General features: G+C 58.5%; 109 protein-coding genes and 2 pseudogenes (2 of these 111 running past the window's edge). 61 read left to right on the top strand and 50 right to left on the bottom strand.

The window, feature by feature from the left end:
- Positions 1-230, top strand: the final stretch of a protein-coding gene (gene argB, locus JSY17_RS12160; protein ID WP_117163804.1) for an acetylglutamate kinase. The gene continues 676 nt to the left of window position 1, outside the view; only the last 230 of its 906 coding nucleotides appear in the window; its start codon lies off the left edge, out of view; its stop codon occupies positions 228-230.
- A 246-nt stretch (positions 231-476) separates the two neighbouring features.
- Here the strand turns inward: argB and JSY17_RS12155 are convergent, their stop codons facing one another.
- Positions 477-1,094: a DUF4124 domain-containing protein gene (locus JSY17_RS12155; protein WP_162880533.1), complete on the bottom strand. Its 618-nt coding sequence runs from the start codon at positions 1,092-1,094 to the stop codon at positions 477-479.
- A 12-nt stretch (positions 1,095-1,106) separates the two neighbouring features.
- Positions 1,107-1,748 (bottom strand): orotate phosphoribosyltransferase, encoded by a 642-nt coding sequence (gene pyrE, locus JSY17_RS12150; protein WP_117180673.1) that lies wholly within the window; start codon positions 1,746-1,748, stop codon positions 1,107-1,109.
- 82 nt (positions 1,749-1,830) lie between these two features.
- Between pyrE and JSY17_RS12145 the strand changes: the two genes are divergently transcribed.
- Positions 1,831-2,610: an exodeoxyribonuclease III gene (locus JSY17_RS12145; protein WP_025257912.1), complete on the top strand. Its 780-nt coding sequence runs from the start codon at positions 1,831-1,833 to the stop codon at positions 2,608-2,610.
- A gap of 256 nt (positions 2,611-2,866) precedes the next feature.
- Positions 2,867-3,913: a GDP-mannose 4,6-dehydratase gene (gene gmd, locus JSY17_RS12140; RefSeq protein ID WP_117184777.1), complete on the top strand. Its 1,047-nt coding sequence runs from the start codon at positions 2,867-2,869 to the stop codon at positions 3,911-3,913.
- Between the two features lie 46 nt (positions 3,914-3,959).
- Here the strand turns inward: gmd and JSY17_RS12135 are convergent, their stop codons facing one another.
- Complete coding sequence (locus JSY17_RS12135) at positions 3,960-4,919, bottom strand: GDP-mannose 4,6-dehydratase (RefSeq protein WP_122371117.1); 960 nt, start codon at positions 4,917-4,919, stop codon at positions 3,960-3,962.
- Between the two features lie 250 nt (positions 4,920-5,169).
- Here JSY17_RS12135 and JSY17_RS26025 point away from each other — a divergent pair.
- The 3 genes and pseudogenes from JSY17_RS26025 to mltA all read left to right on the top strand — a co-directional run.
- Positions 5,170-5,898, top strand: a pseudogene (locus JSY17_RS26025) (PAS domain-containing protein); the annotation flags it as partial.
- Entirely contained in the window at positions 5,878-6,483 is a 606-nt protein-coding gene (locus tag JSY17_RS26020; RefSeq protein ID WP_236122670.1) for a methyl-accepting chemotaxis protein, read from the top strand. The pseudogene JSY17_RS26025 and the gene JSY17_RS26020, both read left to right, overlap by 21 nt.
- A 116-nt stretch (positions 6,484-6,599) precedes the next feature.
- Positions 6,600-7,775, top strand: a complete 1,176-nt coding sequence (gene mltA / locus JSY17_RS12125; RefSeq protein WP_206401811.1) for a murein transglycosylase A — start codon at positions 6,600-6,602, stop codon at positions 7,773-7,775.
- A 38-nt stretch (positions 7,776-7,813) separates the two neighbouring features.
- On the opposite strand, the gene JSY17_RS12120 is transcribed toward mltA, so the two are convergent.
- Together JSY17_RS12120 and parS are read right to left on the bottom strand one after the other, a co-directional pair.
- Positions 7,814-8,275, bottom strand: a complete 462-nt coding sequence (locus tag JSY17_RS12120; RefSeq protein ID WP_206401810.1) for an RES family NAD+ phosphorylase — start codon at positions 8,273-8,275, stop codon at positions 7,814-7,816.
- Complete coding sequence (parS, locus tag JSY17_RS12115) at positions 8,272-8,721, bottom strand: type II RES/Xre toxin-antitoxin system antitoxin (RefSeq protein WP_117180514.1); 450 nt, start codon at positions 8,719-8,721, stop codon at positions 8,272-8,274. Before parS ends, JSY17_RS12120 begins: the two co-directional genes overlap by 4 nt.
- Before the next feature lie 466 nt (positions 8,722-9,187).
- On the opposite strand from parS, the gene JSY17_RS12110 reads away from it, so the two are divergent.
- The 3 genes from JSY17_RS12110 to JSY17_RS12100 all read left to right on the top strand — a co-directional run bounded on the left by JSY17_RS12110 (position 9,188) and on the right by JSY17_RS12100 (position 12,015).
- Positions 9,188-10,186 (top strand): response regulator, encoded by a 999-nt coding sequence (locus JSY17_RS12110; protein ID WP_117163811.1) that lies wholly within the window; start codon positions 9,188-9,190, stop codon positions 10,184-10,186.
- Between the two features lie 4 nt (positions 10,187-10,190).
- Positions 10,191-10,667 carry a PAS domain-containing protein gene (locus JSY17_RS12105; RefSeq protein WP_117163812.1) on the top strand — a complete coding sequence of 159 codons (477 nt, stop codon included), beginning with the start codon at positions 10,191-10,193 and terminating at the stop codon, positions 10,665-10,667.
- Between the two features lie 91 nt (positions 10,668-10,758).
- Positions 10,759-12,015 carry a 3-phosphoshikimate 1-carboxyvinyltransferase gene (locus JSY17_RS12100; RefSeq protein WP_201014900.1) on the top strand — a complete coding sequence of 419 codons (1,257 nt, stop codon included), beginning with the start codon at positions 10,759-10,761 and terminating at the stop codon, positions 12,013-12,015.
- Between the two features lie 51 nt (positions 12,016-12,066).
- Here JSY17_RS12100 and JSY17_RS12095 read toward each other — a convergent pair whose 3' ends face one another.
- Positions 12,067-12,717, bottom strand: coding sequence for a ChrR family anti-sigma-E factor (locus tag JSY17_RS12095; RefSeq protein ID WP_206401809.1), 651 nt, complete (start codon positions 12,715-12,717; stop codon positions 12,067-12,069).
- Positions 12,717-13,229, bottom strand: a complete 513-nt coding sequence (locus tag JSY17_RS12090) for a sigma-70 family RNA polymerase sigma factor (protein WP_162880542.1) — start codon at positions 13,227-13,229, stop codon at positions 12,717-12,719. The genes JSY17_RS12095 and JSY17_RS12090 overlap by 1 nt, the downstream gene beginning before the upstream one ends.
- A gap of 396 nt (positions 13,230-13,625) precedes the next feature.
- On the opposite strand from JSY17_RS12090, the gene JSY17_RS12085 reads away from it, so the two are divergent.
- Entirely contained in the window at positions 13,626-14,186 is a 561-nt protein-coding gene (locus JSY17_RS12085; protein WP_117180517.1) for a hypothetical protein, read from the top strand.
- 63 nt (positions 14,187-14,249) lie between these two features.
- Here JSY17_RS12085 and JSY17_RS12080 read toward each other — a convergent pair whose 3' ends face one another.
- The 5 genes from JSY17_RS12080 to JSY17_RS12060 all read right to left on the bottom strand — a co-directional run bounded on the left by JSY17_RS12080 (position 14,250) and on the right by JSY17_RS12060 (position 18,946).
- A complete protein-coding gene (locus JSY17_RS12080; RefSeq protein ID WP_206401808.1) occupies positions 14,250-15,530 on the bottom strand; it encodes a TRAP transporter large permease in 1,281 nt (426 codons plus the stop codon).
- Complete coding sequence (locus tag JSY17_RS12075) at positions 15,531-16,058, bottom strand: TRAP transporter small permease (RefSeq protein WP_117180519.1); 528 nt, start codon at positions 16,056-16,058, stop codon at positions 15,531-15,533.
- 61 nt (positions 16,059-16,119) lie between these two features.
- On the bottom strand, positions 16,120-17,130 hold the full coding sequence (locus JSY17_RS12070; protein ID WP_206401807.1) for a TRAP transporter substrate-binding protein: 1,011 nt from the start codon (positions 17,128-17,130) through the stop codon (positions 16,120-16,122).
- A gap of 58 nt (positions 17,131-17,188) precedes the next feature.
- Positions 17,189-18,073: a glucurono-1,5-lactonase gene (locus JSY17_RS12065; protein ID WP_117184765.1), complete on the bottom strand. Its 885-nt coding sequence runs from the start codon at positions 18,071-18,073 to the stop codon at positions 17,189-17,191.
- Positions 18,074-18,118: 45 nt separating this feature from the next.
- Positions 18,119-18,946 carry an NAD-dependent epimerase/dehydratase family protein gene (locus tag JSY17_RS12060; protein WP_117180522.1) on the bottom strand — a complete coding sequence of 276 codons (828 nt, stop codon included), beginning with the start codon at positions 18,944-18,946 and terminating at the stop codon, positions 18,119-18,121.
- 177 nt (positions 18,947-19,123) lie between these two features.
- Between JSY17_RS12060 and JSY17_RS12055 the strand changes: the two genes are divergently transcribed.
- The 5 genes from JSY17_RS12055 to JSY17_RS12035 all read left to right on the top strand — a co-directional run bounded on the left by JSY17_RS12055 (position 19,124) and on the right by JSY17_RS12035 (position 27,789).
- Positions 19,124-19,825, top strand: coding sequence for a metallophosphoesterase (locus JSY17_RS12055; RefSeq protein WP_206401806.1), 702 nt, complete (start codon positions 19,124-19,126; stop codon positions 19,823-19,825).
- A gap of 261 nt (positions 19,826-20,086) precedes the next feature.
- Positions 20,087-21,130: a glycosyltransferase gene (locus JSY17_RS12050; protein WP_232849416.1), complete on the top strand. Its 1,044-nt coding sequence runs from the start codon at positions 20,087-20,089 to the stop codon at positions 21,128-21,130.
- 119 nt (positions 21,131-21,249) lie between these two features.
- The gene (locus tag JSY17_RS12045) at positions 21,250-22,080 is read left to right on the top strand and encodes an ABC transporter permease (protein WP_117180525.1); all 831 of its coding nucleotides are present in this window, start codon (positions 21,250-21,252) and stop codon (positions 22,078-22,080) included.
- Positions 22,070-23,419: an ABC transporter ATP-binding protein gene (locus JSY17_RS12040; protein WP_122371108.1), complete on the top strand. Its 1,350-nt coding sequence runs from the start codon at positions 22,070-22,072 to the stop codon at positions 23,417-23,419. The genes JSY17_RS12045 and JSY17_RS12040 overlap by 11 nt, the downstream gene beginning before the upstream one ends.
- The gene (locus JSY17_RS12035; RefSeq protein WP_206401804.1) at positions 23,416-27,789 is read left to right on the top strand and encodes a glycosyltransferase; all 4,374 of its coding nucleotides are present in this window, start codon (positions 23,416-23,418) and stop codon (positions 27,787-27,789) included. Before JSY17_RS12040 ends, JSY17_RS12035 begins: the two co-directional genes overlap by 4 nt.
- A 6-nt stretch (positions 27,790-27,795) precedes the next feature.
- Here the strand turns inward: JSY17_RS12035 and JSY17_RS12030 are convergent, their stop codons facing one another.
- Genes JSY17_RS12030 through JSY17_RS12020 form a run of 3 tightly spaced genes read right to left on the bottom strand, consistent with a single transcriptional unit; the run spans position 27,796 to position 31,163 of the window.
- On the bottom strand, positions 27,796-29,802 hold the full coding sequence (locus tag JSY17_RS12030) for a DUF7657 domain-containing protein (RefSeq protein WP_206401802.1): 2,007 nt from the start codon (positions 29,800-29,802) through the stop codon (positions 27,796-27,798).
- Between the two features lie 19 nt (positions 29,803-29,821).
- Positions 29,822-30,163: an EamA family transporter gene (locus JSY17_RS12025; protein WP_117180529.1), complete on the bottom strand. Its 342-nt coding sequence runs from the start codon at positions 30,161-30,163 to the stop codon at positions 29,822-29,824.
- Position 30,164: 1 nt separating this feature from the next.
- Positions 30,165-31,163: a glycosyltransferase family 2 protein gene (locus tag JSY17_RS12020; RefSeq protein WP_117180530.1), complete on the bottom strand. Its 999-nt coding sequence runs from the start codon at positions 31,161-31,163 to the stop codon at positions 30,165-30,167.
- 231 nt (positions 31,164-31,394) lie between these two features.
- Between JSY17_RS12020 and JSY17_RS12015 the strand changes: the two genes are divergently transcribed.
- Positions 31,395-32,021, top strand: coding sequence for a hypothetical protein (locus tag JSY17_RS12015; protein WP_117163965.1), 627 nt, complete (start codon positions 31,395-31,397; stop codon positions 32,019-32,021).
- A gap of 37 nt (positions 32,022-32,058) precedes the next feature.
- Here JSY17_RS12015 and JSY17_RS12010 read toward each other — a convergent pair whose 3' ends face one another.
- From JSY17_RS12010 to JSY17_RS26010, 3 genes and pseudogenes are all read right to left on the bottom strand, one after another.
- Entirely contained in the window at positions 32,059-33,981 is a 1,923-nt protein-coding gene (locus JSY17_RS12010; protein ID WP_206401801.1) for a methyl-accepting chemotaxis protein, read from the bottom strand.
- Between the two features lie 252 nt (positions 33,982-34,233).
- Positions 34,234-34,938, bottom strand: a complete 705-nt coding sequence (locus tag JSY17_RS26015) for a methyl-accepting chemotaxis protein (protein WP_404823052.1) — start codon at positions 34,936-34,938, stop codon at positions 34,234-34,236.
- 201 nt (positions 34,939-35,139) lie between these two features.
- A pseudogene (locus JSY17_RS26010) lies at positions 35,140-36,021 on the bottom strand (methyl-accepting chemotaxis protein); the annotation flags it as partial.
- A gap of 515 nt (positions 36,022-36,536) precedes the next feature.
- On the opposite strand from JSY17_RS26010, the gene JSY17_RS12000 reads away from it, so the two are divergent.
- Complete coding sequence (locus JSY17_RS12000) at positions 36,537-38,417, top strand: methyl-accepting chemotaxis protein (RefSeq protein WP_122371103.1); 1,881 nt, start codon at positions 36,537-36,539, stop codon at positions 38,415-38,417.
- A gap of 59 nt (positions 38,418-38,476) precedes the next feature.
- Here JSY17_RS12000 and JSY17_RS11995 read toward each other — a convergent pair whose 3' ends face one another.
- Together JSY17_RS11995 and rph are read right to left on the bottom strand one after the other, a co-directional pair.
- Positions 38,477-38,839, bottom strand: coding sequence for a DUF4870 domain-containing protein (locus tag JSY17_RS11995; RefSeq protein WP_117180534.1), 363 nt, complete (start codon positions 38,837-38,839; stop codon positions 38,477-38,479).
- 25 nt (positions 38,840-38,864) lie between these two features.
- Complete coding sequence (gene rph / locus JSY17_RS11990) at positions 38,865-39,587, bottom strand: ribonuclease PH (RefSeq protein WP_117163834.1); 723 nt, start codon at positions 39,585-39,587, stop codon at positions 38,865-38,867.
- A gap of 295 nt (positions 39,588-39,882) precedes the next feature.
- Here rph and JSY17_RS11985 point away from each other — a divergent pair, with 295 nt between their 5' ends.
- The 6 genes from JSY17_RS11985 (at position 39,883) to JSY17_RS11960 (ending at position 45,169) form a co-directional block, all read left to right on the top strand.
- Complete coding sequence (locus JSY17_RS11985) at positions 39,883-40,746, top strand: YicC/YloC family endoribonuclease (protein ID WP_117180535.1); 864 nt, start codon at positions 39,883-39,885, stop codon at positions 40,744-40,746.
- Between the two features lie 13 nt (positions 40,747-40,759).
- Positions 40,760-41,395 (top strand): guanylate kinase, encoded by a 636-nt coding sequence (gmk, locus tag JSY17_RS11980; protein WP_206401800.1) that lies wholly within the window; start codon positions 40,760-40,762, stop codon positions 41,393-41,395.
- Positions 41,396-41,542: 147 nt separating this feature from the next.
- Positions 41,543-41,806, top strand: coding sequence for a DNA-directed RNA polymerase subunit omega (gene rpoZ, locus JSY17_RS11975; RefSeq protein WP_117163837.1), 264 nt, complete (start codon positions 41,543-41,545; stop codon positions 41,804-41,806).
- A gap of 60 nt (positions 41,807-41,866) precedes the next feature.
- A complete protein-coding gene (gene spoT, locus JSY17_RS11970; RefSeq protein ID WP_117180536.1) occupies positions 41,867-43,972 on the top strand; it encodes a bifunctional GTP diphosphokinase/guanosine-3',5'-bis pyrophosphate 3'-pyrophosphohydrolase in 2,106 nt (701 codons plus the stop codon).
- Between the two features lie 24 nt (positions 43,973-43,996).
- Positions 43,997-44,377, top strand: a complete 381-nt coding sequence (locus tag JSY17_RS11965; protein ID WP_025257877.1) for a RidA family protein — start codon at positions 43,997-43,999, stop codon at positions 44,375-44,377.
- Between the two features lie 54 nt (positions 44,378-44,431).
- Positions 44,432-45,169, top strand: coding sequence for a hypothetical protein (locus tag JSY17_RS11960; RefSeq protein WP_117180537.1), 738 nt, complete (start codon positions 44,432-44,434; stop codon positions 45,167-45,169).
- Between the two features lie 51 nt (positions 45,170-45,220).
- On the opposite strand, the gene JSY17_RS11955 is transcribed toward JSY17_RS11960, so the two are convergent.
- Positions 45,221-46,069, bottom strand: a complete 849-nt coding sequence (locus JSY17_RS11955) for an SDR family oxidoreductase (protein WP_117180538.1) — start codon at positions 46,067-46,069, stop codon at positions 45,221-45,223.
- Positions 46,070-46,276: 207 nt separating this feature from the next.
- Here JSY17_RS11955 and exbB point away from each other — a divergent pair, with 207 nt between their 5' ends.
- From exbB to JSY17_RS11900, 11 genes are all read left to right on the top strand, one after another.
- Positions 46,277-47,233 carry a tonB-system energizer ExbB gene (exbB, locus tag JSY17_RS11950; RefSeq protein WP_206401799.1) on the top strand — a complete coding sequence of 319 codons (957 nt, stop codon included), beginning with the start codon at positions 46,277-46,279 and terminating at the stop codon, positions 47,231-47,233.
- Between the two features lie 3 nt (positions 47,234-47,236).
- A complete protein-coding gene (gene exbD, locus JSY17_RS11945; protein WP_005613239.1) occupies positions 47,237-47,662 on the top strand; it encodes a TonB system transport protein ExbD in 426 nt (141 codons plus the stop codon).
- On the top strand, positions 47,659-48,408 hold the full coding sequence (locus JSY17_RS11940) for an energy transducer TonB (RefSeq protein ID WP_117163842.1): 750 nt from the start codon (positions 47,659-47,661) through the stop codon (positions 48,406-48,408). The genes exbD and JSY17_RS11940 overlap by 4 nt, the downstream gene beginning before the upstream one ends.
- Before the next feature lie 92 nt (positions 48,409-48,500).
- On the top strand, positions 48,501-49,424 hold the full coding sequence (locus JSY17_RS11935) for a hydrogen peroxide-inducible genes activator (RefSeq protein ID WP_117180540.1): 924 nt from the start codon (positions 48,501-48,503) through the stop codon (positions 49,422-49,424).
- A 9-nt stretch (positions 49,425-49,433) separates the two neighbouring features.
- Entirely contained in the window at positions 49,434-51,509 is a 2,076-nt protein-coding gene (gene recG, locus JSY17_RS11930) for an ATP-dependent DNA helicase RecG (protein WP_206401798.1), read from the top strand.
- Positions 51,510-51,595: 86 nt separating this feature from the next.
- Entirely contained in the window at positions 51,596-52,993 is a 1,398-nt protein-coding gene (locus tag JSY17_RS11925) for an aminoacyl-tRNA deacylase and HDOD domain-containing protein (protein ID WP_117180542.1), read from the top strand.
- 313 nt (positions 52,994-53,306) lie between these two features.
- Positions 53,307-54,614, top strand: a complete 1,308-nt coding sequence (locus JSY17_RS11920) for a CitMHS family transporter (protein WP_117163846.1) — start codon at positions 53,307-53,309, stop codon at positions 54,612-54,614.
- Between the two features lie 352 nt (positions 54,615-54,966).
- The gene (locus tag JSY17_RS11915) at positions 54,967-56,232 is read left to right on the top strand and encodes an NHL repeat-containing protein (RefSeq protein ID WP_206401797.1); all 1,266 of its coding nucleotides are present in this window, start codon (positions 54,967-54,969) and stop codon (positions 56,230-56,232) included.
- Between the two features lie 228 nt (positions 56,233-56,460).
- A complete protein-coding gene (locus JSY17_RS11910) occupies positions 56,461-58,113 on the top strand; it encodes a Na/Pi cotransporter family protein (RefSeq protein WP_117180544.1) in 1,653 nt (550 codons plus the stop codon).
- Between the two features lie 57 nt (positions 58,114-58,170).
- Positions 58,171-59,550, top strand: a complete 1,380-nt coding sequence (locus tag JSY17_RS11905; protein ID WP_201012600.1) for a M16 family metallopeptidase — start codon at positions 58,171-58,173, stop codon at positions 59,548-59,550.
- Between the two features lie 82 nt (positions 59,551-59,632).
- Positions 59,633-60,808, top strand: a complete 1,176-nt coding sequence (locus JSY17_RS11900) for a DUF5924 family protein (protein WP_206401796.1) — start codon at positions 59,633-59,635, stop codon at positions 60,806-60,808.
- A gap of 4 nt (positions 60,809-60,812) precedes the next feature.
- On the opposite strand, the gene JSY17_RS11895 is transcribed toward JSY17_RS11900, so the two are convergent.
- The 4 genes from JSY17_RS11895 to betC form a co-directional block, all read right to left on the bottom strand.
- On the bottom strand, positions 60,813-62,054 hold the full coding sequence (locus JSY17_RS11895; RefSeq protein ID WP_206401795.1) for a nucleoside recognition domain-containing protein: 1,242 nt from the start codon (positions 62,052-62,054) through the stop codon (positions 60,813-60,815).
- A gap of 121 nt (positions 62,055-62,175) precedes the next feature.
- Positions 62,176-63,507, bottom strand: a complete 1,332-nt coding sequence (gene gltP, locus JSY17_RS11890; RefSeq protein WP_025257864.1) for a glutamate/aspartate:proton symporter GltP — start codon at positions 63,505-63,507, stop codon at positions 62,176-62,178.
- A gap of 548 nt (positions 63,508-64,055) precedes the next feature.
- Positions 64,056-64,982: a choline ABC transporter substrate-binding protein gene (locus JSY17_RS11885; RefSeq protein WP_206401794.1), complete on the bottom strand. Its 927-nt coding sequence runs from the start codon at positions 64,980-64,982 to the stop codon at positions 64,056-64,058.
- A gap of 38 nt (positions 64,983-65,020) precedes the next feature.
- Positions 65,021-66,526, bottom strand: a complete 1,506-nt coding sequence (betC, locus tag JSY17_RS11880; protein ID WP_206401792.1) for a choline-sulfatase — start codon at positions 66,524-66,526, stop codon at positions 65,021-65,023.
- 115 nt (positions 66,527-66,641) lie between these two features.
- Here betC and JSY17_RS11875 point away from each other — a divergent pair, with 115 nt between their 5' ends.
- The 3 genes from JSY17_RS11875 (at position 66,642) to JSY17_RS11865 (ending at position 69,065) form a co-directional block, all read left to right on the top strand.
- A complete protein-coding gene (locus JSY17_RS11875; protein WP_206401791.1) occupies positions 66,642-67,592 on the top strand; it encodes a choline sulfate utilization transcriptional regulator in 951 nt (316 codons plus the stop codon).
- 51 nt (positions 67,593-67,643) lie between these two features.
- Positions 67,644-67,976 (top strand): DOPA 4,5-dioxygenase family protein, encoded by a 333-nt coding sequence (locus JSY17_RS11870; RefSeq protein WP_117163856.1) that lies wholly within the window; start codon positions 67,644-67,646, stop codon positions 67,974-67,976.
- Positions 67,977-68,141: 165 nt separating this feature from the next.
- A complete protein-coding gene (locus JSY17_RS11865) occupies positions 68,142-69,065 on the top strand; it encodes a LysR family transcriptional regulator (protein ID WP_117180550.1) in 924 nt (307 codons plus the stop codon).
- On the opposite strand, the gene JSY17_RS11860 is transcribed toward JSY17_RS11865, so the two are convergent.
- The 7 genes from JSY17_RS11860 to trpB form a co-directional block, all read right to left on the bottom strand.
- Positions 68,982-69,299 carry an AzlD domain-containing protein gene (locus tag JSY17_RS11860; protein WP_117163858.1) on the bottom strand — a complete coding sequence of 106 codons (318 nt, stop codon included), beginning with the start codon at positions 69,297-69,299 and terminating at the stop codon, positions 68,982-68,984. The two genes, JSY17_RS11865 and JSY17_RS11860, sit on opposite strands and share 84 nt — an antisense overlap.
- Positions 69,278-69,967, bottom strand: coding sequence for an AzlC family ABC transporter permease (locus JSY17_RS11855; protein ID WP_117180675.1), 690 nt, complete (start codon positions 69,965-69,967; stop codon positions 69,278-69,280). The genes JSY17_RS11860 and JSY17_RS11855 overlap by 22 nt, the downstream gene beginning before the upstream one ends.
- A gap of 23 nt (positions 69,968-69,990) precedes the next feature.
- Entirely contained in the window at positions 69,991-70,410 is a 420-nt protein-coding gene (locus tag JSY17_RS11850) for a GNAT family N-acetyltransferase (protein WP_263943185.1), read from the bottom strand.
- A gap of 19 nt (positions 70,411-70,429) precedes the next feature.
- Positions 70,430-71,176: a 2OG-Fe dioxygenase family protein gene (locus JSY17_RS11845; protein ID WP_206401789.1), complete on the bottom strand. Its 747-nt coding sequence runs from the start codon at positions 71,174-71,176 to the stop codon at positions 70,430-70,432.
- A gap of 150 nt (positions 71,177-71,326) precedes the next feature.
- Positions 71,327-71,812 carry an anti-virulence regulator CigR family protein gene (locus JSY17_RS11840; protein ID WP_206401788.1) on the bottom strand — a complete coding sequence of 162 codons (486 nt, stop codon included), beginning with the start codon at positions 71,810-71,812 and terminating at the stop codon, positions 71,327-71,329.
- Between the two features lie 123 nt (positions 71,813-71,935).
- Positions 71,936-72,748: a tryptophan synthase subunit alpha gene (gene trpA / locus JSY17_RS11835; RefSeq protein ID WP_206401787.1), complete on the bottom strand. Its 813-nt coding sequence runs from the start codon at positions 72,746-72,748 to the stop codon at positions 71,936-71,938.
- On the bottom strand, positions 72,745-73,974 hold the full coding sequence (gene trpB / locus JSY17_RS11830; protein ID WP_117180555.1) for a tryptophan synthase subunit beta: 1,230 nt from the start codon (positions 73,972-73,974) through the stop codon (positions 72,745-72,747). Before trpB ends, trpA begins: the two co-directional genes overlap by 4 nt.
- 128 nt (positions 73,975-74,102) lie before the next feature.
- Here trpB and JSY17_RS11825 point away from each other — a divergent pair, with 128 nt between their 5' ends.
- On the top strand, positions 74,103-75,011 hold the full coding sequence (locus JSY17_RS11825; RefSeq protein WP_206401786.1) for a LysR family transcriptional regulator: 909 nt from the start codon (positions 74,103-74,105) through the stop codon (positions 75,009-75,011).
- Here the strand turns inward: JSY17_RS11825 and JSY17_RS11820 are convergent, their stop codons facing one another.
- Positions 75,012-75,338 carry a DUF883 family protein gene (locus JSY17_RS11820; protein WP_117163865.1) on the bottom strand — a complete coding sequence of 109 codons (327 nt, stop codon included), beginning with the start codon at positions 75,336-75,338 and terminating at the stop codon, positions 75,012-75,014. It abuts the gene before it with no gap.
- Positions 75,339-75,503: 165 nt separating this feature from the next.
- Here JSY17_RS11820 and JSY17_RS11815 point away from each other — a divergent pair, with 165 nt between their 5' ends.
- Both JSY17_RS11815 and JSY17_RS11810 read left to right on the top strand, forming a co-directional pair.
- Complete coding sequence (locus JSY17_RS11815) at positions 75,504-75,719, top strand: dodecin (RefSeq protein ID WP_117184746.1); 216 nt, start codon at positions 75,504-75,506, stop codon at positions 75,717-75,719.
- A gap of 143 nt (positions 75,720-75,862) precedes the next feature.
- The gene (locus tag JSY17_RS11810; protein WP_122371089.1) at positions 75,863-76,090 is read left to right on the top strand and encodes a DUF1161 domain-containing protein; all 228 of its coding nucleotides are present in this window, start codon (positions 75,863-75,865) and stop codon (positions 76,088-76,090) included.
- Positions 76,091-76,205: 115 nt separating this feature from the next.
- Here JSY17_RS11810 and JSY17_RS11805 read toward each other — a convergent pair whose 3' ends face one another.
- Positions 76,206-77,207: an LLM class flavin-dependent oxidoreductase gene (locus JSY17_RS11805; RefSeq protein ID WP_200976973.1), complete on the bottom strand. Its 1,002-nt coding sequence runs from the start codon at positions 77,205-77,207 to the stop codon at positions 76,206-76,208.
- 199 nt (positions 77,208-77,406) lie between these two features.
- Here JSY17_RS11805 and JSY17_RS11800 point away from each other — a divergent pair, with 199 nt between their 5' ends.
- Positions 77,407-77,838: an OsmC family protein gene (locus JSY17_RS11800; RefSeq protein WP_117184743.1), complete on the top strand. Its 432-nt coding sequence runs from the start codon at positions 77,407-77,409 to the stop codon at positions 77,836-77,838.
- 143 nt (positions 77,839-77,981) lie between these two features.
- A complete protein-coding gene (locus JSY17_RS11795) occupies positions 77,982-78,215 on the top strand; it encodes a DUF1161 domain-containing protein (protein ID WP_117163870.1) in 234 nt (77 codons plus the stop codon).
- On the opposite strand, the gene JSY17_RS11790 is transcribed toward JSY17_RS11795, so the two are convergent.
- Entirely contained in the window at positions 78,216-78,629 is a 414-nt protein-coding gene (locus JSY17_RS11790) for a PA0061/PA0062 family lipoprotein (RefSeq protein WP_201012594.1), read from the bottom strand.
- 94 nt (positions 78,630-78,723) lie between these two features.
- Here JSY17_RS11790 and JSY17_RS11785 point away from each other — a divergent pair, with 94 nt between their 5' ends.
- Positions 78,724-79,782, top strand: a complete 1,059-nt coding sequence (locus JSY17_RS11785; RefSeq protein WP_206401785.1) for an aminopeptidase — start codon at positions 78,724-78,726, stop codon at positions 79,780-79,782.
- Positions 79,783-79,869: 87 nt separating this feature from the next.
- Here JSY17_RS11785 and JSY17_RS11780 read toward each other — a convergent pair whose 3' ends face one another.
- Both JSY17_RS11780 and JSY17_RS11775 read right to left on the bottom strand, forming a co-directional pair.
- On the bottom strand, positions 79,870-80,520 hold the full coding sequence (locus JSY17_RS11780; RefSeq protein WP_206402983.1) for an HAD family hydrolase: 651 nt from the start codon (positions 80,518-80,520) through the stop codon (positions 79,870-79,872).
- A 40-nt stretch (positions 80,521-80,560) separates the two neighbouring features.
- On the bottom strand, positions 80,561-81,106 hold the full coding sequence (locus JSY17_RS11775; protein WP_206402981.1) for a gamma carbonic anhydrase family protein: 546 nt from the start codon (positions 81,104-81,106) through the stop codon (positions 80,561-80,563).
- 112 nt (positions 81,107-81,218) lie between these two features.
- Here JSY17_RS11775 and prlC point away from each other — a divergent pair, with 112 nt between their 5' ends.
- Together prlC and JSY17_RS11765 are read left to right on the top strand one after the other, a co-directional pair.
- Positions 81,219-83,270, top strand: coding sequence for an oligopeptidase A (gene prlC, locus JSY17_RS11770; RefSeq protein ID WP_117180564.1), 2,052 nt, complete (start codon positions 81,219-81,221; stop codon positions 83,268-83,270).
- A complete protein-coding gene (locus JSY17_RS11765) occupies positions 83,267-83,554 on the top strand; it encodes a YheV family putative zinc ribbon protein (RefSeq protein WP_117180565.1) in 288 nt (95 codons plus the stop codon). The genes prlC and JSY17_RS11765 overlap by 4 nt, the downstream gene beginning before the upstream one ends.
- 101 nt (positions 83,555-83,655) lie before the next feature.
- On the opposite strand, the gene JSY17_RS25665 is transcribed toward JSY17_RS11765, so the two are convergent.
- Positions 83,656-85,293, bottom strand: coding sequence for a PI-PLC domain-containing protein (locus JSY17_RS25665; protein ID WP_232849414.1), 1,638 nt, complete (start codon positions 85,291-85,293; stop codon positions 83,656-83,658).
- A 263-nt stretch (positions 85,294-85,556) separates the two neighbouring features.
- On the opposite strand from JSY17_RS25665, the gene JSY17_RS11755 reads away from it, so the two are divergent.
- From JSY17_RS11755 to JSY17_RS11745, 3 genes are all read left to right on the top strand, one after another.
- Positions 85,557-86,615 (top strand): PA0069 family radical SAM protein, encoded by a 1,059-nt coding sequence (locus JSY17_RS11755; RefSeq protein ID WP_206402979.1) that lies wholly within the window; start codon positions 85,557-85,559, stop codon positions 86,613-86,615.
- A 191-nt stretch (positions 86,616-86,806) separates the two neighbouring features.
- Positions 86,807-87,538: a carbonic anhydrase gene (locus JSY17_RS11750; protein ID WP_117163878.1), complete on the top strand. Its 732-nt coding sequence runs from the start codon at positions 86,807-86,809 to the stop codon at positions 87,536-87,538.
- 111 nt (positions 87,539-87,649) lie between these two features.
- On the top strand, positions 87,650-89,182 hold the full coding sequence (locus JSY17_RS11745; protein ID WP_117180567.1) for a SulP family inorganic anion transporter: 1,533 nt from the start codon (positions 87,650-87,652) through the stop codon (positions 89,180-89,182).
- A gap of 95 nt (positions 89,183-89,277) precedes the next feature.
- Here the strand turns inward: JSY17_RS11745 and JSY17_RS11740 are convergent, their stop codons facing one another.
- Positions 89,278-89,928 carry a hypothetical protein gene (locus JSY17_RS11740; RefSeq protein WP_122371083.1) on the bottom strand — a complete coding sequence of 217 codons (651 nt, stop codon included), beginning with the start codon at positions 89,926-89,928 and terminating at the stop codon, positions 89,278-89,280.
- A 361-nt stretch (positions 89,929-90,289) separates the two neighbouring features.
- Here JSY17_RS11740 and coxB point away from each other — a divergent pair, with 361 nt between their 5' ends.
- Genes coxB through JSY17_RS11720 form a run of 4 tightly spaced genes read left to right on the top strand, consistent with a single transcriptional unit; the run spans position 90,290 to position 94,496 of the window.
- Positions 90,290-91,414 carry a cytochrome c oxidase subunit II gene (gene coxB / locus JSY17_RS11735; protein WP_117180569.1) on the top strand — a complete coding sequence of 375 codons (1,125 nt, stop codon included), beginning with the start codon at positions 90,290-90,292 and terminating at the stop codon, positions 91,412-91,414.
- Between the two features lie 19 nt (positions 91,415-91,433).
- Positions 91,434-93,026 (top strand): cytochrome c oxidase subunit I, encoded by a 1,593-nt coding sequence (gene ctaD / locus JSY17_RS11730; protein WP_206402976.1) that lies wholly within the window; start codon positions 91,434-91,436, stop codon positions 93,024-93,026.
- A gap of 8 nt (positions 93,027-93,034) precedes the next feature.
- Complete coding sequence (locus JSY17_RS11725; protein WP_117180570.1) at positions 93,035-93,592, top strand: cytochrome c oxidase assembly protein; 558 nt, start codon at positions 93,035-93,037, stop codon at positions 93,590-93,592.
- Positions 93,593-93,605: 13 nt separating this feature from the next.
- The gene (locus JSY17_RS11720) at positions 93,606-94,496 is read left to right on the top strand and encodes a cytochrome c oxidase subunit 3 (protein WP_117184734.1); all 891 of its coding nucleotides are present in this window, start codon (positions 93,606-93,608) and stop codon (positions 94,494-94,496) included.
- A 5-nt stretch (positions 94,497-94,501) separates the two neighbouring features.
- Here JSY17_RS11720 and JSY17_RS11715 read toward each other — a convergent pair whose 3' ends face one another.
- A complete protein-coding gene (locus tag JSY17_RS11715) occupies positions 94,502-94,705 on the bottom strand; it encodes a twin transmembrane helix small protein (protein ID WP_117163885.1) in 204 nt (67 codons plus the stop codon).
- Between the two features lie 74 nt (positions 94,706-94,779).
- Between JSY17_RS11715 and JSY17_RS11710 the strand changes: the two genes are divergently transcribed.
- The 5 genes from JSY17_RS11710 to JSY17_RS11690 are packed head-to-tail and all read left to right on the top strand — an operon-like array spanning position 94,780 to position 98,672.
- Positions 94,780-95,526, top strand: a complete 747-nt coding sequence (locus tag JSY17_RS11710) for an SURF1 family protein (RefSeq protein WP_206402974.1) — start codon at positions 94,780-94,782, stop codon at positions 95,524-95,526.
- Positions 95,492-96,073: a hypothetical protein gene (locus JSY17_RS11705; protein ID WP_206402973.1), complete on the top strand. Its 582-nt coding sequence runs from the start codon at positions 95,492-95,494 to the stop codon at positions 96,071-96,073. The genes JSY17_RS11710 and JSY17_RS11705 overlap by 35 nt, the downstream gene beginning before the upstream one ends.
- Positions 96,074-96,085: 12 nt before the next feature.
- A complete protein-coding gene (locus JSY17_RS11700; RefSeq protein ID WP_206402971.1) occupies positions 96,086-97,153 on the top strand; it encodes a COX15/CtaA family protein in 1,068 nt (355 codons plus the stop codon).
- The gene (cyoE, locus tag JSY17_RS11695) at positions 97,150-98,043 is read left to right on the top strand and encodes a heme o synthase (protein ID WP_117163888.1); all 894 of its coding nucleotides are present in this window, start codon (positions 97,150-97,152) and stop codon (positions 98,041-98,043) included. The genes JSY17_RS11700 and cyoE overlap by 4 nt, the downstream gene beginning before the upstream one ends.
- Positions 98,040-98,672, top strand: a complete 633-nt coding sequence (locus JSY17_RS11690) for an SCO family protein (RefSeq protein WP_117163889.1) — start codon at positions 98,040-98,042, stop codon at positions 98,670-98,672. Before cyoE ends, JSY17_RS11690 begins: the two co-directional genes overlap by 4 nt.
- Positions 98,673-98,754: 82 nt before the next feature.
- Here JSY17_RS11690 and JSY17_RS11685 read toward each other — a convergent pair whose 3' ends face one another.
- The 3 genes from JSY17_RS11685 to JSY17_RS11675 are packed head-to-tail and all read right to left on the bottom strand — an operon-like array spanning position 98,755 to position 101,264.
- Positions 98,755-99,528, bottom strand: a complete 774-nt coding sequence (locus JSY17_RS11685) for a MetQ/NlpA family ABC transporter substrate-binding protein (RefSeq protein WP_117180574.1) — start codon at positions 99,526-99,528, stop codon at positions 98,755-98,757.
- Positions 99,529-99,582: 54 nt separating this feature from the next.
- The gene (locus JSY17_RS11680) at positions 99,583-100,257 is read right to left on the bottom strand and encodes a methionine ABC transporter permease (protein ID WP_025257817.1); all 675 of its coding nucleotides are present in this window, start codon (positions 100,255-100,257) and stop codon (positions 99,583-99,585) included.
- Positions 100,257-101,264 carry a methionine ABC transporter ATP-binding protein gene (locus JSY17_RS11675; protein ID WP_117163891.1) on the bottom strand — a complete coding sequence of 336 codons (1,008 nt, stop codon included), beginning with the start codon at positions 101,262-101,264 and terminating at the stop codon, positions 100,257-100,259. Before JSY17_RS11675 ends, JSY17_RS11680 begins: the two co-directional genes overlap by 1 nt.
- A gap of 273 nt (positions 101,265-101,537) precedes the next feature.
- Here JSY17_RS11675 and katE point away from each other — a divergent pair, with 273 nt between their 5' ends.
- Positions 101,538-103,721, top strand: coding sequence for a catalase HPII (gene katE / locus JSY17_RS11670; RefSeq protein WP_206402969.1), 2,184 nt, complete (start codon positions 101,538-101,540; stop codon positions 103,719-103,721).
- A gap of 86 nt (positions 103,722-103,807) precedes the next feature.
- Here katE and JSY17_RS11665 read toward each other — a convergent pair whose 3' ends face one another.
- Genes JSY17_RS11665 through JSY17_RS11650 form a run of 4 tightly spaced genes read right to left on the bottom strand, consistent with a single transcriptional unit; the run spans position 103,808 to position 106,632 of the window.
- On the bottom strand, positions 103,808-104,533 hold the full coding sequence (locus JSY17_RS11665; protein ID WP_117180576.1) for a PA5502 family lipoprotein: 726 nt from the start codon (positions 104,531-104,533) through the stop codon (positions 103,808-103,810).
- A gap of 38 nt (positions 104,534-104,571) precedes the next feature.
- Positions 104,572-105,360 carry a zinc ABC transporter permease subunit ZnuB gene (gene znuB, locus JSY17_RS11660; RefSeq protein ID WP_206402968.1) on the bottom strand — a complete coding sequence of 263 codons (789 nt, stop codon included), beginning with the start codon at positions 105,358-105,360 and terminating at the stop codon, positions 104,572-104,574.
- Positions 105,353-106,150: a zinc ABC transporter ATP-binding protein ZnuC gene (znuC, locus tag JSY17_RS11655; protein WP_117163895.1), complete on the bottom strand. Its 798-nt coding sequence runs from the start codon at positions 106,148-106,150 to the stop codon at positions 105,353-105,355. Before znuC ends, znuB begins: the two co-directional genes overlap by 8 nt.
- On the bottom strand, positions 106,150-106,632 hold the full coding sequence (locus tag JSY17_RS11650; RefSeq protein ID WP_117163896.1) for a Fur family transcriptional regulator: 483 nt from the start codon (positions 106,630-106,632) through the stop codon (positions 106,150-106,152). The genes znuC and JSY17_RS11650 overlap by 1 nt, the downstream gene beginning before the upstream one ends.
- Before the next feature lie 67 nt (positions 106,633-106,699).
- On the opposite strand from JSY17_RS11650, the gene JSY17_RS11645 reads away from it, so the two are divergent.
- Entirely contained in the window at positions 106,700-107,635 is a 936-nt protein-coding gene (locus tag JSY17_RS11645; protein WP_117180578.1) for a zinc ABC transporter substrate-binding protein ZnuA, read from the top strand.
- 67 nt (positions 107,636-107,702) lie between these two features.
- Here the strand turns inward: JSY17_RS11645 and JSY17_RS11640 are convergent, their stop codons facing one another.
- Together JSY17_RS11640 and JSY17_RS11635 are read right to left on the bottom strand one after the other, a co-directional pair.
- Positions 107,703-108,653: a homoserine kinase gene (locus JSY17_RS11640; RefSeq protein WP_117184727.1), complete on the bottom strand. Its 951-nt coding sequence runs from the start codon at positions 108,651-108,653 to the stop codon at positions 107,703-107,705.
- Positions 108,654-108,689: 36 nt separating this feature from the next.
- Complete coding sequence (locus JSY17_RS11635; RefSeq protein WP_117163899.1) at positions 108,690-108,974, bottom strand: DUF2782 domain-containing protein; 285 nt, start codon at positions 108,972-108,974, stop codon at positions 108,690-108,692.
- Positions 108,975-109,048: 74 nt separating this feature from the next.
- On the opposite strand from JSY17_RS11635, the gene polA reads away from it, so the two are divergent.
- The gene (polA, locus tag JSY17_RS11630; protein ID WP_206402966.1) at positions 109,049-111,811 is read left to right on the top strand and encodes a DNA polymerase I; all 2,763 of its coding nucleotides are present in this window, start codon (positions 109,049-109,051) and stop codon (positions 111,809-111,811) included.
- A gap of 240 nt (positions 111,812-112,051) precedes the next feature.
- Here the strand turns inward: polA and yihA are convergent, their stop codons facing one another.
- On the bottom strand, positions 112,052-112,690 hold the full coding sequence (yihA, locus tag JSY17_RS11625) for a ribosome biogenesis GTP-binding protein YihA/YsxC (protein ID WP_117163901.1): 639 nt from the start codon (positions 112,688-112,690) through the stop codon (positions 112,052-112,054).
- Positions 112,691-113,035: 345 nt separating this feature from the next.
- Between yihA and JSY17_RS11620 the strand changes: the two genes are divergently transcribed.
- Positions 113,036-113,388 carry the 5' portion of a c-type cytochrome gene (locus JSY17_RS11620; protein WP_117180581.1) on the top strand. It continues 262 nt past the right edge of the window, so the window shows 353 of its 615 coding nt (coding positions 1-353); the start codon lies at positions 113,036-113,038; its stop codon lies beyond the right edge, outside the window.

Here is a 113,388-nt window from a genome sequence, read left to right as displayed (position 1 = left end):
AGCAGGGCGAAGTCCTCACCGGCCTGACCACCGAACAGGTCGACGGCCTGATCGCCGACGGCACCATCTACGGCGGCATGCTGCCCAAGATCCGTTGCGCGCTGGAAGCAGTCCAGGGCGGCGTTCACAGCTCGCACATCATCGACGGCCGCGTCCCCAACGCCGTACTGCTGGAAATCTTCACCGACAGCGGTGTAGGTACACTGATCACCAATCGCAAGCGTCACTGATTGCGAAGGCGACACCAAAGCCCTGCCAGCTTGTGTTGGCGGGGCTTTTTTATGCGCTAGAGAAGCTCTTCGCGAATGAATTCGCTCTTGTGGTGTCTCCGGTACAGCGCAGGTAATACTGCAGGAGGCAGCTTGCTGGCGACAACGGTGAACTCGCCAGCAAGCTGCCTCCTACAGTCCTCTGAAGGACTTGCGACACTTCATGCAGACAGAGCCAATTCATTCGCGAAAACGCCAGAAACCACGCTACCTGAGCAGTTTCTCCACCCTCGCCCGGTCCTCGGCAAAGCTTGCCTCGGCCTGTACGCGGGAGGTCTGGTAGCGGGTGATATCGGCCTGGATTCGCTGTTGCTGGTCCTGCACGTCGTTCAACTGATCGATGAGGGCCTGAGGGATGGGGCGGCCTGCGCGTTCAAGGTCGGCAGCCTGGCTCTGCAGGTTGCGCTGCTGGGCGTTGAGCCCCTGGATATTGCCCTGGGCCACGCCGATCAGGGCATCCAGTTCGGCCAGCCTGCGGGCCTTGACGCGGTCCACCTCTTCGACGCTGCTGTAGAGGCTCAGCAACTGCGCATCGGCATTAGCCTGGAGCTTGTCGGCCGCCGCCTGCCGGACTTCTTCGGCAGTCGGTGCAGGAGGGATGACCTGCACCACTCGCCCTCGGGCGTTGAGTACTTCGTAGCCCTTGGCGACATACTCCGGCGGTACGCCCTGGCGATCCAGAACGGTCACGCCACGGCTGTCGATGTAGCGATAGAACAGAACGTCAGCCGGATCGGCAGCCTGAGCCGTCACGGGCGCAAGCACGCCCAGTGACAGCCACAGCACCACATTCAGCAGGCGCATGTTCATGCGAGCGACAGCCATACACTCCCCTTGTCAGATCCCGTATTGCGCCCTGTAGGCTTCAACCGCAGGCAAGTGCTGCTTGAGTTGAGGATCGTCTGCAAGGAATTGTAGAACCTGATTCAGGGAAACGATGCTCACCACCGGAATTCCGAAGTCACGCTCGACTTCCTGAATGGCCGACAGCTCGCCATTGCCGCGTTCCTGGCGGTTGAGCGCGATCAGGACACCGGCCGCTGTTGCGTCCTGGCCCTTGATGATCTGCATGACCTCACGAATTGCGGTGCCAGCAGTGATGACGTCGTCGATGATCAGCACATTGCCGGTCAACGGCGCGCCAACCAGGCTACCGCCTTCACCATGTGCCTTGGCCTCTTTGCGGTTGAAGCACCAGGGCAGATCCATGCCGTGATGTTCCGCCAGAGCCACGGCTGTCGCGGCCGCCAGGGGAATTCCCTTGTAGGCTGGCCCGAACAGGACGTCGAAGGAAATACCGCTGTCGACCACTGCTGCCGCGTAGAAACGCCCCAGCTGCGACAGGGCCGAACCGCTGTTGAACAGACCGGCATTGAAGAAGTACGGACTGGTGCGCCCGGACTTGAGAGTGAACTCACCGAAGCGCAAAACGCCGCGATCGATGGCAAAACGAATGAAATCGCGTTGATACGCTTGCATGAAAAAAGCCCCGAATACCACGGATTTAGCTAAATAGGTAGAGCTCGGGTATCATACACGCACGTGATTTTTGGGGCCATTTATGCGGATCATCAGTGTGAACGTAAATGGCATTCAAGCTGCAGTCGAGCGCGGTTTGCTCAGTTGGCTGCAAGCGCAGAATGCCGACGTCATCTGTCTACAGGACACCCGCGCCTCCACCTTTGAACTGGATGATCCGGCTTTTCAGCTGGATGGCTACTTCCTTTATGCCTGCGAAGCCGAAGTTCCTGCCCAGGGTGGCGTGGCGCTGTATTCGCGGTTGCAACCGAAGGCGGTAATCAGCGGCCTGGGCTTTGAAACAGCCGACCGCTACGGGCGTTACCTGCAAGCAGATTTCGATAAAGTCAGTATTGCAACCCTGCTTTTCCCCTCGGGAATGAACGGGGACGAAGACTTGAATCAGAAATTCAAGCTCATGGACGACTTCGCCAAGTACATGGACAAGCAGCGCCGCAAGCGTCGCGAATACATCTACTGTGGCTCGTTCTATGTGGCGCAGCAGAAGCTCGACATCAAGAACTGGCGCGACAGTCAGCAATCTCCTGGCTTCCTGGCGCCGGAACGCGCCTGGATGGACGAGATTGTCGGCACCATGGGTTATGTCGATGCCCTGCGCGAAGTCAACCGCGAAGGCGATCAGTACAGCTGGTGGCCCGACAGCGAACAGGCCGAGATGCTGAATCTGGGCTGGCGCTTCGACTATCAGATCCTGACGCCGGGTCTGCGTCGCTTCGTGCGTAGCGCTCGCCTGCCGCGTCAGCCACGCTTCTCGCAGCATGCGCCGCTGATTGTGGACTACGACTGGACCCTGACGATCTGATCCGGCTCCTCCGGGCCCCATGAAATCAGGTCCTTGCAGGTCGACAGAGAAAATGCCCGTATCGCAAGGTACGGGCATTTTTCTTGGGCGTAATGACTGGATACTCCTCGGCGCCGCGTGCAGTTCCAATTCCGATCTATAGTAGTGACTTCAGTTTGGCTAAAACCTGTTGTGCAGGAATGGCAGGTATTGCCGAAAGCATGAACACATGGCTATGCAACAAAGCAGGACCAGCCTCCCAGACCGGAATCCAGATATGAATGCACCGAAAGAATCCGTCATCATCACAGGCATCACGGGCCAGGATGGCGCCTATCTGACTCAATTGCTGTTGGAAAAAGGCTACAAGGTCTACGGTACCTATCGTCGTACCAGCTCAGTCACCTTCTGGCGGCTAGAGGAGCTTGGCGTCACCAACCATCCCAACCTGCATCTGGTCGAGCATGACCTTACGGATCTGAGCGCAAGCATTCGCCTCCTGCAAAAAGCCGAACCGACACAAATCTACAACCTCGCGGCCCAGAGCTTTGTGGGGGTTTCCTTCGACCAGCCGCTGACCACTGCCGAAATTACCGGGCTTGGTGCCGTCAACCTGCTGGAAGCCATCCGCATCGTCAATCCGAAGATCCGTTTCTACCAGGCCTCGACCTCGGAGATGTTCGGCAAGGTGCAGCAGGTTCCACAAACCGAAGACACCTCGTTCTACCCGCGCAGTCCTTATGGCGTGGCCAAGCTGTATGCGCACTGGATGACCATCAACTATCGCGAGTCGTACGGCATCTTTGGTGCGAGCGGCATTCTGTTCAACCACGAGTCGCCACTGCGCGGCAAGGAATTCGTGACCCGCAAGATCACCGATGCCGTGGCGCGCATTTCCCTGGGCATGCAGGACGTTCTGGAACTGGGCAACATGGATGCCAAACGTGACTGGGGCTTCGCCAAGGAATATGTCGAAGGCATGTGGCGCATGTTGCAGGCCGATGAGCCGGACACTTTCGTGCTGGCCACCAATCGCACCGAAACCGTTCGCGACTTCGTATCCATGGCTTTCAAGGCCGTCGATATCCATCTGGACTGGAAAGGCAGCGCCGACAACGAGCATGGCATCGACACCCGCACCGGCAAGACCGTGATCCGGGTCAACCCCAGATTCTATCGCCCGGCGGAAGTCGAGCTGCTGATTGGCAATCCTGAAAAAGCCAGAAAAGTACTGGGCTGGCAAGCCACTACCAATCTGGAGCAACTCTGTCAGTTGATGGTGGAAACCGATCTGAAGCGCAACAAGAACGGCACTTCGTTCTGATAGTACCTGACGCCCCCGAGTGCATTGGCATTCGGGGGCTGATTCCTCAGCGAGCCGCCTTTACCTCGGCACGCCAGTAATCCAGCAGCGCGGCAAGGGTTTCCTGAAGGTCGATGCCGGGCTGCCAGCCAATGGCATTGCGGATGGCCGAGTTATCACCGACGGCACTGGGAATATCCGAAGGGCGCATGCGCTCAGGATCTTCGCCCACTTCAATCTCCCGTGAACTCATGGCCAGCAGCATGTCGAGCATCGTCTGCATCCTGCGCGGCTGACCGCTGCAGATATTGAAGCAGCGCGGATAGTCGCCTTCCTGCTCGGCCAGTTGCAGCAATGCGATATAGGCGTTGCAGACATCGCGCACATCGAGAAAGTCGCGTTCGGCCTGCAGATTACCCACCTTCAATAACGGCTCCTGCTCGCCGGCTTCGACAAGCGCGATCTGGCGGGCAAAGGATGCCGTGGCAAATTCGGGCGACTGTTGAGCACCGATATGATTGAAAGGGCGCACGATAATGCCCGGCTGACCTTGCCTGAAATACTCGTTTACTGCGGTTTCGGCAGCCAGTTTGCTGGCAGCGTAAGGATTGAGCGGCTGGCACGGGCTGCTTTCCGTCAGGGGAATCGCCTGTTTGAAACTGCCGCCATAGACCTCCGAAGAACTGACGAACAGCACGAACGCCTTGGGCGCCTTGTTCTGCAAGGCCTGGAGCAGGTTGACGCTGCCCATGACGTTGGTTTGCCAGGTCAGCAGAGGCTCCTTGAAACTGGTCGGCACATGGGTAATGGCAGCCAGATGCACCACATGGGTAGGCGCGGCTTCGGTAATTGCCTGCTCCAGAGCCTCGGCATCGCGAATGTCGCATTGCAGGTACTGGTCGGCATGGGAGGGCGCAGGCGAAGTGTTGCCTATCAGGGCAATCACGTGATGCCCGGCACTCTGCAGGCTCTCACATAGAATTTTCCCAACGAAACCGTTGGCGCCGGTGATCAGGATGCGCTGCATCTTGGAGCTTCCTCAGTGGCTTTTGGCAAGCATTGGAGCTTGAAAGACAGGCTTTCTGGAGCCGTTGCAAGCAGGCTAGCCCGAGTATCCGGCTTTGTCCTGAAATGGGACTCGCGGGTCACTATCAGAGCTTTTTTTGCTGCCCGAGTTCAGCCCGAAATTTTTCCCACCGCCACCTGACGAAGAGCATTAACCCTTCTACGCTTTTAGTCGATAGCACTGAATATCCATCACTGTTGGTGTAGCCCCCATGTTCAATACCAGCTTGAAAAAGGAATTACAGGCGCAACAAGCCGAGTTATCGATGTACAGACAGATGCAACGGGGCATGGACGCCCGAATGGTGTCCGTAACAGTTGATGCCAACTATCGCATTACTCACGCCAACACCAACTTTCTCAAGATGCTGGGCTATTCCGCCGAGCAACTGGTGGGGCGCAACATGGACCAGTTGATACCGGCCTATGTCAAACAGCTCGACTGCTACCGCAATCTTGTGGCTGCAGTGCAAAAGGGCGAATCGGCTTTCGATAGCTACCGGTTTCTGAAGGCTGATGGCAGCCTGGCCTGGATTCGCGCCATGTGGCAGCCGATTCTGGATGACGGCGGCAAGCTCCTGGAAATCAAGTGCTACGGTTCGGACATCACCCAGACCGTCGAGACTGCCGCCGAAAACGCGGCCTTCATTCAGGCCTTGCTGCGCTCAACCGCAGTGATCGAGTTCGATCTGGGCGGTCACGTACTGATTGCCAACGATCAGTTCATGCGCGGCATGGGCTACAACCTGGGGCAGATCAAGGGCAAGCATCACAGCATGTTCTGCGAGCCGCATGAGAGTTCGAGCAGTCAGTACAAGGATTTCTGGGCCACTCTGAACCGCGGCGAGTTCGTGGCCGGGCGCTTCAAGCGTCTGGACAGTGCTGGCCGGGTCGTCTGGCTGGAAGCGACCTATAACCCGGTGCACGATGCCCAGGGCAAGCTCTACAAGGTCGTGAAGTTCGCCACAGTCGTGACGGATCAGGTGCTGCGGGAAGAAGAAGTCAGCAAGGCCGCCAGTATCGCCTTCGAGATTTCGCAACAGACCGACGTCAGCGCCCAGCGGGGAGCAACGGTGGTTCAGAACACCGTTCAGACCATGCACAAGATCTCCGATGAGCTGCAATCGGCCTCCTCGGGCATTGAAGCACTCGGCAAGCAATCGCTGCTGATCAGTTCCATCGTGCAGACCATCGGCGGTATCGCTCAGCAGACCAACCTGCTGGCTCTCAACGCAGCCATCGAGGCGGCCAGGGCCGGCGAGCAGGGTCGCGGGTTTGCGGTGGTGGCCGATGAAGTGCGGCAACTGGCCGGGCGCACCAGCGCAGCCACCGAAGAGATCGTCAGCGTCGTGCAGCAGAACCAGAACCTGGCCGATGAAGCCGTGCGCGGCATGATCAACAGCCGGGAACAGGCAGAGCAGGGCCTGGCGCTGGCCAACGAAGCGGGCTCGGTGATTGTCGAGATCCAGGAAGGCGCCAAGCAGGTGGTCGGTGCAGTGGGGCAGTTTGCCAATCAATTGAAATAAGCTGAGAACAGAGTCACTCGATCCGGAAACGGACTTGAGACACAATGACGCCCTTTGGCTCATGACGCTGCCCGCATGCCGACGCATCGGGCAGCCCGTCGAAGGAAAGTCCCCCGATGACTCTGTTTTCCAGACAATGGCGCAAAGGACTGGCGCTGGTTGCACCGCTGGCCCTGTTGCTCACTGCATGTGATGTCTCCGAGAAGCCGACCAAGACCACTCCACCTCATACTTCGTACAACAAAAGCACCTGGGACGCCTTGCCGGCTGTTTCCGACAGCGATCTGCAGGCCGGTTTCGCCTCGTGGCGCAGCGCCTGCACCCGGCTCAAGGCCGATCCGGTATGGGCCGAAACCTGCAGTGCAGCGGCCAGCCTGCCTGCCAGCCCTGGCGCGGCAGAGATACGTGCCTTTCTGCAAAGCAGCCTGCAGGTCTACAGCCTGCGCAACGACAGCGGCAGCGCCGACGGCCTGATTACCGGTTACTACGAACCCGTCTACCCCGGCAGCCTGAAACAGACCGCACAGGCTTCGGTTCCGGTCTACGGCATTCCCGACGATCTGATCGTGGTCAATCTGGACAGCATCTATCCGGAACTCAAGGGCAAGCGCCTGCGTGGACGGCTTGAAGGACGCGTGCTCAAGCCTTATGACGACGCCGCGACCATCAATGAGAAAGGGCTGAACGCGCCCGTGATCGCCTGGCTGACCGACCCGATGGACCTGCAATTCCTGCAGATCCAGGGCTCCGGGCGAGTCAGCCTGCCAGACGGTACGCAAGCGCGCCTGGCCTACGCAGATCAGAACGGTCGTCCTTATCGCGCCATTGGCCGCTGGCTGGTGGAGCAGGGCGAGTTGAAGAAAGAAGACGTGACCATGGGCACCATTGCAGCCTGGGCCAAGGCCAACCCGCTGCGGGTTCCCGAACTGCTGGCCAGCAACCCCAGCTATGTGTTCTTCACCCGCAACCCGGACAGCAACGAAGGGCCGCGGGGTTCGCTGAACGTGCCGCTGACCGCCGGTTACAGCGTGGCCATCGACCGGAAAGTGATTCCACTGGGCAGCCTGCTCTGGCTGTCGACCACACGCCCTGATGGCAGTAGCCTGATCCGGCCGGTAGCGGCTCAGGACACCGGCGGTGCCATTGCCGGGGAAGTGCGCGCCGATCTGTTCTGGGGCACAGGTGAAGAAGCCGGGCATCTGGCCGGGGATATGAAACAGAAAGGCAATATCTGGCTCCTGTGGCCCAAGGACAAGCCTTTGCCTCAGGATGGCGAGACTGCGCAGAAGTAGGTTTCTGCGCAGCTTACGCCGCGAAGTGACAGCCTCGGCTATGCCAGTCGGCTGTCCACCTCGAAATCCAGCTCCCTGGCTTTGGCCACGATGCTCTTGAAGGACGCATGGCGCACATTGAGCAGGTAGTTGAATTCACGGGGCACGATCACGCTGGGCACCGCCAGCGCCAGACTCTGGCCAGACTCCAGCCATGCATCGCCATAGGAGGAAGTGGAGGGCGGCGCGGGCTCTTCGCGCCAGTCCGCAGGCAGGTTGTCGGGGCGGGCCTTGAGAATTCGATCCTTGGGAATCTGCAGCTCCAGCATGACGTAATGCTGGACCATGCTGGAGTTGTCCAGATGGACCAGCACTTCCAGCAACGCCAGCGACTCGCTGCCGGCGCAATACACGCAAGCCTGGCCCTTGCTGTTCCAGCGTCCACCGTAAAGCTTTGCACCTTCACCATCGAAAGCCTGAGCCAGCCATTTGCGTTTTACCAGACGATAGACATGGATCACGCAACGACCCCGTGCTCAAGACGACCAATCAGGTCCAGCACGGCCTGGGCTTCTGCCGATGTGGTGAGCATTTCCAGCGGTCTGCGCTGGCCAAGCCCGTAGACAGGCTTGGTCAGCCAGCGGCGGGTGGCTTCGGCGTCGTCTTCGAACAGGTCCATTGCAGCCTTGTAAATGGCCGCCAGGCGAAACAGCCGATCGCTCTCTTCGGCATTGAACTGACGCACTTTGAGGCGTCGTTGCAGCGTCGCAGGCGCGATTCCCAGGTGTTCGGCCAGGGTCGAGCGATTCAGGTCGGTGTAGTTGGCCAGTCGCTCGAACACTTCGTAGGGCAGTCCGGTACGCAAGGCGTTGTACAACTGCGCGCCACGGGGAGGCACGCCCAGTTTCTGCCAGAAATCCTCATTCTGAACAGGGGTTGGGTAATAGTCGCGAATAGCCAGAGGCATGACAGAATCCTTCCATCTACTGATAGTTACCAGATATATCACTTGATAAGCCATCTGTCATGGATGACTCTGACAGACGGTTGAAAACCGACTCGTGCAACCGGAAAGTTCATCCCTTTTTATTGACGCTACATTCAGGAAAAAGCGCCAATAAATCATTATGTCATTGAGGTATATATAAGTTTGCCTGCCCTGCTATATTGAATCTGTGCTGTAGTGCAATCCCAGATGCTGCAAGGCCTGCTGCACTAAAAAGGCACTGATCCATCAGGCTTCCACGCGCACAGTTATTGCATGAAAGTCGTTACAGCAGGGCAAGAAGGGACTTGTAGATTCATGGATGGGTGTCGAAGTATCAAAGGGGTTTTTACAGGTTACGTTCCGGCCCGTTTTTTTCGTGAAGGCAATCGGACGTATCGATACTCTGCTGCCGTCAGCCTGAAACTTTTGTAGTGAGAAACAATGAATGTCCATGATTCCGCTGCTGATTTGCGATGACTCCAACATGGCTCGCAAGCAACTGTTGCGAGCCTTGCCTGAGGACTGGGGTGTATCGGTCACGATGGCAACCAATGGACTCGAAGGGCTGGGCGCCGTTCGCAGTGGATTGGGCGAGGTGGTACTGCTGGACCTGACGATGCCCGTGATGGATGGCTATCAGGCGCTGGCGGCCATTCGTGCAGAAAACCTCGAAGCCAAGGTGATTGTGGTTTCCGGCGACGTTCAGGATGAAGCGGTCCGGCGGGTCATGGAACTCGGCGCACTGGCCTTCCTGAAAAAGCCCGCCGACCCCGATGAACTCAAGCAGACCCTTGTGCGGCTGGGCCTGATGGGCGAGCCGACAAAGGTGCCGACCGCCATTGTGCCGCTCAAGGATGGCGTCATCAGTTTCCAGGATGCCTTCCGGGAAACCATCAACGTTGCCATGGGCCGGGCCGCGGCCTTGCTGGCCAAGGTGTTGGGCGTGTTCGTGCAATTGCCGGTCCCCAACGTCAACATGCTCGAAGTCGGCGAGTTGCACATGGCGCTTGCCGATGCCCATCGCGACCAGCGTCTCACTGCGGTGTGCCAGGGCTATATCGGCGGCGGAATTTCCGGCGAAGCGCTGCTGATTTTCCATGATTCGGAACTCTCCGACATGGCTCAGCTCATGCAACGCGATTCGCCCGACTACACCGACATGGAAATGCTGCTGGATCTCTCCACGGTCCTGATCGGTGCCTGCCTGAGCGGAATTGCCGAGCAGATCGATATCGCGTTCTCGCAAAGCCATCCACAGATTCTGGGGGCTCAGGGCGGGATCGATGATCTGATTCGCGTCAACAGCAAGCGCTGGAAGAAGACCCTCGCGGTGGAGATCAGTTACAACATCGAAGGCCACAACATCCACTTCGATCTGTTGATGCTGTTCACCGAAGACTCGGTCGAACTGCTTACGCGCAAACTTGCCTACATGATGAGCTGACCCCATGAGCCATATCGATATCAACGAGCTGCACTGGCTGTTGGCCGTTACCCAGAACATCGACGTCGGCATCGTGGTCCTGGATCGGGATTACCGGGTGATGGTCTGGAATACCTTCATGGAGAACCGCTCCGGCGTGACGCCGTACGAGGCGACCAGCAAGACGTTCTTCGAGCTGTTCCCCGAGGTCAACCAGCAGTGGTTCAGCAAGAAGGTCGAGAATGTCGTGACCCTCGGCACGCCTGCTTTCACGATCTGGGAACAGCGACCTTATCTGGTGCGTTTCAAGAACTACCAGCCCATCACCGGGCAGGAAGAGTTCATGTACCAGAACACCACGATGTTTCCGTTGCGGGCGACCAACAACGAGATCAACCAGATCTGTCTGGTGATCTACGACGTGACGGACGTGGCCACCAACCGGCATCAGTTGCAGGCCGCACTCAAGCAACTCTCCGACAGCAACTCTGCCAACGGCTAATCGCCACAAGGGAGCAGGGCCGCCATCAGGCTGCGGCCCGCCTCCTGCTCGTGCTAGGATCGCGATTTTTCCGGTGACGTTCAGGGACATCATGCGACCTCAATCCACACTCACTGTTTTGCCTGTCGAGCACCCTCTGGTCGGGCGCGTCAGCCCGCCGGGCTCCAAATCGATCACCAACCGTGCGTTGCTGCTGGCTGGCCTGGCAAAAGGAACGAGTCGCCTGACCGGTGCCTTGAAGAGTGACGATACCCGCGTCATGTCCGAAGCCCTGCGCCTGATGGGCGTCCAGGTCGACGAACCGGATGACAGCACCTTCGTGGTCACCAGCTCCGGCCACTGGCAGGCTCCGCAACAGGCGCTGTTCCTGGGCAATGCCGGCACTGCGACCCGCTTCCTGACGGCCGCACTGGCCAACTTCGAAGGCGAATTCATCGTCGATGGCGACGAGTACATGCGCAAACGTCCCATCGGCCCGCTGGTCGATGCCTTGCAGCGCATGGGCGTACAGGTCAGCGCGCCAACCGGTTGCCCGCCCGTCACGATCAAGGGCCTGGGCGGCCTGTCCGCCGGGCGTATCGAAATCGACGGCAATCTTTCCAGCCAGTACGTCTCGGCCCTGCTGATGGCCGGTGCCTGCGGGCAAGGCCCGATCGAAGTGGCCCTGACCGGCAGCGAAATCGGCGCACGCGGCTATGTGGACCTGACCCTGGCGGCAATGAAAGCCTTCGGTGCTGAAGTCGAGGCGATTGGCGATGCGGCCTGGAAAGTCTCGGCCACCGGCTATCAGGCCACGGACTTCCATATCGAGCCTGACGCTTCGGCGGCCACTTACCTGTGGGCAGCGCAAGTACTGACCGACGGCAAGATCGACCTGGGCGTCGCCACTGAAGAATTCACCCAGCCCGATGCCCTGGCCAGCCAGATCATCGACAGCTTCCCGAACATGCCGGCCGTGATCGACGGTTCGCAGATGCAGGACGCGATTCCGACGCTGGCAGTGCTGGCGGCGTTCAACAACCATCCGGTGCGTTTCGTGGGCCTGGCGAACCTGCGGGTCAAGGAATGCGACCGCATTTCGGCGCTGTCCCACGGCTTGTGTGCCATCGCGCCGGGGCTGGCGGTAGAAGAGGGTGACGATCTGCTGGTTCATGCCAATCCGGCACTGAGCGGTCAGACCGTCGATGCGTTGATCGACACCCATTCCGACCACCGCATCGCCATGTGCTTCGCCCTGGCGGGCCTGAAGATCGCGGGCATCAGGATTCTCGACCCGGACTGCGTCGGCAAGACCTATCCCGGCTACTGGGCAGCGCTGGAGTCACTGGGCGTACAGATCGAACGCTGACAGCCCTTCGCGACTGAAGTCGCTCCTGCACCGCATGGCAGGAGCGAATGTTCAGATCCCGAAAATCGGCTGCAGCATCCGGGCAAGCAGGCCCTGGAAGCGCAGCGGGGAGTCTGTGCCCATGACACAGATGCAATGCTCACCGGCGTTGGCCGTAGGCTGGTGCCGGGTGTCGCTATCCAGGTCCGCGAGATCTCCGGGCCGGTATTCGCCCAGCTCATCGTGGTAGGAACCCTGAAGCACGAGGGTCATTTCGCTGCCCCCATGGCCATGAAACGGCATGCTGACACCAGGAGCGATTCTCAGCAGCATGAGGCTGCCTTGCTCCAACCCCTTGGCCTGGACCCGCTGAACACCGGGAAGCAGGGTTTTCCAGGGTTGTTCGCTCAGGTAGCGGCCAAAGTGGGCATGCAGGGCAACGGGTAACAAATCCGCGCTCTGCACAACAGGCTCGACCGGTGCAGCGACGCGGGGCGACTCATCCAGGCGAGCCAGCATGGCATCGCGTCCCCTGGCGGGTTCGGCACCTGAGCTGTATTGCTGAATCAGCAAGCCACCGATGCGCTCTGCATGGCGCACGCGTTCACGACACTCCACACACTGTTCCAGATGAGCGGCGGCAACCGGAGAAATTGTCTGTGCAAGCGCACCCGAAGCGTAACTGACCAGAGTGGCTTCATCGGGATGATGGACTGGGCTCATCATGACTCCTCGACCTTGGAGCGCAGCTTTTGAAAGGCCAGACGCAGGCATGACTTCACAGTCCCCAGAGGCATGCCGAGGCGTTGAGCGATCTCTCGATGGCTGAGCGCTTCAAAGTAGGACATCCGTAAAACCCTGGCCTGATCGGCTGGCAGGTTCTGGATGGCCATATTCAGTTGTTTTTCCTGGCGCTGGCTGTAATCGAGTGAACTGTCGGCAGGAGCCTCCAGAAGCTCGAGTTGTTCCAGCGAGTTCTGCACCACGACCCAGCCGCTGTCCTTGCGCACGCTGTCGATATACAGGTTACGCGCGATCCGGAACAGCCAGGTTCCGAGGCTGGCCTTGGCCGGATCAAAGGACTCGGCCTTGTGCCACAGCTTGAGCAGCACTTCCTGCACCAGCTCTTCGGCCTGCCCGTCAGGCACTTTCAACCCCGTCAGATAGCGCAGCAGACGCGGGGCGAAGTGATCGTAGATGCGCATGAAGCTGTCGCGGTCCTGACTGCGGGCCACAGCGGTGACTTCATCGATCCAAAGTCGGGTGATTGGCGAGTCGCTGCACGAAGGTGACACGTGACGGAAGGTCCTGATGCTGGCAATGCTGCTCATGATCACCTTCTGTGCCCTCGTTGGGTCGGGTTGCCTGTGTATTACGCAACCTGCCGCCAAACGGATCACAAGATGAACTGCCGGGAAAAGTAGTTTTACCTGGTCGCCATGATAGCCGTCTGCCACGGACTGGAGGAGCCTGTAGCAGCGAAAAGCACGGAAAGACGGAATCTGATCAAAGGCGGGGAGTTTATTTCAAACCTGTCTAAGCCACTATGATTTCTGTCAGTGGTCGATAAAACCCTTTCCATTAACCTGCACATCAGGAGTTACTTCAATTCATCCCTTCGGGGGGTTCACATGGACATCGACCTTTCCCACCACTCAATGAAACGCGCTCTGATCCGGCTGATGTTCCTGATGCTGGTCATCGTCGGAACAGGACTCGTTATCGCGCCCAACCGTGCAGAAGCAATCAATCTGGCCGAATGCACGGGTACGCATACTGCAAACTGGTCGCCGGGGCTGACCAATACCGAGCATCCGGTCAATGTTTCGACGACCAGCAACTGGAACCTCTGCGTATTACCTCTGGGGGCCACGGCATCGTCCGTACAGAACTTTCAGGCGACCTTCTCCTGCCAGTCGCTGCTCTTGCAGACACCGCCCATCAGTTGGGTCATCAACTGGAACGATGGAACGACCAGCACTTATGAGTTCACGGCAACCGTGAACAATATCGGCAATCTGAATACCACCATTCTGGGAACGGGCAAGATCACCGACGGGCGTTACAAGAATGCCAATGCCACCACCACGTTCGTGCTTGCGAACCTCAAATCCATCTTGAACAACGACTGCAATCAACCGACAGGCGTCGTGCAGGTCAGCGGTCCTTCCACACTCACTATCTCGCCTTGATACGTGAGTGGCAGCACAGGAAGGTTGTGTCTGACGTCACAACCTTCCTGCACAGACCCGGATTTAAAGCACCACGCTCGGCAGCCACAGCGAAATGGCAGGGATATAGGTGACCATCATCAGCACCATGAACAGCGCCAGATAGAACGGCAGCAGTGCCTTGACGGTGGCTTCGATGGTGACCTTGCCCACCGCAGCACCAACGAACAGTACCGCGCCCACCGGCGGTGTAATCAGCCCGATCCCCAGATTGACCAGCATGATCATGCCAAAGTGAACCGGATCGACACCGATACCGGTAATCACGGGCAGCAGGATAGGGGTCAGGATCAGGATCAGCGGCGCCATGTCCATCACCGTACCCAGCAACAGCAGCATGACGTTGATGCACATCAGGATCACGTAACGGTTATCCGACAGCGTCAGGAAAGCCGTGGTGATCTTCATGGGAATTTCCATCAGCGTCAGGATGTAACCGAAGCTGGCAGCAAAACCGATCAGGATCATGACGATGGAAATGGTCCTTACCGCCCGGTGCATAAGCTTGGGCAGGTCGCGCCACTTGTAGTCGCGGTAGATGAACATGGTGACGAAGAACGACCAGACCACGGCGACGGCCGCCGACTCGGTCGCGGTGAAAACCCCGGTCAGGATTCCCCCCAGGATGATGACCATGGCCATCAGGCCCCAGAGCGCATCGGCGGCAATCTTCAGTGCCTGACGCAATGGAATGACTTCACCCTTGGGGTAATTGCGCTTGCGGGCGAAAACCATGCACAGCGCCATCATCACCGCGCTGAGCAACAGACCGGGCATGATGCCGGCCATGAACAGCGAAGCGATGGACACCGTGCCGCCTGCCGCCAGCGAGTACAGTACCGAGTTATGGCTGGGCGGTGTCAGCAAGGCCTGCACCGAACCGCTGACCGTTACGGCCGTGGAAAAGTCCCGCGGATAGCCTTTGCGCTCCATTTCCGGAATCAGCACCGAACCGACCGAGGCGGTGTCGGCCACGGACGAACCCGATATGGCCCCAAAGAAGGTCGAAGCGACGATATTCACCAACGACAGGCCGCCGCGCACGAACCCCACCAGCACACCGGCAAATGCCACCAGCCGTCGGGACATGCCGCCTTCGGCCATGATTGCGCCCGCCAGCACGAAGAACGGAATCGCCAGCAGCGAAAACTTGTTCACACCGCCTGCCACCTGAATCATCAGCGCATCGAAGGGAATCTCGATCCACCAGGCCCCGATCAGCGCCGAAAGCCCCAGGGCATACGCGACCGGCATGCCCAGCAGAATCAGCGCGATGAAGCTTCCCAGCAATATAAAAGCGTCCATTCATGCGGCCTCTTCGCTTTCTTCCAACAGATCGAAGCGCACGGCACGGCGGTGGCTTTGATCACCCAGAAACATTTTTTCCAGCACGAAGATCAGGGTCAGGATGCCGCCGATCGGGATCGGCAAGTAGGAAATCCCCACCCGCAGGGACGGCATCTCACCGAGGTATTGATTCCAGGTCGTCGCACAGAGCTTGAAACCCTTGACGGCCATGAACACACACACCACCGCCATGAGAATCTGCACCAGTAAGGCCGCGTACTTGCGCAACGGCGGCGACATGCGCTCGGTCGCCATCGCTACCGCCATATGTGCACCGGCACGATAACTGGCGGCCGCACCGAAGAAGGTGAACACCACCATCAACAGGATCGCGGTGGGCTCGGGCCAGCTGGAACCACTGCCCAGTACGTAGCGGGCGAAGATGCCCCAAGGGATTATCAGGCTCATCGTCAGTACCGACAGGCCGGCAATCGCGATGCAGATCCGGTAAAGCACGTCGTTAATGCGCAGTAGCGTATTTTTCATTGGGCTCACCACAACCAAGGCGAGCGGGCTTTCGCCCGCTGCGCGGCATTATCGAATGGGCTTAGTTGGCACCGACCTTGGCGGTATCGGTCTTGACGGCTTCGATACGGCTGATCAGTTCCTTGTATGGCGCGCCGTATTTATCGCGCACAGGTTGCGTGGCGTCGTAGAAAGCCTTCTTCTGCTCAGGCGTCAGGGTGATGAACTCCACACCGCTGGCCTTGAGTTTCGCTTCGGCCTCGGCCGACTTCTTGTCCCACAACACACGCTCTTCCATCTGCGCTTCGCGGGTCAGTTTCTTCACCAGCGCCTGCTGGTCGGGGCTGAGCTTTTCCCAGGTTGCCTTGGAGATCACTACCGGCTCGGGCAGGATCAGGTGCTCGGTCAGGGTATAGAACTTGGCGTTCTGGTAGTGGTTGTGTTCCAGCAGGGTCGGCGGGTTGTTTTCCGCACCGTCGATCACACCGGTCTGCAGGGCACTGAAGATTTCGCCCGTGGCCATGGCGATGCCGTTGCCGCCCATGTCATTGATGGTGTCGATGAATACCGGATTGCCCTGCACCCGGATCTTCATGCCCTTGAGGTCGGATATCTGCCGCACCGGCTTCTTGGTGTACAGGTTGCGAGTACCGCCATCCATCCAGGCCAGGGCCACCAGGTTGAAGTTCGAGTTGGTGATCTTGTCGAGGATTTCCTGACCGATCTCACCGTCGATGATGGCGCGCATGTGTTCATGATCACGGAACACGAACGGCAGGTTGAACACGTTCACATCCGGTACGACCGGCCCCACGATACCCAGGCTGACCCGGGTCATCTGGATGGCGTTGGCCTGGACCTGCTCGATCACTTCTTTCTCCGAGCCCAGCACACCGCCCGCGAACATCTTGAAGCTGATGTCACCGTTGCTTTGTTCCTGCAGTTTCTTGCCCATGTTCTGTTCGGCGACCACCGGCGGGTAGCCGGTAGGGTGTACTTCGGCGAATTTGATCCTTATCTCCGCCAGGGCGGCGTTCGAGAAGCAAAATGCCAACGGCAATACAGTGAGGAGGAGCTTGCGTTTGAAATCCATGGAGTTCTCCGATTTTGTTGTTTTTGGTCGGTGCTACGGGATTTTCAGTGTCGGCAGGTCAGCTCTGGAATATCGGCTCCTCAAGCCCGGTCACGCCGGGTCTGAAGGCAAACACACCGCCAGCCAGAGGTTGGTCGCCGATATCGCCACCCGGGCGAATGGAAGTGATGTACAGGGTATCCAGCCCTGAACCACCGAAAGCGCACATGGTTGGTTTTTTCACCGGAACGGTCACGGAGCGGTCGAGCCTGCCCTGTGGCGTGAACCGATGGATCAGTCCGGCATCGTTGGCACAGATCCAGTAACAGCCATCGCTGTCGACTGCCGCGCCATCGGGACGGCCCGGATAATCGTTCATGTCCACGAACAGACGGCGGTCATGAGGCGTGCCGCTGTCCGTGTCGTAATCGAACGTCCAGATTTTCTGCACGTTGGGGTGGGAATCGGACAGGTACATCGTTTTGCCGTCAGGGCTGAACCCTAGACCATTGGGAACGATGTAGCCGTGTAATTGCGCATTCAGTTGCTGCTGCCCTGCGCTGTAGCGATACAAGGCCCCGGCAGAAACGCCGGCGGCCATGTCCAGCAGCATGGTGCCCGCCCAGAAACGGCCCTGACGGTCGCAACGACCATCGTTGAAGCGCATGCCGGGTTGTTCATGCTCGACGCTGGCCAGCAAGGTGCTGGTCAGGCTTTCGCCTTCGCCGGGCTGCAAGTGGAACAGACCGCTTTCCATCCCGGCGATCCAGCCGCCGCTGCTGTGAGCTGCGATGCAGGCCAGCATCTGCGGGGCTTTCCAGCTTTGGGTACGGTTATCGGCAGCATTCCAGCGGTACAAACGTCCGGCTGGAATGTCGACCCAGTAAAGCGCTTGCTCGCGAACACTCCAGACCGGGCTCTCACCCGTTGCGTTGCGGGCATCGAAGATCAGTTCAGCATCCATGGCAGTTCGGATCTCTATGAAGTCTTCCGATTGAAAGAGCGGCGGTCATTCGTCGCCGAAAGGTCCTGCGGCAACAAAGGCACCACCCTGATAGATCCGGGCCGGATCATCGGCGGCCGGCATTGGCTGGGCTTCGACCTTGTCGCGGAAAACTTCGGAGCTGTCCTTGGGGGAATAGCCCAGATGGCTGGCCAGCCGGTTGTCCCACCACACGGTCTTGTTGTCTGACATCCCGTACACAACGGTATGCCCGACATCCGGCGTATACAGGGCACGTTCCAGGAGTTGAGTCAGGTCGTCATAGCTGAGCCAGGTGCTCATCATCCGACGGTTTTGAGGTTCACTGAACGAAGAGCCGATGCGGATACTCACAGTTTCTATGCCGTAGCGATCGAAGTAGAAACTGGCCATGTCTTCGCCATAAGACTTGGACAGACCGTAGTAACCGTCCGGGCGACGAGGCGCATGGGCATCGATGACCTGGTCTTGCTTGTAGAAGCCGATGACGTGGTTGGAGCTGGCGAAGATCACCCGTTTGACGCCGTGGCGGCGGGCAGCTTCATAGATATGGAACACGCCGGCAATATTGGCGCCGAGGATTTCCTCGAAGGGACGTTCGACTGAAACACCGCCGAAATGCAGGATCGCATCGACGCCTTCCACCAGTTGGTGTACGGCCTGTTTGTCGGAGAGATCACATCTCTGGACTTCTTCACTACTATCAATAGGAGGCTCGAGTTCCGCGATATCCGAGAGTCTGAGCGTTTTCGCATAAGGCCGCAGTGTCTTGCGCAACACCTTGCCCAGGCCTCCTGCCGCACCTGTGAGCAGGAGGCGGTTGAAGGGATTTTGAGTATGACGAGCTGTAGTCATGAGAGATTCCTTGTTTGTTATTGTTATATGTTGTCGTACAACAGGAAGGAGTATTTACAGCATAGCCCGCTTTGTCAACGCATCGGCAAAGGATAGCCGGACCGATGGAGGGAGCAGTTCGATCAATTCATGTCAGGCCCCCTGACACCCGCCACATCACCTGCACACAGGACCGTGATGAACAGTTTCCAGCATTTCGATATCAACGTTGTCGGACGCGACTTCGCGGTTGGCGATATCCATGGGCATTTCGCCCGACTAGATGGGGTTCTCGATGAAATTGGCTTCGACAAGGTCATCGACCGCCTGTTCTGCACCGGTAACCTGATCGATCGTGGCCCGCAAAGTCACTTGTCTGCCGAATGGCTGGACCAGCCCTGGTTCTTCTCCGTACAGGGCAGCCATGAAGCTCTGGCCATCGAGCATGTGGAAGGTTTGCCGCTGGACTATCAGAAGTATGTGGCCAATGGCGCAAGCTGGTTTCTGGAGCTGTCCGATGAAAACCAGTTGCGCTTCGCCGAACGCTTCTCCCGGATGCCGCTGGCAATGGAAGTGGATACCGCCAACGGCCTGATCGGCATTGTGCATGCCTGTTGTCCGCTACCTACCTGGGATCTCATGAGCGCGGTAGTACGCGAGGAGTTGCCGGGGCTGGCGCAACTGCGCAAGTCATGCCTGTGGTCACGCATGCGATTACGCTCGGGAGACACGACCGGTATCCCGGACCTGAGAGCACTGATCGTGGGCCATTCGCTGGTGCGGCAGGTAGAAATCCTGGGCAATGTATTTCATATCGATACCGGCGGCTGGCAGGCAGACGGCAGCGGTTATTTCACCATTCTGGAGCTCGATACGCTGCACATGCATCAGGAGAAATAGGCCTCTGGCGAAATATTTCTCATAAGGCCGTGGTGCAAACAAGCTTCCATGTTTCAGGCATGAAACGACACCCCTGTTTTTATTGATTGAGCAATAAAAACATTAACCACCCATCGCCTCGAAAGGCCCGATGTTCACGGGCCTGCCACACTGGCTTGGAGCAGTAAACGGCCACCCGATGCTCAGGCCCTGAAAATGATCGACGATCCTGCAAAAGGACGCTCAAGTCATATTCATGGTAGTTCGCTTGTAAATGAAGGTTTGACGCCCCCCGCAAAACTGAATGCCGCTGAAGCGATTTCAGAGGCGGTAGCCATCTTTGAAGAACGTTCAGGGCCACCGTTATCCGATACGCAGCAACAATATGACTCTCCCCAGGTCGCCATTCTGCTGTGCACTTTCAATGGCCAGCGTTTTTTGCCCCAACAACTGGACTCCATAAAAAACCAGCGCTGGTCGTCCTGGTTCATTGCGTTATCCGACGATGGCTCAAGCGATGACACCCTGGAGATAGCGAATCATTACCGGGACTTGTGGGGAGCCGAGAAAATAAACGTGTGGCGCGGGCCAGGCCGCGGTTTCGCACACAACTTTCTGTCCTTTACCTGCAACCGTACTCTGCAGGCCGACTTCTATGCCTGGTGCGATCAGGACGATATCTGGGACGAAAACAAGTTGCAGGTGGCCGTCGGCTGGTTGCAAAGCGTCCCCCGTGACGAACCGGCGATTTATCTGGGGCGCACCGAACTGATCAGCGAACAGGGCGAAGTGCTTGGCTGTTCACCACTGTTCCAGAGACCGCCGTCTTTCGCCAATGCACTGGTGCAGAATATCGGCGGCGGCAACACCATGGTTTTCAACCACGCGGCTCGCTGCCTGCTGCAGGATGCCACCGAGCATCTGAGGCTGCTGTCGCTGGATATCGTGTCCCATGACTGGTGGGCCTATCTGCTGGTCACCGGCGTCGGTGGGCAAGTGCGTTACGACCCGACGCCCTACGTGCGTTATCGCCAGCACGACAACAATCTGGTGGGTTCGAACGCCGGCTGGAAAGCCCGGTTGATACGTATCCGCCAGTTGTTCAAGGGACGCTTCAGGGACTGGAACACCACCCATATCGCCGCACTGGAAGCGGTCATCCTGTATCTGACCGACGATAGCCGCGACTTGCTGGAACAGCTCAAGGCGCTGCGTTCGCCCTCGCTTGCCATGCGCCTGGCCAGTTTCAGACGCACCGATCTCTACCGCCAGACAAGGCTGGGCAATCTGGGATTGCTGATGGCGGTTGTCATTAATGTGATGTGAATCTTTGTCTCTTCGCGAATGAATTGGCTCTGCCTGCATTAAGTGTTGCAAGTCCGTCAGAGGACTGTGGGAGGCAGCGACCTGACAGTTCATTCGCGAAAGGGCGCAATGGAGCCCGAATGCTCAACCCCCATCTGGTCCCCGCTGCAAGTCCTGTGGCACTCGTTCGCAGTCTGTGGAATAACCGCCAACTGATTATCACCATGACCCGACGCGATGTTATCGGGCGTTACCGTGGTTCGGTGATGGGGATTGCCTGGTCGTTCTTTAATCCCGTGCTCATGTTGGCGGTCTATACCTTCGTGTTCTCCGAAATATTCCAGGCCCGCTGGGTGGGACAGGAAACCGGCAAGGGCAACTTTGCAGTTCTGCTGTTCGTGGGAATGATTGTTCATGGCTTGTTTGCAGAATGCGCAAACCGGTCCACCTCGCTGATTATTTCCAACAGCAACTACGTGAAGAAAGTCCTGTTCCCGCTGGAAATCCTGCCGATGGTGACATTGGGTTCAGCGATCTTTCATACGCTGATCAGCCTCACCGTTCTGCTGCTGGCGCAATTTCTTCTCACTCATACGTTGTATGCAACGGCCATCAGCTTTCCGCTGGTCCTGCTGCCGCTGTTGATCGCAACGCTCGGATTCAGTTGGCTGCTGGCTGCACTGGGCGTGTACCTGCGCGATGTCGGGCAATTCATTGGCGTACTGACCACCGTCCTGTTGTTCCTGTCGCCCGTGCTTTATCCCGTGGCCGCCTTGCCGGAGGTTTATCAACCCTGGCTCAAGCTCAACCCGCTGACCTACATCATCGAAGAAAGCCGCAACGTTCTGCTGTTCGGGCTCTGGCCGCAATGGGACAGTCTGGCGCTGGCGATGCTGATCGGCTTCGGGTTCGCGGCACTGGGCTTCGGGTTCTTTCAGAAAACTCGCAAAGGGTTTGCCGATGTCCTCTGATGAAATCGCCATCAGCGTACGCGATGTCTCCAAGTGTTTTTATTCCTACGACAGACCCGTGGATCGGTTGCTGCATTCGCTGGTTCCCAGAATGCAGTCGATGTTGGGTCTGCCTGCCAGAACCTATGGCCGGGAGTTCTGGGCGCTGCGCAATATCGACTTTGAAGTCGCAAAGGGCGAAACGGTCGCGGTAGTCGGGCGCAACGGCTCCGGGAAGTCGACCCTGCTGCAGATCATCTGCGGCACCCTGATACCCACGGGCGGAGCCGTCCAGACACAGGGACGGGTAGCGGCCCTGCTGGAGCTTGGGTCGGGCTTCAACCCCGAGTTCACGGGTCGGGAAAACGTCTACCTGAATGCCTCGGTGCTGGGCCTGGATCGCGAAGAAGTCGACCGGCGCTTCAGTGCCATTGCCGACTTTGCCGATATCGGCGACTTCATCGATCAGCAGGTCAAGACCTACTCCAGCGGCATGGCGGTGCGCCTGGCGTTTGCGGTCCAGGCCCAGGTCGATCCGCAAGTGCTGATTGTCGACGAGGCACTGTCGGTGGGCGATGCAAAGTTCCAGGCCAAGTGCTTCGAGCGGCTGCGCCAGTTGAAGCAGAACGGCACCAGCATTCTGCTGGTGACCCATGCCAGCGAACAGGTCGTGACTCACTGCAACCGGGCGATTCTGCTGGATCGGGGTCGTGTGGAAATGATCGGAGCCTCGCGACCGGTCATCAATCGCTACATGGACCTGCTCTTCGGCCGTGACCGGCGCGTCGAGCCAGCACCGCCGAAAAAGCAGGCTTCACTCCAGCCTCCCGTAAACGATCACTGTCCCGTCCTGAGCTTCGAGCACGATGCCTACAGCTCACGTGCCGGTTTCAATCCGCATGAGTATCGCTGGGGCGATGGTGCCGCCAGCCTGCAGGACTTTCACCTGGCGGCCAACGGTCGCGAGTTTCCCGCCAGCATCGAGCCGGGTGACGAAGTGATGCTGTATCTGGCCATCTGTTTCAACCGCACGATCAGCAATCCGGTGCTGGGTTTCACGATAAAGACCAAGGAAGGCGTCACCGTCTACGGCACCAACTCCTACCTGTTGGGCTGCGCTTCCAGCCAGGACCTGTACAACGACGGATCGCGGCTCAAGGCCTGTGTGAAATTCACCAACCGCCTGGCCAGTGGCGACTACTTCATCTCGATAGGTGTCGCCTCCCGCGAAGGGGAAGACATCGTTCCCCATGACCGCCGCTATGACTCCATTCACCTCGTTGTCGCCCAGACCAGTACACTGTTCGGCCTGGTCGATCTTGCCGTCACGATGGATTTCGACCAGGTAAACCACCCATGATCGATCTAGAACAAAGCGGTTATCGCCAGGACAAAAACACCCGGGTATGGGCACGGCCGGACTATCAGGGACTTGCCTACAGCGACGGTGACGAAAGCGAAGAGCGCCTGGCGCAGGTTATCCGTGATGCCGTGGACCTGTCGGTGCTGTCCGGCGAATTGAGCAGGCATTGCACGGACTGGCCGTCGCTGTATCACCTGGGCCGAGCGCGTGGAAATATCCTGCGGCCCTTCAGCCATCTTCTGTCGGGACGGGTACTGGAAGTGGGCGCGGGTTGTGGCGCCATCAGCCGTTATCTGGGGGAGTGTGGCGCCAGCGTACTGAGCCTGGAAGGCAGTGTTCGCCGGGCCAGCATAGCGGCGAGCCGCACACGGGATCTGGACAACGTCACAGTAGTCGCCGAACGCTTCGATCAGTTCAATCCGCCCCATCGTTTCAATGTCGTGACCCTGATCGGCGTGCTGGAATACGCCAGCATGTTCAGCCAGCAACCCGATGCAGCCCTGCACATGCTCAAACGGGTCAAGGAGCTGCTGGAACCCGATGGCGTGCTTTTACTCGCCATCGAAAACCAGTTGGGCCTCAAGTACTTCGCCGGCGCACCGGAAGATCACCTCAATAGCCCGATGTATGGCATCGAAGGTCGCTACAGCGACCGCGACCCCGAGACATTCGGTCGCAAGAGCCTGATGGCGTTGCTTGAAAAGGCAGGTTTCAGTCGCTCGGAGTTCCTGTTTCCGATGCCTGATTACAAACTGCCCAACTCCATCGTCACCCAGCGCGGCTTTGAGCTGGGCAGCTTCGATGCGGCGGCCCTGGCCTGGCAGAACGCCAGAAAGGACCCTCAGTTGCCGGGCGCGCCGCTGTTCAATCTGGAGCGGGCCTGGCCGGTGATTGTCAGCAACGGCCTGGGGATGGAGCTGGCCAACTCTTTTCTGGTCGCCGCCTCATCCTCACCATCCAGCGTTGTGCCAACCGACCTGCTCGCAGGCCATTACAACGTCAGCAGAAAACCCGGCTACTGCAAACAGACGCTGTTTATCGAAACGGACGGCAGCATCGAGGTGCGGCATGATCCCTTGCGCACAGAAACAGCCATCGATGAAGAGGGCGCTTATCGACATGTGCTTTCCCGTGTCGACCGATATCGGCGCGGACAGGCACTCAGCCAGCAATTCCTCAATATCGCCAGCGCACCCGACTGGACGCTCAAGGACTTCGGAGCCTTCATTTCCCGTTATCTGAGGGCACTCGAAACCCTGCTTGAAGAACGAGGCCATGCCACCTCACTGAACCACCTCGACGAGCGCCTGCCCGGGCTTTTCATCGATGCCGTCCCTCACAATATTCTGCTCGACGCGCAAGGCCATCCGTCCCTGATCGATATCGAATGGGATGTCCGCGAGGGCGTGCTGCTCGGGCATCTGTTGATCCGCGCCCTGTTGCTGCTGATCGCCAGTGCCATGCCGTTCTGCCCGGGCGTCGTGCCGCTGACCCGACGTCAGTTCATCATTCACAGCCTGCGTCATGTCGGCCTGGAAATGACGCAGCAGGAGCTGGAAGCCTTCATCGAAAAAGAAGCGGAGTTCCAGGCTTTTGTAACCGGTATACGCGCCGATCACTTCCTCAAATGGGAACCTGAGCAGATCATCAACCCACGGGCTGCGCCTGAGCAATCCCGGGTTCTGGCCAAGCTGTATTACAGCGATGAAGCCGGTAACTTCCGGGAAGATTACGCCCTGGAGATCGAGGTTCTTCCCGGCCATCAACAATTGCAGTTCTCTCTGAAAAACCTGAAAGCACACCCCAAGAGACTCAGGCTTGATCCTGTGGATCGCCATATTTCCTTCTCTGTGGATAACGTGCGAATCCTCAAGGCACGCACCGAAATCTGGTCCTGGGATGGCGATGTCGCCTCACTGCCTTCGGTTTCAGGCCTCATGGAAATCGAAAGGTCGGGCTTGTCCGTACTGTTTGTCTGTCTGGACGATGATCCCTATCTGGAACTGCCGGTAGATCTGTCGCAACTGACCGACCTGCGAGCACTGATCCTGAGGCTGGATCTGGTGCTCTATACCGACGAAGTGATCGCCAGACGCATCAACCAGAATCGCAACTGGGCCGTTCAACAGGAGTCGTCGCTGCGAACAGCCTTCGAGCCCCTGCATGAGCAGATGCAGAGCCTGGCCCTGCGCATCAATGAACTGGAAAGCACCACCTATCTGCTCCAGCAGAATGTCTCCGATGGCAAACAACATACCGTGCAGGCCGTCGAACGCCTGCTCAATGACCATGCGCACCTGACCAATGGCCGCGAAGCACTCATCGCGGGTCTGGAAAGCGCACTGCTCAATCAACAGATTGAAAAAGACACCCGCATCCACACCTTGAACCTGCGAATCCGCGAGCTGGAAGGCTCCTATAGCCGCAGGCTGGCTGCGCCGCTGCGCCACTCGATCATCGCGGCCCGTCGCCTGGCACAGCTTTCCAGGCACGTGTCGGCACTGGTGCAGCGGGGCGGCGGTTTCAAGAAAAGCGCCAGTCGGGCTGCCCACGTCTTGCAGGAACATGGCCTGCCGGGGTTGCTGGCGCGGATGCGCTGGTTCCTGAATGACACGGAGCCAGGGCCTGAAAAGGCTGAGATCGAGCCGACACCGGACCGCCGTGACTATGCAGCCTGGATCAGACAATACGACACACTCGATGACGATGATCGCCGGGAAATCGCCCGACACATCGGCACCTGGGAAAATCCGCCACTGATTTCGGTCATCATGCCGGTCTTCGATCCGCCGCTGGATCTGTTGCGCGAAGCCCTCGACAGCATCAGAAACCAGTTATATCCCCACTGGGAACTGTGCATTGCCGACGACGCTTCCAGTAACCCTGCAGTGCAGGAGTTTCTCAAGCAGGCAGAACAGCAGAACCCCAGGATCAAGGTCATATTGCGCAGCACCAACGGGCATATTTCAGAAGCCAGCAATTCGGCTCTCGATATCGCCCTGGGGCAATACATCGCATTGATGGACAACGATGATCTGCTGCCCGAGCACGCACTGTACTGGGTGGCCCGCAAAATCATCGAGCACCCGGATGTCGGCATCCTTTACTCGGACGAAGACAAGATCGACCGCAAGGGACAACGCAGTGCGCCTTACTTCAAACCCGACTGGAACGAGTTTCTGTTCCGCTCGCAGAACATGATTTCTCACCTTGGCGTGTATCGTCGCGATCTGGTCGAAGAGGTGGGTCGCTTCCGGGTGAAGTTCGAGGGCTCGCAGGATTACGACCTGGCCTTGCGCTGCTGCGAAAGGTTGTCCCGCGAACAGATCGTTCATATCCCTCGCGTGCTCTATCACTGGCGCATTCATGCCGGCAGCACCGCGATGGCGACCGACGAAAAGCCCTATGCCGCTCAGGCCGCTGTAAAAGCCCTGGACGAACACTTGCAACGCACCGGCCGCACAGGCTGGACCGAATTGCTGCCGATAGGCATGTATCGCGTGCATTACCGGTTGCCGCAGCACAACCCTCTGGTCAGCCTGATCATTCCGACCCGCAACGCAGGCTCACTGGTCAAACAGTGCATCGACAGCATTCAGAGCCTGACCCACTACGGCCCGTATGAAATCATCGTGGTCGACAACGGCTCCGACGACAGCGAATCCCTGGCTTATTTCGAGCACATCAGCGAACAGCCGAACATTACAGTGCTCAGGGATGACGGCCCCTTCAACTATTCAGCGCTGAACAACCGGGCCGTCAGGCTGGCGCGTGGCGAGCTGGTCGGTCTGATCAATAACGATATCGAAGTCATCAGCCCCGAATGGCTGGATGAAATGGTCGCCCTGGCCATACAGCCGGAGGTCGGTGCAGTGGGTGCGCGGTTATGGTTTCCCGATGAACGGCTGCAGCATGGCGGCGTCATTCTGGGCATTGGCGGCATCGCCAATCACTCGCATAAATTCCTGCCCAGAGGTGAACATGGTTATTTCGGGCGTGCCGTATTGATTCAGGAGTTTTCGGCGGTCACGGCGGCCTGCCTGGTTATTCGCAAATCCATCTTCGAGCAGGTCAACGGCCTCGATGAAACGAACCTGAAGGTCGCCTTCAACGATGTCGATTTCTGCCTGCGGGTCAAAGAGGCCGGGTACGTGAATCTGTGGACTCCTTTTGCCGAGCTTTACCATCACGAATCGGCAACCCGCGGCTTTGAAGATTCCCCGCAGAAGCAGGAGAGATTCAACCGGGAAGTGGCTTACATGCACACACGCTGGCCGGATATAGAGACCGATCCGGCCTACAACCCGAACCTGACCCTGGAACAACTGGACTTCGGCCTGGCCTGGCCGCCACGTCTGGAAGAGTGATACGTATCAGGGCCGCGCCTTTACCAGAAACCACGACCAGCCTTTTTCCGTACGCTCGAACGACAGCGTGGGGTTCTGATCCAGCACGGCCTGCTCGCTTTCGGGTGCGATGATCAGGCCTGCCCCCGTGCGATTGAAATCCAGATGCTGCTGGTTGAACAAGACATTGATCACGTCCAGGTGAGGCGAGGTGATCTGCACATCCCGAACATCTGGCCGGCCGGTGAATATGAGGTGCTGATAACGGTTGTAGAGCGCCACGTCCCGACCGGCGGGGTCCAGCTGTTGCCACAGGCGGGTCTGGGGGTAATAGAAAACACCATTGACCACCTGACGTCCCGAGGCGAACAGAAACATCGCCGGTATCTGCGAAGCCAGGGTGAGAATCGGAGTCTGGATAGGCGGGCTCTTGAGGTAGAGGGGAGCGATCGAAAGGGGATTGAACGCTGCAGTGGACGCCAGCGTCAGCCCCAGAGCCAGCCCGAGGAATGCATATTGCTGCCCTCTCAGAAGGAAATAACCGCAGGCAATGACCACGAATATCAGGCCGATGAGAATCGGCGCATGCGCACCCGACAGCAGCGGCTCATCGAATCGGCGAAGGGCGACATACACCACGCCAGCCCAGAGCAGCGCCAGGCCGAACATGGCGATAGCCATGTTATCGCGAGTGGAAACGTGTTTCCGGGCCGGGCGGATCATCAGGTGAGTCAGTATCAGGCAAGCCAGCCCCAACGCAATATCGGCTCTTTTGCCAGGCACATATGACCACAGCGAATAGGTCGACATGATTCGCCCGATGCCCGCCAGCATGTAGAGCAGGATGAAACCGATCATGATTGCCAGGGCGACTTCCAGAGCCGTCAGGGAGCGTTGCCAGGCCCTCAGGATGAAAAGCGCGGCCAGAGGCAGGAAAAAGTAGTGGAAAGAAGCCATCTCGCTCTGATTGATCGGCGGCGACTCTCGGTATTGCAAGGTCGTGATATTGGTATAGCCCTTGAGCAGCCACTGCCAGGTGACATGACCTCCCGTTTCGAGGTTTCTCTGGCCCGGATAGACGGTGTGCATCATGGCCTCGATGGCTTCGCGTGCGCTCAGCCACCAGCTTCCCAGAAGGAAACTCGCCACCGCCAAGGCCAGCACCAGGGCCAATACCGATTCAAGGTTGAGGGTCTTGTACAGTCGGTCGCGTATGACGATGCCGATGATCATGGCAATGAACACGTACCCCACCGTTACCTGCCAGGGCGGATACAGCAGCAGGACGAAACCGGCGATGGCCACTCCAGCCAGAAGGCCCAGTGGAACCCGTGTCCAGAGTTTTCGCGGCTGGAGAATCCTCAGCAGGCAGAGCAAGGCAACACAAGGGAAGAAAACTGCATAGGCCGGCCAGAACGACCAGGCCACTACATAGGGCGCGGAGACGAACAGCAGGCTGAACAGAAAGCTCTGGCGCCAGTGACCGGGCGAAAGGGCATGCAGGACATGGGCAAGGGCCAGGAAACAGCCAAACACCGGAAACCACCAGTACCAGGCCAGCGCCCTTCTGAGATCGAAGACAAAGAACCCCCAGGTCGCCGGTTTGGCCAGGGACGACACATGGGCCACCGGCAGGCCTGTCATCCCCGTCACCAGCATGTTCTGCCCATCGAGTCCGAGCCGGTCATTGACCACCGGAAAGCGGGGAGCATGTTGATACTGGGCAATGGCCATGGGCGTGAGCACCAGCCACTCATCGCTGCGTATCGGCTGCTCGTACCCCCAGATCCGCGTCATGTCCGACTCGATGAAAGCCGACTGCCGCACACCTTGATCAAGGGAAGAGCCGGTCAACCCCAATGCCGTGAACAGCATGAAAACGATCAGTACGCAGCCACTGAATAGCGTGGTCTCCCGCAGGTCGATTTTCAATCGGGCCTTGAGGCTGCGTCTGAGCCACTCCGTCCTGATGAAACAGAGTGAAAGCCCGAGTATGGCCACCACAATGATGAGTTTGATCAGCGCAAGGTTCATTGTCTTCAGCTCCCGCTATTCATGAACTGACCGTGATCACGATGCCGCTCATGATGATCGCCACGCCGATGAAATACTGAATGTGAAACCGCTCACCGAATATGAAGTGGCTGGCAATCGGCACAATCACGAATGCCAGAGCCATCAGCGGATAGATCCTGCCCAGCTCGGCTTTGTGCAGCACCCAGATCCAGGCAATGGTGGTGACGCCATACAGGAACAGCGACAGAAAAAACCAGCCGAGCATGACCGGATCGAGCAAATCGCCGCTCTGACGGAAAGTCTGAGCCGTCATCTTGAACAGCACCTGACCGATGGAGATACCCAGCACGCAGGCCAGCGCAGCGATATAAACCGCCATGCTAGAGCTCCCGGCCAAGGAATCTTCTCTGCAAATGAATCGGACGTCTGGGGACGGACTGAATGTCGTAGCCGACAAAGGCCAGGATGAACTGGATGCCGACCAGTATGGGCAGCGCCGATAACATGACCGTTCCGGGCGATGTTGCAATACCGGTGCGCAGAGAAAGCCCCCAATGAAACATCCCGAAGAAAGTACCGAATGTCAGCAGAAGCACGCCAAGGGGCAGTTCAAAGGACGCCAGTGACATGTCGCGCAAGTAGTAGTTGTAGAACAGGCGCTTGAACATATTGCGAAGGTGTTTGCCAATGAACTCGCCCAGAATCGCAGACACTTTGAGATTACTGACTTCATCGCCATACCGGGCATTCATCGGAATATCCAACACCACGGCACGCAGAGTGCCGAGACGAAACAACATATCGGTTTCGAAGAAATAACGCGGGCTGATCTTGTTCATCGGCAAGTGCCGGACAACATCGCTGTGAATAGCCGTATACCCATTGGTCGGGTCGAAAAGATCCCAATATCCCGACGAGAGTTTGTTCATCAGGGAAAGCGTGGTATTACCAAAAATACGCAAGCCGGGCATACGGGTTATTTCTTCAAGATTGAAGAAGCGGTTACCCTTGGTATAGTCCGCTTCGCCACTCTGTATCGGCGCGATGAAGGAGGGAATCAACGCCGGGTCCATCTGCCCGTCGCCGTCCACCTTGACAATGATATCCATGCCGTCGGCCAGGGCTGCGGCGTATCCCACCATGACCGTACCTCCGACGCCCAGATTGACTGGGTTGAAGATCACCCTGACCCGTCGATCCGCACAGTGCTTTTCGACTTCATGGCCAGAGCCCTGGGGGCAACAATCGTCCACGACATAAATCCGGCTCACGCTTTCACCCACGCCGGTTATTACATCCAGAATGTGGTCTTTTACCTTGAAGCTGGGGATAACGACGGCTGTCCTGAGTACGGGAGTGATGAGATCGTGAGTCGTCATGAAGTTTGCCTGAGCGTCGCAGAAAGGTTATCGGACACGGCTGATGCGCTACAGTTAAGTTCAGCAATCCGAAGAATTCCATATCAATGACTGCTCGATGAAATGTGCAGTGTCCATTAACCGAAAGATGAAACACTGTTAACTTTACTGACAGTAACGGAGATGTTACTAGAGCATGATTTTATTTCCTTTTCGGTTTTTAACTTCCCACTGATACAGCTGATCACACCCATGAATACACCCGCTGAAATCGATATTTCAGGACTCAGGTGTTACGACAAGATTGTCGATGATGTGACCTATAGCGTTCCTCGCGGTATCACTCGTGAAACACGAGGTCGAGTCTGGATCGTTCGCGTCCTGAAAAATAAAAAGATACTGGTCTCGGCACGCTTCACCGATTTGCGATTTGGTGGAACACAGCGCGCACTGAATGCTGCAATCATTCATCTGATCCACAGTGGCCATGCCTGGATGCGGGATGACGTCCTGCAACTGAGCGAAAGCGCCACGGCGCATTGGCGCAAGAGAAGCGGTGCCGGCCTGTGTGCCGTTGCCTATGTTCCGAAAAAGGGACCTGGTCGTGGCGAAACCTTTTTCCTGTCCACTTACAAACGGGTCGCCAGTGGCCGGGGCATGGGGAAACTTCGCTCCAAACTGGTCGAAGTGCTGGAAAATGCCTATGAGGTGGAAGAGGGCGTTGCAGCGATACCTTATTCCGCGCAGAAAAAGATTCGCCAGGAAGTCGATCAGTTATTTGAAAGCGAGAAGTTCCAGGCCTTTCTTGAGGCCGGAAAGCGCAAGGCCGACCAGATAGCCGTCACCCAGTACATAGAGGCAATCAACCGGCTCACATAAAAGCCCCGGAACCCTGAGGTTCCGGGGGCTCTGTCAATCAGACCCGGAAGCGGCTGACCATCGTCTGCAACTGAACGCCCAGACGCGCCAGCTCGACACTGGAAGCAGCGGTTTCCTCACTGGCCGCAGCCGTCTGCTCGGACACATCGCGCACATTGATGATGCTGCGGGTGATTTCCTCGGCCACGGCATTCTGCTGTTCGGCAGCCGCTGCAATCTGCTGGTTCATGGCCTGAATGTTGGACACGGTCTGGGTGATATTGCCCAGAGACGCGCCGGCCTTGCGACTGAGGGTGACGCTGTTGGCCGTCAGCTCGCGGCTGTTAAGCATGATGCTGGACACCTGGCGGGTGCCATTCTGCAGACCTGCCACCAGGTTCTCGATTTCCTCGGTAGACTGCTGGGTACGTTGTGCCAGACCACGAACCTCATCGGCCACCACCGCAAAACCGCGACCCGCTTCACCGGCCCGCGCCGCTTCGATGGCCGCATTGAGGGCCAGAAGATTGGTCTGCTCGGCAACGGCCTTGATCACGTCCATGACCTTGCCGATCTTGTCGCTTTCCTGCTCAAGCTCGGTCATCGCCTCAGCCGAACGACCCACTTCCGAGGCCAGGCGCTCGATCTGCGCAATGGCCTCGCCCACCACCCTGTCGCCATCGCGGGCTTCGCGATCGGCACTCGATGCCGCCTGGGAAGCCTGTTCGGCGTTGTGCGCCACTTCCTGAACGGTGGCCGACATTTCATTCATGGCCGTGGCCACCTGATCGGTTTCGACTTTCTGATTGTTGACCCCGGCGCTGGTCTGCTCGGTGACGGCTGACAGCTGTTCGGCAGCGCTGGCGATCTGGGTCACGCCATCACGAATCCCGACAATCAGGTCCCGCAGGGTCGTGCTCATGCGCTGCACGCCCTGTTGCAGTACACCCAGCTCATCGCGGCGTGTCACAGCAATGTTGCGCGACAGATCTCCCGACGCAATACGCTCCACTTCAACCAGCGTGTCCTGCAAGGGTGCCGTGATCTGACGAGTGATCATCAGCGCCGCCAGAATGCCCAGAATCAGAGCCAGTACAGTGCCACCGATCTGCATGTTACGGGCATGTTCACTGTCTTGAGCGCCCCGCACCGCCTGGAGTTGATACAGCGCTTCGCTGACCTTGGCCATCGCCACGCCTTGTGCGGTGTTTTCCTTGCGAGCGGTGCTGATCGCCTCGTTCGCCGCCTTGAAGTTATCCACAGCCTGACGGTAGCTGAGGATGGCGCTTTCCAGTTGCTTGAACTCCTCGACATAACTGCCATTGAAAGCAGCCCTGAGGGGGGCCATGCCTTGCAGGGCCGTCCCGAGCTGACGGTAGGCGTTCTTTTCCGTGGTTTCGTTGGGGTTACCGGTATAGCCCCGCACTTCATAGCGGATCAGGGCCAGGTTTTCCTTGGCTTTGAGAATCGCCTGATAGCGCCCGAAGCGGCGCTCGTCGTCCGGCGACATGGCCAGAACGTCATCGATGATCCTGCCGATGATTTCTGCGCCTTTGACGGCGTGGACACCCATGGTTTTACGCAACGCCGCATCGGCGCGATAAGACTCACGCATCCGGTCATACGACTGCTGGTAGTCGGCAGTAAGCTTGCCCATCTCCTGAAGCTTTTCCTGGTTACCCGGATAGGTAAAAAGCCCCTGCAGTGAGTTCTGCTTTTCCTTGAGATGGGTCAGGAGGCCCTGGGCCACATCCCCCATCTTTTCATCGCCGTTCTCGGTCACGTATTGCAAGCGTCTGAGGCGCAGCTCACTCATGTCGGCGTTGAGCCCCATGATGTCGGCAACACGGTCGCTGCGCTCGATCAGACTCCCCAGGCCATTCCAGCCCGTCAGCGCCATGAGACACGTCAGGACGAGCACAGCACCAAAGCCCAGGGCCAGTTTCAATTTCACACTGATGTTCGCAAACCATGTATTCATGACATTCCTTCGATTTCCTGAACGTTTTTCCGGGCGCTCTGAACCGCTACCGGTGTCCAGTGAGTGGGCTGGATCGAATCAGTAAATTGATACAGATGATTACATGAATAACAGAAAGGATAGCTCAAGGCCATCAATAAATAGGCGAATCTCCTCCCCGTAGAGGAGCGCGAAAAGGCTTGAGATAGAGAGGCCGGAGCCAGAAAAAGCTGAGCCCGGCAAAGGCCGGGCTCAAGAGTGAAGCAAGGGCTATCAGACGCGGAAGTGGCTGACCATCATCTGCAACTGACCACCCAGGCGGGCCAGTTCGACGCTGGAAGCAGCGGTTTCCTCACTGGCCGAAGCGGTCTGTTCGGAAACATCGCGCACGTTGATGATGCTGCGGCTGATTTCCTCGGCCACAGCACTTTGCTCTTCGGCAGCAGCGGCGATCTGCTGGTTCATGGCCTGAATGTTGGACACGGTCTGGGTGATATTGCCCAGGGACGCACCGGCCTTGCGGCTGAGCGAAACACTGCTGGCGGTCAGTTCGCGACTGCTGAGCATGATGCTCGATACCTGGCGAGTACCATTCTGCAGACCTGCCACCAGATTCTCGATTTCCTCGGTGGACTGCTGGGTACGTTGCGCAAGGCCACGCACCTCATCGGCCACCACCGCAAAACCACGGCCCGCTTCACCGGCCCGCGCCGCCTCGATGGCCGCGTTGAGCGCCAGCAGGTTGGTCTGTTCGGCCACGGCCTTGATCACGTCCATGACCTTGCCGATCTTGTCGCTTTCCTGTTCCAGTTCGCTCATGGCATCGGCCGAACGACCCACTTCAGTGGCCAGACGCTCGATCTGCGCAATGGCCTCGCCCACCACCTTGTCGCCGTCGCGGGCTTCGCGGTCGGCATTGGAGGCCGCCTGAGAAGCCTGTTCTGCGTTACGGGCAACTTCCTGAACAGTGGCCGACATTTCATGCATGGCGGTCGCCACCTGGTCGGTCTCGACTTTCTGGCTGTTGACCCCGGCGCTGGTCTGTTCGGTCACAGCCGACAGTTCTTCGGCAGCGCTGGCAATCTGGGCAACACCGTCACGAATCCCGGTAATCAGGGTGCGCAGGGTCGTGCCCATGCGCTGGATGCCCTGTTGCAGCACACCCAGTTCGTCACGACGGGTCACCTCGATGGTCTGCGACAGGTCGCCCGAAGCGATGCGGTCTACCACAGCCATGGTTTCCTGCAGAGGACGGGTGATCTGACGAGTGATGATCACCGCAGCCAGAATACCCAGCAACAGCGCCAGCACCGTGCAGCCGATCTGCATGTTGCGCGCCTGAGCACTCTCCAGGTCACGACGATCCAGTTGAAGCTGATACATGTCTTCACTGATCTTGACGATATCCTGGCCTTGTACGGTCATTTCCTTACGGGCCTGGACGATATCGGCATTGGCCGCCTTGAAGCCCTGAAGCGCCGTACGGTAGTTGCCCAGCGCGGTTTCCAGTTGCTTGAGAACATCACCGTGGGTGTCGCTGAAAGTAGCCTTGAGCGCAGTCAGCCCCTTGATGGCATCGTCCAGCTGATTGACAGCTTTCTGTTCGTTTTCAGGCGTGATGTCAGCGGCATAGCCACGGACTTCATAGCGCACCAGCATCATGTCTTCCTTGGTATTGATGACGCTCTCATACTGGCTGAAACGGGTTCCATCGGCAGGGTCCAGCTTTTTGACATCGGCCAGGATCTGCTCGATCAGGCTGGCACCCTTGACCGCCTGCACGCCCATTTCCGTACGCATGGCAGTGCTGGTTCTGTAGCCATTACGCATGTTGTTCAGGGATTTCTGATAGTCGCTGATCACGGCACCCAGCTTTTCGAGCAACCTGACGTTTTCCGGGCTCTTGAAGCTCTTGAGCAGCTTCTCTTGATAGTTCTTGAAACCGTCGAGAGAAACCTGAACGGTTTCGGCGACCTTTTCGTCACCGTTGGCAACCATATATTGCAGGCGCGTCACCCGCAGTTTGGTCAGCTGGGAATTGAGCGAGGTGATGTCGCTCATCCAGTTGCTACGAGCGATCAGTCCGCTGAGACTGGTCCAGCCCGTCAAGGCAAGAATGGCAGTAAAAACAAGTACCAGACCGAACCCAAGGGCCAGTTTCATATTTACGCTGATGTTGGCAAACCAGCTATTCATCGACTTTCTCCAGGATCGTCTAGTTTCAGTTTTATGGCCGCTGGTAGGTTGTTCTTTTAGGCCGCAGCAAGGGAAATACGTAATTCCGTTATCGGCAGATCACTGCGTGACTGAAATAAAAAGTCGATAAAAATTGAAAAATTTCCTCAAGCTTTCACGAAGCTTTCATTCGCTCTAGACCACGGTTATAAAGGCATGCAGAGTATGAAACTCGTCATGTGCCGTCATAAAAGAGACGCCAGAAAATCTGTCCTTAATGGATCCAAAAAATCCCCCATACGGATGTGGGTATATAGTACTTTAGGCATAGCGAATAAAACGCATCTATAAAAAGAACTACCCGAACATCCAACCTATTGTTTCTGCCGAGATTTATAGTAATGAGCTTGAAGTTCCGTCATAAAATTCTGTTAGCAGCATCGGGTGTCGTGGTATTGGCATTCGCATTGTTCACGCTTTATAACGATTACCTGCAGCGTACGACCATTCGTCAGAATCTCGAGACGTCGGTAGGTCAGGCAGGCGAGCTGGCCGCCAGCAGTGTCCAGAACTGGCTCAGCGGACGCATCCTTGTCCTTGAAAACCTGGCTCAGGACGTTGCCTTCCAGGGCATAGGCACAGACCTGAGCGGCCTGGTGTCCCAGTCCTCGCTGGTATCCACTTTCCAGTTCACCTATGTCGGTGACAGCAAAGGCACGTTCACCCAGCGGCCAAATGTCGAAATGCCTGCCGGTTACGATCCCCGTCAGCGGCCCTGGTACAAATCCACAGTCGAAGCCGGCAAGAGCATCCTGAGTGCGCCCTATATGGCTTCGGTAGGCGGTCTGGTGGTCACGATCGCCAGCCCGATCAAGTCAGGTGCCCAGATTTCCGGCGTGGCCGGTGGCGACCTGAGCCTCGATACGCTGGTCAAGATCATCAACTCCGTCGACTTCGGCGGCATCGGCTACGCCTTCCTGGTCAGCGGCGACGGCCAAGTCATCGTCAGCCCGGACAAGGATCAGGTCCTCAAGAACCTCAAGGACATCTACCCGGGCCAGACTCTGGCCCTGGACAAACATCTGCGCGAAGTGACCCTCAATGGCCAGGAGCGCATCCTGTCCTTCACCCCGATCACCGGCCTGCCGTCGGCCGACTGGTATATCGGCCTGAGCATCGACAGAAACAAGGCCTATGCACCTCTGAGCCAGTTCCGCAGTTCTGCGCTGGTCGCCGTACTCATTGCAGTGGCCGTGATCGCCTTGCTGCTGAGCCTGCTGATCCGTGCGCTGATGCGTCCACTGACCGACATGGGCCGTGCGATGGAAGATATCGCCCAGGGCGAAGGCGACCTGACTCGTCGTCTGCGCATTCAGGGCCAGGACGAATTCGCCCAGTTGGGTGGTGCCTTCAACCAGTTCGTCGAGCGCGTCCATGCCTCCATTGCCGAAGTGTCGTCGGCAACGGTCCAGGTGCATGACCTGTCGCGGCGTGTGGTGGAGTCCTCCAACGCCTCGATCACAGGCTTCGACGAGCAAAGCGCCCGCACCAACAGCGTGGCCGCCGCGATCAACGAACTGGGCGCCGCCACTCAGGAAATTGCCCGCAATGCCTCCGACGCTTCTGCCCAGGCCAGCGAAGCCCGTGAACAGGCAGAAGACGGTCGCATCGTGGTAGAAAAGACCATAAGCGCCATGAGCGAGCTGTCGAGCAAGATCAGCGACTCCTGCTCGCGGATCGAAACCCTCAATGCCAGCACCGACAACATCGGGCACATTCTGGACGTCATCAAAGGCATCTCGCAGCAGACCAACCTGCTGGCGCTCAACGCAGCCATCGAGGCAGCGCGGGCCGGCGATGCAGGCCGTGGCTTTGCCGTGGTAGCCGATGAAGTGCGCAATCTGGCGCACCGTACCCAGGTTTCCGCCGACGAAATCCACAAGATGATCGGCGAGTTGCAAAGCGGTTCGCAGCAGGCCGTCGTGAACATGAACGAAAGCCAGACATCCAGTCAGGACAGCGTGGAAGTGGCGAATCAGGCAGGCAGCCGTCTGCGCGACGTCACCCGGCGCATTGGCGAGATCGACGGCATGAACCAGTCAGTCGCCGCGGCCACTGAAGAGCAGACCGCCGTGGTGGAAACCCTGAACGTGGACATCAACCAGATCAACAGCCTCAATCAGCAGGGCGTTGCCAACCTCAATGAAACCCTCAAGGACTGTGCGGCGCTTTCGCAGCAGGCGGGACGTCTGAAGCAGTTGGTGGACAGCTTCAAGATCTGATGAAGCCAGATCCGCCAGCCGTTTCCTGCGCAGGAAGCGGCTGGCGGGTTTCGGACAGATTACTTCAGCACACGCCAGGTGAACGGATAACGGTAATCCCGACCTTCATTGGCCTTGATTCCCGCAATGATCGTCAGCACCATCGCACCGATACAGACCAGTGCAAACATCGGAATGCCGATGATCACCACAAACAGAAACAGGCTGATGATAGAAGCAATCGAGACCGTGATCTGGAAGTTCAGCGCCTCCTTGCCCTGAGAATCCAGGAACGAATCGGCATCTTTCTTGAGCTGCCAGATAATCAGCGGTCCCAACAGATTGCCAAACGGGAAGACCAGCCCGAAGAAAGCCGACAGATGACAGAACATGGCCCACTGGCGTATTTCACGGGCAGGTTTGGAAAACTGACTGTCACTCATATGCGGCTCCTTGTTGCTGCACGATTCAGTCGGCCAGTGCGGCACGCTGCAATTCAAACAACTCTGTCACGCCTTTCTGGGCAAGCGCCAGCATTGCATTCAACTCTTCAGGCTGGAATGGCGCGCCTTCGGCAGTACCCTGAACCTCGATGAAACCACCGGCACTGGTCATGACCACGTTGAGGTCGGTCTCGGCAGCGGAATCCTCCAGATAGTCCAGGTCGAGCACCGGCTCGCCCTGATACATGCCGACCGACACGGCAGCGATCATCTGCTTGAGCGGGTCACCGCCCTTGAGGCCGCCGCGCTTCTTGATCACTTTCAGGGCATCGGCCAGGGCAACCATGGCACCGGTGATGGAGGCAGTACGCGTACCGCCGTCGGCCTGGATCACATCGCAGTCGACATAAAGGGTCACGTCGCCCAGCTTGGACATGTCCAGGGCTGCACGCAGCGAACGACCGATCAGACGCTGGATTTCCAGCGTACGGCCACCTTGCTTGCCACGGCTGGCTTCGCGCTGGTTACGCTCACCGGTCGCACGCGGCAACATGCCGTACTCGGCGGTCAACCAGCCCTGACCCTGGCCCTTGAGAAAGCGTGGTACGCCATTTTCGACGCTGACCGTGCAGATCACCTTGGTGTCACCGAACTCCACCAGCACGGAACCTTCGGCGTGCTTTGTGTAATTGCGGGTGATGCGCACCGGACGGAGCTGATCGGCAGAGCGACCACTTGGACGTTTCATCTGGAATACCTGTACTGGGACGGAAAACTGCCGAGCATTATAGAGGTCACAACCCAGGCTGGGCACACCTAATACGTCGCAATACCGATACCGAATGGTTCAAAGGCTCTGGAACCGGGTTCTCCAGAGAGCAGCGACGAAAAAGATAACGCCTTGCATCGCTTGTCACACTCGCGGATTGGGAGCCTGCGCCGCACTGCGCTACAATCCTGCGCCTTTGCAACCTGTCGGTTATTACGACTTCCGTGACCGCAGCGCGGCCGCGCTCATGGACCGAATACAAGAGGTACTTCCTATGGTGCACAGCATGACGGCCTTTGCCCGCGTCGAACAGGCCGGCACTCAAGGCACATTGAGTTGGGAACTACGCTCGGTCAATCATCGCTACCTCGAGCCTCACCTGCGCCTGCCGGAATCCTTCCGGGATCTGGAGGGTGCGATTCGCGAGGCGCTGCGCCAGGGCCTGTCGCGTGGCAAGGTCGAGTGCACCCTGCGCTTCGTCGAGGAAACCGCCGGCAAGCCGCTGCAAGTGGATCGCGAGCGAGCCAGGCAACTGATTGCCGCCGCCGAATCCGTCGCCGGCCTGATCAAGCAGCCCGCAGCCCTGAACCCTCTGGAAGTCCTGGCCTGGCCCGGCGTGCTGGTGGCCGATGCCACCGATCCGCAGGCCTTGAACAACGCAGCCCTTGAGCTGTTCAACGAAGCCCTGACCGAACTGAAGAACGGGCGCGGCCGCGAAGGCGCGGATCTGGCCAGACTGCTCGACGAGCGCCTGACGTCCATCACTCAGGAAGTCGCCACCCTGCGCACTCTGGTGCCACAGATGCTGGCCGCCCAACGGCAGAAAATCACGGACCGCTTTGCCGACATGAAGGCCGAGCTGGACCCTCAGCGCCTGGAGCAGGAAATGGTTCTGCTGGCGCAGAAAAGCGATGTCGCGGAAGAACTCGACCGCCTGAGCACCCACGTCACGGAAGTGCGTCGCGTGCTCAAGACCGGCGGACAGGCAGGCCGTCGCCTGGACTTCCTGATGCAGGAGCTCAACCGCGAAGCCAACACACTAGGCTCCAAGGCCTTCGACCCACGCAGTACCCAAGCCGCCGTCAACCTCAAGGTTTTGATCGAGCAGATGCGTGAACAAGTGCAGAACATTGAGTAAGGCTGAACCTGACATGACCCACAGTACCGGTACCCTGTACATCGTTTCCGCTCCGTCCGGCGCAGGCAAGACCAGCCTGGTCAAGGCACTGATCGACGACTCGGAGAAAAACTCCGGGCAGCAGATCCGCGTTTCGGTTTCCCACACCACCCGCGCCATGCGCCCCGGTGAAGTCGATGGCGTGAACTACCACTTCGTCGATCGCGCAGAATTCCAGCGCATGATCGAACACGGTGACTTCCTGGAACAGGCAGAAGTGTTCGGCAACCTCTACGGGACGTCGCAAAGCCATCTTCAGCAGACCCTGGACGAAGGCCACGACCTGATTCTGGAAATCGACTGGCAGGGCGCCCAGCAGGTTCGCAAGCAGATGCCCCATGCGCGCTCGATCTTCATTCTGCCGCCTACCCAGCAGGCCTTGCGCCAACGCCTGACCAACCGCGGCCAGGACAGCGACGAGATCATCGACGCCCGCATGCGCGAAGCGGTCAGTGAAATGAGCCATTACAAGGAATACGACTCCATCGTGATCAACGATGATTTCGCCCATGCACTGGAAGACCTCAAAGCCATTTTCCGCGCCAACCGCCTCAGCCTGCAGCACCAGGAAGAGAAATACAGCCATTTATTCAATGAGTTACTGGCCTGAACCGACCTTGCGGGCACGCGCTGACGCCTGCCCGCAACACTCACCCTTTAGCGTGCCGCTTGAAGCTTGTGGCTGACCGCTTGTAAACTACCGAGTCCGCTCGCCCATCCGGGCACCGCGCATACGCATTTGCTACGAGGAATACCCATGGCCCGCGTGACTGTTGAAGACTGCCTGGAACACGTCGATAACCGCTTCGAGCTGGTCATGCTCGCTACCAAGCGTTCGCGTCAGCTCGCCACTGGCGGCAAGGAACCCAAGCTGGCTTGGGAAAACGACAAGCCTACCGTCGTTGCCCTGCGTGAAATCGCAGCTGGCCTGATGGATTATTCTGTGATCGCAGAAGCCGAAATCGTTGAAGATGAACCATTGTTCGCAGCGTTCGAGGACGAGTCCAGCGAGGCCGTCTAAGCCTATGCCGGGGCGATGTGGTTCGACGCAGTGTAAAAGCCACGCGCAGGGAGTAACGCCTTGCCGAGCATAGACGCACTCGCCGACCGCCTTTCGGCCTATCTTGGCAAGGACCAGGTCAATCTGGTCCGCCGAGCGTATTACTACGCCGAACAAGCCCACGACGGCCAGCGCCGTCGCAGTGGCGAAGCCTATGTAACGCACCCGCTTGCGGTCGCAAGCATTCTCGCCGACATGCACATGGACCATCAGAGCCTGATGGCCGCGATGCTGCATGACGTGATCGAAGACACCGGTATCGCCAAGGAAGCACTCAGCCTGCAGTTTGGCGAAACCGTGGCCGAACTCGTCGACGGGGTCAGCAAGCTGACCCAGATGAACTTCGAGACCAAGGCCGAAGCCCAGGCTGAAAACTTCCAGAAAATGGCCATGGCCATGGCCCGCGACATTCGCGTGATCCTGGTCAAGCTCGCCGATCGCCTGCACAACATGCGCACGCTGGAAGTCCTGTCCGGCGAGAAGCGCCGCCGCATCGCCAAGGAAACCCTCGAAATCTACGCTCCCATCGCCAACCGGCTGGGCATGCACAGCGTTCGCATCGAATTCGAGGACCTGGGCTTCAAGGCCATGTACCCGATGCGCTCTTCGCGCATCCATCAGGCGGTCAAGCGCGCCCGAGGCAATCGCAAGGAACTGGTCAACAAGATCGAAGAGTCCCTGAGCCACTGTCTGGCCGTGGACGGAATCGAAGGCGAAGTCAGCGGACGGCAGAAACACCTCTATGGCATCTACAAGAAGATGCGCGGCAAGCGTCGCGCCTTCAACGAGATCATGGATGTCTATGCCTTCCGCATCATCGTCGACAAGGTAGACACCTGCTATCGCGTTCTGGGTGCCGTACACAATCTGTACAAACCGCTGCCCGGGCGCTTCAAGGATTACATCGCAATCCCCAAGGCCAACGGCTATCAGTCGTTGCACACCACGCTGTTCGGCATGCATGGCGTGCCCATCGAAATCCAGATCCGCACCCGCGAAATGGAAGAGATGGCCAACAACGGGATTGCCGCACACTGGTTGTACAAATCCACCGACGACGAGCAGCCAAAGGGCACCCACGCCCGCGCCCGTCAGTGGGTCAAGGGTGTGCTGGAGATGCAGCAACGTGCTGGCAACTCCCTGGAATTCATCGAAAGCGTGAAGATCGACCTGTTCCCGGACGAGGTCTACGTCTTCACGCCAAAAGGCCGGATCATGGAGCTGCCCAAAGGCTCCACGGCGGTGGACTTCGCCTATGCGGTCCACACCGATGTCGGCAACAGTTGCATCGCCTGCCGGATCAACCGCCGGCTGGCTCCGCTTTCCGAACCGTTGCAAAGCGGCTCGACCGTCGAAATCGTCAGCGCGCCGGGCGCACGCCCGAATCCGGCCTGGCTGAACTTCGTGGTGACCGGCAAGGCCCGTACCCATATTCGTCACGCCCTGAAACTGCAACGTCGCTCCGAGTCCATCAGCCTGGGCGAACGCCTGCTGAACAAGGTACTCAACGGTTTCGAGAGCACGCTGGACAAGATCGCCCCCGAGCGCATCCAGCTGGCGCTGAACGAATATCGCGTTGAAGTCCTGGAAGACCTGCTCGAAGACATCGGCCTGGGCAATCGCATGGCCTATGTGGTTGCCCGCCGCCTGCTGGGCGAAGGCGAACAGTTGCCAAGCCCCGAAGGTCCGCTGGCGATTCGCGGCACCGAAGGTCTGGTGCTCAGTTACGCCAAGTGCTGCACACCCATCCCGGGCGACCCGATTGTCGGCCACCTGTCCGCAGGCAAGGGCATGGTCGTGCACCTGGACAACTGCCGCAATATCAGCGAAATCCGCCACAACCCGGAAAAATGCATCCAGTTGTCCTGGGCCAAGGATGTCACTGGCGAATTCAATGTCGAGCTGCGCGTCGAGCTGGAGCACCAGCGCGGTCTGATTGCCCTGCTGGCCAGCAGCGTCAACGCCGCCGACGGCAACATCGAAAAGATCAGCATGGACGAGCGCGATGGTCGTATCAGCGTGGTCCAACTGGTCGTCAGCGTTCACGACCGCGTGCATCTGGCCCGCGTGATCAAGAAACTGCGCGCCCTGGCAGGAGTGACACGCATCACCCGCATGCGCGCCTAGCCACCCCATCATCAGGAGTTCTTCATGACCAAGACTGTCATCACCAGCGACAAGGCACCTGCAGCCATCGGCCCTTACTCCCAGGCAATCAAGGCTGGCAATACCGTCTACATGTCCGGGCAAATCCCTCTGGACCCCAAGAGCATGGAACTGGTCGAAGGCATCGAAGCCCAGATCGTTCAGGTCTTCGAGAACCTCAAGTCTGTCGCTGAAGCAGCCGGTGGCTCCTTCAAGGACATCGTCAAGCTGAACATCTTCCTGACCGACCTGGGCAACTTCGCCAAGGTCAACGAGATCATGGGCAAATATTTCGAGCAGCCTTATCCAGCCCGCGCTGCCATTGGCGTTGCCGCACTGCCTCGTGGCGCCCAGGTAGAAATGGACGCGATTCTCGTCATCGAATAAATCATCCCGGCGGAGCGCCAGCCGCTCCGCTCCCTGCAAAGGAAGGACTCCGCTATGCGCTCCGCGCTCGCCATTTCACTGCTGGCCGCCCTCCTGACGGGCTGCGCCAGCCATGCCGACCGCAACCCCGACGGCACCTGGATCAACCAGAGCGCCATCGATGCTGCCGTAAAAGGCGGCAACCTGCGCGAAGCCCTGCTTGCCAACGGTCCGAACCTGGAATGGCAGGTCAACACCAAGGCTGGCCAAGCCATCTACTCCAACGGCTTCGAACTGGGCGAAGGCAAGATCTCCAGCGCTGCCGACGGCAAGCTGAACGTCAATTTCTACGGCAGCTTCTCTGAAAACCTGAGCATCAAGGGCGACCATCTTGTTCAGGCCGCCAGCGAATCCGGCCCGGAACAGCATTTCGAGAAGCCGAAAAATCCGGCTCCGGAAGGCGCGCCATCGGGCAGCAGCTTTGAAAGAGCGCTCTATGGCGCCTACATGGGCGGCAAATGGACCATCGTCAGCGGCGACGGCCAGGGCAGCGTCGTGCAGTTCATGCCGGACGGCAGCGTGCAGGGCCTTCCTGAAAACGATCGTTACGCCCTGTGTCTGGCGGGCGATTGTGCAGCCATGAGCGGCGAATACGACAGCATGTGGCTGGAAAAGAACGAACAGGGCAGCCCGTGGATATTTGCCCGCAAAGGCAAGCAACTGGAAATCTTCCAGGCCCTCAACGCGGCGGGTGCAGGCGAGATGCCTCAACTGCGTCCGGGCGAGCGTCGCTGGCTGCTTGAACAGCAGTGATGCATTCCTGAAGACGGGCCCGATCATTGAAATGACCGGGCCCGTCTCGTATTACCCGAGCAACGCCGCATACCCCGCACGATAATCCGCATACGTCGGCGCCCAACCCAGCGCCCGCGCTCTGGCATTGCTGCATCGCTTGCTGCCCACACGCTGCACGCTGACATCTTCGGACCACTCGGTCACACCCAGATATTCGCGGATCCAGGCCACTACATCGCCAAGCGCCGCCGGATCGTCATCGACGCCCAGATAGCAATCCTCAAGCGCCACGCCCCGCGCATCGGCCTGAAGCAGAAAAGCCAGCAATCCCGCGGCATCGTCGGCATGAATGCGGTTGGCATAGACCGGCGGATCGATCCGTACGCTATGGCCCTGGCGCACCCGATTGGAGAGGTCGTTACGGCCTGGACCGTAAATCCCCGTCAGACGCACGACCGTGGCGGGCCAGCCGCTGCCGAGAGCCAACCGTTCGGCCTCCAGCATTACCGTGCCGGTATAGCCTGACGGCTCGGTTGCCGAGGTTTCATCGACCCATTCGCCGTTCTGCTGCCCGTAGACACCGCTGCTGGAAACAAAAAACACTCGCCTGGGTTGCTGGCCATGCTGCTTCATCCAGCTCAAGACATGCGACAAACCCTCGACATAGGCGCGCCGATAACCGTCTTCGTCCCTTTGCGTAGGTGTGGCGCAATACACCAGATAATCGATGGCCTCTGTCGGCCAGTCCTGTGGCTCCTGCTCGTCGAACAGATCGCCTTGCAACGGGATCACGCCTTCAGGCAACTGAGATGTATCACGTCGCAAGCCATGGACCCGCCATTGGAGGGGCAGCAATCGGGTAGCAAGACGAGAGCCTACATCGCCACAGCCAGCGATCAGAAGAGATGGAGCTGACACTTGATACCTCCACATAACGACGGATTAATCCGAAAAATAATCAGGAATAAGGGAACCTGATGTTATTTATTGAAAAAAAGATACATTATTACTTCTGCTAACAAGAACGATTTGCAATAATACCCGTCCATTTGTCCCCGCACTTTCGTCGAGCTTCCGGAACGACGTCCCGGGACAACCATTATTTCCATTTCAGGTCAGGCCAGCATGACACGTATTCAATCACCCGCTTCGCCAACCAAGCTACCTCGCCTGCCACGTGCATGGCGTGGTGTGGCTGCCCTTGTGTGGAGCCTGATGCTCGCACCGGTCGCTCTCGCTGACCAATCGGCTCCGGCCACTCCGGCACCACAAGCGGCTGCCGCTGCTCCAACCGCCGCACCTGCTGCCCAGCCTGAAGCCGTTACGCCTGTCGATACCCTGGAGCCTGTGGCTGAAGAAGGCGGCCTGGGCATGGCTCACGACCTGTCGCCATGGGGCATGTACCAGAACGCCGATGTCGTCGTCAAAGCAGTGATGATCGGTCTGGTCATCGCCTCGATCATCACCTGGACCATCTGGATCGCCAAGGGCTTCGAGCTGCTGGGTGCCAAGCGTCGTCTGCGGGTTGAAATCGCCGGTCTGAAAAAGGCCCGTTCACTGAGCGACGCCAGCCAGAGCGCCAACAAGGAGGGCACGCTGGCTCACTTGCTGGTCCATGACGCCCTGGAAGAAATGCGTCTGTCGACCAACAGCCGCGAGCGCGAAGGCATCAAGGAACGTGTCAGCTTCCGCCTGGAGCGTCTGGTCGCTGCCTGCGGTCGCAACATGAGCAACGGCACCGGCATGCTCGCCACCATCGGTTCGACCGCTCCCTTCGTCGGTCTGTTCGGTACCGTGTGGGGCATCATGAACAGCTTCATCGGCATCGCCAAGACCCAGACCACCAACCTGGCCGTGGTTGCACCCGGCATCGCCGAAGCCCTGCTGGCTACCGCGCTGGGTCTGGTTGCCGCCATTCCTGCGGTCGTGATCTACAACGTCTTCGCCCGCTCCATCGCCGGCTACAAGGCTCAGGTTTCCGACGCATCCGCCCAGGTTCTGCTGCTGGTCAGCCGCGATCTGGACCACCTGCCGGAAACCGACCGCAACCAACAGCAACCGCACATGGTAAAGGTGGGCTAAGACGTGGGCCTGCATCTTAACGAAGGCGGCGACGATCTCGCCGAGAACCATGAAATCAACGTGACGCCGTTCATCGACGTCATGCTGGTGCTGCTGATCATCTTCATGGTCGCGGCACCTCTGGCGACCGTGGACATCAAGGTCGATCTGCCAGCGTCCACCGCGACACCGCAGCCAAGGCCCGAAAAGCCGATCTTCCTCAGCGTCAAGACCGACAAGAGCCTGTACCTGGGCGAAGAGAAGGTCGCTCGCGAGCAGATCGGCCAGGTACTGGATGCCAGGACCAAGGGCAAGAAAGACACCACCATCTTCTTCCAGGCCGACAAGGGCGTGGATTACGGCGATCTGATGGACGTCATGAACACCTTGCGCGGTGCCGGCTACCTGAAAGTCGGTTTGGTTGGCCTTGAGACGGTTGGTAAAAAATGATCAGTACGCGCCAAACACTGACGCGCTATAGCGGTAGTCTGTTGTTGGTGCTGGCTGTGCATGCCATCGCGGTGATCGTCGCACTCCGCTGGCCGGCATCGCAGGCCATCGAGCTGCCACCGGCCGCCATGATGGTCGAGCTGGCACCGCTGCCCGAACCCGCACCGCCACCACCGCCTCAGGTCGTTCAGCCGCCGCAACCGCCAGCACCGGAAGAAGAAGTCCCGCTGCCGGATCTGGTCGAGGCGCCAAAGCCGGAAATCGCGGTTCCCAAGAAAGTGGAAAAGCCCAAGCCAAAACCGCAGCCGCCAAAGCCGCAGAAGAAGCCTGAGCCTCCACAGGAGAAGCCCGCTGCCGAAAAACCGGTGGACACCCCACCCACCACGGCACCGCCCGAGAAATCGGCTGCGCCACCGGCACCGCCCAGCCCGCCGTCTCCACCCAGCACGGCATTGCCAAGCTGGCAGAGCGACCTGCTGAGGCACTTGAGCAAGTACAAGAAGTATCCCGAAGATGCCCGCCGTCGCGGCATGCAAGGGGTAGCCCGTCTGCGCTTCGTGGTCGATGCGGAAGGTAATGTCCTGTCCTATTCGATTGCCAGCACTTCAGGCAGTCCGGCACTGGACCGAGCCACCATGGAGATGATCCGTCGTGCTCAACCCTTGCCCAAACCGCCGGCGGAAACCCTGAACAACGGCACGATCGAGATCCTGGCACCTTTCGTTTATTCCCTGGATAAACGCTGAATAACACTTTTGTTACTCATGAGTGCTTCTGATAACGTGCGTCTATCGATTGCACCCGCTATGCTGGGGCCGCAACTTCATGGACGCACGTTATGACCCTTACAGAATTGCGCTATATCGTTACGCTTGCTCAAGAGCAGCACTTCGGCCACGCCGCCGAACGCTGCCACGTCAGCCAGCCCACACTCTCGGTGGGCGTGAAAAAGCTCGAAGATGAACTGGGTGTGCTGATTTTCGAGCGCAGCAAGAGTGCTGTGCGTCTGACGCCTGTCGGTGAGGGCATCGTTGCCCAGGCCCAGAAGGTGCTGGAGCAGGCACAAGGCATCCGCGAGCTGGCCCAGGCAGGCAAGAACCAGCTGACGGCACCGCTGAAAGTCGGTGCCATCTACACCGTCGGCCCGTATCTGTTCCCGCATCTGATTCCACAACTGCACCGGGTTGCCCCGCAGATGCCGTTGTACATCGAAGAGAACTTCACTCACGTGCTGCGCGACAAGCTGCGCAACGGCGAGCTGGACGCGGTCATCATCGCCTTGCCCTTCAACGAAGCCGATGTGCTGACCCTGCCACTCTACGACGAGCCTTTCTCCGTTCTGATGCCGGCCAACCATCCATGGACCCAGAAAGAGTCCATCGATCCATCGGCACTCAACGACAAGAGCCTGTTGCTGCTCGGCGAAGGCCACTGCTTCCGCGATCAGGTTCTGGAAGCCTGCCCGACGCTGAACAAAGGCGGAGAAGGTGCCCGGCACACGACCGTGGAATCCAGCTCGCTGGAAACCATTCGCCATATGGTCGCCTCGGGACTGGGTATCTCGATCCTGCCGCTGTCGGCCGTGGACAGCCATCACTACGCACCTGGCGTCATCGAAGTTCGCCCGCTGACGGCTCCCGTACCTTTCCGTACGGTCGCCATCGCATGGCGCGCCAGTTTCCCAAGGCCCAAGGCAATCGAGATTCTTGCTGACTCCGTACGCCTGTGTTCAGTGGCTCGTCCCAAAACAGAAGCAAGCTAGGCAGAGAAAATGAGCGAGCTTTCCAAAGTCTCGGTCACGGCGCTCAAGGGCGTCGGCGAGGCCATGGCCGAAAAGCTGGCAAAGGTAGGCCTGGAAAACCTGCAGGATGTGCTGTTTCACCTGCCGCTGCGCTATCAGGACCGGACCCGCGTCGTCCCTATCGGCGCGCTGCGCCCCGGCCAGGATGCGGTGATCGAAGGCGTGGTCAGCGGTGCCGATGTGGTCATGGGCAAGCGGCGCAGCCTGTTGGTGCGGCTGGGTGACGGAACAGGCGTGGTCAGCCTGCGCTTCTACCACTTCAGCAACGCCCAGAAAGAAAGCATGAAGCGCGGGACTCATCTGCGCTGCTTTGGCGAAGCCAGACCCGGCGCTTCGGGCCTGGAAATCTACCATCCCGAATACCGGGCGCTGACCGGCGACGAACCCGCGCCTGTCGAGCAGACCCTTACCCCGATCTATCCGACCACCGAAGGCCTGACCCAGCAACGCCTGCGTCAGCTCTGCCAGCAAAGCCTGGCGATGCTCGGCCCCAGAAGCCTGCCGGACTGGCTGCCCGAAGAGCTGGCCCGTGACTACAAACTGGCTCCGCTGGACGATGCGATTCGCTATCTGCACCATCCACCCGCCGATGCCGACATCGAAGAGCTCGCTCTGGGGCACCACTGGGCACAACACCGCCTGGCTTTTGAAGAGTTGCTGACCCATCAGCTTTCCCAGCAACGACTGCGTGAAAGCCTGCGCGCGCAGCATGCACCGGCCTTGCCCCTGGCCAAGAAACTGCCCAGAGAGTTTCTGGCCAATCTGGGCTTTCCACCCACCGGTGCGCAGCAGCGGGTCGGCAAGGAAGTGGCCTACGACCTCAGCCAGCCGGAGCCCATGCTGCGCCTGATCCAGGGCGATGTGGGTGCGGGCAAGACCGTGGTTGCCGCCCTGGCAGCCCTGCAGGCCCTGGAAGCGGGTTATCAGGTCGCCTTGATGGCTCCCACCGAAATCCTCGCCGAACAGCACTACATCAACTTCCAGCGCTGGCTTGAGCCTCTGGGCGTCGGGGTAGCCTGGCTGGCGGGCAAGCTCAAGGGCAAGGCCCGGGTCACGTCACTGGAACAGATTGCCAGCGGCACACCCATGGTGGTGGGCACTCACGCGCTGTTCCAGGACGAAGTGCAGTTCAAGAACCTGGCACTGGTCATCATCGATGAACAGCACCGCTTCGGTGTTCAGCAACGTCTGGCCCTGCGCAAGAAAGGCGTGGACGGCATGATGTGCCCGCACCAGTTGATCATGACCGCAACCCCCATTCCGCGAACCCTGGCCATGAGCGCCTACGCCGATCTGGATACCTCGATCCTTGATGAGCTGCCGCCGGGGCGCACACCGGTCAACACTGTGCTGGTGGCTGACAGCCGTCGCATCGAAGTCATCGAGCGGGTGCGCGCAGCCTGTGCAGAAGGTCGTCAGGCCTATTGGGTCTGCACCCTGATCGAAGAATCCGAGGAACTGACCTGCAAGGCTGCCGAGACGTCGTTCGAGGAACTGAGCAGTGCGCTGGGCGAGCTGCGGGTCGGGCTGATCCACGGGCGCATGAAGCCTGCGGAAAAGGCCGCCATCATGGCCGAGTTCAAACAGGGTGCCCTGCAACTGCTGGTGGCGACGACAGTCATCGAGGTCGGCGTCGATGTGCCCAATGCCAGCCTGATGATCATCGAAAACCCCGAACGCCTGGGGCTGGCCCAACTGCACCAGTTGCGTGGGCGGGTCGGACGCGGCAGCGCCGTCAGTCATTGCGTGCTGCTCTACCATCCGCCACTTTCACAAATCGGTCGGCAACGTCTGGGCATCATGCGTGAAACCAATGACGGGTTTGTCATCGCCGAAAAGGACCTGGAACTGCGTGGTCCGGGTGAAATGCTGGGAACCCGACAAACGGGCCTCCTGCAATTCAAGGTCGCTGACCTGATGCGTGATGCCGATTTGCTACCAGCCGTGCGAGATGCGGCCCACGCGCTTTTGGAGCGTTGGCCGCAACATGTCAGCCCCTTGCTCGAACGCTGGTTGAGGCACGGTCAACAATACGGTCAGGTGTGACACAGGCAACGCTTTGGGAAGCGCATGCGGCCCAAAACAAATAAGGTGGTTATACTGCCGTCATTGTAGGAAAACGGACAAAGACCATGACAGAAGTTGCCCACGTCGATGACTCTCACCAAGCCCCGTCGGTAATCCGGCAGCTGCTTGAAAAAATGGCTATCGGCTATAACGAAGTCTTGGACGATGCGAGCCTGCCGGCATCGCGCAAAGTCCAGGCCGTGTTGGTCGAAGACGCTGTTGGCGCACTCCTGATCCTGTTTCCGCAAAACCAGTTGCTGGACCTCAGCCGGATCACCGAGTTGACTGGTCGCCAGTTGGCGGCAGTCCCCCATGATCGCCTCCTGCGCATGCTCGCCAAGCACGGTCTGCATGCCCTGCCGGGCTTGCCGGCCCTGACCAGCTCTCCTTGTCTGTATGACGATCGTCTCCTGCAGGAGCCCGCATTACTGATTGGCTCCGGCGAGCCGGGCGTTCTGCTGGAAATCAACAGCGAAGACTTCAAGGGCATGCTGAGCAAGGCCAGTGCAGCGCATTTTGGCGAACTGCTGAGCGGCATCCATCCCAACCTCGATCGCCCCGATGACGACCGCGAGGAAATCACCCAGGCCATGCATGCCTTCACGGCACGACGCATCCAGCAGCGTCTGGAAGCGACCCTGGAAATCCCGCCACTGGCCGGTACTGCACAGAAGATCATCAAGTTGCGTGTCGACCCCGACGCCACCATCGATGACATTACCGGCGTGGTTGAAACCGATCCGGCGCTGGCCGCCCAGGTCGTGAGCTGGGCGGCTTCGCCTTACTACGCCTCGACAGGCAAGATTCGCTCGGTCGAAGACGCAATCGTTCGTGTACTGGGCTTCGATCTGGTCATCAACCTGGCACTGGGCCTGGCACTGGGCAAGACCTTGAGCCTGCCCAAGGATCATCCACAGCAGACAACGCCTTACTGGCAGCAGTCGATCTACACCGCCGCCGTCATCGAAGGCCTGACCCGCGCCATTCCGCGCCCCAAGCGCCCAGAAGGCGGCCTGACCTATCTGGCCGGCCTGCTGCACAACTTCGGCTACCTGCTGCTGGCCCATGTGTTCCCGCCGCATTTCTCGCTGATCTGCCGTCAACTGGAGGTCAACCCGCATCTGCATCACAGCTACGTCGAGCACCATTTGCTGGGCATCAGCCGCGAGCAGATCGGCGCCTGGCTGATGCGTTACTGGGACATGCCGGACGAACTGTCCACTGCACTGCGCTTCCAGCATGACCCGCACTACGCGGGCAAGCATTGCGAATACGCCAACCTGATCTTCCTGGCGGTACGCCTGCTGCGTGCCAACGGCGTCGGCTCGGGTCCTCAGCAGGAAATCCCGGACGAACTCTTCGAGCGCCTGGGCCTGACCCGTGAAAAGGCCAACGAATCTGTCAGAAAGGTTCTGGAAGCCGAAGTCATGTTGCGTGAGCTGGCGTCTCAGTTCGCCCAGTAATCGGCTTTTTCGCGAATGAATTCGCTCCCACACCCCATCTGTGAGAACGAATTTATTCGCGAATCCCCTTCATCATTGAAAGGTAAGTGAAAGCTTCTGCAATTAGGATCAGCTCACCACCGGCAAAAGACCGGCCAGCCAGAAAACCTGCCAAGCGCAGTTTCCGGCCCAATTAACAAAAATAAATGGTGATTGTGATGCTTGTTCCTACCCCGATTCATACCCTCCTTGCGCCTCCCCTCCACGTATTGCCTCTGCTGAGCTGATTCGTTCGTCCATCGTTCTGTAGCCGTATTACGCCTGGAGTATTTCTATGCTGACTTTCCTTGGCTTCGCCATGGTTATTGCGTTCATGTACCTGATCATGAGCAAACGCATGACCGCGCTTATTGCCCTGATCATCGTTCCGATCATTTTTGCCCTGTTCGGCGGCTTCGGCCCGCAGATCGGCCCCATGATGCTGGCTGGCATCACCAAGCTGGCACCTACCGGCGTCATGCTGATGTTCGCGATTCTCTACTTCGCCCTGATGATCGACTCGGGCCTGTTCGACCCGGCCGTGCGCAAGATCCTGAAAATGGTGAAAGGCGACCCGATGCGCATTTCGGTCGGCACTGCCGTACTGGCGCTGGTGGTTTCCCTGGACGGTGACGGAGCGACCACTTACATGATCTGCGTCGCCGCCATGCTGCCGCTCTACAGCCGTGTCGGCATGAGCCCGCGCATCATGGCAGGCCTGATCATTCTGGCCGGCGGCGTGATGAACATGACCCCATGGGGCGGCCCGACCGCTCGCGCAGCCAGCGCCTTGCATGTCGATGCTTCGGATATTTTCGTACCGATGATCCCTGCCATGCTGGCCGGTGTGGTCGCGATCCTGGTGATTGCCTACTTCTACGGCAAGCGTGAGCGTGCCCGTCTGGGTGAGCTGCACCTGCAAGGCGATGAAATCGATCACAGCGAAATCAGCGTTTCACAGTTCCCCGATGCCCGTCGTCCGAAGATGATCTGGTTCAACGGTGCCCTGACTCTGGCGCTGATGGTTGCCCTGATGATGAGCCTACTGCCTCTGCCAGTACTGTTCATGATCGCGTTCAGTATCGCGATGATCATCAACTACCCGAAACTCCAGGACCAGAAAGACCGTGTTGCGGCGCACGCCGGTAGCGTTCTGTCGGTGGTCGGCCTGATCTTCGCCGCCGGTATCTTCACCGGCATCCTGACCGGCACCGGCATGGTCGACGCCATGTCCAAAAGCCTGCTGGCTGTGATCCCTGAAGCCATGGGACCTTATCTGGCGGTCATCACTGCGCTGGCGAGCATGCCGTTCACCTTCTTCATGTCCAACGATGCGTTCTACTTCGGCGTATTGCCGGTACTCTCGGAAGCGGCAGCACATTACGGCATCACGCCGGTGGAAATGGCTCGTGCCTCGATTGTCGGCCAGCCGGTTCACCTGCTCAGCCCGCTGGTTCCATCGACCTATCTGCTGGTGGCACTGGCCGGTATCGACTTCGGCGATCACCAGCGTTTCACTCTGAAATGGGCGATCCTGGTCTGTATCTGCATCCTGATCGCGGCTCTGATGATGGGTATTTTCCCACTGGTCAGCAGCGTTTAAAGAGCGATTCGCCTCGCGGCCAGCCTGATCGCTGGCCGCGAGACACCAGCCATATGATTTGCAAAAACCTTATCTCGATTGACCAGTGCCTGTGCAATGCGGGCTCGACTGCAAATGTCGTAAAGCGTCAGCTCATTACCCACTGCAACGTCAATCCATGGCCATGAACGGGTTATCCCCATGGGGCTTCAAGCAGGCCGCGCCCCTGCTTCATGGCTGTCATTTCTGTCAGTAGCCGGGACCTTGGCCCTATTGCACTCTGTATGCGATGGGCGACCACACGTTCTGTTTATTGTCATCCAGCGACCAGTGTGATTGCGTCCATATCAACCTAACAAGGAGATACCTCGAAATGGACACTTCCAATGCTCGCTCCGCTGGCAGTCTGGACCCGTCGTTTGGCACCGACGGCATTTTTACTTTTTCCAACGACGTTTACGGCTCCTTCTCCATCGCCGGGATCGTATCTGGCCCCGACGGGGGCACCATCGTTGCCGGTCGAGGGCAAGGCGATGTCTACGCCATTGCCCGGCTGACGGAGAACGGTCAACCCGTTCCGCAGTTCGGCCGGGACGGCATGGTCACCGGTCAATTCAAACCCGGTAAAACGGCAGCCGCCGGAGTGCCGGCTTATACCCGGGACGGCAAGATTCTGATCTCTGGCTTTTACAAGGAAGAACCACTGGCAGAGCATAAACCCGCGCTTGCACGCCATCTCGTTACCGGCGAAATCGATACCGGATTCGGTGAAAACGGCGTCGTTTTTTTCGATTTCCCGCCTCCGAAATCTCCCGACCCCGAGAAGACTCAGCCCGCGGGCGGACCACCCGATACTGCCTATGAACTCTTCAGCTTCAAAATCACGCCCTTGCCGGATGGAAAGATCGTCTTCTCTGGAGTCACTCAGGCGAACAGAAACGATGGGGCCACCAAATTCAGCGTGCTCGGTCGCATGAATGCTGACGGTTCGCTGGACAATACTTTCGCGGACAAGGGCTACCTGTATCCGAAGCCCCCGCAAAATATCGTAGATCAGCATCTGGTTCTTGAGGACGGAAGCATCCTGCTGGCCGGTCAGATGGAAAACACCCCGGAACATACAGGATACGTTGCCCGTTATCTGTCAAATGGCGAGCTTGATCGGACGTTCGGTTCCGCAGGATATCGGCTCATAGACGGGCTGGAAGGCGGGCACATCACGGCAATCGCACTTCATGGAACAAATGGCCTTATCGTGGGTGCCAACAAACGTAACTTCAGCGGCCTTAGCCCATGGAGCGCCGTACTACGGGGTTTGACGACCGATGGCGCTTGGGACACAGGTTTCAACGGCGGTAACGCCGTAGAGGTAAAACTGGGCACCAGTGGTCACAAGTTGCTCCTCAAGGATCTTGTCTCCGACGGCGACGGCATTGTGCTGCTGGGTGATATGGGCAATATCGCATTAGCCCGCTATCGTCTGGATGGCACTCCGGACGCGTCTTATGGAAATTCGGGCTGGTGGGAATATTCCGGCAGGGAAAGCAACAGTCTGCTCAGGCAGCCCGATGGGAAAATCGTCGCCACCGCAATGGGCAACAGCGGCGAGAAAATTGTCGCTCGCTATATGGGAAGCTGATATTCCCTGAAACGGCAGAACCCGTCAGAGCGCATGCCCGTTGCTCCGACGGGTTCTCATTGATTTATGACAGTTTTATTTCAATGAATCAGTACCTGTGCGATGCTGGCGACAAGGCCAAAGGCCGACTACAAGCTTTAGTAGAGCGTCATAAAAATTTTCCGCTCGCTACACGCTGCACCTTCAATCCTTCGCCCTGAATGGGGCTGATCCCAGGGGGCTCTCAGTATGCTGACCCTGCTCGATTTGTTATCCGCCGTGGCCCTGTTGATCTGGGGCACGCATATCGTGCGCACCGGAATTCTTCGCGTATATGGTGCCCAGTTGCGCCGCGTCCTCAGCGAGAACATGTCCAAACGACCGCTCGCGTTTATCGCAGGCATTCTGGTGACTGCCATGGTCCAGAGCAGCAACGCCACCGCCATGCTGGTGACGTCGTTCGTGGGCCAGGGTTTGATGAGCCTGACACCGGCACTGGCAATCATGCTGGGAGCCGATGTGGGGACGGCACTGATGTCGCGGGTACTGACCCTCGATCTGTCCTGGCTTTCACCGCTGCTGATTTTCCTGGGCGTGATTTTCTTCCTGTCGCGCAAGCAGACACGCGCCGGCCAGTTGGGTCGGGTCGCCATAGGCCTGGGCCTGATCGTGCTCGCGCTGGAACTGATCGTCAGTGCAACTGCGCCCATCACCCAGGCCTCCGGGGTAAAGGTGCTGTTCGCCTCACTGACCGGCGACCTGATGCTCGATGCACTGGTCGGCGCTCTGTTCGCGCTGATTTCCTATTCCAGTCTGGCGGCGGTATTGCTGACCGCCACACTGGCAGGGGCCGATGTCATCGGCTTGCCGGTCGCGATCGGTCTGGTGATCGGCGCCAATATCGGTAGCGGCCTGCTGGCCTTTCTCAGTACCAGCATGCAGAACGTTGCCGGTCGGCAAGTGGCGCTGGGCAGCCTGCTTTACAAGCTGCTGGGGCTGTTGCTGATCATTCCGGTGCTCGACCCGCTGGTGCACTGGCTTTCTTCCCTGGGCTTCAGATCTCAGGAACTGGTCATCGGCTTTCATCTGATCTACAACACCGCGCGCTGCCTGCTGATGCTGCCCACCGTCGGCCCGATGGCACGCCTGTGCGCCGCCTTGCTGCCTTATCAGGCCGAAACCAACGGCCCGGCCAAAGCACGGCATCTGGATCTCGCAGCCTTGTCGACACCCAGTCTGGCGCTGGCCAATGCCGTGCGTGAAACCCTGCGCATGGGCGACCTGATCGAAAGCATGCTGGGCTCGATGCTTGCGGTACTGAAGGGCACGCAAACGGCTGTCACTCAGGAAGTCCGCCGCCTGAACGATGACGTGGAAGCGCTCTACAGCGCGATCAAGCTGTATCTGGCGCAGATGCCCCGTGAAGAACTGGGCGAACACGACAACCGTCGCTGGGCGGAAATCATCGAGCTGACCATCAACCTGGAGCTGGCCAGCGACCTGATCGAACGCATGCTGCGCAAGATCCAGCAGCAGAAGACCTCCCAGCGCCGCACGTTCTCGGAAGTCGGTCTGGAAGAACTGGCCGATCTGCATGTCCAGCTACAGTCCAACCTGCGCCTCGGCCTGTCGGTCTTTCTCAGTTCGGACGAAGAAAGCGCCCGCCAGTTACTCAGGGAAAAGCGCCGTTTCAGGGCGTTGGAGCGGCGTCTGGCCCATGCCCATGTCAGCCGCCTGCAACGCAAGGTCGTGCAGAGCATCGAAACCAGTTCGCTGCACCTTGAGCTCATCGCTGACATGAAACGCCTCAACTCGCTATTCTGCAGCAGCGCTTATGCCGTGCTGGGAACAGCCGATACCGGAGCCTTGTCGAGCGAGAGTATTCAAGAGCAATCGGTGTGAACGTACCAGGCAGCGCGAAGTCTGTTAAACATACCGGCCCGCAAGGAAAGCTGCTTTATGCGTTGCCTGCTGTTCGCTTGTCTGCTTCTGAGTTCTCTCCCTTCGCTGGCCCTTGATCGTCTTCAGGTCGAGGGCTATCTGTTACCCAACGGCCTGCAAGTCCTGCTCAAACCGGGCTACGAAAAAGGTCATGTGGCGATTCGGCTGGTGGTCGGCATAGGCTTCGATGACTTCGCCTGTCAGGACAAGGAACTGCCGCACCTGCTGGAACATTTGTTGTTCAGCGGCACCGACGACAGCGGCGAAGGCGGCCTCGAAGAGCGCATGCAAGCCCTGGGTGGCGAATGGAATGCGTTCACCAGCAACACCGACACCACCTTCGTGATCGAGGCTCCAGCCAGCAATCAGCGCAAGGTTCTGGATCTGCTGCTGGAGGTTCTGACCAACACCGAACTGCTGCAAAGCCGCTTCGATGAGGTCAAACGCATCGTCGAGCGCGAAGACGGCGGCCACTTTTCCCACCTGCAGCGCCTGCTCGATCGTCGTGAGTCCAACAGTGGCGCAAGCAGCCAGTTGGCGATGGAGCTGGGTCTCAAATGTGCCGAGCGCCCTCAGGTGGACGACATTACCCTCGAGCAGGTCGAGGATGTCTTCGCAAGCTGGTACGCCCCCAACAATATGACGTTGATCGTGGTGGGCGACCTCGACCGGTTGCTGCCCAGCTATCTGGAACGCACCTACGGGCAACTCAATCCCACCGATCCTATCGAGCATCCACCGCTGGCAGAAAGCAATGGCACGGCCCAGGCCTCGAGCACCCTGATCCGTGGTTTGCTGGGCGAGGGCGCACGCCTGCACCTGACCTTCACCGAACCGCAGCTCGAGAAGCAGCACGACGAGACATGGGAGCTGGTCGAGGCTTATCTGGACTGGGCGCTCTACACGGAACTACGCCTCAAGCATGGCCTGTCCTATGGGCCGTCGGCGGATCGTGAAGTGTTCGGGGAGGTCGGCTTCATGAGCCTCAATGCCGATCTTGAACGCGGTGACATCAATGAGGCCGAGCAAAGCATCCGCAATCTGCTCAAGCGACTGAACAAGGAAGGCATGCAACCGGCCACCTTCGCCCGTCTGCAACAGGCCGCCATCGCCCGACAGGCCTGGGCAGTGCAAGGCAACAGTGCGCTGGCCGACTATTACTGGAGCGCACTCAATGACTATGAAAACGGGCGCTTTGCCGACCCGGTCAAACGCATCAGGGCCGTAAGCCTGGACACCGCCAATCACGCCATGCGCCAGTTACTGGCCAAGCCCGGTTACTGGCGGGTCGAAAAATCATTGCTGAGCTATGACGACTTGTATGGGCTGGCTGCGCTGGTTGTCGGGCTGATCGGGTTGCTGGTGTTCTGGCGAGTGCGCAGACGTGCGCGCAAATGATCGCTGTCAGAGCGGTATTTACACAGATCTTGGCATTGATATGCTGCCGGGGTTTTAACGCCGATGAAAGTGAAGTGCCAAAATGCCTGACTGGAACGCCTACGTAACTCGCACCCTGAGCTTGATAAGACGCTACCCGGGGGTCATTGCGGCAGGTGGTTTCATCTCCGGGATCGCCAGTTTCATTCTGGTGGACCGTCAGGCCGGACTGGCGACCTGGATCGCGGTTGTCATGCTGATCAGCTGGCTGTGGCTGATGATCGAAAACAGCGTGGTGCAACTGTTAAGCAAGAAGTTCGGTCGGGAAATCCCCCAGGGTCTGCTGCGTTACGGTACGCAGTTGATCCATCAGGAAAGCCTGTTTTTCGTATTGCCGTTCTTCATCATCACCACGACCTGGAACAGCGGGCAACTGGTGTTCACGGCCTTGCTGGGCGCAGCGGGGCTGATCTCGATCATCGATCCGCTGTACTACAAATGGCTGGCACCACGGCGCTGGCTGTTCATGGCCCTGCACACATTGACGCTGTTCGCGGCACTGCTCACGGCACTGCCCATCATTCTCAACCTGACCACTTCGCAGAGTTACAAACTGGCGCTGGGTATCGCCATGCTGCTGTCGTTCCCCAGTCTGGCCTCAAGCTTTCCGATCAATACCTGGCGGCGCGGCGTGGCGGTCATCGTTGTGACGCTGGCGGTGGGCAGCGCTGGCTGGTTGCTGCGCTCCTGGGTGCCGCCTGCGACCTTGTGGCTGACCGAGGTCGCCGTCAGCACCGACTTCGACAACAAGAACCGCACACCGGGCGAGAGCATCAGGCAGATAAGCGCCACACAGCTGCGCCGCGACGGCTTGTACGCCTATACCGCCATCAACGCCCCGCGTGGTCTGGAAGAGCGTATCTACCATGTCTGGCGACGGAACGGCGAAGAAGTGGACCGCATCGCGCTGGATATCCATGGCGGACGCAAGGAAGGCTATCGCGCCTGGACCCACAAGCAGAACTTCCCCAAGGACGTGGTCGGGCGCTGGCAGATCAGGGTGCTCACAGAAGACGGGCAAATGATCGGCGTGCTGCGCTTTGAAGTCACCGATACCGATCAACCGGCAGTCACACGACCAACAGGCAGGCTGATCAAGCTCAAACCGGGCGGCGATGATGAAGAGCCTGCAGCACAACCGGCTCCAGAGCAAAAGAGCGAACCGCAACCTGAGAAACCCGCATCAGAGCCGGCACCCGAAGCACCGGCTGAGCAATGACGAATCAGGTCGCGGTAGCGCCGAAGAACCAGTAGCAGACCAGAATGGCAGCAACGACACCCGAGAACTCGGCCAGCAGGGCGCAGCCCACCGCATGCCGAACCCTCTGGATGCCCACCGCGCCGAAATACACCGCCAGCACGTAGAAGGTGGTTTCGGTGCTGCCCTGAATCGTGGCGGCAGCCAGCGCGGCAAAGCTGTCCACACCCTGGGTCTGCATGGTTTCGATCAACAGCGCCCGTGCCGCACTGCCGGAGAAAGGTTTGACCATGGCGGTCGGCAGCGCATCGACGAAGCGTGTGTCCCAACCCAGCCATTCCACCAGATGGCGGATACCTTCCAGACCGAAATCCAGCGCACCGGAAGCCCGCAATACGCCTACCGCACACAGCATAGCCACCAGATAGGGCAACAGGTTCTTCGCAACGTCGAACCCTTCCTTGGCACCGTCGACAAAGGCCTCATAGACCTGCACCTTGCGCAGCGCACCAATGATCATGAACAGCATGATCAGGCCGAACAGGGTCAGATTACCGAGGATGGAAGACAGACCGGCCAGGGCCGCCGCCGACAGCGTGCCCAGAAAAGCCATGAAGCCACCGAGCAGCAGCGCGCCCGGAATCAGATAGGCCAGCACCACCGGGTCCCACAGGCGCAGACGCTGCATGAACGCCACCGACAGCAGTCCCACGATGGTCGATACGCTGGTGGCCAGCAGAATAGGCAGGAATACCAGCGTCGGGTCCGGTGCGCCTTGCTGGGCGCGATACATGAAGATCGTCACTGGCAGCAATGTCAGGGACGAAGCATTGAGCACCAGAAACAGGATCTGCGCGTTACTGGCGGCGGTCTGGCTGGGATTCAGTTCCTGCAGCGAGCGCATCGCCTTGAGGCCGATGGGCGTGGCGGCGTTATCCAGGCCCAGGGCGTTGGCAGCGAAGTTGAGGGTAATCAGGCCCAGTGCGGGATGGCCCGGCGGCACTTCCGGCATCAGGCGCAGAAACAGCGGCCCCAGCACCTTGGCCAGCCAGTCGACAATCCCGGCCTTTTCGGCAATCCGCAGAAAGCCCAGCCAGAGCGTGAGCGTGCCGAACAGCAGCACCATCACTTCGACCGAAAGCTTGGCCATCGCAAAGATGCTCTCGACCATCGCGGCAAAAATACCGGCGTTGCCCCCAATCAGCCATTGCCCCATGGCAGACACGCACGCAACGACAAAAAAACCAAGCCACAAGCCATTGAGCATCGGATACGTCCTTCACAAGATGCGGGGATGATAACGGCGGGGCGAGCCTGAGGGAAATCCGTAGCGCCAGATACGACAAACCCCGGAAAGTCCGGGGTTTGTCGGTGCAACCGATCAGCGATCAGTCAGCAAGCGGAGTAGCGGCAGGAACCGGGTCCTTGCTGCGCCAGTGCGGCAGGGAGTTCCAGTAGCGCTGGCCCTTGGCTTCGTCGTACATGCCTTCCCAACGCGCGATAACCAATACCGCCAGGGCGTTACCGATCACGTTCAGGGCAGTACGCGCCATGTCCATGATGCGGTCGACACCGGCGATGAACGCCAGACCTTCCAGCGGAATACCGGCGCTGCCCAGAGTGGCCAGCAGTACCACGAAGGAAACGCCCGGAACGCCGGCGATGCCCTTGGAGGTGACCATCAGGGTCAGCACCAGCATCATCTGCGCGCCGACCGACAGATCGATACCGTACAGTTGGGCAATGAAGATGGCCGCGATGCTCTGGTACAGAGTCGAGCCGTCGAGGTTGAACGAGTAGCCGGTCGGTACCACGAAGCTGCAGATGGCTTTCGGCGCGCCGTAGGCTTCCATCTTCTGGATCACACGCGGCAGGACCGTTTCGGAACTGGCGGTGGAGTAGGCCAGGATCAGCTCGTCCTTGAAGATGCGGATCAGCTTCATGATCGAGAAGCCGAACATGCGAGCGATCAGACCCAGTACCACGAAAGCGAAGAAGGCGATGGCCACGTAAACCAGGATCACCAGCTTGGCTAGCGGCAGCAGGGACGCGAAACCGAAGTTGGCGACTGTCACCGAGATCAGAGCGAATACGCCGATCGGGGCGTAGTTCATGATCATGTGGGTGACTTTGAACATGGTTTCCGAGACGCCCTGGAACATTTTCACCAGCGGATCACGTACTTCGGCCTGCAGGCTGGAAAGACCCAGACCGAACAGCACCGAGAAGAAGATGATCGGCAGCATTTCGCCACGCGCCATGGCGGCGAAAATGTTGGAAGGGATCAGGTTGAGGATCGTCGCGATGAAGGCGTGATCGTGCTGAACCTCGGCAGTGGTCTGCTGGTACTTCGAGATATCGACCGTGCCCAGAGTGCTCATGTCGATGCCCGCACCCGGCTGGAACACGTTGGCCAGAACCAGACCGACCAGAATCGCGATGGTGGTGACGACTTCGAAGTAAATGATGGTCTTGAGACCGATGCGACCCAGCTTCTTCGCGTCGCCCACACCGGCGATACCGACGATCAGCGAGGCAATCACGATCGGGATCACGATCATTTTGATAAGACGAATGAAGATATCGCCTGCTGGTTGCAGGATATTACTGATCCACCAGGCCTTCTCGGCACTGAAGTGGTTGAGCAACGCACCGAGGGCAATCCCCAGTACCAGTCCAATCAGAATCTGCCAGGCCAGACTCAGCTTTGCCTTCTTCATTCAATTACCCTTGTTTTTAGTGGCTGAACATATCCAGAACCGACATGCTGAAACTGTTTTTTCCAGAGACAGTGTCGAAACCGGAAACGCCCAGAAAAGGTCCCTGCAAACGAGCAATAGCGCTCTATAGCAGGTGAAAAAAGGCGCAACTATTCCCATGGCACTCTGGTACGTCTAATGCCATAAACGACTACCTCATGCCAAATCGGCATACGAAAACGAGAATTCGTATCTAATAACGACACAAATGAGTTGTCCGTATTGCCCCCACAAGTGGCTAGAACGTCGCTTCCAGCATGGCAAGGGGATGGTTCGGGAACGGCATGACGCAATGGAATGCCCGGAGCAATTCCATCGCAATTTATTGGATCGACGGTCGTCGCAGTGCAGTGAAAGAGGCCGTATCGGCAGGGGAAAACCCAGCCAGAGGCTGGCTGGGTCGATGGTTCTCGGTCATACATTCAGCAACATATTTGACCGATAGAATGAGCGCGCAGGCACTTGCACACTCGATTGGATAGCTCGATACCGTTTTCTGAAGCGTGCTCTTACAGCTTGGCTTTTACCGCTGCCAATCCCTCCTTGTCATCGATGGTCTTCACGCCATCGAGCCACTTGTCCAGAACCGCCGGGTTGGCCTTGATCCAGGCTTTGGCAGCCTCGGCATTGCTGACTTTTTTATTCGCCACCTCGGCCATGATGCTGTTTTCCATTTCCAGGGTGAAACTCAGGTTGGTCAGCAGTTTGCCCACATTCGGGCAGGCCTCTGCGTAGCCCTTGCGGGTCAGGGTGTAGACCGAACCGGTTTCACCGAAGTATTTCTCGCCGCCCTTGAGATAGCGCATGCCCTTGATCTGCACGTTCATCGGGTGCGGCGTCCAGCCCAGGAAGACGACAAAGGCTTTCCTCCTGACGTTGCGGTTCACTTCGGCCAGCATGGCCTGTTCGCTGGACTCCACCAGTTTCCAGTCGCCCAGCCCGAATTCGTCTTTCTTGATGATTTCCTGTAGCGACAGGTTGGCCGGCGCGCCGGAGCCGATGCCGTAGATTTTCTTGCTGAACTTGTCGGCGAATTTGTTCAGGTCGGCAAAATCATGCACGCCGGCATCCCAGACATAGTCGGGTACGGCCAGGGTGAATTCAGTACCTTGCAGGTTCTTGGCCAACTGGGTCACGTCGCCGGTGGCCACGAACTTGTCGTAGAAACCCTGTTGCGCCGGCATCCAGTTACCCAGAAACACATCCAGCTGACCGTCCTTGAGGCCACCGAAGGCAATCGGCACCGCCAGGGTATCGACCTTGGCCTTGTAACCCAGGCCATCAAGCAGCAACCCGGTAATGGCGTTGGTGGCAGCAATGTCACTCCAGCCAGGATCGGCCATTCTTACCGTGCTGCAACTCTGGTCAGCGGCATGCACCGCCAGGCTGCAGAACGTCATGACACCGACTGCCAGTGCTGTGGATAACTTATTCATGGATATGACCCTTTTGGTTTTCTCGGTGATGGCAGGGTTCAAGGTTGTGGATAACGTGCCTTGCGCTCCAGATCGTCCAGATCAATATGGTTGCGCATGTACTGCTGACTGGCGTCTACCAGTGGCTGGTGATCCCAACTCTTCAGCTTGCCGATGGCCAGTGTGCGGGCGACGAAACGCCGACGACGCTGGCTGGCGAGCACCTGGTGGTGTATCGCCGGTATGTCCCATCTGGCACGGGCTTCGGCCAGAAAATCATTGAATATCTGTTGATGGACAGGCGACTGGCTCAGTTCTTCCTGTTCCTTTGGATCGTTTTCCACATCGAACAATAGGCACGGGTCCTGTTCCGAGTAGATGAATTTGTAGGCGCCCCGACGAATCATCATCAAGGGACTGGTGGTGCCTTCGGCCATGTATTCGCCGAATACCTCGTCGTGGCCGCCTGCGCCTTGCAGATGCGGCAACAGAGAACGCCCGTCCAGCGGCAGCCCAGTGTCCAGTTGGCCTTCAGCCAGATCGACAAAGGTCGGCAGCAGGTCGGCGGTGGACACCGAAGCACTGACGCGGCCCGCCTTGAACTGCCCCGGCGCGTAAACCAGCAGCGGCACCCGCGCCGACATCTCGAACCAGTGCATTTTGTACCAGAGGCCGCGCTCGCCCAGCATGTCGCCGTGGTCACCCGAAAACACAATGATGGTGTCTTCGGCCAGCCCCGTTTCTTCGAGGGTCTGCAGCAGTTTGCCGACGTTATCGTCTATATAGCTGCAGGCACCGAAGTAGGCGCGACGGGCATCGCGGATCTTGTCCACCGGCAGAGGCTTGTCCCACAGGTCATAAACCTTGAGCAGGCGCTGCGAGTGAGGGTCCAGCGTTTCCTGATCGGCGTGGGCTACTGGCAGCGGGATGTCTTCGTCGCGGTACAGATCCCAGTAGCGTTTGGGGATGGTGTACGGGTCGTGAGGATGAGTCATGGAAACGGTCAGGCAAAACGGTGCGTCACCGTCCTGACGAACATGATCGAACAAGTATTGCTGTGCCTTGAACACCACTTCTTCATCGAAATCCAGCTGGTTGGTGCGCACGCACGGCCCGGCCTGAAGTACCGACGACATGTTGTGATACCAGCTCGGGCGCACATCCGGTTCGTCCCAGTTCACCGCCCAGCCATAGTCGGCCGGATAGATATCGCTGGTCAGCCGCTCTTCGTAGCCATGCAACTGGTCCGGGCCGCAGAAATGCATCTTGCCCGCCAGCGCGGTCTTGTAGCCCAGGCCACGCAAGTAGTGGGCATAAGTCGGGATGTCCGCAGGAAAATCCGCGGCATTGTCATAGGCACCGATCCTGCTCGGGAGCTGGCCACTGACCAGTGTAAAACGCGAGGGCGCACACAAGGGACTGTTGCAGTAGGCGGAGTCGAACACCACGCCTTCGGCAGCCAGGCGACTCAAGTTAGGCATTTTCACAGGAGACGGTGCGTAGAACGGCAACATTGGCGCGGCCATTTGATCGGCCATGATGAACAGAATATTTTTGCGCTTCATGTAATCGCTACATCCCATAGTTGGCGGTTATACAAAAAATGCTGTATTCGAGGATGAAGACATGCAGATTTGCGGTAAAGCCCACACAAAACAATGCCTAGGATAAGCACAGCTTATGTTTGAAGCCCTCGGTGACCTGTCTCTGGACCTGCTGCGAGCCTTTGAAGCAGCGGCCCGCCTGCGCAGTTTCACGGCCGCTGCCATGGAGCTGGAAACGACCCAGCCTGCGGTCAGCCAGCAGATAAAGCGCCTGGAAGAACAATTGGCGATTCGTCTGTTCAATCGGATCTATCGCGGGATCGAGCTGACCGAAGCCGGGGAAATCCTCTTCAGCCATGTGCAGAGTGGCTTGCAGTCCATCGAAAGCGGACTGGTCGCGATTACCGAGCGGCGCCAGAACGAAGTGCTGCAGGTGGCGACCGACTTTGCATTTGCCTCCTATTGGCTGATGCCGCGTCTGCATCGCTTCCACAAGCATCACCCGGATGTGGATGTCAGTCTGGTGACCAGCGAGCGCAGCCACAGCATGCTCAGCGCCGATATCGATGTGGCGGTGTTGTTCGGGGACGGGCGCTTCAAGCAGGGTGAAAGCCGCTGGCTGTTCAGCGAAGAGGTATTTCCGGTGTGCAGTCCGCAACTGCTTGCCGGTCGGGCGACGCCTTTGCCCAATGAGGCGCTGCGAGAGTTTGCGCTGTTGCATTTGCGTAGCGAAGGCAACAACAACTGGTTCGACTGGGCCGGCGTATTCCGGGCGCTCAATATTCCTCAGGCACCGGCCCCCGGACAGTTGCGCTTCGACAATTACACGCTGCTGATCCAGGCCGCCATCGCCGGGCAGGGGGTTGCCATTGGCTGGCGGCATCTGGTGGACGACCTGCTGGATCAGGGATTGCTGTGCCGACCCATCGCAGCCACGGCGATTTCCGCCTGCGGTTATTACGTGATCCTGCCCCAGCGCAAGCGACGGCTGCAGGTCGTGCAACAGTTTGTCGACTGGCTGGCCAGCGAACAGGCGCTCAGTGGCGACTCATTAAGTGGCAAACCGCTACCATCGATTGCGGTTTGATCCTGATCTGTGGATAACTGGGAGCCATATTGGATCAGGGAGGGCTGGGCAATGCAGGATGTCCAGGGCTATCACGCCCACATTTATTTCGACGCACAGACTATCGGACAGGCACGGGCCTTGTGCGAAGCCGCCACAGCAAAGTTCGACGTGCAAATGGGCAGGGTTCATGAGCGACTGGTAGGGCCGCATCCGGACTGGAGCTGCCAACTGGCATTCGGGCACTCGCAGTTTGCCGATGTGATGCTGTGGCTGGCGCTCAATCGAAACGATCTGGTGGTCTTTGTACACCCGCTCACGGGCGATGAGTTGAAGGATCACACCGAACACGCCATCTGGATGGGAGAAATCCGGCCTCTGGATGTCTCCATATTCAAGGCCTGAACCACAGCTCGTGGAGACACGGACTGCGTATGACCTGCTCCGCTATAAGCAGTGAAGATGTTCCAGATCATGGAAGGGTGACTTCCACTTCAGGCAAATGGCTTCAGCAGTGGTTTGTCGGTAATGTTTGAATCCAATAGCGCTATCCCGTGGAGAGGTCATCACATGGACATTCGCACTCTGAAAAATCTCATGCAAGTCGCCCAGTGCGGCTCTCTGACCGCCGCGTCCGAAATCTGCTGCCTCAGTGTCCAGGCGCTGGCCGCGCAATTGAACAAGGTCGAAGCGCAGTTTGGCTTCAAGCTTTTCAAGCGCTCCAACAAGGGCCTGACCCTGACCAGTGCGGGCCAGGAACTCGAGCCCTATATGGAACAGGTGCTGGAGGCTTCCCGGCAACTGGACAACAAGGTTGCCGCGCTCAATGTGTCGTCCTCGCGAATCCTGCGGGTGGCGCTCAACAGCACCTTGTCGAGCGAGGTCAATCGCTGCATCGTGGCGCGCATGATCGAGGCGTTCGACGACTGCCAGCTGGAGTTCAGCTACGCCGAATCGGTAGAGAACCTGAGCAAGCTCAATCACGAGAGCTTCGATATGGCAGTGCTGATCGGACCGCAATCCATAAGGCCCAGCGTTCTGCTGCCCTTCGTGCAAGTCCAGGTCGTGGGCGTGCATTGCGGCCCGAAAGATACACCGCTGTCTGCGCTCAATGAAAAACTCCAGGTTCGCCCCAGCAGCAATTGCCCGTACTCGGACAGCTTCCAGCGCTTCATTGCCGGCGGCACGCCCAAGAAAGGCAAGCCGCCGAGCATTGTGTACTCGGGCAGCGAGACCCTGACGCTCTCTTTGATCAGGCAACTGGACGGCATTGGCTTGGTATCCAGAAGCGTTGCCGAACACAGTGGCCTGACCATCGTGCCTGGCTTCGAGGACTCGCTGGAGGTGCATCTGGTGGTGAACAATTCGAGCCTGTCGTGCCAGGCCCTGAATTACGTGGTTCACACCGCATTACAGGACAGCACTGATAGCAATGTAGGCCGCCACACCCAGCGCCACACTGAGAAACAGATTCCTGCTCAGGTATGCGCATAACAGCGTCGGGATCGCGGCAAGAAACTCGGGGCGGTCCAGTTGCAGTTGCTGGTTCTTGATCAGCAGCGGGGTGACGGTAATGGCGGCAACGATCGCCACAGGCAGGTATTCCAGCGCCTTGGCGATAAAGTCCGGCCAGTGCTCGGTATTGACCTGCAACGGCAGGGTGCGTGGCAGCAGCGTGACGGCGACCATCGCCGCCACCGCCAGAATCAGGAACGTTTGTTCAGACATAGTCCGGCCCCGCAACCCAGAAGTGTGGCAATAAATACATTGAAGGCGGAATCGCCCAGCAGGCTGAGCCCGCCCATGGCAACCACGGCCACCATTGCTGCAATGAGCTTCTTGCGGGTATCGCACAGCGAAACCAGCACGTAGAGCATCATGGCGCTCAAGGCGTAGTCGAGTTTGTAGCTCACCAGATGCGCCGCATACTGCGCGCACAAGGCACCGATCAGACCACCGGCCACCCACGCCGTATGGCAGTAGAGGTTGAAGCCGATCAGATAACGGGCCGTGACAGGCTGGTCCTTGCCGAGCCGTACACTGTGGAATGCGAACGACTCGTCGGTCAGTTCTGCGCCATAGCAGAAACGCTCCAGACGCGTCAGTTTCAGGGGGCGCAAGGCCTTGGCCATGTACACCGACATCAGCATGTGCCGGGCATTGATCAGGAACGTCGTGAGGATGATCGTCGGCAACGAAGCCCCCGCGCTCAGCAGCGCCAGAGCGGCGAACTGCGAAGCACCGGCATAGACGAACAGGCACATCGCGACCGGCAACCAGAGCGGAAAGCCCGCGTTGATCGCCATGAGCCCGAACACGAAGGCAACGGCAAAGTAGCCGGCCACGACCGGGCTGGCTTCAGCGAATGCACTGGACTTCTGCTTGGGAGCCGACATGGTTTGATCGATCGATAGCTTGCTCAAAGGTCTTTCTCGCAAGTGATTTCGCCTTTGGGCTCATGAAAACCCAGGCTGTTCCAGAAATTGCGCCCCACCAGATTATCGCCGTCGACGAACAGGAACATGCGTCGCACATTGAGACGTTTCATGTCCGCGGTGGCAGCATCCACCAGACACTGTCCGACGCCCTGACCACGAGATTCAGGACTGACCGCCAGATGATTGATGGTCCCGCGAGTCCCCAGTACGCCCCCCATGACCGCACCGACGACATCACCTTTGGCATCCTTGGCCAGATAGGCGATGGTGGTTTCGCGGGTCAGGATTCGCTGCAGACATTTGGTGTCCTGCCATTGGCAGAAAGCGACTTCCTTGAAAGAGCGGAAAAAGTTCTCAAGCAGCGCGGCATCCTGATAAGTCGCTCGTTTGAGAAGGGCAATTTCTGCGGGTTCGAGATTTTCAGCGAACAATGTCAAAAGACGTCCCCGGCAAGGAAAATGAAATAGCCATGATCTGACGATAGGCCATTTTGTGCGGGTCGCGATTGCTCGCAGGCGTTACGTAATGGCGCATTTCCCGGTCCAGGAAGAACGTGGTGTCCAGCACTTCATCGTAGGTGAGTGCCGACAGTTGTTCTTCCTTGGTGTTGTACAGCCGGCTCTGGGCACCCTCGACGTTCTGCTTGCCCCAGAAGTGCACGCCGCTGAAAGGATAGCCATCGCAATGGATGCCTTCGGGAGTGATTTCCAGCGTCTTGCCCGGTTTGATCTCGATACGGATCTGATGGATCTGACACTGCCAGACCTTGTTGTGCAGTTCCGGCGGCAGTACGTGCTTATAGACTTCAAAATCCAGGTCTATAAGGCTGCGCACCACAGGCGAGGCGATAACCTCTTCGGAAAAGTCCTGAAAATGCCGCTCCAGGCCGCCAACGTAGCGGTTATGAGCGGTGGACTGGACATAGGCACGATGTTCGAGTTGGCGCAGGTCGCGAGTGACGGGGTTGTACTCAAAGTCGCTATAGCGGCGAAACCGCATGCCTGAATCGGCCTGCCCGTAGTACTTGTCTTCTTCCATGTTCTCCCAGCTCTTGGTGAGCCGGATGAAATCGGCGAAATGACCGTACAGACTAAAATCGCTGCCTAGAACATTTGCAAACTTGTCACGTTGTAGCGAGTGGCCAACTTCCTTGTTCAAGACAAGCATTTTCAGGGTCCTTTTCTACGGTGAGCGCCTAATTTAGACGTCACGGCAGATAGTTCCATGAAAAAGAATTTCAGGCATATCAAGCCCTGATTGATGACCCCGAAGGGCTGCCGTCACCAGCAGGCAGCCCGTTTCGCCTGTGCTACTGAATCAATTCAGTACGCCATCGAGGATAGCGTAGACGATACCTGTGCCCACTGCGATCAAGACCACGTCGGTGCCCAAGCGACGCCATTCGTAACCGTCATAGCGCGGCAGGTATTGCAACGAGCGGGCATCCAGACGTTTGCCATAGCCGGGCGGAAGTGGTTTGCCCTTGACGATATGTATACCCGGCGGCAGCGGCTGGCCTCGCCCGATCACATCACGATGTTGCTGGAAGGTCTGGCGAACCTGGCCGAAGTCCTGAGGAGGACGAGTGCCGCCACGCTTATCCTGATGGCCCGGATTGCCATTACCTTTGTTGCCGCCATTACCACGATCGCCGGGACCGCCATTGTTCTGCGGACCTTGATGCTGACCACCCCGATTGTCATCACGACCATCGCGCTGATCCGGTGGTGCGGCCTGCAGCAGCGGACTGGCACCGATCAACAGAATACCCAGACCGGCAATAAAACGGTTTGGCAGTTTCATGAAGGTTTACCTCAGCATTCAATGGCTCAAAAAAGGGTTCAGGACCGTGGTCATGAACCCTTGTGTCTCGCTACATAGAATAGCTAATGGCGTATTGATTCCTCTGTATCAGGAACTTTACCTTCAGGCGTGACGAGCCTGACGCACCCCTTTGGCCAACGCGGCGCAAAGGCTCAGCACCTCGTCTACAGCCTCGTCGGGCGATTTGGCTGTGGCGATCTTGTCCACCAGCGCCGAACCGACCACCACGCCATCGGCCAGACGCGCGATGGCAGCAGCCTGTTCAGGCGTACGAATGCCGAAACCGACACTGATGGGCAGGCTGGTATGGCGACGCAGGCGTGCAATGGCTTCGGTGACATGCTCGGTGGTGGCCGAACCGGCACCGGTCACACCGGCGACGGACACGTAGTAGACGAAACCGGAACTGCGCTCCAGCACACGTGGCAGACGTGCGTCATCGGTGGTTGGCGTGGTCAGGCGAATGAAATCGATACCCGAAGCCTGGGCAGGCGTAGCCAGCTCGGCATCGTGCTCGGGCGGCAGGTCGACGATGATCAGACCGTCCACACCGGCATCCTTGGCAGCAGCGACAAAAGCGTCCACACCAAAACGGTGAATCGGGTTGTAGTAACCCATCAGCACGATAGGTGTGGCCTGGTCTTCGACGCGGAACTCGCTGACCATCTGCAGGGTTTTCAGCAGAGTCTGGCCGGCGTCCAGGGCGCGCAGGGTCGCCAGTTGAATCGCGACACCGTCGGCCATCGGATCGGTGAAGGGCATGCCCAGTTCGATCACGTCAGCGCCAGCCGCTGGCAGCCCTTTGAGGACTTTCAGGGAAGTGTCATAGCCAGGATCGCCAGCGGTGATAAAAGTCACCAGTGCCGCACGGCCTTCGGTTTTCAGCTGGGCGAAACGTTGCTCAAGACGGCTCATACCGACTTCTCCTGGTTCTGTTCAGCGGCGGCCATGTGGCTCATTACGGTTTGCATGTCTTTGTCACCGCGACCGGAGAAGCACACGACCATCAGATGGTCACTGCTCAGGGTGGCGGCACGCTTGATGGCTTCGGCCAGTGCGTGGGCAGTTTCCAGTGCGGGAATGATGCCTTCGAGACGGCAGCAGGCGTGAAAGGCTTCCAGTGCCTCTTCGTCGGTGATGCTGACGTACTCGGCGCGCTTCACTTCATGCAGGTAAGCGTGCTCCGGACCGATGCCCGGGTAGTCCAGGCCGGCGGAAATCGAGTGGGCGTCCGCGATCTGGCCGTCTTCGTTCTGCAGCAGGTAAGTGCGGTTGCCATGCAATACGCCGGGAACGCCACCATTGAGGCTGGCTGCGTGCTTGTCGGTGTCAATGCCGTGACCACCGGCCTCGACACCAATGATTTGCACGCTGGCATCATCGAGGAATGGATGGAACAGACCCATGGCGTTGGAACCACCGCCCACGCAAGCCACCAGACTGTCAGGCAGACGTCCTTCCTTCTCGTGCATCTGAGCCTTGGTTTCCTTGCCGATGATCGACTGGAAATCACGGACCATCGCCGGATAAGGGTGTGGACCGGCCACAGTGCCGATCAGGTAGAAGGTGTCTTCGACGTTGGTCACCCAGTCACGCAGGGCTTCGTTCATGGCGTCTTTGAGGGTGCCGGTGCCGGAAGTGACCGGTACGATTTCGGCACCCAGCAGCTTCATGCGGAACACGTTGGCCTGCTGGCGCTCGATATCGGTGGCGCCCATGTAGATCACGCAAGGCAGGCCGAAGCGGGCAGCGACTGTGGCCGTGGCAACGCCGTGCATGCCTGCGCCGGTTTCCGCGATCAGACGCTTCTTGCCCATGCGCTTGGCCAGCAGGATCTGGCCGATGCAGTTGTTGATCTTGTGCGCGCCGGTGTGGTTCAGCTCTTCACGCTTGAAGTAGATTTTTGCGCCCCCGCAGGACTCGGTCAGACGCTCTGCGAAATACAGCGGGTTCGGACGACCGACATAGTCGCGCTGGAAGTAAGCCAGTTGCTCGGCGAACTCAGGGTCGGCCTTGGCGGCTTCGTACTCACGGTTCAGGTCAAGCACCAGTGGCATGAGGGTTTCAGCCACGTAGCGGCCGCCGAATGAGCCGAACAGGCCGTTGGCGTCGGGACCGCTGCGATAGTTGGTCTGGGTCATGGGGGCTCCAGTGGCAGTCTTGGGCGAATGGATTGAGCCGGATCGGCAATGAGCTCACTTTAACCAGCGCACGCCCGGATGAAAACCGATAAGATCGCCACAACCTGTCAGGAAAACTCACAGATACCATGAGCCGCGACCTTCCTCCCCTCAACGCCTTGCGCGCTTTTGAAGCCACTGCCCGACTGGGCAGCGTCAGTCAGGCAGCGGAACAGCTGCATGTGACACACGGCGCAGTCAGTCGCCAGTTGAAAGCCCTGGAGGAACACTTGGGCGTCAGCCTGTTCGGCAAGGACGGGCGCGGCCTGAAACTCACAGATGCCGGGATGCGTCTGCGCGAGGTCAGCGGCGAAGCCTTCGACCGCCTGCGCGATGTGTGTGCCGAACTGAGTCAGGGTGGCGCGGATGCGCCCTTCGTACTGGGCTGCTCCGGCAGCTTGCTGGCGCGCTGGTTCATTCCGCGCCTGGGCCGCCTGAATGCCGAGTTGCCGGACCTGCGCCTGCACCTCTCGGCGGGCGAGGGCGATCTGGACCCGCGTCGCCCCGGTCTGGATGCGCTGCTGGTCTTTGCCGAGCCGCCATGGCCGGCAGACATGCAGGTTTTCGAGTTGGCCAGCGAACGTATCGGCCCGGTGCTGAGTCCACGCTTCAGCCGTTTCGAGGCATTGCGACAGGCTCCCGCCCAGGCGCTGTTGAGTGAGGCGCTGCTGCAAACCACATCACGCCCGCAAGCCTGGCCAAGCTGGGCACAACATCACGGGATCGATCCGCAGGCACTGCGTTACGGTCAGGGGTTCGAGCATTTGTATTATTTGCTGGAGGCAGCGGTGGCGGGCCTGGGGATTGCCATTGCGCCCGAACCACTGGTCACGGATGACCTGCGGGCCGGGCGCCTGGCGGCACCCTGGGGCTTCAGCGAAACCCCGGCGCGACTTGCACTCTGGGTGCCCCGACGCGCCGCAGACGGTCGGGCACAGCAACTGGCTCAATGGTTGAAAAACGAGCTGGAGCGCTCCATCGAGCCGATCAGAAAATGATCAGTCGCCGCGTTTGATCAGCAGGTAGGCAGCAAGCAGGCCGATAGCCCCGACTGCAACACCCGCGGTGGTCCAGGGATGTTCCTGAGCGTAGTCACGAGTGGCAATGGCGTTTTCACGGGTCTTGACCTTCACGTCCTCGTAGAGATCGCTGAGCAGATGACGCGAATGGCTCAATGCATTTTCAGCATTGGTCTTGAGGCTTTTCAGCGTCTTGCGCGACTCCTCGGAAGCATCACCTTTGAGGCTTTCCAAAGACTTGAGAAGGCTCTCGATCTCCGCTTCCATGCTTTGCAACGAGGCTTTACGAAGTGAATTGCTAGCCATGGTATTTCTCCTGCTGTGATGAGTAGGTGTGTTGTTTCCGACTCCAGGCTTTTTGGAAAGTGCGATGGTATTTATGCGAAGTGCTGAACTTTTCTCTGCCTTTTCCTGACAGAACCAATGTGCGCCGCCATTGCTGCGCCTCTGAGGCTAACAAGGAGAACCGCCATGAGTGATCACCATACCTACAAGAAGATCGAGCTGGTTGGCTCGTCTACTACCAGTATTGAAGATGCCATCAACAATGCGATTGCAGAGGCCGGCAAGAGCCTTCAGCACCTGGAATGGTTCGAGGTGACCGAAACCCGCGGGCACATCGAAAACGGCAAGGTTGCGCATTATCAGGTCACCCTCAAGGTAGGGTTTCGCATTGCAAATAGCTGACAGGTTCTGACCCTTTTAACTGGCCGTTTGCCATAAATTCCGCTACAGATAGAGACCGCTGCCACGCATCAATGCGTGGCGGTTGCCATTGAGCGCTTCATTTGGAGTGCCTGCGTTTGTCATCACGAGGGAGAGTGTCATTGATGAAGAAGTTTCTATTGGTAGCAGGTTTGCTGAGCCTTGCAGGAAACACCATGGCGGCGGGCAGGAGTTGCGAAGAGCTGAAAGCGTATATTGATGCGAAGCTCCAGTCGCTCAATGTCAAGTCCTACACCCTGCAGATCGTTCCAAACGCAGATGTGAAGATGGATCAGAAAGTCGTCGGCTCCTGCGAAGTCGGCACCCACAAGATTATCTATTCGCGCAACTGATCCGGGTTCGCTCCTGCACACAAGTGCAGGAGCGAATTCATTGGCGAAAACGGTCATCCCATGGATTTTCACCACCGCCTTCCCGGATAAATCCGGTCCTGCACAGTACGGCTTTTTATCCCTGTGCGGCCTGCGCCAGGATTTCATACGAGCGCAAACGATCCTCGTGTTCGTACATGTCGCAGGTGAAGATCAATTCATCGGCATCGGTCTGTTCCAGCAGCACGTCCAGCTTGGCGCGGATCTTTTCCGGGCCGCCCACCATCGCCAGACCCAGAAAACTCGCCACAGCCTCTCGCTCGTGAGGCAGCCACAGTTTGTCCATGGATTCGACCGGTGGACGCTGCACCAGACTGTGCCCGCGCATCAGCGCCAGAATGCGCTGATAGACCGACGTCGCCAGGTACTCGGCACGTTCGTCGGTGTCGGCGGCCGCCAGCGGTACACCCAGCATCACGTAAGGTTTGTCGAGCACCTCGGAAGGCTGGAAATGATTGCGATAGACACGAATCGCCTCATGCATGTAGCGCGGCGCGAAATGCGAGGCAAAGGCATAAGGCAGCCCGCGCATCCCGGCCAGTTGCGCGCTGAACAGGCTCGAGCCCAGCAGCCAGATGGGCACATTGGTGCCTGAACCCGGCACAGCGATCACTTTCTGATCAGGCGTGCGCGGTCCCAGATAATCCATCAACTCGGCGACATCGTCGGGAAAATCGTCGGCGCTGCCGGAGCGCTCTCGACGCAGTGCCCGGGCCGTCATCTGGTCCGAGCCCGGCGCACGTCCCAGGCCCAGATCGATACGGCCGGGATAGAGACTGGCCAGAGTACCGAACTGCTCGGCAATCACCAGCGGCGCATGGTTGGGCAGCATCACCCCGCCAGCGCCTACGCGAATCGTCGATGTGCCGCCAGCCAGATAGGCCAGCAGCACGGAAGTCGCCGAACTGGCGATGCCGTCCATGTTGTGGTGCTCGGCAACCCAGAAGCGGTTATAGCCCAGCTTCTCGACATGCTGAGCCAGGTTCAGGGAATTGCGCAGTGAATCTGCGGGGCCTTTGTCCTGGCGCACCGGCACCAGGTCCAGGGTGGAAATCTTTACATCCGACAAACGTTTCATAGGCCGCTGCTTCTCCTCGAAATGTATGGGGCTGAGCCCATGATGAAACAGCAGTGCGGGCGCAAGCGCTGCTTTTCAATGGCAACCCCCAAAAAAGACCTACTAAAACACTAGGACTTATGCGTTGAACTTTCCAAAGCCGTCTATCCTCAGAATCCTGGCTACGTTTCAAACATTACCGATTTCAACAGGAGGCATCATGAGCATCGTCAAGAAAGCATCAGCGCACTGGGAAGGTGATCTCAAAAGCGGTCTTGGTCATATCTCAACCGAAACAGGCGTCCTGCGCGAAGCACCTTATGGCTTCAAGGCCCGCTTCGAAGGCGGTAAGGGCACCAATCCTGAAGAGCTGATCGGCGCAGCTCATGCCGGCTGCTTCTCCATGGCCCTGTCGATGATTCTCGGAAACGCCGGCTTCACCGCTGAAAGCATCGATACCCAGGCCGAAGTGACGCTGGACCAGGACAGCGGCGGATTTTCCATCACTGCCGTGCATCTGGTGCTCAAGGCCAAAGTGCCCGGCGCCAGCCAGCAGCAGTTCGATGAACTGACCAGACAGGCCAAAGAAGGCTGCCCGGTTTCCAAGGTGCTGAATGCCAAGATCACCCTGGATGCCACGCTGCTCAGCTGATCGATCGCCTGACGCCGCGGGCCCGCACAACCCGGTTGTGCGGGTCATTTTTTTGCCCGTCAGAACCAGATGCGGGGCCGGACGGTCGTATGAAGGACTACAGCACAGACAAAAACCTGTGCGCCCTATCGAAGGAATCGGCCATGAAACGTTTTGCCTTGACCATCAGTTGTATTCTGCTGACGACCAGCGCCCTGGCTGCGCCGAAGTCCTGCGAAGAACTCAAGGACGAAATCGAGGCCAAGATCCAGGCCAACAATGTCACGTCCTATACGCTGGAAATCGTCCCCAATGCTGAAGTCCACGATCAGAACATGGTGGTGGGCAGTTGCGACAACGGCACCCGGAAGATCATCTACCAGAAAAACGACAGCTGATCAGATGCAGTGAATATCACCCTGCTCGGCCACCACCTTGCGCTCGGCGTCGAAAAGCCGGGCCGTAATGTCATTGGCCAGGATGCGGGCATCGATCATGTAACGCTGCCCGGCGGCAAAGTGATCGTATTCGATATCGATGAAACAGGTGATATCGGTGTAATCGTCACTGATCAGGCCCAGTCCACCGGAGCGATATTCGTAGTCGAAACGGATCTGTAGTTCATGACGACCGGGAGTGACCTGAAAGTAGCGACCATCCTCGGTATTCTTGCCATCGAGCTTGTCCGCCATCACCAGCCTGCCGGTCGTGGTGCGCATATCGACCCAGGCCATGCCAGGATCGACGGCAGGTAAAGGCGTGGTACACCCGACAAGGGTGCCAAGGATGAGAATCAAGGCTATCGAGCGCATGTCAGGCTCCGCAAATGGACGGATGACGATGATAGTTGCGTAATACCCTGGCTGTCCTGCATAACGCGTTCTATCCCTGTCTTGAAGGCCGTGTATGCCACGACTCGATGTTGTACGTCTCTGGCGCAGTTTGCCGATAGCGACGATGGTTTTGCTCTGTGGATGTTCCAGCCTCTCGTACTACGGCCAGTTGGCCAGTGGTCAGCTGAAACTGTTGCAGGCACGCGAGCCTGTCGAAGACATCATCTCTGACCCCGGACGCGACCCGAAATTGCGTCAGCGTCTGGCCTATGCCCAACAGGCCCGCACTTTCGCCAGCGCCCATCTGCATCTGCCGGACAACAAGAGCTATCGCCTGTACGCCGATCTGGGCCGTCCTTATGTGGTATGGAACGTATTCGCCACCGATGAGTTCTCTCTGGACCCCGTCACTCATTGCTTTCCGATTGCCGGTTGCGTGGCCTACCGAGGCTATTACAGCCTGGGCGGCGCACGTGGCGAGGCCGCCTTGCAACGGCAGGCCGGCAAGGATGTGTACATGAGCGGCATCGAGGCGTACTCGACACTGGGCTGGTTCAACGATCCGATTCTCAGTTCGATGCTCGGCTGGGGCGATGAACGACTGGCGACGCTGATCTTTCACGAACTGGCGCATCAGCGCTTTTATGTGAAAGACGACACCGAGTTCAACGAGTCCTACGCCAGTTTCGTGGAACAGGAAGGCACACGCCAATGGCGGGCTTCGCGTGGCCTGGCTCCCGAGAGTGTTTCGCAATCTACACGCCGGGATCAATTCATTCGTCTGGTGCTCGACACCCGGGAACGGCTCAAGACGCTGTACAGCCAGCCGCTGACCGCCGAAGTGATGCGTGAGCGCAAAGCGGCCGAATTCGAGCGTCTGCGTCATGAGTACCGACAGGTGCGTGATGAACAATGGCGCGGCGACAAACGTTTCGATGGGTGGATCAACTCACCGATGAACAACGCCAAATTGCTGCCCTTCGGGCTGTACGACCAATGGGTGCCAGCGTTTGAGGCGTTGTTCAAACAGGTGAAGGGCGACTGGCCTGAGTTCTTCGAGGCAGTGGAAACGCTGGGCGACCTGCCCGCCAAAGAGCGTAAGGCACGCCTGCAGCAATTGATGTCCCGGTAAATCCCGTCGCGGGCAAGCGCGCTCCTACAGTAGGAGCGCGCTTGCCCGCGACGGCGGTCTTCCAGAATCTTGTGGATTCACGGGTTCCTACGTGGCGGTAAAGGCTTTATGCATTTCGGCCATGGTTGCGAAGTGATAGGTCGGCATTTGCGCCGTCAGTTCCTCATGACTGCCGAAGCCATACCCCACAGCCGCCACATCCAGCCCGTTGCGCAGGCCGCCGATAAGGTCGTGCTTGCGGTCGCCAATCATCAGGGTCTGGCTTGGGTCCAGCCCCTCCTGCTCCAGCAGATGGGCAATCAGTTCCACTTTATCGGTGCGGGTACCGTCCAGCTCACTGCCATATATCACTTTGAAATACTTGGCGAAGTCGAAATGCCGGGCGATTTCATGGGCAAACACCCAGGGTTTCGACGTTGCGATATACAGCGTTCGCCCCTGACCCGCCAAGGCTTCAAGCAACTCGGGCACGCCATCGAACACCTGGTTTTCATATAGCCCGGTCACCTTGAAGCGCTCGCGATAGAAGCCTACGGCCTCCCAGGCACGGGCTTCGTCCATGTCATAGAACTGCATGAAAGCCTGGAGCAATGGAGGGCCGATGAAGTGTTCGAGCCGGGTGATGTCCGGTTCGTCGATCCCCAGCTTCGACAGGGCAAACTGGATGGAACGCGTTATCCCCAGGCGCGGGTCGGTCAGTGTGCCGTCGAGGTCGAAAAGAATATTCTGGTAATTCATGAAGTCTCGCCAGTAATGCGTAAAAGGGCCTGTGGATAACTCAGGGCTGGTCATAGCCTTCGGCCAGATGCTGATCCTTGAGCTTCACGTAATTGCTCGCACTATAAGGGAAAAAGGCAATTTCCTTTTCAGTCAGAGGCCGGGCCTGCCTGACCGGACGCCCCACATAGAGAAACCCGCTTTCCAGCACCTTGCCGGGCGGCACCAGACTGCCTGCACCGATAATCACCTCATCCTCGACCACCGCGCCATCCATGATGGTAGTGCCCATGCCGATCAGAATCCGGTTGCCGATAGTGCAGCCATGCAGCATCGCCTTGTGGCCAATGGTCACTTCGTCACCGATCAGCAATGGAAAGCCATCAGGGTTGAAAGGCCCGGCATGGGTGATATGCAACACGCTGCCATCCTGCACGCTGGTGCGGGCACCGATGCGGATGCGGTGCATGTCGCCACGGATCACGGTCAGTGGCCAGACGGAGCTGTCTGCACCGATTTCGACATCGCCGATCACAACAGCCGAATGATCGACGAACGCTCTTTCGCCAAGGGCTGGGGTGTGGTCCTGGAACTTGCGAATGGCCACGATAGACTCCTTCTTTACGGGTGATAGAGGCGCGATTCAGGTTTGAGTGCTGCGGTCGGCGTCGATTGTAATTAAGATGCGTGAGTGTTTCTTCCAGCCAAGGTGCAAAACCGTGAGCGCGAACAACCCTCTTCTGCAATCGTACGACCTGCCTCCTTTCTCGGCGATCCGTGCCGAGCACGTAAAACCTGCCATCGAGCAGATCCTGGCCGATAACCGCGCCGCGATTGCCGACATTCTTGCCAAGCAGGGTTCGACCCCCACCTGGGCCGGTCTGATCCTGGCGATGGATGAATTGAATGATCGTCTGGGAGCCGCCTGGAGCCCGGTCAGCCATCTGAATGCCGTCTGCAACAGCGCCGAGCTGCGCGAAGCCTACGAGTCGTGCCTGCCTGCACTGAGCGCCTACTCCACCGAAATGGGCCAGAACCGCGAACTGTTCAAGGCCTATGAAGCCCTGGCCAACAGCCCGGAAGCGGCAAACTTCGATGTCGGTCAGAAGACCATCCTGGAACAGTCGCTGCGTGACTTCCGCCTTTCGGGCATCGACCTGCCGCCCGAGCAGCAGAAGCGTTATGCCGAAGTTCAGAGCAAGCTGTCGGAACTGGGCAGCCAGTTCTCCAACCAGTTGCTCGACGCCACCCAGGCCTGGACCAAACTGGTCACTGACGAATCCGCCCTCGCGGGTCTGACCGATTCGGCCAAGCAGCAGATGGCGGCTGCCGCCAAGGCCAAGGATCTGGAAGGCTTCCTGATCACTCTGGAATTCCCGAGCTATTACGCGGTAATGACCTACGCCGAAGACCGTGCCCTGCGCGAGGAAGTCTATGCGGCGTACTGCACCCGCGCCTCGGATCAAGGCCCGAATGCCGGCAAGAACGACAACGGCCCGGTGATGGCCCAGATCCTCGACCTGCGTCAGGAACTGGCGCAACTGCTGGGCTTCGCCAGCTTCTCCGAACTGAGCCTGGCCACCAAGATGGCCGAGTCCAGCGATCAGGTGCTGAGCTTCCTGCGCGATCTGGCCAAGCGCAGCAAGCCCTTTGCCGAACAGGACCTCAAGCAGCTCAAGGCCTATGCCGCCGAACAGGGCTGCCCGGATCTGCAAAGCTGGGACAGCGGTTTCTATGGCGAGAAACTGCGCGAACAACGCTACAGCGTTTCGCAGGAAATCCTGCGTGCCTACTTCCCGATCGACAAAGTGCTGAGCGGCCTGTTCGCGATCGTCCAGCGCCTGTACGGAATTGAAATCACCGAGCAGAAAGGCTTCGACACCTGGCACCCGGATGTTCGCCTTTTCGAGATCAAGGAAAACGGCCAGCACGTCGGGCGTTTCTTCTTCGATCTGTATGCCCGCGCCAACAAGCGTGGCGGTGCCTGGATGGATGGCGCTCGCGACCGTCGTCGCACCGCCGAAGGCCGCCTGCAGAACCCGGTAGCGAATCTGGTGTGCAACTTCACCCCAGCCGTCGGCGGCAAGCCGGCCTTGCTGACTCACGATGAAGTCACCACCCTGTTCCACGAATTCGGCCATGGCCTGCATCACCTGCTGACCCGCGTCGAACATGCCGGTGTCTCGGGCATCAACGGTGTGGCCTGGGATGCGGTCGAGCTGCCAAGCCAGTTCATGGAAAACTGGTGCTGGGAGCCTGAAGGCCTGGCGCTGATTTCCGGTCACTACGAGAGCGGCGAAGCGCTGCCTCAGGACCTGCTGGAAAAAATGCTCGCCGCCAAGAACTTCCAGTCTGGCCTGATGATGGTCCGCCAGTTGGAGTTCTCGCTGTTCGACTTCGAGCTGCACGCCACCCATGGCGATGGTCGTGGCGTACTGGAAGTGCTTGAAAGCATCCGCGATGAAGTTTCGGTAATGCGTCCACCTGCCTACAACCGCTTCCCGAACAGCTTCGCGCATATCTTCGCGGGCGGTTATGCGGCAGGTTATTACAGCTACAAATGGGCAGAAGTGCTGTCCGCCGATGCGTTCTCGCGATTCGAGGAAGACGGTGTACTCAACGCCGAGACTGGCCGTGCCTTCCGCGAAGCCATTCTGGCCCGTGGCGGGTCCCAGGCGCCGATGGTGTTGTTCGTCGACTTCCGCGGACGCGAGCCTTCGATTGACGCACTCTTGCGTCACAGTGGCTTGAGTGAGGAAGCGGCAGCATGACCGATACACCGGTAGTCATTACCAAGAAACGCTTTATCGCCGGGGCTGTCTGCCCGGCGTGCAGCGAGCCCGACAAGCTGAAAATGTGGAGTGAGGACGACGTGCCCCATCGCGAATGCGTGGGCTGCGGCTACAGCGATACGCTCAATGAACAGGGCCTGTCGATTCCCAAAGAGCTGGGCACACGGGTCAACAAGATCACGCCAAAACCTGCCGATCCAAAGGTGCAGGGCGTGCAGTTCTTCCCGAATCCGAAGTTGAAGAAGCCCGTCGATCCGAGCTGAAACCTGATGGTCGGGTCAAGAGGAACGGGAAGCACTTGATAGGTGCTTCCCGTTTCATGGGTTCATCAGGACGAGGCCTCGGTATTCAAGAATACATAGCCTCACGGAGTACCATTGAAATAACCAAACGAAATCTTCCCATCAATCGATTTACTGGCCTCGACCCGTACATCACTGTTCTCATAAGAGCGGTTGAAACTTGGAATAACGACAGGCCAGGTAATATCACGCTTGATCGTTACATTGGTTCTGCCCTGTGATGGCTTGCCGTCCGGTTGACCATAGAGACTGAAGTGACTACCGGCTTTGGCTTTAAGTATCATGCCCGAGCGTACTTCATCATTGGAACAGCCAAAACTGTTGCTTTTCATCTTGACGTTATGGGAACGATTGAGAGGGATCGTACAGTCTATGTTTTGAGTGGCATTGTTTCCTTCATACAGCACGATGGCCGCGTCGGAAAAATTGGAAGGTGTTCTGCCAATCTCGATCCTGGAAACCTTGCCGTTCAGATTATTATTGCTGGCAAATACCATTTGGTAGTCGGCGTTTTTACGACTTTTATCGAATTTCGGAATCAGGACACTTTCGTTTATACCAATGTCTCGTTTGATATCAATCACCGCGTAATCGTCCGAGCGGCGACCATTGGGATTGTCGTACAGCGTGATTCGAGTGCCTTTGGTAATGCCAGACAAGGTCATGGATTTTGCTTCGTCGTTTTCACAACCCAGAGTCGGTAAAACGAGTGTCCTTGAACCACTTGGAATCGCGCAGACCGCGTCGCGCTTCTTGTCTGCATTTTCACCTTCCCATAAATAAATACCCCCCTGGGTCAGGGTCCGGGCATAGGCGAAAGCATCGCCGCTCCTGTAGTTGTTGATCGCCACAAAGTTCGGTTTTGCCCCACAGCTGGCTGTACGCCGCATGAGATGGGTCAGGTTGTTATCGTACTTGCCCGAGTCTGTGGTTGTGGACGTGACGGTATGGAACTGGTTCATCAGGAACAGGCGATTCCATGATTTTCCGGTAGAGGCTGCAACGGACCCGGTACTGAGAGGTATTGAAGTCCAGCGGGTCGGACAGGAGAAATCATGTGCGGCAAGGATGTTGGACGCAACGGGCCCAAGCGTATCCCATTTATTTTGCTTCACCCAATCCTGATCAAACAGAACCGTGACGGTTTTTGAGCCGACCGTGTAATTACCACTCACTTCCCGCTTGTCGGTCATCAGGATCAGTCGGTTATTCTTACGTGCCATCTCCAAAAGACCGGGCCAGCTCTGGGCGCCGAAATTGGCCGGGTTGAACGAGTAGTCCGCCAGCTCAGGCAGTGCATCGAATACTTCCTGTACATCGTTGCGACTGACATAGGTTTCAAAAAAGATCGTGACCACTTCCGTCGGATGGTTTTTCAGGAAGGGAATAAACTCGTTCTTCAGCTGATTACCGAGCGGCCCATAGCAGGCGATGGTTTTATGACAGACCTTGATGCGGTTAATGCCCGGTTTTTCATCGCGGTAGAGATCGAGCATGAAGCCACGAACACCGTCTTTCAGTTGCCGGGGCATTTCTGCCAGATTCTGGTTGATCTTCTCGTAGGAATTATGGGTAGTAACCCAGTAATACTGATCGAAGGGTTTATCGTTACCGCTGACGTTATCCGCTTGGGCGGCACTGACCAGCCAGAACAGAAGCGAGATTCCAAGCAAAACGCGCAATGTATATTTATTGTTCAAGAGTGACGTCCTTTTCAATGTTTGTCAGGGCCTTTATCAGGCTCTGAATAAATACTCATCCTTGAGTACTACTGGCGAAAAGTAATAAGCGAATACAGAGATTGATGGAACAAGCTTATTGTTACAGCCTTTTAATAAGTGCTATGGCGAAGGGCTTCGACAGAGGAATCCGCAGACACCATCTGTCAGGTAAGAAGGATTTTTCCGGGCGAAGGTAAAAAATTGCTGTACTGTATGTATAAACAGTATTCGAGTAATCCCTCATGGTCAGCCCAACCTCGATCCGCGGCCGTGGTACCGCCACCAACCCGCACAACCGTTTTGCTCCCAACCGGTCGGTCGCCGAGGACGATGGCTGGTATCAGGAGGTTCCGCTCACCCAGGGCACTCAGGTCATCCACGAAACGGCCAAGAGCATCATCACCCGCAATACCTCGCCGGACATCCCCTTCGATCGCTCCATCAACCCTTACCGAGGGTGTGAGCATGGCTGCATCTATTGTTTTGCAAGGCCCAGCCATGCGTACTGGGACATGTCGCCCGGTCTGGACTTCGAGACAAAACTGATCGCCAAGACCAATGCGGCGGCCCTGCTGGAACAACAGCTGTCCAAACCCGGCTATCGCTGTGCGCCGATCACGCTGGGGGCCAATACCGATCCGTATCAGCCTATCGAACGCGAGCACCGGATCACCCGCGCAACCCTTGAGGTCTTGCTGCGCTATCGTCATCCCGTGTCCATCATTACCAAAGGCTCGCTGATCCTGCGCGACCTCGATCTGCTGGCCGAAATGGCAAAGCTGAATCTGGTGTCGGTGTTCATCAGCCTGACCACCCTGGATGACGAGCTCAAATGCATTCTCGAGCCCAGGGCCGCTGCACCCAAGGCGCGCTTGCGAGCGATTCGGGTCTTGCGTCAGGCGGGCGTGCCGGTGGGTGTGTTGTGTGCGCCGATGATCCCGATGATCAACGACAGCGAGCTTGAAGCCCTGCTCACTGAAGCCAGGGCAGCCGGCGCACAGAGCGCGAGTTATGTGATGTTGCGCCTGCCGCTGGAGGTGGCACCGCTGTTCGACGAATGGCTCAGAACACATTATCCGCAGCGTGCGGAACATGTGATGAGTCTGATACGTCAAACCCGTGGCGGTGAGGTCTACAACAGCGAGTTCGGGTCGCGCATGCGGGGCGAAGGTCCTTTTGCCGATCTGTTGGCCAAGCGTTACTCAATCGCGACTACACGTTTAGGCCTCAACCGTCGTGAGAGTTTTCATCTGGACTGCAACGCTTTTTGCCCACCGGGAGGGCAGATGTCACTCCTTTAAATGCAGGAATTGGCGTTCTAGAGCCGTCGCATTCAGTTTCACTTAAGCTTGAGTCGTTAATCTGTAAATCGGAGTGATGCCCGCGATAGCGTTCAATGGACTTGTTCGCTATGCCTCACAAGAGGGTTCAGGTCCGATTCCGGTTAGATAAAGCATGAAATCCACATCAATCCGTCAGAGAGGATGAAGACATGAGAGACATGGATAAACAGCAGTCGGCTACCTCAGCCAGTGAGCAGCCTGCATTGAATAGTGCTGAGGTAGCGCTGCAGCAAATCGTGAGTGGCTTCGTGCATTTCCGCCATGAGGTCTTCCCACAGCAGGAAGAGTTGTTCAAGAAACTGGCCACGGCGCAAGCGCCTCGCGCCATGTTCATCACCTGCGCAGACTCGCGCATCGTGCCTGAACTCATTACCCAGAGTTCTCCAGGCGACCTGTTCGTCACCCGTAACGTCGGTAACGTCGTTCCACCTTACGGCCAGATGAACGGTGGTGTTTCAACAGCCCTCGAGTATGCGGTTTCGGCTCTGGGCGTACAGCACATCATCATCTGCGGACACTCCGATTGCGGCGCGATGCGTGCCGTACTCAACCCTCAAAGCCTCGACAAGATGCCTACGGTCAAAGCCTGGCTGCGTCATGCAGAGGTTGCCCGCACAGTTGTCGAAAACAACTGCAGCTGCTCCGGCGAAAAGGAAACCATGCACGTCCTGACTCAGGAAAACGTGATCGCCCAGCTTCAGCACCTGCGTACCCACCCTTCGGTTGCAGCAAAACTGGCCAGCGGTCAGTTGTTCATCCACGGCTGGGTCTACAACATCGAAACCAGTGAAATTCTGGCTTACGACGCGGACCGGGATACATTCCTGCCACTCGATGGCGAAGGTCCGACACCCATGGCTACCCCGAAGCCACGCTTCTAGTCGCATCATCTGATTCACGACTGGCGGTAAACCCTCTTTGAGTCTATGGCGGTTGCGCAGGATGCGCGCCGCCAGGCTTTGTTACGTCTGAAGAGATCCCGGAGAAGCATCATGGGTACTACAGAACTGAAATCCGTTTTACCACGGGAGCTGCTCGCTTCCGTGGTGGTGTTCCTGGTTGCCCTGCCGTTGTGCATGGGGATTGCAATTGCTTCAGGCATGCCTCCGGCCAAGGGATTGATTACTGGCATCATCGGTGGCCTGGTGGTCGGCTGGATCGCAGGGTCGCCTTTGCAGGTCAGTGGCCCTGCCGCAGGACTGGCTGTATTGGTATTCGAGCTGGTGCGTGAACACGGGATGGCCATGCTGGGCCCGATCCTGTTGCTGGCCGGACTGCTTCAACTGCTGGCCGGACGCTTCAAGCTCGGCTGCTGGTTCCGGGTCACGGCACCGGCCGTGGTGTACGGCATGCTGGCCGGTATCGGCGTGCTGATCGTCCTTTCACAAGTGCATGTGATGTTCGACAGCGGTCCGAAACCGTCCGGGCTGGATAACCTGATCGCCTTTCCTTCGACGCTGGTACAGGCCATCGGTCCGGGCTCGGCCATGCAGGCAGGCATGCTGGGGCTGGGCACCATGCTGGTGATGTGGTCCTGGGAAAAGATCCGCCCGCAGTCGCTGCGTTTCGTTCCGGGGGCTCTGCTGGGTGTCGCTCTTGCAACAGGCATCAGCCTCATCATGGCGCTGGAGGTCAAGCGCGTGGAGGTTCCCGACAATCTGGCCGATGCCATCGACTGGCTGCGCCCTGCGGACCTCATGAACCTCGCCGATCCTGCGATCCTGATTGCCGCCGTCGCCCTGGCCTTCATCGCCAGTGCCGAAACGCTGCTCTCGGCTGCTGCCGTCGACCGCATGCACAGCGGCACACGCTCTGACTTCGACAAGGAACTGAGCGCACAAGGCATCGGTAACATGCTGTGCGGTCTGGTGGGCTCGCTGCCCATGACCGGCGTTATCGTTCGCAGCTCGGCGAACGTTCAGGCAGGTGCCACGACCCGCTTCTCGACGATTTTCCACGGCCTGTGGCTGCTGGCTTTCGTACTGGTTCTGTCGAGCGTACTACAGAGCATTCCGATCGCGAGTCTGGCGGGTGTGCTGGTGTACACAGGCCTCAAGCTGGTGGACCTCAAGGCATTTCGTGGTCTGGGCCGTTATGGACGCATGCCGATGTTCATCTATGCCGCAACGGCTTGCTCGATCATCTTCACTGACCTGTTGACCGGTGTACTGGTCGGTTTCGGTCTGACTCTGGTCAAGCTGGCACTCAAGGCTTCACGCCTGAAGATCAGCCTGGTTCAACTGGAAGAAGAGGGCGAGCTGGAGTTGCGTCTGGTAGGTGCGGCAACCTTCCTCAAGGTGCCAGCGCTGACCAAGGTCCTGGGCACTATCCCTCAAGGCAGCATCGTGCACGTGCCGCTGAACAATCTGAGCTATATCGATCACTCTTGCCTGGAGTTGCTGGAAGAGTGGGGGCGGGCCAATGCCGCTCAGGGGACGAAACTGCGTATCGAGTCGCGGGGTCTGAAGCGTCGTCTGGAAGGGCGGGTGTATACGACAACGGGTATCGGAGCTGCTGCCAGGTAGCTCGCATCAACGGTGGGCGTCTTCGCGAAGCAGCGGAGCGCCTGCCGACTCTCCTTCCTTTGCTCGCAAAGACATTATTGAAACGATCAACAGTATCAGGCCTGGGGGCGATCCAGTTCCAGGCCGATACCCAGTTGGCGCGACAGGCATGGCCAGCGTTTCCACGCGGCTTCGGTGTCCGGACTGCCAAGACGATCACGATAGGTTTCAACCGATTCCAGAGCAAAACTGTCCTCATCCAATAGCTGGTCAACAGCATGGTGTACGGCTTCATCGAGCTGGTTGGCGAACTCTTCGCCGATCAACTGATGGGCAATCACGCTGGCAACGACCGTATTCGACGGAATCAACGGCTGACCGAAATGCTTGATATAGAGGTCATTCACCTCTTCCACCAGACGATGCGCCAGATACGCCTCATCCAGCAGACTGTCGAGCCCTTCATGGCCATCCATGATGGCTGGCGGGGTCGTGAAAAAATGTTCGGCAATCTTCAGGACGGGTTTTATCTGTCCTTCGATACCTGCCTGAACGGCAACTTCATGAGCGGCGTCCAGCAGGTCCGGTACCAGTTCGATATAGGCAGAAACAAAGCGTGTCAGAACACCTTTGGCGTCGACATCCGGAAGATCGATAGCGGGATGCAGGTGGGGTAGTTGGGTTTCCAGCTGTTTTAGCAATTGGCCTGTTTCGGCTTCGTGTTGATGTGCACGCTGAATCTGCTCGCGCAATGCGGCGGTGTTCATGAAGGCTCCTGACGGCTTAAAACCAGGTAGTTATTAGGGGAAGTGATACGTTAGCCTGATTGGCTGAATCCCTAAGACGCATTTTTCATAACTAAGTAACATTTATGTGTATTGGTTATTAAAAGGCTCTTTTTGACGCATTATCCCGGTTTTTAAATCAGACTTCATACATCTATATGAGTGGTAGTGCCCTTCCGTTGCGCACTCTTGGGCTGTGTCTATACTCGGCTGTGAAGGACGTTGGCTGATACCGCAACGCTGTAGACCTGGCTACCCTGGGCATGATGTCAGTGAATTCGCAAGCCGCTCCTTGGCCGCAGACCGAGTCTGTCGGATAACAAGAGCCTGGGGGGACCCCGCGATGAAGCGACGTCCATGCGTCTGGATGGGCTTTGCGTTGTGGCTGATATCTGTTCAGGTGCATGCAGCCTGGACAACGAATATGTCGCCTGGCGCTTCTGTCGTCAGCAATGCGGTATTCGATCTGCACATGACCATTTTCTGGATCTGTGTGGTGATCGGTCTGGTGGTGTTCGCCGCCATGTTCTGGTCGGTGCTCATGCATCGACGCTCACTCGGGCAGAAAGCCGCCCATTTCCATGAAAACACCACGGTCGAGATTCTCTGGACCCTCGTGCCCTTCCTGATTCTGGTCGCCATGGCGATTCCGGCGACCCGCACTCTGATCAGCATGTATGACGCCAGCGAATCGGATGTGGATATCCAGATCACCGGCTATCAATGGAAGTGGCACTACAAATACCTGGGACAGGATGTGGAGTTCTTCAGCAACCTGGCGACCTCCACCGATCAGATCCAGAACCGCGATACCAAAGGCGAACATTACCTGCTGGAAGTCGATCAGCCACTGGTGCTGCCGGTTGGTGAGAAGATCCGTTTTCTGGTGACAGGGGCCGACGTGATCCATTCCTGGTGGGTACCGGCTTTCGCGGTCAAGCGCGACGCGATTCCAGGGTTCGTCAATGAAGCCTGGACCCGCATCGAAAAGCCCGGCATCTACCGTGGCCAATGCACCGAGTTGTGCGGCAAGGATCACGCCTTCATGCCCATAGTGGTGGAAGCCAAGTCCACGGCGGATTACCAGGCCTGGCTGGCCGAACGCAAGGAAGAGGGCGCCCGACTCAAGGAGCTGACCGACAAGAACTGGACCCGGGAAGAACTCATCGCTCACGGCGACAAGGTCTATCACACCGTCTGTGCCGCCTGTCACCAGCCCGAAGGACAGGGCATGCCGCCGCTGTTCCCGGCGCTCAAGGGTTCGCCGGTCGCCACCGGCCCCATCGAAGGGCACCTGAACATTGTGTTCAACGGCAAGCCCGGCACCGCCATGGCCGCCTTCGGCAAACAGCTTTCGGAAGTGGATATCGCAGCGGTCGTAACCTACGAGCGCAATGCGTGGGGTAACGACAAGGGCGACATGCTGAGCCCCAAGGATGTGCTAGCCCTCAAGCAGTCACAGCAATGAGCGCGCAGGAGACTGAAACATGAGTGCAGTGATCGATGACCATGGCGGAACCGGCCATGACCATGCCCACGGCCCCGCCAGGGGCCTGATGCGCTGGGTGCTGACCACCAACCACAAGGACATCGGCACGATGTACCTGTGGTTCAGTTTCACCATGTTCCTGCTGGGCGGCTCGTTCGCCATGGTGATTCGCGCCGAGCTGTTCCAGCCGGGTCTGCAGATCGTCGAGCCGGCCTTTTTCAACCAGATGACCACCATGCATGGTCTGGTCATGGTTTTCGGGGCAGTGATGCCCGCCTTCGTCGGCCTGGCCAACTGGATGATTCCACTGATGATCGGCGCACCGGACATGGCCTTGCCGCGCCTGAACAACTTCAGCTTCTGGCTGCTGCCTGCGGCCTTTCTATTATTGGTTTCAACGCTCTTTCATCCGGGCGGCGGCCCCAACTTTGGCTGGACGTTCTACGCGCCCCTTTCAACGACCTATGCACCCGAAAGCGTGACTTTCTTCATGCTTGCCATTCATATGATGGGTATCAGCTCAATCATGGGTGCCATCAATGTGGTCGCCACCATCCTCAATCTGCGAGCCCCCGGCATGACCCTGATGAAGATGCCGCTGTTCGTCTGGACCTGGCTGATCACCGCATTTCTGCTGATCGCGGTCATGCCGGTGCTGGCCGGCTGCGTGACCATGATGCTGATGGATATCCATTTCGGGACCAGTTTCTTCAATGCCGCCGGCGGCGGTGATCCGCTGCTGTTCCAGCACGTGTTCTGGTTCTTCGGCCATCCCGAGGTGTACATCATGATCCTGCCGGCCTTCGGGGCGGTCAGCTCGATCATTCCTGCGTTCTCGCGCAAGCCATTGTTCGGCTATACCTCAATGGTCTACGCCGTGGCGAGCATCGCCTTTCTGTCGTTCATCGTATGGGCGCACCACATGTTCGTAGTAGGTATCCCGCTGGTGGGCGAACTGTTCTTCATGTACGCAACGATGCTTATCGCCGTACCGACGGGGGTCAAGGTGTTCAACTGGGTCAGTACCATGTGGCAGGGTTCATTGACGTTCGAGACGCCCATGCTGTTCGCCGTGGCATTCGTGATCCTGTTTTCCATAGGTGGATTTTCGGGACTGATGCTGTCCATCGCTCCGGCCGACTTCCAGTATCAGGACACCTATTTCGTGGTGGCGCATTTCCATTATGTGCTGGTGCCTGGCGCGATCTTCGGCATCTTCGCCTCGGCCTATTACTGGCTGCCCAAGTGGACCGGACACATGTATGACGAAACCCTGGGCAAGCTGCATTTCTGGCTGTCATTCGTCGGCATGAACCTGGCGTTCTTCCCGATGCACTTTCTTGGCCTGGCGGGCATGCCGCGGCGAATCCCCGACTACAACCTGCAATTCGCGGACTTCAACATGGTGTCGTCCATCGGTGCCTTCACCTTTGGTGCGACACAGCTGTTCTTCCTGTTCATCGTGATCAAGACCATTCGCGGCGGCCCGCCTGCACCCGCCAAGCCCTGGGATGGAGCTGACGGGCTGGAGTGGACGCTGCCGTCGCCCGCGCCCTATCACACCTTCAGCACACCGCCCGAAGTGAAGTGAGTACCGATATGAGCAAAGTGCATTCGATCAAAGGCCTCGTCACTCGCCTGCTGCTGATAGTAGCGGTGATGTTTGCCTTTGGTTTCGCTCTGGTGCCTCTGTATGACGTGATGTGCAGGGCATTCGGCATCAATGGCAAGACCGGCGGCCAGTACCAGGGCTCGCAAATGATCGATCAGCAGCGGCTGGTGCGTGTGCAGTTCATCTCGACCAATGCGGTGGACATGGTCTGGGCCTTTCATCCGCGCAACGATGAAGTCGAAGTTCACCCCGGAGCGGTCAACGAGATGATTTTCATCGCCCGCAATCCCACCGACAGGGCGATGACGGCCCAGGCCGTGCCCAGTATTTCCCCCGGTCAGGCGGCGGCCTATTTCCACAAGACCGAATGCTTCTGTTTCACCCAGCAGATGCTGCAACCGGGAGAGCAGATCGAAATGCCGGTGCGTTTCATCGTTGACCGCGATCTGCCCAAAGAAGTGAAACACCTGACCCTGGCTTACACGCTGTTCGATATCACTGCACGCCAGCCACCCGTTCTGCCTGTCGTGAAAAACGGTGGCTGAAGGAGACGCTCAAATGGCGACGCCCCATGAGCACTATTACGTTCCGGCGCAAAGCAAATGGCCCATCATTGCCACGCTGGCCCTGCTGGTCACGATGTTCGGCCTGGGCACCTGGTTCAATGACCTGAAGGCCGGACGACCCGAATCCAACGGGCCGCTGATCTTTTTCGTGGGCGGTCTGCTGGTGGCCTACATGATGGCTGGCTGGTTCGGTGCGGTCGTCAAGGAAGCGCGAGCCGGAATGTACAGCGCACAGATGGACCGCTCGTTTCGCTGGGGCATGGTCTGGTTCATCTTTTCCGAAGTGATGTTTTTCATGGCTTTCTTCGGCGTGCTGTTTTACGTACGGGTCTGGACCGGCCCGTGGCTGGGCGGCGAGGGCTCCAACGGCATCTCGAATATGCTGTGGCCGAACTTTCAGTTCCAGTGGCCGCTGCTGGAAAACCCCGACCCGAAACTGTTTCCGCCGCCCAAGGGGGTCATCGATCCGTGGCATTTGCCGCTGATCAATACCATTCTGCTGGTCAGCTCCAGCGTGACCGTTACCTTTGCCCATCACGCCTTGAAAAAGGCCCATCGTGGCGCACTCAAAGCCTGGCTGGCCGTCACCGTACTGCTGGGCTGCAGCTTTCTGGCCCTGCAGGCCGAAGAGTACGTGCATGCCTATCAAGAGCTTGGTCTGACCCTGGGTTCCGGGATCTATGGCGCGACCTTTTTCATGCTGACCGGGTTTCACGGCGCCCACGTCACCATCGGCACGATCATTCTGCTTGTGATGTTGATGCGGATTCTGCGCGGGCATTTCGATGCCGAGCATCAGTTCGGTTTCGAGGCCGCGAGCTGGTACTGGCACTTTGTAGATGTGGTGTGGGTTGGCCTGTTCACCTTTGTGTATGTCCTGTGAGGCCGTTACCAGCTCACGTGTGAAACCAGCTGGCCGCTGTAGAACCCCCAGCTAATCAGCGCCAGGGTGAGAGCGGCGAGGATGACCCGCAAGGCAAGCACCTTGAGCAGCCGGGTCGACTGATTGTCGTCCTTGATCAGAAAGAACAGGCCACTGAACAGGCAGGTAATGGTGGCTGCCAACATAAGAACAATCGCTGCTTTGAGCATGTGAAAACTCCAGGAGCAATCGCCATGATGCAATGGAGTATAGGCATGGCCCCGATGCCGGAACGGGCGACGGGATGAACCGCTTCATCCGGCGTTCGGGGCCTGTGCTGCTGATTCTGGCGGTGCTGCCGCTGCTGTTCATGCTCGGTTTCTGGCAATTGAACCGGGCCGAGGAAAAGCGCGTGATACTCGGGCGTTACGCCGAAAGCCAGGCGGCCGAACCCATCGATATCGCCCGACTGCTAGATATCGAAGAGCCCGCCTACAGGCGTGTGCAATTGCATGGACGGTTCGATGCCGCCCACAGTCTGCTGCTCGATAACAGCACCCGCGACGGCAAGGCCGGTGTCGAATTGCTCCAGCCTTTCCAGGATCAGAGCAGCGGTTTATGGCTGTGGATAAATCGTGGCTGGCTGCCCTGGCCGGACCGACGTACACCGCCAGCATTCACGACCCCAAGCCAGCCGCTGGACCTGACTGCCTGGGTCCATGTCCCTCTGGGCGAGAGCTTTCACCTGCAAGCCGATGCGCTGAACGATTCGTGGCCGAAACTGGTGACCGCAATCGCGCCCGAAAAGCTCTGGGCAACGCTGGATCGTCAGGGTTATTCACACGAGTTGCGGCTTGAGCCGGGCAGTGCGGCGTATCGCGTTGACTGGCCGGTGGTGGCGATCGATCCGCAAAAACATGTGGGTTATGCCGTGCAGTGGTTCGCCCTGGCCACCGCCTTGCTCGGTCTGGGACTGTATTGGGGCTGGCGCAACAGAAAAACGGAGGAAAAACCCCATGGGAGCAGCCATGAACCCCGTCGGCGCACCTGAGTCCCGCAAGCGAAGGCGAGGCCGCCTGCAACTGCTGATCTTGGTACTGGTGGCGGTCGGTCCCATGATTCTGGCCACCAGCATGTACCGCTTCAACTTCTGGGTGCCGGACAGTCGCAGTTATCACGGCCAGTTGATCGGTAATGGCCAAAGCCGCGCCGATCTGGGTGTCCAGACCGATGAGCAGCGCTGGCAATTGCTGGTCAGCGCACCCGGGCAATGCAATGCCGACTGTCAGCAACTGGTTTATCTGGCACGGCAGATCCAGATCGGTCTGGGTCGCGATGCCACGCGGGCCAGTCATGCCCTGGCCACATCTGCGCCGCTCAGTGACGACTATGCCGAGAAACTTCGCCAGGACTATCCACAACTGCAGCGCTATCCACTGGATGTCGACCGTTACCGGAAAGTGCTGCCCGACGATACGCCGCAGCTATGGATCGTCGATCCACACGGCAACCTTGTGCTGCGCTATGGCGCCAAGGTCAACGGCAAGGACCTGCTGATCGACCTGCGCCAACTTCTGAAACTGTCGAACATCGGATAAAGGGAGGTCGTCATGACCCGACCCGGCTTTCGTATCGCCTTGCTTGCCACGCTGCTGGCGTTGTTCGTGGTGCTACTCGGTGCTTACACCCGGCTCACCCATGCTGGCCTGGGTTGTCCTGACTGGCCGGGCTGCTACGGATTCATTGGCGTACCTGCCACCGACCGGCAACTGGCGCATGCGCAACTGCACTTCCCAGACTCCCCGGTGCATGCAGGAAAAGGCTGGAGCGAGATGACGCATCGCTATTTCGCAGGCGGGTTGACCCTGGCGATCATGTGGCTGGCCATAAAAGCCTGGCAGCGTCGCCATCTGGCCGGGCAACCGCTGAAACTGCCTTTTCTGCTGGTGGCAGTGGTCTTCGTTCAGGCAGCTTTCGGCATGTGGACCGTAACCCTCAAACTCTGGCCGCAAGTGGTCACAGCGCATCTGCTGGGAGGCGTAGCCACCTTGAGTCTGCTGTTCCTGCTGACCCTGCGCCTGAGCGGTGCTTTCGCCCCATTACCCCACTTGCCCGCACGCCTCAGGCACTGGGCGGCGCTGGGGCTGGTGCTGGTCACGCTGCAGATCGCCCTGGGCGGCTGGGTCAGTTCCAATTATGCAGCGCTGGCCTGCACCGACCTGCCCACTTGCCAAGGGCAATGGTGGCCGGAGACGGACTTCGCCAATGGGTTCCACCTGACCCAGCACATCGGTCCCGATTATCTGGGCGGCAAACTCGACAGCGAAGCCCGCACCGCGATTCATCTGACCCATCGCCTCGGCGCGCTGCTGGTTACCTGCGCGCTGCTGATCCTGGCCTGGCAACTCAAGCGCGCCGGGCTCAAAGGGCTGGCGAAACTGCTGGTGCTGATCCTCGGCATACAGATCGGCCTGGGGTTCGGCAATGTGCTGCTCAATCTGCACCTGCCCGTTGCGATAGCCCATAACGCGGGAGGCGCGGCTTTGATGGTGACGCTGACATTGATCAATTTTCGTACACGTGCGGCTTCCAGCAGCGAACGCCGCAACCCTGATCGAGCCCGCCTGGCAATCTCATGGGCAAATATGCTGCCGACCAGGAAGGACACACTGCCATGAGCGTATTGAGTCAGGAACGTCAGGCCGTATGGCGTGATTACCTGGAGCTCACCAAACCCAAAGTCGTGACGCTGATGTTGATCACGTCCCTGGTCGGCATGCTGCTGTCCAGCCATAACAGCGTGCCATGGACGGTTCTGGTATTCGGTAATCTGGGGATCGGACTGTGTGCGGGCAGCGCCGCCGTTATCAATCATGTGCTGGACCGACATATCGATGCCCTGATGGCCCGCACTCACAAACGGCCGATTGCTCAGGGACGGATTGCACCGGAAAACGCTCTGGTCCTGGCCTTGCTGCTGACGCTGCTCGGGCAGTTTCTGCTACTGGCCTTCACCAATCCGCTGACCGCCTGGCTGACCCTGGCATCACTGATGGGCTACGCCGTGATCTACACCGGCTTTCTGAAACGCGCCACGCCGCAGAACATTGTCATCGGCGGGCTGGCCGGCGCTTCACCGCCTTTGCTGGGCTGGGTGGCCGTGACCGGGCAGGTGAGTGCCGAGCCCCTGCTGCTGGTGCTGATCATCTTCGCCTGGACCCCGCCACACTTCTGGGCATTGGCCATTCATCGCAAGGCCGAATACGCAAGGGCCAGTATCCCGATGCTGCCGATCACCCATGGCGAGCACTACACCAAGGTGCATATCGTGCTGTACACCTGCATCCTGTTTGCAGTCAGCCTGCTGCCCTATGCGATTCACATGAGCGGCATTGCCTATCTGATTTGTGCATTCCTGCTGGGTTTACGCTTCCTGCACTGGAGCCGGGTGCTGTACCGTGGCACTCGACCGCACGCGGCAATCGGCACCTTCAAGTACTCTATCCATTACTTGTTCCTGCTGTTCGTTGCCCTGCTCGCAGATCACTACCTACTGTTGAAACCATGACTCGAACCCAGAAAACCGTATTCATCCTTGTCGCCATCGTGGCCTTGCTCCTGGGCCTGACCTTCAACCGCGTGCTGTCGGGCAAAGGGGCGGGCGATCAGACGGCCCTGATCGATGCGGGCATCATCCTGCTGCCGCAAAGCCGTAACCTGCCCGACCTGACGATGACCGACCAGAACGGCGAACCCGTTGTCATCAACCAGTTGAAAGACAAATGGACGGTGCTGTTCTTCGGCTACACCTTCTGCCCGGACATCTGCCCGACCACGCTGGCGCAGATCCGTCAGATCAAGAGCGAGCTACCCAAGGACGTGGTCGGCAACCTGCGCGTGGTACTGATCAGCGTTGACCCGAACCGCGACACGCCGCAGCAACTCAAGCAATACCTGGGTTATTTCGACAAGGAATTCGTCGGGCTGACCGCCTCGGTGGCGGATCTTCAGAAACTGGCCAATGCGGTAAGCATTCCGTTCATCCCTGCCGATACCAGCAAGCCGAACTACACCGTAGACCACAGCGGGAACCTGGCACTGCTGGGGCCGGACGGCACTCAGCGCGGGTTCATTCGTGCACCGTTGAGCAGCCAGAAGCTGGTGGTGCAAATGCCTGGGTTGTTGCAGCGAAAATAACCCCACCCGTTTGGGCGAAATTTGTGGAAGACAGCTTGCAGCCAAAGAGTCGCCAGCAAGCTGCCTCCACATGATTCGTTTATCAGAACGCCGGAACCACAGCGCCTTTGTACTTCTCGACGAGGAACGCTTTGACTTCTGGAGTGTTCAGCGCAGCAGCCAGTTTCTTGATGGCGTCCGAATCCTTGTTGTCCGGGCGGGCAACCAGAATGTTGGCGTAAGGCGACTCGGCACCTTCGATCACCAGCGCATCCTTGGTTGGATCGAGCTTGGCGCCCAGCGCATAGTTGGTGTTGATCAGTGCCAGATCGACCTGAGTCAGCACGCGCGGCAGGGTGGCGGCTTCCAGTTCACGGAACTTCAGGTTCTTCGGGTTGCTGGCAACGTCTTTAGGTGTTGCCAGGATGCTGCTCGGGTCCTTCAGGGTGATCAGACCGGCCTTGGCCAGCAACAGGAAGGCACGGCCTTCGTTGGTGGCATCGTTTGGCAGCGCGACAGTTGCGCCGCTTGGCAGGTCTTCGAGTTTCTTGTACTTGTCCGAGTAGGCACCGAAAGGTTCTACGTGAACCTTGGCCACGGTGACCAGATCGGTGCCCTTGCCCTTGTTGAACTCATCCAGGTACGGCTGGTGCTGGAAGAAGTTGGCGTCCAGGCGCTTTTCGGCAACCTGTACGTTCGGCTGGATGTAGTCGGTGAAGACCTTGATTTTCAGGTCCACGCCTTCCTTGGCCAGTGTTGGCTTGATGAATTCCAGAATCTCGGCCTGCGGGACAGCGGTCGCGGCGATGCTCAGGGTTTCGTTGGCCTGTGCGGACAATGCTGTAACGGCGGCAAATACGGCCAATAGTTTTTTCATGCAACAGCTCCTTTTATGAGGCCCGCACCAAGCAGGCCCTACCCACAAATTCGATTAACGATGGGTGAAGTGCGCGACCAGCTTGTCACCGACGGTCTGCAGAATCTGCACCAGCACCAACAGCAATACGACCGTCACGAACATCACGTCGTTCTGGAAACGCTGATAACCATAGCGGATTGCCAGGTCACCCAGCCCGCCAGCCCCCACGGCACCCGCCATGGCAGTGAAGGACACCAGCGCAATGGCGGTCACGGTAATGGCGGCCAGAATGCCGGGGCGTGCCTCGGGCAGCAGCGCCTTGAGGATGATCTGCCGGGTCGTGGCACCCATGGCCTGGGTCGCTTCGATGATGCCTTTGTCCACTTCACGCAAGGCGGTTTCCACCAGACGGGCAAAGAACGGCGTGGCACCGGCAATCAGCGGTGGCAACGTACCGAGAATGCCCAGCGAGGTGCCGGTGATGATCTCGGTCAGCGGCATCATCACGATCAGCAGGATGATGAAGGGCAGGGCGCGCAGCATGTTGACGATCAGCCCGACCGTTGCATACAGCTGCTTGTGCTCCAGCAACTGGCGAGGCGAGGTCAGGAACATCAGCACGCCCAGAGGCAGGCCCAGCAGGATGGTAAAGCCCAGCGAGACACTGAGCATGATCAGGGTATCGCCCGTGGCGACCCAGATTTCATACCAGTCGACGTTGGAAAACAGATTCAGGAAAGCGTCCATCAGCGCAGCACCTCCATATGAACGTCAGCGGCGGTGAAGCGGGCGAAGGCGGCCTCCATGTCGCCGCCAGTGATGGCCAGCGTCAGTTGCCCGTAAGGAGTGTCCTTGATGCGGTCGATACGGCCCGCCAGGATGCTGTAGTCCACGCCGGTTTCCCGGGCGACCGTGCCCAGCAGCGGCGCGTATGTGGCATCGCCCTGGAAGGTCAGGCGCACGATGCGCCCCTGCACATGAGCGAAGTCGTCACGCTGCTCGTTCTCGTCGACCTGCTCATGCTCCTGGACGAAGCGCCTGGTGGTCGGATGCTGCGGGTGCAGGAACACATCGGCCACATTGCCCTGCTCGACGATCACGCCAGCGTCCATCACGGCCACCTGATCGCAGACACGGCGGATCACATCCATTTCATGGGTGATGAGCACGATGGTCAGTTTCAGCTCGCGATTGATCTCGGCCAGCAACTGCAACACCGATGCAGTGGTCTGCGGGTCCAGAGCACTGGTGGCTTCATCGCACAGCAGGATCTTGGGCTTGGTCGCCAGGGCGCGGGCAATGCCGACGCGCTGCTTCTGCCCGCCGGACAGTTGCGCCGGATACTTTCTGGCATGGTCGGACAGCCCGACACGCTCCAGCAGCTCGGCCACTCGCCGATCGATCTGCTCGCGGGACATATCGCCCGCCAGTGTCAGCGGCATGGCCACGTTGTCGGCAACGGTCTTGGAAGACAGCAGGTTGAAGTGCTGGAAAATCATCCCGACCTGCTGACGGAAACGCCGAAGGCCGTTGGCGTCCAGTGCCGTGACATCTTCGCCGTCGACCACTATCTGCCCGCCACTCGGGGTTTCAAGGCGGTTGATCAGACGCAGCAAAGTACTTTTGCCAGCGCCGGAATGGCCGATCAGGCCGTATACCTGGCCATCTTCGACACGCAGGGTGGTGGGATGCAGAGCCGGAATATCCTTGCCTGCAACCCGGTAGGTTTTATGGACGTTATGAAACTCGATCACGGAGCGAACCTTGTGGGGGCGCGTTAAAAAATCAGCGCAGTGACCTCAGTCACTTGCTTCGTTACCTCGGCGGGATAAGCCGGGCGCGCATTTTAGCCTTTCCGCAAAGCACTGCTTAGCATTTATTTGCCAGCTTTCATGTTGAATTGGCATAACGCGACCGGTGGTGCTACCGGGCGGAAAATTTACTGAACGGCACTTTGCCAGACAGGTCACTCCTTTAACACCGTGATTCCCATGGCTTGCCAAGGGAACTGGATCAAAGAGCCCGACATGAAGTCAGGGCCTGGGAATGAGGAGACGCACCCGATGTCTAGCCCGAAAAAGCCGCCAGTAAGCACTTCACCCAACAGCGAACTGGCAGGAACAGACACCCTTGATCGAGGCAATACCAACGAGAAACTGGAAAGCCTCGAACCGTTTCGCTCCGATGCAACGAAACAGGCCCTGCGCACCAATCAGGGCGTGAAGATCGCCGATAACCAGAACACGCTGAAAGCCGGCAGCCGGGGTCCTTCGCTGCTGGAAGACTTCATCATGCGCGAGAAGATCACCCACTTCGACCATGAGCGCATCCCGGAGCGGATCGTCCATGCGCGTGGTACTGCGGCCCATGGTTACTTCCAGAGCTATGACGATCATGCCACCTTGAGCAAGGCCGGTTTCCTTCGCGACCCAGGCAAGAAAACCCCGGTATTCGTGCGTTTCTCCACCGTGCAAGGGCCACGGGGATCGGGCGATACGGTACGGGATGTTCGCGGCTTTGCGGTCAAGTTCTACACCGATGAAGGCAATTTCGATCTGGTCGGCAACAACATGCCGGTGTTTTTCATTCAGGATGCCATCAAGTTTCCGGACTTCGTGCATGCCGTGAAACCAGAACCTCATAACGAAATCCCCACCGGTGGCTCGGCTCACGACACCTTCTGGGATTTTGTATCGCTGGTGCCGGAGTCGGCGCATATGGTGCTGTGGACCATGTCCGACCGCGCCATCCCGAAAAGCCTGCGCACCATGCAAGGCTTCGGCGTGCACACCTTTCGCCTGATCAACACCCAAGGCAAGTCGAGCTTCGTGAAGTTTCATTGGAAGCCCAAATACGGCGTCTGCTCGCTGGTGTGGGACGAGGCGCAGAAACTGGCGGGCAAGGACACCGACTTCCATCGCCGCGACCTGTGGGAATCCATTGAAATGGGCGACTACCCCGAGTGGGAGCTGGGGGTGCAGATCGTCGCCGAGGAAGACGAACACAACTTCGATTTCGACCTGCTGGACCCGACCAAGATCATCCCCGAAGAGCTGGTTCCGGTCACGCCACTGGGCAAGATGGTGCTTAACCGCAACCCGGACAACTTCTTTGCCGAAACCGAGCAGGTCGCATTCTGCCCGGGCCATATCGTGCCGGGCATCGACTTCTCCAACGACCCGTTGCTGCAAGGCCGGTTGTTTTCCTATACCGACACCCAGATCAGCCGCCTGGGCGGGCCGAACTTCCACGAGATTCCGATCAATCGTCCGGTAGCACCCAACCACAACGGGCAACGCGATGCGCAACATCGCACGACGATCAACAAGGGCCGGGCGTCCTACGAACCGAACTCCATCGACGGTGGCTGGCCGAAGGAAACCCCTGTCGCGGCAGAGGACGGTGGCTTCGAGTCGTATCCGGAACGCATCGATGCGCACAAGATACGCCAGCGCAGCGAGTCCTTCGGCGACCACTTTTCTCAGGCCACGCTGTTTTTCCAGAGCATGAGCAAGCACGAGAAAGAGCACATCATCTCGGCTTACAGTTTCGAGCTGGGCAAGGTGGAGCGCGAATATATCCGGGCACGGACAGTGAACGAGATTCTGGCCAATATCGATCTGGAACTGGCCGGGCGTGTGGCACAGAACCTCGGGCTGCCTGCGCCGAAAGCCGGAACAGTCCCTGCCAAAACCTCGTCCATCAAGCAGTCCCCGGCCTTGAGTCAGGACAATCTGCTTTCGGGCGATATCGCTTCACGCAAGGTCGCCATCCTGGTGGCCAATGGCGTGGACGCAAAAGCCGTCGAAGCCTTGAAAGCGGCTCTGCAAGCCGAGGGTGCGCATGGCAAGGTGCTGGGACCGACATCTGCGCCTGTGGTGACAGCGGATGGCAAGAGCCTGGCGGTGGATGCTTCGATGGAAGGCCTGCCGTCAGTGGCATTCGATGCGGTATTCATCCCCGGCGGCAAGGACTCGATAAAAGCCTTGAGCACTGACGGGGTTGCCTTGCATTTCGTGCTGGAAGCCTACAAACACCTCAAGGCCATCGCACTGGCCAGCGATGCCAAGACGCTGCTGGATCTGCTGCATCTGGACCAAGACGCGGGATTGCTGGTGGTGACTGGCAGCTCATACGATGCCTTCTTCAATGCAATCGCCCAGCACCGGGTATGGGATCGCGAAGCGAAAGCCAAGGCAGTGCCTGCCTGATCGGGGGGGTCGTTCCGGGGTAGGAGGCAGCTTGCTGGCGACCTCACGTTGTCGCCATCAAGCTGTATCCCGCTGACCGACCCCGTTTATTCGCGAACAGGCTTGGCCGGGGTCAAGACAACCTGCGCAGACTCATTGCGCTCGATCTGACGGCGCAGTTCCAGCTCGAAATCCGGATTGATCCTGACTACGCGCTTGGTCAGCAAAGTCGCCAGCCATGGGTAATCATCGGTGCGGGGGACCTGCAACAGCACTTCGCAATTGAATGCCACGGTATCGGAGGCAATTGCATCCAGTTGGCGACGCAGTTGCGGCATGTCACCGATTTTCAAATCGATGGTCGTGCTTTCGGCATCCGGGTCGATCAGCTTCGCAACGCGTCTGGCTTCAGCAGCACGCAGTTCGGCTTCGGCTTTTTCCAGTTCAGCCTTGCGGGCATGGGCAATGGCGCCATTGACCCCGCTGGTGAGCGCCGGTGCCTTGGGCATCAGCGCACGGGCACGACTCAAGGCGGCAGCAGCGGCATTCATGTCGCCTTTCTGCAGACCGATCTGGCTGCGGCTCAGATAGGCCTCCGCCAGCCGGCGCTGGAAAGGCTCCAGGCGAATATCGGTCGGCGCTGCAGCCTGCAGGGTCGCCAATTGCTCTTCGGCAGTCGCCAATTCATTGCTGGTAATGCTTTGCTCCAGCTGAGCGAACCCGTCCGGCTGAGCTTCGGCCACAGGCGTTTCAACAGTCGGGGCACTCTGGCAGGCACCCAACAGGATGGAAAATGCGACAAGCAGCAGATAACGGGAGGCGAGCGGCTTCATTCCTGCGATTCTCTAGGTTGCGCAAAAAACGAGCAAGTCTACACCGCTCGCTTGGGTAGAACAAAGCTGAGCAAGAACAGTGCCGCAGCGGATACCACAATAGACGGTCCGGCCGGGGTGTCCTTGAACCATGACAACGATAGCCCAATACACACGGCCGTCACGCCAATAAGGCTTGCGCCCAGGGCCATTTGTTCCGGAGAGCGGGCGTGACGTTGTGCCGCAGCCGCGGGAATGATCAGGAGCGAAGTAATCAGCAGAACCCCGACGATTTTCATCGCCACCGCAATCACCACAGCAATCAGCAGCATCAGCGTCATGCGCAATGAGGCCACCGGCAGGCCTTCGACCCTGGCCAGTTCTTCATGCACGGTCACGGCAAGCAACGGTCGCCACAGACAGACAATCAGCACCAGAACCAGTGCGCTGCCACCCAGAATCCAGGCCAGATCCGTCTGGCTGATCGCCAGCAGGTCACCAAACAGGTAGGCCATCAGGTCGATACGCACTTCATGCATGAAGCTCAGGACCACCAGCCCAAGAGACAGGGTGCTCGGTGCGAGAATACCCAGCAGCGTGTCCGAAGCCAGCGGCTGGCGCTGCTGCAGCGTGACCAGCAGGACCGCCAGCAGCAGACAGCCGACGGTCACGGCAATCGTCGGGCTGACGTCCAGCAGAAAGCCCAGCGCCACACCCAGCAGGGCCGCGTGGGAAAGGGTGTCGCCAAAATACGCCATGCGCCGCCAGACCACGAAGGAACCAAGGGGACCCGCGACCACTGCCAGGGCCAGGCCTGCGAGCAAGGCGTAAAGAAGAAAATCAGCCATGCTTGCAGTTGTCTCCATGGACATGGGTGTGGATGGGGGACGCTGGCGTCGCGTCGCCGCTCACGACTTCGCCATGCAGGTCATGAGCATGGTCGTGATGGTGGTGATAGATCGCCAGGCTTTGCGCGTTCTTGCCGAACAGTTCGACGAACGCCGGATCGTTGCTGACCTGTTCCGGGTGGCCAGAACAACAGACATGACGGTTCAGGCACACCACCTGATCGGTGGTGCTCATCACCAGATGCAGGTCATGGGAAACCATCAGCACGCCGCAACCATGGCGATCCCGCAGACGGGTAATCAGGCTGTACAACTCGGCCTGCCCAGCCACATCGACACCCTGAACCGGCTCGTCGAGAACCAGCAGCTCGGGTTCGCGCAACAAGGCACGGGCCAGCAGGACGCGCTGCATCTCACCGCCGGAAATCCCCTGAAGCGGGCTGTCGATGACCTTTTCGGCACCGACTTCCTGCAACGCGGCCAGCGCCGCCGCCCGGTCCACGCCCGGCACCAGTCGCAGAAAGCGCAGCACCGAGAGCGGCAGGGTCTGGTCCACATGCAGCTTTTGCGGCATGTACCCGACCCGCAGGCCAGGCTTGCGCCAGACCGTCCCGGCATCGGGCTTGAGCAGTCCCAGCACGGCACGCACCAGCGTCGTCTTGCCAGCGCCATTGGGGCCGATCAGGGTGACGATTTCGCCAGGGCTGACATTCAACTGAATGTTGTGCAGAACGTTTTGCCCGGCGAGCGTGACAGCAACCTGCTCCAGGCGAATCAACGCATTACTCATCAGGCAGCCTTGCAGCCGGAACAGATGCCGACGATCTCTACAGTCTGGCCTTCGACCTGAAAACCGACTTCTTTGGCAGCATTGACCACGGCATCGCTGATGGAGGCGTGCTGCAGTTCAATGGCGGCGTGGCACTCGCGGCAGATCAGGAACTGGCCCTGATGCGCGTGGGTCGGGTGGTTGCAGCCGGTAAAGGCGTTGAGCGATGCAATACGATGCACCAGGCCGTTTTCCAGAAGGAAATCCAGCGCCCGGTAGACAGTGGGCGGTGCGGCACGGCGACCGTCTTCATCGCTCAGCACGGCAAGGATGTCGTAGGCACCCAGCGGCTTGTGACTTTGCCAGACCAGTTCCAGCACGCGACGACGCAACGTCGTCAGGCGCAGACCTTTGCTGGCGCACAGCGCATCGGCTTCCGTGAGCGCGGAATGCACGCAATGTGAGTGATCGTGAGGACGGCTGGCCAACGGTGTAATAGGCATGAGCGGCGACGATATTTGCTAGAGACGTTATTATGTTACCCGTTCCTGTCTTATATGAGTGGTTCAAGTGCGCCGTCTTTTTAACCTTTTTGTCGTTTTGTCGGCCAGTTGGCTGGCTGCCGCCCCCGCCCAGGCCGAGGTTCGGGTCCTGACCAGCATCAAGCCATTGCAGCTGATTGCAGCTGCCGTACAGGATGGCATGGGTACACCTGAAGTCCTTTTGCCGCCCGGCGCGTCGCCGCATCACTATGCCTTGCGTCCATCCGACGTACGGCGTGTGAACGAGGTCGAACTGCTCTACTGGATCGGCCCGGATATGGAGAGCTTCCTGCCGCGTGTCATTCAGGGGCGCAAGCTGCCAGCGGTTGCCGTGCAGAGCCTGCCCGGCATGCATTTGCGTCATTTCGAGGCTGACAATGCTTCACATGACGATCACGATCATGACCATGGCGTAGAAGAGCACGACCATGACCACCGTCCGGGCAGCCTGGACTCGCACCTGTGGCTGTCCTCGGTCAACGCACGAGTGATTGCCGCGAAGATGGCTGCCGACCTTGGGGCCGCCGACCCCGACAACGCTCCTCGCTACAAGAGCAACGCCGAAGCCTTCGCCAAGCGCCTCGATGCTCTGGATACCCGGATCAAGAGCCGCGTCAGCGCTGTGGCGGGCAAACCGTACTTCGTCTTCCACGAAGCCTTCGACTACTTCGAAGAGGCTTATGGACTCAAGCACACCGGCGTGTTCAGCGTCGCCGCCGAAATCCAGCCGGGCGCCCAGCATGTCGCTGCCATGCGCGAACGCTTGAAAGAAGTCGGCAAGACCTGCGTGTTCAGCGAGCCACCATTGCGCCCTCGCCTGGCCGAAACCCTGACGACAGGCTTACCGGTCAAGCTGGCCGAACTGGACGCCCTCGGCGGCTACACACCCGCCACCGCTCAGGGTTACGAACAAGTACTGCAAAAGCTGGGTGATGATCTGGCGGGTTGCCTGGAAAGTCTGTAGCGCCACCGGTTTGGTAGTGAGAGGCAGCTTGCTGGCGACTGTTGCCAGCAAGCTGCCTCACAAGCGTTTACAGGGCAAACGGCAAGGGCAGGTGAACGTCCTGGCGCTGTGCAAGGCGCTTTTCGAATTCTGCCGGGTCATGGATCAGTACGTCTTGCCCGGCAAAGGATTCGGCTGCGATCAGGCGCGACAGCCAGAAGCGCACGCAACCTACGCGCAGCATGGTTGCCCAGAGCTTCGTTTCAGCCGCCGTGAAAGGCCGCAAGGCTGCATAGGCACCCAGCAATGCTCGGGCGCGTACCGGGTCGATCTGGCCATCTTCATGCGAGCACCAGTCGTTCAACGCGATGGCCAGATCATAAAGCATCGGCCCTGAGCAGGCGTTGTAGAAGTCGATCAAGCCTGTCAGGTGCGTGCCTTCAAACAGGGCATTGTCGCGGAACAGGTCGGCGTGCAGGTTGGCCCGTGGCAGCGCCATGATCTGCGGCTTGAGCGCTTCGATCTCCTGCAAGGCCTTTTCCAGCAGTGTTCTCTGTGGCTCGCCCAGGTGCGAAAGGAAGTTCGTGCCCTCGCTGAGCATCCAGTCCAGACCACGATCGGTCTTGCGTTCCAGAACATTTGCGCGCGTTGCCAGATGCAGGTTGCCGAGCAACTCGCCGATCTGCACGCAATGCTGGGTGTTGGGTTCGCTGATGTGCTTGCCCGGCAGGCGCGGCTGCAAGAGCGCCGGTTTTTCCGCCAGCTCGCGCAACGCCTGACCGTCGGTGGTACGCAAGGCGTAAGGCACCGGCAAGTCGGCGTCGTGCAGTACATCCAGCAGCTCGATGAAGAACGGCAAATCCTGAATCGGACCCCGCTCGACGAGGGTCAGGACGAACTCGCCCTGCTCCAGGCTGATGAAGTAATTGGTGTTTTCACTACCTGCGGCAATGCCTTGAAAGTCGAGCAGACGGCCGAGCCCGTAGGGGGCAAGAAATGTTTCCAGCTCGGGCCGAGCCAGTGGGGTAAAAACGGACATATCAGGACTGCCAGCAAAATAAGTGAATTTAAAAGGTTACCAGCTGAATATTTCCCATTGGGGGATCAGCATGTCCGGTTGGTCCGAACGGATGAAATTGGGACTCGTACCATCGGCGCGCACAAGAAAATAAGGTTTTCCATTCTTGGGCGTGATTTTCACGGCATAAAGAAATCCGTTCTGGCGGTACTCCTGAATGGTCTTGTCACCGTCGGTGCGGATGGTAACGTCTGGAGCGTCCGCAGGAGAATCCTCAGTTGCAGACACCAGGGGACAAAATACCAACAACCCAGCCAACAACAGTCGATTTGCCGTGCGCATGATAACCTTGTCCCTTTGTCGTCAATGGTCCGCGCATTCTAGCGCCGACCCCGCCGAAAAGGTTGATTCTGCTCATGAGCCAAGCGCCCCTCGTCCTGGTGGACGGTTCTTCTTACCTGTACCGCGCCTTCCATGCGCTGCCACCTCTCACCACGTCCAAAGGTTTGCCGACCGGTGCCGTCAAGGGCGTGCTGAACATGCTCAAGAGCCTGCGCCGGCAGTACCCGCAAAGCCCGTTTGCCGTGGTTTTCGATGCCAAGGGCGGGACTTTCCGGGACGATCTGTTCGCCGAGTACAAAGCCAACCGCCCAAGCATGCCGGACGATCTGCGCGTCCAGGTCGACCTGTTGCATGCCTGCGTCAAAGGGCTGGGTTATCCGCTGCTGTGTGTGGAAGGTGTCGAGGCTGACGACGTGATCGGCACCCTGGCGTGCAGTAGTGCGGCGGCAGATCGTCCCGTAATCATCTCCACCGGCGACAAGGACATGGCGCAACTGGTCGACGGCCACATTACGCTGGTCAACACCATGACCGGCAGCGTGCTGGATGTCCCCGGCGTGAAAGAAAAGTTCGGCGTCGGTCCCGAGCACATCATCGATTATCTGGCCCTGATGGGCGATAAAGTCGACAACATCCCCGGCGTTCCGGGCGTAGGCGAAAAAACGGCCGTGGGCCTGCTGGTGGGTGTCGGCGGCGGTTTGAAAGAGCTTTATGAAAACCTCGATCTGGTCGCGGGCATGGCCTTCCGGGGTGCCAAGACCCTGGCACCCAAGCTCGCAGAGCATCGCGACATGGCGTTTCTGTCCTATGAGCTGGCGACCATCAAGGTCGATGTGCCGCTGGATATCACCCTCGACGAGTTGCAGGTGGGCGAACCTGATCTGGAAAAGCTCACCGAGCTTTACACCCAGCTTGAATTCAAGAGCTGGCTTGAGGATCTGCAGCGGCAAGCCAAACGTGCCGGCGTGGAAATCGTCAAGGAAGAAGTGGTCTCCGAAGTCGAACTGAACTACGAAACCATCCTCGATCAGACCCGCTTCGACGTCTGGCTGGAAAAACTGCGCACCGCCAGCCTGATCGCCTTCGACACCGAGGCCACCGGTCTGGATGCCCAGCAGGCGCAACTGGTCGGCCTGTCGTTTGCCGTCAAGGCCGGGGAAGCCGCCTATATCCCGCTGACCCACTCCTACATGGGCGTGCCTGAGCAACTGGACCGCGACACCGTGCTGCTGGCCCTCAAACCGCTGCTGGAAGACCCGGCCATCCTGAAAGTCGGGCAAAACGCCAAGTTCGACATGAATATCCTGGCCAACTGCGCCATTGGCGGCGTTCAGGAAAATGGCATTACCGTGCGCGGCGTTGCCTTCGACACCATGCTGGAATCCTACGTGCTGAACTCCGTAGCCACTGCCCACAATATGGACAGCCTGGCGATGAAGTACCTCGGCCACCAGACCACCAGCTTCGAAGACATTGCCGGCAAGGGCAAAAAGCAACTGACGTTCGACCAGATAGCTCTGGAGCAGGCCGGCCCTTATGCGGCTGAAGATGCCGATGTGACCTTGCGCCTGCATCAGACCCTTTTTGCAAAACTGGAAGCCGAGCCTGAGCTGGCCCGCGTTCTGACCGAAATCGAAATGCCGCTGGTGCCGGTGCTGGCGAAAATCGAACGCGAAGGTGCCAAAGTGGATGCCAATCTGCTCGGCATTCAAAGTGTCGAGCTGGGCAATACCATGGTCGAACTGGAGCGTCAGGCGTTCGCGCTGGCGGGTAAGGAGTTCAACCTGGGTTCCACGACCCAGCTCGGGAAAATCCTTTATGAAAAACTGAAGCTGCCGATTCTGGGTAAAACGCCCACGGGCAAGCCTTCGACCTCGGAAGATGTGCTGGTCAAGCTGGCCGAGCAAGGCCATGAGCTTCCCACATTGCTGTTGCAGTACCGCTCGATCAGCAAGCTGAAAAGCACCTACACCGACAGCCTGCCAGGCCAGATCAACCCGAGGACCGGGCGCGTTCACACCTCTTACAACCAAGCGGGCGCAGCCACCGGACGGTTCTCGTCCAGTGAGCCCAACCTGCAGAACATCCCGGTGCGTACCGCAGAAGGACGCAGGATTCGTCAGGCGTTCATTGCCCAGCCGGGTTACAAACTGCTGGCAGCGGACTACTCGCAGATCGAGTTGCGGATCATGGCGCACCTGGCCAGCGACGAAGGGCTGCTGGATGCCTTCCGCAATGGCCTGGACGTGCACCGTGCGACAGCGGCCGAAGTATTCGGGGTAGAACTGGATCAGGTCACCAGCGATCAGCGCCGCAGCGCCAAGGCCATCAACTTCGGACTTATCTATGGCATGGGCGCATCAGGCCTGGCCCGACAGATCGGCGTCGATGGCAAGCAGGCCAAGGCGTATATCGAACGTTACTTCGCTCGCTACCCTGGCGTGCGGGATTACATGGAGCGCACTCGCGAGAAGGCCAAGGAGCAAGGCTATGTCGAAACCTTCTTCGGGCGTCGGCTCTACCTTCCGGATATCAACTCCGACAACGGCATGAAACGCGCCGGAGCCGAACGCACGGCAATCAACGCGCCGATGCAGGGCACAGCCGCCGACATCATCAAGAAAGCCATGGTTGCGGTGAACGACTGGCTGGAAGAGTCGCGTCTCGATGCCCGCGTCATCCTGCAGGTCCACGACGAACTGGTACTGGAAGTGCACGAGGATCTGGTCGAGCAGATCAGCGAACAGATTCGCCCGCACATGAGCAGCGCCGCGCAACTGGCCGTGCCGCTACTGGTTGAAGTGGGCGTGGGCAACAACTGGGACGAGGCGCACTGACCGCTGTCGGGCAAGCCTGAACCCAGGCTTGCCCGCGCATCGCCAACATGAACATTTCGACAGGTTGGGAACTTAACCGGTCCGAAGCCAGTCAGAGACTCCGATTGGTTGAAAAACCCGTCATGCTCCTAGTTGTGTTAAGTGTTGGCAGATATCCGGATCCCGCCCTAAGGATCTGGACCTTGAACCCCGAACTTCCCCCCTCCCCATATGAAGTCCGGGGTTTTTTTTGCCTGCGATTTACCCTTCGGCAGGCGCTTTGTCTTCCAGCTCCATCCAGTCGGCCAGAACGGTATAGGCTTCTTCAAGGCCCATGCGTTTTGGTGCCGAGAACAGCTGGATGGTGACCGCTTCGCCCCAGCCCTTGCGGATCTGCGACTGAACCTTGAGCAGCGCGTTCTTGGCTGCGCCATAGGTCAGTTTGTCGGCCTTGGTCAGCAGGACATGCATCGGCATCTGGCTGGCGACTGCCCAGTCCAGCATCAGTGTGTCGAAGTCGGTCATTGGATGACGGATGTCCATCATCAGAATCAGACCCTTCAGGCTTTCACGGCTGCCCAGATAGGCTTCCAGGTGACGCTGCCAGTGTTGCTTGAGCGGGATCGGCACCTTGGCGTAGCCGTAGCCGGGCAGGTCCACCAGACGACGGTCGTCATCGAGCTTGAAGAAGTTCAGCAGTTGCGTACGCCCCGGCGTTTTCGAGGTACGCGCCAGACTGGCGTGGGTCAGCGTATTGAGCGCGCTGGACTTGCCCGCGTTGGAACGCCCGGCAAACGCGACTTCATAGCCTTCGTCATCAGGGCACTGATCGACCTTGGCGGCGCTGAGCATGAAAGTGGACTGTTGGCACAGGCCAAGGATGGGGTTCTTGAGTTGCATGTGATTTCCGGTGAAGGCCTTGCCTGCAAGGGGTGCGGCAAGAGGTGTCGTTTCCGTTTGGGTAGCGCGAGTATATAATGCCGCAAATTTTGTGTGGAATTCCCCGACAGCGGGGGAAGAACACTGAAGCGAGAACTAATATGCGCATTAGAACGCAGTCCGCTTTCAACCTGAAAGGTTTTTACTGCGCAAGAGGACTTTGGAGCCCCTTTTGCCAGGATCGTAACAATGCCGCGCGTGAAATGTGCAAGGACCGCAGTAGTCAGCATTTGCGAACCGTCATCCTGGGGATGAGCAAATCACCTGCTACCTAACTTTTCACCATTAGCCGATCTGGATTACCTGATGAACAAATTATTCGTGAGTCTGCTGTTGACGCTTGGCATCAGTGGGGCGACCCAGGCAGCCGACGTTACCGGTGATGCGGCTGCCGGTCAGGCAAAGGCAGCCGTGTGTGGTGCCTGCCATGGACCTGATGGCAACAGCCTGGCTCCCAACTTCCCGAAACTGGCAGGCCAGGGCGAACGCTACCTGCTCAAGCAATTGCACGAGATCAAGGATGGCAAGCGCCCGGTACTGGAAATGACCGGCCTGCTGACTCCGTTCAACGATCAGGATCTTGCAGACATCTCTGCCTATTATGCGAGCCAGAAAGGCAGCGTCGGTGCCGCCGACCCCAATCTGGTGGCGCGTGGCGA

Source organism: Pseudomonas capsici (assembly GCF_017165765.1).
Taxonomy (GTDB): domain Bacteria; phylum Pseudomonadota; class Gammaproteobacteria; order Pseudomonadales; family Pseudomonadaceae; genus Aquipseudomonas; species Aquipseudomonas capsici.
The sequence above is the reverse complement of the archived record's forward strand: the minus strand, read 5'-3'. Positions and strand labels throughout refer to the sequence as shown.

What these genes read in the sequence shown, in the direction of transcription:
- JSY17_RS12155 (WP_162880533.1), bottom strand. Translation starts at nt 1,094, where the DNA reads ATGGCTGTCGCTCGCATGAACATGCGCCTGCTGAATGTGGTGCTGTGG.
- pyrE (WP_117180673.1), bottom strand. Translation starts at nt 1,748, where the DNA reads ATGCAAGCGTATCAACGCGATTTCATTCGTTTTGCCATCGATCGCGGC.
- JSY17_RS12145 (WP_025257912.1), top strand. Translation starts at nt 1,831, where the DNA reads ATGCGGATCATCAGTGTGAACGTAAATGGCATTCAAGCTGCAGTCGAG.
- gmd (WP_117184777.1), top strand. Translation starts at nt 2,867, where the DNA reads ATGAATGCACCGAAAGAATCCGTCATCATCACAGGCATCACGGGCCAG.
- JSY17_RS12135 (WP_122371117.1), bottom strand. Translation starts at nt 4,919, where the DNA reads ATGCAGCGCATCCTGATCACCGGCGCCAACGGTTTCGTTGGGAAAATT.
- mltA (WP_206401811.1), top strand. Translation starts at nt 6,600, where the DNA reads ATGACTCTGTTTTCCAGACAATGGCGCAAAGGACTGGCGCTGGTTGCA.
- parS (WP_117180514.1), bottom strand. Translation starts at nt 8,721, where the DNA reads ATGCCTCTGGCTATTCGCGACTATTACCCAACCCCTGTTCAGAATGAG.
- JSY17_RS12110 (WP_117163811.1), top strand. Translation starts at nt 9,188, where the DNA reads ATGTCCATGATTCCGCTGCTGATTTGCGATGACTCCAACATGGCTCGC.
- JSY17_RS12105 (WP_117163812.1), top strand. Translation starts at nt 10,191, where the DNA reads ATGAGCCATATCGATATCAACGAGCTGCACTGGCTGTTGGCCGTTACC.
- JSY17_RS12100 (WP_201014900.1), top strand. Translation starts at nt 10,759, where the DNA reads ATGCGACCTCAATCCACACTCACTGTTTTGCCTGTCGAGCACCCTCTG.
- JSY17_RS12095 (WP_206401809.1), bottom strand. Translation starts at nt 12,717, where the DNA reads ATGAGCCCAGTCCATCATCCCGATGAAGCCACTCTGGTCAGTTACGCT.
- JSY17_RS12085 (WP_117180517.1), top strand. Translation starts at nt 13,626, where the DNA reads ATGGACATCGACCTTTCCCACCACTCAATGAAACGCGCTCTGATCCGG.
- JSY17_RS12080 (WP_206401808.1), bottom strand. Translation starts at nt 15,530, where the DNA reads ATGGACGCTTTTATATTGCTGGGAAGCTTCATCGCGCTGATTCTGCTG.
- JSY17_RS12075 (WP_117180519.1), bottom strand. Translation starts at nt 16,058, where the DNA reads ATGAAAAATACGCTACTGCGCATTAACGACGTGCTTTACCGGATCTGC.
- JSY17_RS12070 (WP_206401807.1), bottom strand. Translation starts at nt 17,130, where the DNA reads ATGGATTTCAAACGCAAGCTCCTCCTCACTGTATTGCCGTTGGCATTT.
- JSY17_RS12065 (WP_117184765.1), bottom strand. Translation starts at nt 18,073, where the DNA reads ATGGATGCTGAACTGATCTTCGATGCCCGCAACGCAACGGGTGAGAGC.
- JSY17_RS12060 (WP_117180522.1), bottom strand. Translation starts at nt 18,946, where the DNA reads ATGACTACAGCTCGTCATACTCAAAATCCCTTCAACCGCCTCCTGCTC.
- JSY17_RS12055 (WP_206401806.1), top strand. Translation starts at nt 19,124, where the DNA reads ATGAACAGTTTCCAGCATTTCGATATCAACGTTGTCGGACGCGACTTC.
- JSY17_RS12045 (WP_117180525.1), top strand. Translation starts at nt 21,250, where the DNA reads ATGCTCAACCCCCATCTGGTCCCCGCTGCAAGTCCTGTGGCACTCGTT.
- JSY17_RS12040 (WP_122371108.1), top strand. Translation starts at nt 22,070, where the DNA reads ATGTCCTCTGATGAAATCGCCATCAGCGTACGCGATGTCTCCAAGTGT.
- JSY17_RS12035 (WP_206401804.1), top strand. Translation starts at nt 23,416, where the DNA reads ATGATCGATCTAGAACAAAGCGGTTATCGCCAGGACAAAAACACCCGG.
- JSY17_RS12030 (WP_206401802.1), bottom strand. Translation starts at nt 29,802, where the DNA reads ATGAACCTTGCGCTGATCAAACTCATCATTGTGGTGGCCATACTCGGG.
- JSY17_RS12025 (WP_117180529.1), bottom strand. Translation starts at nt 30,163, where the DNA reads ATGGCGGTTTATATCGCTGCGCTGGCCTGCGTGCTGGGTATCTCCATC.
- JSY17_RS12020 (WP_117180530.1), bottom strand. Translation starts at nt 31,163, where the DNA reads ATGACGACTCACGATCTCATCACTCCCGTACTCAGGACAGCCGTCGTT.
- JSY17_RS12015 (WP_117163965.1), top strand. Translation starts at nt 31,395, where the DNA reads ATGAATACACCCGCTGAAATCGATATTTCAGGACTCAGGTGTTACGAC.
- JSY17_RS12010 (WP_206401801.1), bottom strand. Translation starts at nt 33,981, where the DNA reads ATGAATACATGGTTTGCGAACATCAGTGTGAAATTGAAACTGGCCCTG.
- JSY17_RS26015 (WP_404823052.1), bottom strand. Translation starts at nt 34,938, where the DNA reads ATGTCGGCCACTGTTCAGGAAGTTGCCCGTAACGCAGAACAGGCTTCT.
- JSY17_RS12000 (WP_122371103.1), top strand. Translation starts at nt 36,537, where the DNA reads ATGAGCTTGAAGTTCCGTCATAAAATTCTGTTAGCAGCATCGGGTGTC.
- JSY17_RS11995 (WP_117180534.1), bottom strand. Translation starts at nt 38,839, where the DNA reads ATGAGTGACAGTCAGTTTTCCAAACCTGCCCGTGAAATACGCCAGTGG.
- rph (WP_117163834.1), bottom strand. Translation starts at nt 39,587, where the DNA reads ATGAAACGTCCAAGTGGTCGCTCTGCCGATCAGCTCCGTCCGGTGCGC.
- JSY17_RS11985 (WP_117180535.1), top strand. Translation starts at nt 39,883, where the DNA reads ATGGTGCACAGCATGACGGCCTTTGCCCGCGTCGAACAGGCCGGCACT.
- gmk (WP_206401800.1), top strand. Translation starts at nt 40,760, where the DNA reads ATGACCCACAGTACCGGTACCCTGTACATCGTTTCCGCTCCGTCCGGC.
- rpoZ (WP_117163837.1), top strand. Translation starts at nt 41,543, where the DNA reads ATGGCCCGCGTGACTGTTGAAGACTGCCTGGAACACGTCGATAACCGC.
- JSY17_RS11965 (WP_025257877.1), top strand. Translation starts at nt 43,997, where the DNA reads ATGACCAAGACTGTCATCACCAGCGACAAGGCACCTGCAGCCATCGGC.
- JSY17_RS11960 (WP_117180537.1), top strand. Translation starts at nt 44,432, where the DNA reads ATGCGCTCCGCGCTCGCCATTTCACTGCTGGCCGCCCTCCTGACGGGC.
- exbB (WP_206401799.1), top strand. Translation starts at nt 46,277, where the DNA reads ATGACACGTATTCAATCACCCGCTTCGCCAACCAAGCTACCTCGCCTG.
- JSY17_RS11940 (WP_117163842.1), top strand. Translation starts at nt 47,659, where the DNA reads ATGATCAGTACGCGCCAAACACTGACGCGCTATAGCGGTAGTCTGTTG.
- JSY17_RS11935 (WP_117180540.1), top strand. Translation starts at nt 48,501, where the DNA reads ATGACCCTTACAGAATTGCGCTATATCGTTACGCTTGCTCAAGAGCAG.
- recG (WP_206401798.1), top strand. Translation starts at nt 49,434, where the DNA reads ATGAGCGAGCTTTCCAAAGTCTCGGTCACGGCGCTCAAGGGCGTCGGC.
- JSY17_RS11925 (WP_117180542.1), top strand. Translation starts at nt 51,596, where the DNA reads ATGACAGAAGTTGCCCACGTCGATGACTCTCACCAAGCCCCGTCGGTA.
- JSY17_RS11920 (WP_117163846.1), top strand. Translation starts at nt 53,307, where the DNA reads ATGCTGACTTTCCTTGGCTTCGCCATGGTTATTGCGTTCATGTACCTG.
- JSY17_RS11915 (WP_206401797.1), top strand. Translation starts at nt 54,967, where the DNA reads ATGGACACTTCCAATGCTCGCTCCGCTGGCAGTCTGGACCCGTCGTTT.
- JSY17_RS11910 (WP_117180544.1), top strand. Translation starts at nt 56,461, where the DNA reads ATGCTGACCCTGCTCGATTTGTTATCCGCCGTGGCCCTGTTGATCTGG.
- JSY17_RS11905 (WP_201012600.1), top strand. Translation starts at nt 58,171, where the DNA reads ATGCGTTGCCTGCTGTTCGCTTGTCTGCTTCTGAGTTCTCTCCCTTCG.
- JSY17_RS11900 (WP_206401796.1), top strand. Translation starts at nt 59,633, where the DNA reads ATGCCTGACTGGAACGCCTACGTAACTCGCACCCTGAGCTTGATAAGA.
- JSY17_RS11895 (WP_206401795.1), bottom strand. Translation starts at nt 62,054, where the DNA reads ATGCTCAATGGCTTGTGGCTTGGTTTTTTTGTCGTTGCGTGCGTGTCT.
- gltP (WP_025257864.1), bottom strand. Translation starts at nt 63,507, where the DNA reads ATGAAGAAGGCAAAGCTGAGTCTGGCCTGGCAGATTCTGATTGGACTG.
- JSY17_RS11885 (WP_206401794.1), bottom strand. Translation starts at nt 64,982, where the DNA reads ATGAATAAGTTATCCACAGCACTGGCAGTCGGTGTCATGACGTTCTGC.
- betC (WP_206401792.1), bottom strand. Translation starts at nt 66,526, where the DNA reads ATGAAGCGCAAAAATATTCTGTTCATCATGGCCGATCAAATGGCCGCG.
- JSY17_RS11875 (WP_206401791.1), top strand. Translation starts at nt 66,642, where the DNA reads ATGTTTGAAGCCCTCGGTGACCTGTCTCTGGACCTGCTGCGAGCCTTT.
- JSY17_RS11870 (WP_117163856.1), top strand. Translation starts at nt 67,644, where the DNA reads ATGCAGGATGTCCAGGGCTATCACGCCCACATTTATTTCGACGCACAG.
- JSY17_RS11865 (WP_117180550.1), top strand. Translation starts at nt 68,142, where the DNA reads ATGGACATTCGCACTCTGAAAAATCTCATGCAAGTCGCCCAGTGCGGC.
- JSY17_RS11860 (WP_117163858.1), bottom strand. Translation starts at nt 69,299, where the DNA reads ATGTCTGAACAAACGTTCCTGATTCTGGCGGTGGCGGCGATGGTCGCC.
- JSY17_RS11855 (WP_117180675.1), bottom strand. Translation starts at nt 69,967, where the DNA reads ATGTCGGCTCCCAAGCAGAAGTCCAGTGCATTCGCTGAAGCCAGCCCG.
- JSY17_RS11845 (WP_206401789.1), bottom strand. Translation starts at nt 71,176, where the DNA reads ATGCTTGTCTTGAACAAGGAAGTTGGCCACTCGCTACAACGTGACAAG.
- JSY17_RS11840 (WP_206401788.1), bottom strand. Translation starts at nt 71,812, where the DNA reads ATGAAACTGCCAAACCGTTTTATTGCCGGTCTGGGTATTCTGTTGATC.
- trpA (WP_206401787.1), bottom strand. Translation starts at nt 72,748, where the DNA reads ATGAGCCGTCTTGAGCAACGTTTCGCCCAGCTGAAAACCGAAGGCCGT.
- trpB (WP_117180555.1), bottom strand. Translation starts at nt 73,974, where the DNA reads ATGACCCAGACCAACTATCGCAGCGGTCCCGACGCCAACGGCCTGTTC.
- JSY17_RS11825 (WP_206401786.1), top strand. Translation starts at nt 74,103, where the DNA reads ATGAGCCGCGACCTTCCTCCCCTCAACGCCTTGCGCGCTTTTGAAGCC.
- JSY17_RS11820 (WP_117163865.1), bottom strand. Translation starts at nt 75,338, where the DNA reads ATGGCTAGCAATTCACTTCGTAAAGCCTCGTTGCAAAGCATGGAAGCG.
- JSY17_RS11815 (WP_117184746.1), top strand. Translation starts at nt 75,504, where the DNA reads ATGAGTGATCACCATACCTACAAGAAGATCGAGCTGGTTGGCTCGTCT.
- JSY17_RS11810 (WP_122371089.1), top strand. Translation starts at nt 75,863, where the DNA reads ATGAAGAAGTTTCTATTGGTAGCAGGTTTGCTGAGCCTTGCAGGAAAC.
- JSY17_RS11805 (WP_200976973.1), bottom strand. Translation starts at nt 77,207, where the DNA reads ATGAAACGTTTGTCGGATGTAAAGATTTCCACCCTGGACCTGGTGCCG.
- JSY17_RS11800 (WP_117184743.1), top strand. Translation starts at nt 77,407, where the DNA reads ATGAGCATCGTCAAGAAAGCATCAGCGCACTGGGAAGGTGATCTCAAA.
- JSY17_RS11795 (WP_117163870.1), top strand. Translation starts at nt 77,982, where the DNA reads ATGAAACGTTTTGCCTTGACCATCAGTTGTATTCTGCTGACGACCAGC.
- JSY17_RS11790 (WP_201012594.1), bottom strand. Translation starts at nt 78,629, where the DNA reads ATGCGCTCGATAGCCTTGATTCTCATCCTTGGCACCCTTGTCGGGTGT.
- JSY17_RS11785 (WP_206401785.1), top strand. Translation starts at nt 78,724, where the DNA reads ATGCCACGACTCGATGTTGTACGTCTCTGGCGCAGTTTGCCGATAGCG.
- JSY17_RS11780 (WP_206402983.1), bottom strand. Translation starts at nt 80,520, where the DNA reads ATGAATTACCAGAATATTCTTTTCGACCTCGACGGCACACTGACCGAC.
- JSY17_RS11765 (WP_117180565.1), top strand. Translation starts at nt 83,267, where the DNA reads ATGACCGATACACCGGTAGTCATTACCAAGAAACGCTTTATCGCCGGG.
- JSY17_RS11755 (WP_206402979.1), top strand. Translation starts at nt 85,557, where the DNA reads ATGGTCAGCCCAACCTCGATCCGCGGCCGTGGTACCGCCACCAACCCG.
- JSY17_RS11750 (WP_117163878.1), top strand. Translation starts at nt 86,807, where the DNA reads ATGAGAGACATGGATAAACAGCAGTCGGCTACCTCAGCCAGTGAGCAG.
- JSY17_RS11745 (WP_117180567.1), top strand. Translation starts at nt 87,650, where the DNA reads ATGGGTACTACAGAACTGAAATCCGTTTTACCACGGGAGCTGCTCGCT.
- JSY17_RS11740 (WP_122371083.1), bottom strand. Translation starts at nt 89,928, where the DNA reads ATGAACACCGCCGCATTGCGCGAGCAGATTCAGCGTGCACATCAACAC.
- coxB (WP_117180569.1), top strand. Translation starts at nt 90,290, where the DNA reads ATGAAGCGACGTCCATGCGTCTGGATGGGCTTTGCGTTGTGGCTGATA.
- ctaD (WP_206402976.1), top strand. Translation starts at nt 91,434, where the DNA reads ATGAGTGCAGTGATCGATGACCATGGCGGAACCGGCCATGACCATGCC.
- JSY17_RS11725 (WP_117180570.1), top strand. Translation starts at nt 93,035, where the DNA reads ATGAGCAAAGTGCATTCGATCAAAGGCCTCGTCACTCGCCTGCTGCTG.
- JSY17_RS11720 (WP_117184734.1), top strand. Translation starts at nt 93,606, where the DNA reads ATGGCGACGCCCCATGAGCACTATTACGTTCCGGCGCAAAGCAAATGG.
- JSY17_RS11715 (WP_117163885.1), bottom strand. Translation starts at nt 94,705, where the DNA reads ATGCTCAAAGCAGCGATTGTTCTTATGTTGGCAGCCACCATTACCTGC.
- JSY17_RS11710 (WP_206402974.1), top strand. Translation starts at nt 94,780, where the DNA reads ATGAACCGCTTCATCCGGCGTTCGGGGCCTGTGCTGCTGATTCTGGCG.
- JSY17_RS11705 (WP_206402973.1), top strand. Translation starts at nt 95,492, where the DNA reads ATGGGAGCAGCCATGAACCCCGTCGGCGCACCTGAGTCCCGCAAGCGA.
- JSY17_RS11700 (WP_206402971.1), top strand. Translation starts at nt 96,086, where the DNA reads ATGACCCGACCCGGCTTTCGTATCGCCTTGCTTGCCACGCTGCTGGCG.
- cyoE (WP_117163888.1), top strand. Translation starts at nt 97,150, where the DNA reads ATGAGCGTATTGAGTCAGGAACGTCAGGCCGTATGGCGTGATTACCTG.
- JSY17_RS11690 (WP_117163889.1), top strand. Translation starts at nt 98,040, where the DNA reads ATGACTCGAACCCAGAAAACCGTATTCATCCTTGTCGCCATCGTGGCC.
- JSY17_RS11685 (WP_117180574.1), bottom strand. Translation starts at nt 99,528, where the DNA reads ATGAAAAAACTATTGGCCGTATTTGCCGCCGTTACAGCATTGTCCGCA.
- JSY17_RS11680 (WP_025257817.1), bottom strand. Translation starts at nt 100,257, where the DNA reads ATGGACGCTTTCCTGAATCTGTTTTCCAACGTCGACTGGTATGAAATC.
- katE (WP_206402969.1), top strand. Translation starts at nt 101,538, where the DNA reads ATGAAGTCAGGGCCTGGGAATGAGGAGACGCACCCGATGTCTAGCCCG.
- JSY17_RS11665 (WP_117180576.1), bottom strand. Translation starts at nt 104,533, where the DNA reads ATGAAGCCGCTCGCCTCCCGTTATCTGCTGCTTGTCGCATTTTCCATC.
- znuB (WP_206402968.1), bottom strand. Translation starts at nt 105,360, where the DNA reads ATGGCTGATTTTCTTCTTTACGCCTTGCTCGCAGGCCTGGCCCTGGCA.
- znuC (WP_117163895.1), bottom strand. Translation starts at nt 106,150, where the DNA reads ATGAGTAATGCGTTGATTCGCCTGGAGCAGGTTGCTGTCACGCTCGCC.
- JSY17_RS11650 (WP_117163896.1), bottom strand. Translation starts at nt 106,632, where the DNA reads ATGCCTATTACACCGTTGGCCAGCCGTCCTCACGATCACTCACATTGC.
- JSY17_RS11640 (WP_117184727.1), bottom strand. Translation starts at nt 108,653, where the DNA reads ATGTCCGTTTTTACCCCACTGGCTCGGCCCGAGCTGGAAACATTTCTT.
- JSY17_RS11635 (WP_117163899.1), bottom strand. Translation starts at nt 108,974, where the DNA reads ATGCGCACGGCAAATCGACTGTTGTTGGCTGGGTTGTTGGTATTTTGT.
- polA (WP_206402966.1), top strand. Translation starts at nt 109,049, where the DNA reads ATGAGCCAAGCGCCCCTCGTCCTGGTGGACGGTTCTTCTTACCTGTAC.
- yihA (WP_117163901.1), bottom strand. Translation starts at nt 112,690, where the DNA reads ATGCAACTCAAGAACCCCATCCTTGGCCTGTGCCAACAGTCCACTTTC.